This is a genomic window from Halobacteriovorax sp. CON-3 (genome assembly GCF_043196995.1).
In the GTDB taxonomy this organism is placed as follows: Bacteria; Bdellovibrionota; Bacteriovoracia; order Bacteriovoracales; family Bacteriovoracaceae; genus Halobacteriovorax_A.
Genome location: NZ_JBEBNA010000002.1, coordinates 115,343 through 230,685, shown reverse-complemented (window position 1 = coordinate 230,685; position 115,343 = coordinate 115,343). Strand labels below are relative to the sequence as shown.

At 37.0% G+C, this 115,343-nt stretch carries 110 protein-coding genes and 3 tRNA genes (2 of these 113 running past the window's edge); 38 read left to right on the top strand and 75 right to left on the bottom strand.

The features are described from left to right. From ABMA72_RS11725 to ybeY, 15 genes are all read right to left on the bottom strand, one after another. On the bottom strand, positions 1-530 hold the 5' portion of the coding sequence (locus tag ABMA72_RS11725; protein ID WP_392858450.1) for a 30S ribosomal protein S1. The gene continues 1,201 nt to the left of window position 1, outside the view; 530 of the gene's 1,731 nt are visible here — the first part of the coding sequence; its start codon is at positions 528-530; its stop codon lies off the left edge, out of view. 166 nt (positions 531-696) lie between these two features. Continuing rightward, positions 697-1,842, bottom strand: coding sequence for a hypothetical protein (locus ABMA72_RS11720; RefSeq protein ID WP_392858447.1), 1,146 nt, complete (start codon positions 1,840-1,842; stop codon positions 697-699). Between the two features lie 5 nt (positions 1,843-1,847). Then, entirely contained in the window at positions 1,848-2,927 is a 1,080-nt protein-coding gene (locus tag ABMA72_RS11715; protein ID WP_393057226.1) for a DUF3108 domain-containing protein, read from the bottom strand. A gap of 1 nt (position 2,928) precedes the next feature. After that, positions 2,929-4,002 carry a tetraacyldisaccharide 4'-kinase gene (gene lpxK / locus ABMA72_RS11710; protein ID WP_392858443.1) on the bottom strand — a complete coding sequence of 358 codons (1,074 nt, stop codon included), beginning with the start codon at positions 4,000-4,002 and terminating at the stop codon, positions 2,929-2,931. Between the two features lie 9 nt (positions 4,003-4,011). Next, entirely contained in the window at positions 4,012-5,142 is a 1,131-nt protein-coding gene (gene lpxB / locus ABMA72_RS11705) for a lipid-A-disaccharide synthase (RefSeq protein WP_393057224.1), read from the bottom strand. Beyond that, positions 5,139-6,086 carry a Gfo/Idh/MocA family protein gene (locus tag ABMA72_RS11700; RefSeq protein WP_393057222.1) on the bottom strand — a complete coding sequence of 316 codons (948 nt, stop codon included), beginning with the start codon at positions 6,084-6,086 and terminating at the stop codon, positions 5,139-5,141. The genes lpxB and ABMA72_RS11700 overlap by 4 nt, the downstream gene beginning before the upstream one ends. A gap of 12 nt (positions 6,087-6,098) precedes the next feature. Next, entirely contained in the window at positions 6,099-6,893 is a 795-nt protein-coding gene (gene lpxA / locus ABMA72_RS11695) for an acyl-ACP--UDP-N-acetylglucosamine O-acyltransferase (RefSeq protein WP_021268332.1), read from the bottom strand. 12 nt (positions 6,894-6,905) lie between these two features. Continuing rightward, on the bottom strand, positions 6,906-7,385 hold the full coding sequence (locus tag ABMA72_RS11690) for a 3-hydroxyacyl-ACP dehydratase FabZ family protein (protein WP_021268699.1): 480 nt from the start codon (positions 7,383-7,385) through the stop codon (positions 6,906-6,908). 15 nt (positions 7,386-7,400) lie between these two features. Continuing rightward, positions 7,401-8,417, bottom strand: coding sequence for a UDP-3-O-(3-hydroxymyristoyl)glucosamine N-acyltransferase (gene lpxD, locus ABMA72_RS11685; protein ID WP_392858435.1), 1,017 nt, complete (start codon positions 8,415-8,417; stop codon positions 7,401-7,403). A gap of 73 nt (positions 8,418-8,490) precedes the next feature. Then, the gene (locus ABMA72_RS11680) at positions 8,491-8,991 is read right to left on the bottom strand and encodes an OmpH family outer membrane protein (protein ID WP_392858433.1); all 501 of its coding nucleotides are present in this window, start codon (positions 8,989-8,991) and stop codon (positions 8,491-8,493) included. Between the two features lie 16 nt (positions 8,992-9,007). After that, complete coding sequence (gene bamA, locus ABMA72_RS11675; RefSeq protein WP_392858430.1) at positions 9,008-11,302, bottom strand: outer membrane protein assembly factor BamA; 2,295 nt, start codon at positions 11,300-11,302, stop codon at positions 9,008-9,010. A 128-nt stretch (positions 11,303-11,430) separates the two neighbouring features. Beyond that, complete coding sequence (locus tag ABMA72_RS11670; protein WP_392858428.1) at positions 11,431-12,087, bottom strand: ABC transporter ATP-binding protein; 657 nt, start codon at positions 12,085-12,087, stop codon at positions 11,431-11,433. Beyond that, positions 12,088-13,281 (bottom strand): ABC transporter permease, encoded by a 1,194-nt coding sequence (locus ABMA72_RS11665; RefSeq protein ID WP_392858426.1) that lies wholly within the window; start codon positions 13,279-13,281, stop codon positions 12,088-12,090. A 1-nt stretch (position 13,282) separates the two neighbouring features. Beyond that, a protein-coding gene (gene prfB / locus ABMA72_RS11660) for a peptide chain release factor 2 (protein WP_392860227.1) occupies positions 13,283-14,396 on the bottom strand; the annotation gives its coding sequence in 2 pieces (ribosomal slippage) (positions 13,283-14,323 and positions 14,325-14,396; 1,113 coding nt in all). 28 nt (positions 14,397-14,424) lie between these two features. Beyond that, entirely contained in the window at positions 14,425-14,973 is a 549-nt protein-coding gene (ybeY, locus tag ABMA72_RS11655; protein ID WP_392858423.1) for an rRNA maturation RNase YbeY, read from the bottom strand. A 72-nt stretch (positions 14,974-15,045) separates the two neighbouring features. On the opposite strand from ybeY, the gene mazG reads away from it, so the two are divergent. After that, the gene (gene mazG, locus ABMA72_RS11650; protein WP_392858422.1) at positions 15,046-15,852 is read left to right on the top strand and encodes a nucleoside triphosphate pyrophosphohydrolase; all 807 of its coding nucleotides are present in this window, start codon (positions 15,046-15,048) and stop codon (positions 15,850-15,852) included. Positions 15,853-15,854: 2 nt separating this feature from the next. After that, positions 15,855-16,505 carry a dephospho-CoA kinase gene (gene coaE / locus ABMA72_RS11645; RefSeq protein WP_392858420.1) on the top strand — a complete coding sequence of 217 codons (651 nt, stop codon included), beginning with the start codon at positions 15,855-15,857 and terminating at the stop codon, positions 16,503-16,505. Positions 16,506-16,536: 31 nt separating this feature from the next. Here coaE and ABMA72_RS11640 read toward each other — a convergent pair whose 3' ends face one another. The 17 genes from ABMA72_RS11640 to ABMA72_RS11560 all read right to left on the bottom strand — a co-directional run bounded on the left by ABMA72_RS11640 (position 16,537) and on the right by ABMA72_RS11560 (position 33,562). Next, positions 16,537-18,837 carry a hypothetical protein gene (locus ABMA72_RS11640; protein WP_393057220.1) on the bottom strand — a complete coding sequence of 767 codons (2,301 nt, stop codon included), beginning with the start codon at positions 18,835-18,837 and terminating at the stop codon, positions 16,537-16,539. Between the two features lie 208 nt (positions 18,838-19,045). Further along, entirely contained in the window at positions 19,046-19,831 is a 786-nt protein-coding gene (locus tag ABMA72_RS11635; RefSeq protein ID WP_392858414.1) for a FliA/WhiG family RNA polymerase sigma factor, read from the bottom strand. 16 nt (positions 19,832-19,847) lie between these two features. After that, positions 19,848-20,744 (bottom strand): MinD/ParA family protein, encoded by an 897-nt coding sequence (locus ABMA72_RS11630; protein ID WP_393057218.1) that lies wholly within the window; start codon positions 20,742-20,744, stop codon positions 19,848-19,850. Positions 20,745-20,792: 48 nt separating this feature from the next. Further along, positions 20,793-22,256 carry a hypothetical protein gene (locus ABMA72_RS11625; protein WP_393057217.1) on the bottom strand — a complete coding sequence of 488 codons (1,464 nt, stop codon included), beginning with the start codon at positions 22,254-22,256 and terminating at the stop codon, positions 20,793-20,795. A 7-nt stretch (positions 22,257-22,263) separates the two neighbouring features. Continuing rightward, a complete protein-coding gene (gene flhA, locus ABMA72_RS11620) occupies positions 22,264-24,339 on the bottom strand; it encodes a flagellar biosynthesis protein FlhA (protein ID WP_392858408.1) in 2,076 nt (691 codons plus the stop codon). Positions 24,340-24,359: 20 nt separating this feature from the next. Beyond that, entirely contained in the window at positions 24,360-25,436 is a 1,077-nt protein-coding gene (flhB, locus tag ABMA72_RS11615) for a flagellar biosynthesis protein FlhB (protein ID WP_393057215.1), read from the bottom strand. A 10-nt stretch (positions 25,437-25,446) separates the two neighbouring features. Next, the gene (locus ABMA72_RS11610) at positions 25,447-26,223 is read right to left on the bottom strand and encodes a flagellar biosynthetic protein FliR (RefSeq protein WP_392858404.1); all 777 of its coding nucleotides are present in this window, start codon (positions 26,221-26,223) and stop codon (positions 25,447-25,449) included. 10 nt (positions 26,224-26,233) lie between these two features. After that, positions 26,234-26,503: a flagellar biosynthesis protein FliQ gene (fliQ, locus tag ABMA72_RS11605; protein WP_021267947.1), complete on the bottom strand. Its 270-nt coding sequence runs from the start codon at positions 26,501-26,503 to the stop codon at positions 26,234-26,236. 8 nt (positions 26,504-26,511) lie between these two features. Further along, a complete protein-coding gene (fliP, locus tag ABMA72_RS11600) occupies positions 26,512-27,261 on the bottom strand; it encodes a flagellar type III secretion system pore protein FliP (RefSeq protein ID WP_392858401.1) in 750 nt (249 codons plus the stop codon). Between the two features lie 31 nt (positions 27,262-27,292). Next, positions 27,293-28,462 carry a flagellar biosynthetic protein FliO gene (locus ABMA72_RS11595; RefSeq protein WP_393057213.1) on the bottom strand — a complete coding sequence of 390 codons (1,170 nt, stop codon included), beginning with the start codon at positions 28,460-28,462 and terminating at the stop codon, positions 27,293-27,295. A gap of 22 nt (positions 28,463-28,484) precedes the next feature. Next, positions 28,485-28,865 carry a flagellar motor switch protein FliN gene (gene fliN, locus ABMA72_RS11590; protein WP_021268549.1) on the bottom strand — a complete coding sequence of 127 codons (381 nt, stop codon included), beginning with the start codon at positions 28,863-28,865 and terminating at the stop codon, positions 28,485-28,487. Positions 28,866-28,880: 15 nt separating this feature from the next. After that, positions 28,881-29,903 carry a flagellar motor switch protein FliM gene (gene fliM / locus ABMA72_RS11585; protein WP_021267929.1) on the bottom strand — a complete coding sequence of 341 codons (1,023 nt, stop codon included), beginning with the start codon at positions 29,901-29,903 and terminating at the stop codon, positions 28,881-28,883. A gap of 67 nt (positions 29,904-29,970) precedes the next feature. Then, entirely contained in the window at positions 29,971-30,504 is a 534-nt protein-coding gene (gene fliL, locus ABMA72_RS11580) for a flagellar basal body-associated protein FliL (protein WP_392858394.1), read from the bottom strand. Positions 30,505-30,795: 291 nt separating this feature from the next. Further along, a complete protein-coding gene (locus ABMA72_RS11575) occupies positions 30,796-31,074 on the bottom strand; it encodes an HU family DNA-binding protein (RefSeq protein ID WP_021268333.1) in 279 nt (92 codons plus the stop codon). Between the two features lie 119 nt (positions 31,075-31,193). After that, positions 31,194-31,631 (bottom strand): hypothetical protein, encoded by a 438-nt coding sequence (locus ABMA72_RS11570; RefSeq protein WP_392858390.1) that lies wholly within the window; start codon positions 31,629-31,631, stop codon positions 31,194-31,196. 91 nt (positions 31,632-31,722) lie between these two features. Then, positions 31,723-32,514 carry a DsbA family protein gene (locus ABMA72_RS11565; RefSeq protein WP_392858389.1) on the bottom strand — a complete coding sequence of 264 codons (792 nt, stop codon included), beginning with the start codon at positions 32,512-32,514 and terminating at the stop codon, positions 31,723-31,725. Between the two features lie 76 nt (positions 32,515-32,590). Then, positions 32,591-33,562 carry a hypothetical protein gene (locus tag ABMA72_RS11560; protein ID WP_392858387.1) on the bottom strand — a complete coding sequence of 324 codons (972 nt, stop codon included), beginning with the start codon at positions 33,560-33,562 and terminating at the stop codon, positions 32,591-32,593. A 119-nt stretch (positions 33,563-33,681) separates the two neighbouring features. On the opposite strand from ABMA72_RS11560, the gene ABMA72_RS11555 reads away from it, so the two are divergent. Then, complete coding sequence (locus ABMA72_RS11555) at positions 33,682-34,395, top strand: hypothetical protein (RefSeq protein WP_392858386.1); 714 nt, start codon at positions 33,682-33,684, stop codon at positions 34,393-34,395. An 11-nt stretch (positions 34,396-34,406) separates the two neighbouring features. On the opposite strand, the gene ABMA72_RS11550 is transcribed toward ABMA72_RS11555, so the two are convergent. Then, on the bottom strand, positions 34,407-35,558 hold the full coding sequence (locus ABMA72_RS11550; RefSeq protein ID WP_392858384.1) for a SpoIID/LytB domain-containing protein: 1,152 nt from the start codon (positions 35,556-35,558) through the stop codon (positions 34,407-34,409). Positions 35,559-35,636: 78 nt separating this feature from the next. Continuing rightward, positions 35,637-36,500, bottom strand: coding sequence for a hypothetical protein (locus tag ABMA72_RS11545; RefSeq protein ID WP_393057211.1), 864 nt, complete (start codon positions 36,498-36,500; stop codon positions 35,637-35,639). A 163-nt stretch (positions 36,501-36,663) separates the two neighbouring features. Between ABMA72_RS11545 and ABMA72_RS11540 the strand changes: the two genes are divergently transcribed. Beyond that, the gene (locus tag ABMA72_RS11540) at positions 36,664-36,876 is read left to right on the top strand and encodes a hypothetical protein (protein WP_021267851.1); all 213 of its coding nucleotides are present in this window, start codon (positions 36,664-36,666) and stop codon (positions 36,874-36,876) included. A 4-nt stretch (positions 36,877-36,880) separates the two neighbouring features. Here the strand turns inward: ABMA72_RS11540 and uvrC are convergent, their stop codons facing one another. Continuing rightward, positions 36,881-38,761 (bottom strand): excinuclease ABC subunit UvrC, encoded by a 1,881-nt coding sequence (uvrC, locus tag ABMA72_RS11535; RefSeq protein WP_393057209.1) that lies wholly within the window; start codon positions 38,759-38,761, stop codon positions 36,881-36,883. A gap of 89 nt (positions 38,762-38,850) precedes the next feature. On the opposite strand from uvrC, the gene ABMA72_RS11530 reads away from it, so the two are divergent. Continuing rightward, positions 38,851-39,270, top strand: coding sequence for a hypothetical protein (locus ABMA72_RS11530; RefSeq protein ID WP_392858377.1), 420 nt, complete (start codon positions 38,851-38,853; stop codon positions 39,268-39,270). A 171-nt stretch (positions 39,271-39,441) separates the two neighbouring features. Here the strand turns inward: ABMA72_RS11530 and ABMA72_RS11525 are convergent, their stop codons facing one another. Continuing rightward, on the bottom strand, positions 39,442-41,241 hold the full coding sequence (locus ABMA72_RS11525; protein WP_392858376.1) for a hypothetical protein: 1,800 nt from the start codon (positions 41,239-41,241) through the stop codon (positions 39,442-39,444). A gap of 153 nt (positions 41,242-41,394) precedes the next feature. Here ABMA72_RS11525 and ABMA72_RS11520 point away from each other — a divergent pair, with 153 nt between their 5' ends. Further along, entirely contained in the window at positions 41,395-41,940 is a 546-nt protein-coding gene (locus ABMA72_RS11520) for a hypothetical protein (RefSeq protein WP_392858374.1), read from the top strand. 221 nt (positions 41,941-42,161) lie between these two features. Here the strand turns inward: ABMA72_RS11520 and ABMA72_RS11515 are convergent, their stop codons facing one another. Both ABMA72_RS11515 and murJ read right to left on the bottom strand, forming a co-directional pair. Next, complete coding sequence (locus ABMA72_RS11515; protein ID WP_021268496.1) at positions 42,162-42,602, bottom strand: DUF507 family protein; 441 nt, start codon at positions 42,600-42,602, stop codon at positions 42,162-42,164. An 80-nt stretch (positions 42,603-42,682) separates the two neighbouring features. Beyond that, positions 42,683-44,344, bottom strand: coding sequence for a murein biosynthesis integral membrane protein MurJ (gene murJ / locus ABMA72_RS11510; RefSeq protein ID WP_392858371.1), 1,662 nt, complete (start codon positions 44,342-44,344; stop codon positions 42,683-42,685). On the opposite strand from murJ, the gene ABMA72_RS11505 reads away from it, so the two are divergent. The 3 genes from ABMA72_RS11505 (at position 44,343) to feoB (ending at position 47,188) form a co-directional block, all read left to right on the top strand. Then, positions 44,343-44,888, top strand: coding sequence for a dCMP deaminase family protein (locus ABMA72_RS11505; protein ID WP_052607433.1), 546 nt, complete (start codon positions 44,343-44,345; stop codon positions 44,886-44,888). The two genes, murJ and ABMA72_RS11505, sit on opposite strands and share 2 nt — an antisense overlap. A gap of 96 nt (positions 44,889-44,984) precedes the next feature. Next, on the top strand, positions 44,985-45,215 hold the full coding sequence (locus ABMA72_RS11500; protein ID WP_392858368.1) for a ferrous iron transport protein A: 231 nt from the start codon (positions 44,985-44,987) through the stop codon (positions 45,213-45,215). Next, on the top strand, positions 45,215-47,188 hold the full coding sequence (gene feoB, locus ABMA72_RS11495; RefSeq protein WP_393057207.1) for a ferrous iron transport protein B: 1,974 nt from the start codon (positions 45,215-45,217) through the stop codon (positions 47,186-47,188). The genes ABMA72_RS11500 and feoB overlap by 1 nt, the downstream gene beginning before the upstream one ends. Here the strand turns inward: feoB and ABMA72_RS11490 are convergent. The 3 genes from ABMA72_RS11490 to ABMA72_RS11480 form a co-directional block, all read right to left on the bottom strand. Then, positions 47,185-48,285: a hypothetical protein gene (locus ABMA72_RS11490; RefSeq protein WP_393057206.1), complete on the bottom strand. Its 1,101-nt coding sequence runs from the start codon at positions 48,283-48,285 to the stop codon at positions 47,185-47,187. The two genes, feoB and ABMA72_RS11490, sit on opposite strands and share 4 nt — an antisense overlap. A gap of 104 nt (positions 48,286-48,389) precedes the next feature. Continuing rightward, entirely contained in the window at positions 48,390-48,887 is a 498-nt protein-coding gene (locus ABMA72_RS11485) for a macro domain-containing protein (protein ID WP_392858362.1), read from the bottom strand. A 24-nt stretch (positions 48,888-48,911) separates the two neighbouring features. After that, on the bottom strand, positions 48,912-49,634 hold the full coding sequence (locus tag ABMA72_RS11480; protein ID WP_393057204.1) for a transglycosylase SLT domain-containing protein: 723 nt from the start codon (positions 49,632-49,634) through the stop codon (positions 48,912-48,914). Positions 49,635-49,764: 130 nt separating this feature from the next. On the opposite strand from ABMA72_RS11480, the gene ABMA72_RS11475 reads away from it, so the two are divergent. Both ABMA72_RS11475 and ABMA72_RS11470 read left to right on the top strand, forming a co-directional pair. Continuing rightward, positions 49,765-50,712, top strand: coding sequence for a hydroxyacid dehydrogenase (locus ABMA72_RS11475; protein ID WP_392858358.1), 948 nt, complete (start codon positions 49,765-49,767; stop codon positions 50,710-50,712). A 2-nt stretch (positions 50,713-50,714) separates the two neighbouring features. Continuing rightward, positions 50,715-51,983, top strand: coding sequence for an adenylosuccinate synthase (locus tag ABMA72_RS11470; protein WP_392858355.1), 1,269 nt, complete (start codon positions 50,715-50,717; stop codon positions 51,981-51,983). A 459-nt stretch (positions 51,984-52,442) separates the two neighbouring features. Here the strand turns inward: ABMA72_RS11470 and mtaB are convergent, their stop codons facing one another. Then, positions 52,443-53,765, bottom strand: coding sequence for a tRNA (N(6)-L-threonylcarbamoyladenosine(37)-C(2))-methylthiotransferase MtaB (gene mtaB, locus ABMA72_RS11465; protein WP_392910437.1), 1,323 nt, complete (start codon positions 53,763-53,765; stop codon positions 52,443-52,445). Positions 53,766-53,966: 201 nt separating this feature from the next. On the opposite strand from mtaB, the gene ABMA72_RS11460 reads away from it, so the two are divergent. The 8 genes from ABMA72_RS11460 (at position 53,967) to ABMA72_RS11425 (ending at position 60,583) form a co-directional block, all read left to right on the top strand. Next, positions 53,967-54,043: transfer RNA gene (locus ABMA72_RS11460), tRNA-Lys, on the top strand. Between the two features lie 43 nt (positions 54,044-54,086). After that, positions 54,087-54,164 (top strand) — tRNA-Glu (locus ABMA72_RS11455). 195 nt (positions 54,165-54,359) lie between these two features. Next, on the top strand, positions 54,360-55,088 hold the full coding sequence (locus tag ABMA72_RS11450; protein ID WP_392910454.1) for a DUF4097 domain-containing protein: 729 nt from the start codon (positions 54,360-54,362) through the stop codon (positions 55,086-55,088). Positions 55,089-55,315: 227 nt separating this feature from the next. Beyond that, positions 55,316-55,657: an adenosine deaminase gene (locus ABMA72_RS11445; RefSeq protein ID WP_392858347.1), complete on the top strand. Its 342-nt coding sequence runs from the start codon at positions 55,316-55,318 to the stop codon at positions 55,655-55,657. Beyond that, positions 55,629-57,413, top strand: a complete 1,785-nt coding sequence (locus ABMA72_RS11440) for a DUF4105 domain-containing protein (RefSeq protein ID WP_393057203.1) — start codon at positions 55,629-55,631, stop codon at positions 57,411-57,413. The genes ABMA72_RS11445 and ABMA72_RS11440 overlap by 29 nt, the downstream gene beginning before the upstream one ends. 88 nt (positions 57,414-57,501) lie before the next feature. After that, complete coding sequence (locus tag ABMA72_RS11435) at positions 57,502-58,032, top strand: hypothetical protein (RefSeq protein ID WP_393057201.1); 531 nt, start codon at positions 57,502-57,504, stop codon at positions 58,030-58,032. 13 nt (positions 58,033-58,045) lie between these two features. Further along, entirely contained in the window at positions 58,046-58,942 is an 897-nt protein-coding gene (locus tag ABMA72_RS11430) for a hypothetical protein (RefSeq protein ID WP_393057199.1), read from the top strand. A gap of 201 nt (positions 58,943-59,143) precedes the next feature. After that, positions 59,144-60,583 (top strand): hypothetical protein, encoded by a 1,440-nt coding sequence (locus tag ABMA72_RS11425; protein ID WP_392858337.1) that lies wholly within the window; start codon positions 59,144-59,146, stop codon positions 60,581-60,583. Between the two features lie 11 nt (positions 60,584-60,594). Here ABMA72_RS11425 and ABMA72_RS11420 read toward each other — a convergent pair whose 3' ends face one another. Beyond that, entirely contained in the window at positions 60,595-61,416 is an 822-nt protein-coding gene (locus tag ABMA72_RS11420) for an SDR family NAD(P)-dependent oxidoreductase (RefSeq protein ID WP_393057198.1), read from the bottom strand. Between the two features lie 172 nt (positions 61,417-61,588). Here ABMA72_RS11420 and ABMA72_RS11415 point away from each other — a divergent pair, with 172 nt between their 5' ends. Beyond that, complete coding sequence (locus ABMA72_RS11415; RefSeq protein WP_392858332.1) at positions 61,589-62,428, top strand: lipid A-modifier LpxR family protein; 840 nt, start codon at positions 61,589-61,591, stop codon at positions 62,426-62,428. Here ABMA72_RS11415 and ABMA72_RS11410 read toward each other — a convergent pair. Continuing rightward, on the bottom strand, positions 62,414-62,959 hold the full coding sequence (locus ABMA72_RS11410; RefSeq protein WP_393057196.1) for a GNAT family N-acetyltransferase: 546 nt from the start codon (positions 62,957-62,959) through the stop codon (positions 62,414-62,416). The two genes, ABMA72_RS11415 and ABMA72_RS11410, sit on opposite strands and share 15 nt — an antisense overlap. Before the next feature lie 179 nt (positions 62,960-63,138). On the opposite strand from ABMA72_RS11410, the gene ABMA72_RS11405 reads away from it, so the two are divergent. Together ABMA72_RS11405 and ABMA72_RS11400 are read left to right on the top strand one after the other, a co-directional pair. Continuing rightward, on the top strand, positions 63,139-63,363 hold the full coding sequence (locus tag ABMA72_RS11405; RefSeq protein ID WP_392858327.1) for a hypothetical protein: 225 nt from the start codon (positions 63,139-63,141) through the stop codon (positions 63,361-63,363). 77 nt (positions 63,364-63,440) lie between these two features. Further along, positions 63,441-63,863 (top strand): MarR family winged helix-turn-helix transcriptional regulator, encoded by a 423-nt coding sequence (locus ABMA72_RS11400; protein WP_392858325.1) that lies wholly within the window; start codon positions 63,441-63,443, stop codon positions 63,861-63,863. Here ABMA72_RS11400 and ABMA72_RS11395 read toward each other — a convergent pair. Further along, positions 63,860-64,729 (bottom strand): radical SAM/SPASM domain-containing protein, encoded by an 870-nt coding sequence (locus ABMA72_RS11395; RefSeq protein ID WP_392858322.1) that lies wholly within the window; start codon positions 64,727-64,729, stop codon positions 63,860-63,862. The two genes, ABMA72_RS11400 and ABMA72_RS11395, sit on opposite strands and share 4 nt — an antisense overlap. A gap of 101 nt (positions 64,730-64,830) precedes the next feature. Here ABMA72_RS11395 and ABMA72_RS11390 point away from each other — a divergent pair, with 101 nt between their 5' ends. Beyond that, positions 64,831-65,709: a hypothetical protein gene (locus ABMA72_RS11390; protein ID WP_392858320.1), complete on the top strand. Its 879-nt coding sequence runs from the start codon at positions 64,831-64,833 to the stop codon at positions 65,707-65,709. A 30-nt stretch (positions 65,710-65,739) separates the two neighbouring features. On the opposite strand, the gene ABMA72_RS11385 is transcribed toward ABMA72_RS11390, so the two are convergent. The 5 genes from ABMA72_RS11385 to ABMA72_RS11365 all read right to left on the bottom strand — a co-directional run bounded on the left by ABMA72_RS11385 (position 65,740) and on the right by ABMA72_RS11365 (position 71,021). Beyond that, a complete protein-coding gene (locus ABMA72_RS11385) occupies positions 65,740-66,852 on the bottom strand; it encodes a hypothetical protein (protein ID WP_392858318.1) in 1,113 nt (370 codons plus the stop codon). Positions 66,853-66,874: 22 nt separating this feature from the next. Then, a complete protein-coding gene (locus ABMA72_RS11380) occupies positions 66,875-67,828 on the bottom strand; it encodes a hypothetical protein (protein WP_393057194.1) in 954 nt (317 codons plus the stop codon). Positions 67,829-67,871: 43 nt separating this feature from the next. Beyond that, positions 67,872-69,920, bottom strand: coding sequence for a DUF4105 domain-containing protein (locus tag ABMA72_RS11375; RefSeq protein ID WP_393057192.1), 2,049 nt, complete (start codon positions 69,918-69,920; stop codon positions 67,872-67,874). 133 nt (positions 69,921-70,053) lie between these two features. After that, a complete protein-coding gene (locus tag ABMA72_RS11370; RefSeq protein WP_392858310.1) occupies positions 70,054-70,338 on the bottom strand; it encodes a hypothetical protein in 285 nt (94 codons plus the stop codon). A gap of 74 nt (positions 70,339-70,412) precedes the next feature. Next, complete coding sequence (locus tag ABMA72_RS11365) at positions 70,413-71,021, bottom strand: TetR/AcrR family transcriptional regulator (protein ID WP_392858308.1); 609 nt, start codon at positions 71,019-71,021, stop codon at positions 70,413-70,415. Between the two features lie 267 nt (positions 71,022-71,288). On the opposite strand from ABMA72_RS11365, the gene ABMA72_RS11360 reads away from it, so the two are divergent. From ABMA72_RS11360 to ABMA72_RS11350, 3 genes are all read left to right on the top strand, one after another. Further along, positions 71,289-71,942: a lysophospholipid acyltransferase family protein gene (locus ABMA72_RS11360; protein WP_393057191.1), complete on the top strand. Its 654-nt coding sequence runs from the start codon at positions 71,289-71,291 to the stop codon at positions 71,940-71,942. A 155-nt stretch (positions 71,943-72,097) separates the two neighbouring features. Beyond that, a complete protein-coding gene (locus ABMA72_RS11355; protein ID WP_392858304.1) occupies positions 72,098-73,804 on the top strand; it encodes an ABC transporter ATP-binding protein in 1,707 nt (568 codons plus the stop codon). Positions 73,805-73,911: 107 nt separating this feature from the next. Further along, positions 73,912-74,886: a YheT family hydrolase gene (locus ABMA72_RS11350; RefSeq protein ID WP_393057189.1), complete on the top strand. Its 975-nt coding sequence runs from the start codon at positions 73,912-73,914 to the stop codon at positions 74,884-74,886. Positions 74,887-74,915: 29 nt separating this feature from the next. Here the strand turns inward: ABMA72_RS11350 and ABMA72_RS11345 are convergent, their stop codons facing one another. Then, the gene (locus ABMA72_RS11345) at positions 74,916-76,061 is read right to left on the bottom strand and encodes a trypsin-like serine peptidase (protein WP_392858301.1); all 1,146 of its coding nucleotides are present in this window, start codon (positions 76,059-76,061) and stop codon (positions 74,916-74,918) included. Between the two features lie 191 nt (positions 76,062-76,252). Beyond that, the gene (locus ABMA72_RS11340) at positions 76,253-77,182 is read right to left on the bottom strand and encodes a hydrogen peroxide-inducible genes activator (protein ID WP_393057187.1); all 930 of its coding nucleotides are present in this window, start codon (positions 77,180-77,182) and stop codon (positions 76,253-76,255) included. Positions 77,183-77,248: 66 nt separating this feature from the next. Here ABMA72_RS11340 and ABMA72_RS11335 point away from each other — a divergent pair, with 66 nt between their 5' ends. From ABMA72_RS11335 to ABMA72_RS11315, 5 genes are all read left to right on the top strand, one after another. Then, on the top strand, positions 77,249-78,658 hold the full coding sequence (locus ABMA72_RS11335; protein ID WP_392858296.1) for a sodium:solute symporter: 1,410 nt from the start codon (positions 77,249-77,251) through the stop codon (positions 78,656-78,658). Between the two features lie 61 nt (positions 78,659-78,719). After that, on the top strand, positions 78,720-81,053 hold the full coding sequence (locus ABMA72_RS11330) for an NADP-dependent malic enzyme (protein ID WP_392858293.1): 2,334 nt from the start codon (positions 78,720-78,722) through the stop codon (positions 81,051-81,053). A 16-nt stretch (positions 81,054-81,069) separates the two neighbouring features. Further along, the gene (locus ABMA72_RS11325; protein WP_392858290.1) at positions 81,070-81,456 is read left to right on the top strand and encodes a Rid family detoxifying hydrolase; all 387 of its coding nucleotides are present in this window, start codon (positions 81,070-81,072) and stop codon (positions 81,454-81,456) included. Between the two features lie 13 nt (positions 81,457-81,469). Next, positions 81,470-82,108, top strand: a complete 639-nt coding sequence (locus ABMA72_RS11320; RefSeq protein ID WP_392858287.1) for a YdcF family protein — start codon at positions 81,470-81,472, stop codon at positions 82,106-82,108. A 19-nt stretch (positions 82,109-82,127) separates the two neighbouring features. Beyond that, entirely contained in the window at positions 82,128-83,582 is a 1,455-nt protein-coding gene (locus ABMA72_RS11315) for a leucyl aminopeptidase family protein (protein ID WP_392858285.1), read from the top strand. 44 nt (positions 83,583-83,626) lie between these two features. Here the strand turns inward: ABMA72_RS11315 and ABMA72_RS11310 are convergent, their stop codons facing one another. The 4 genes from ABMA72_RS11310 to ABMA72_RS11295 form a co-directional block, all read right to left on the bottom strand. Continuing rightward, positions 83,627-85,813, bottom strand: coding sequence for a RelA/SpoT family protein (locus ABMA72_RS11310; protein WP_392858282.1), 2,187 nt, complete (start codon positions 85,811-85,813; stop codon positions 83,627-83,629). Next, the gene (gene gmk / locus ABMA72_RS11305; protein WP_392858280.1) at positions 85,813-86,379 is read right to left on the bottom strand and encodes a guanylate kinase; all 567 of its coding nucleotides are present in this window, start codon (positions 86,377-86,379) and stop codon (positions 85,813-85,815) included. The genes ABMA72_RS11310 and gmk overlap by 1 nt, the downstream gene beginning before the upstream one ends. Before the next feature lie 4 nt (positions 86,380-86,383). Beyond that, positions 86,384-87,265: a YicC/YloC family endoribonuclease gene (locus ABMA72_RS11300; RefSeq protein ID WP_393057185.1), complete on the bottom strand. Its 882-nt coding sequence runs from the start codon at positions 87,263-87,265 to the stop codon at positions 86,384-86,386. 105 nt (positions 87,266-87,370) lie between these two features. Beyond that, the gene (locus tag ABMA72_RS11295; protein WP_393057183.1) at positions 87,371-88,027 is read right to left on the bottom strand and encodes a hypothetical protein; all 657 of its coding nucleotides are present in this window, start codon (positions 88,025-88,027) and stop codon (positions 87,371-87,373) included. Between the two features lie 201 nt (positions 88,028-88,228). On the opposite strand from ABMA72_RS11295, the gene ABMA72_RS11290 reads away from it, so the two are divergent. After that, positions 88,229-89,098, top strand: a complete 870-nt coding sequence (locus tag ABMA72_RS11290; protein WP_393057181.1) for a flagellar basal body-associated FliL family protein — start codon at positions 88,229-88,231, stop codon at positions 89,096-89,098. On the opposite strand, the gene ABMA72_RS11285 is transcribed toward ABMA72_RS11290, so the two are convergent. Then, positions 89,087-90,328, bottom strand: a complete 1,242-nt coding sequence (locus tag ABMA72_RS11285; protein ID WP_393057179.1) for a sigma 54-interacting transcriptional regulator — start codon at positions 90,326-90,328, stop codon at positions 89,087-89,089. The two genes, ABMA72_RS11290 and ABMA72_RS11285, sit on opposite strands and share 12 nt — an antisense overlap. 53 nt (positions 90,329-90,381) lie before the next feature. On the opposite strand from ABMA72_RS11285, the gene yihA reads away from it, so the two are divergent. Next, positions 90,382-91,059, top strand: coding sequence for a ribosome biogenesis GTP-binding protein YihA/YsxC (yihA, locus tag ABMA72_RS11280; protein WP_392858268.1), 678 nt, complete (start codon positions 90,382-90,384; stop codon positions 91,057-91,059). Position 91,060: 1 nt separating this feature from the next. Here the strand turns inward: yihA and ABMA72_RS11275 are convergent, their stop codons facing one another. Further along, positions 91,061-91,360, bottom strand: coding sequence for a hypothetical protein (locus ABMA72_RS11275; protein ID WP_392858265.1), 300 nt, complete (start codon positions 91,358-91,360; stop codon positions 91,061-91,063). Between the two features lie 60 nt (positions 91,361-91,420). Between ABMA72_RS11275 and ABMA72_RS11270 the strand changes: the two genes are divergently transcribed. Together ABMA72_RS11270 and ABMA72_RS11265 are read left to right on the top strand one after the other, a co-directional pair. Then, entirely contained in the window at positions 91,421-92,341 is a 921-nt protein-coding gene (locus ABMA72_RS11270) for a lysophospholipid acyltransferase family protein (RefSeq protein WP_393057177.1), read from the top strand. Next, on the top strand, positions 92,334-93,278 hold the full coding sequence (locus tag ABMA72_RS11265; protein WP_393057175.1) for an NAD-dependent epimerase/dehydratase family protein: 945 nt from the start codon (positions 92,334-92,336) through the stop codon (positions 93,276-93,278). Before ABMA72_RS11270 ends, ABMA72_RS11265 begins: the two co-directional genes overlap by 8 nt. 9 nt (positions 93,279-93,287) lie before the next feature. Here the strand turns inward: ABMA72_RS11265 and ABMA72_RS11260 are convergent, their stop codons facing one another. Together ABMA72_RS11260 and ABMA72_RS11255 are read right to left on the bottom strand one after the other, a co-directional pair. Next, complete coding sequence (locus tag ABMA72_RS11260) at positions 93,288-95,192, bottom strand: alkyl sulfatase dimerization domain-containing protein (RefSeq protein WP_393057173.1); 1,905 nt, start codon at positions 95,190-95,192, stop codon at positions 93,288-93,290. A 92-nt stretch (positions 95,193-95,284) separates the two neighbouring features. Next, positions 95,285-96,424: a hypothetical protein gene (locus tag ABMA72_RS11255; protein WP_393057172.1), complete on the bottom strand. Its 1,140-nt coding sequence runs from the start codon at positions 96,422-96,424 to the stop codon at positions 95,285-95,287. A gap of 203 nt (positions 96,425-96,627) precedes the next feature. Between ABMA72_RS11255 and ABMA72_RS11250 the strand changes: the two genes are divergently transcribed. After that, positions 96,628-96,713, top strand: a tRNA-Leu gene (locus ABMA72_RS11250). Between the two features lie 321 nt (positions 96,714-97,034). On the opposite strand, the gene ABMA72_RS11245 is transcribed toward ABMA72_RS11250, so the two are convergent. The 7 genes from ABMA72_RS11245 to ABMA72_RS11215 all read right to left on the bottom strand — a co-directional run bounded on the left by ABMA72_RS11245 (position 97,035) and on the right by ABMA72_RS11215 (position 104,587). Then, the gene (locus ABMA72_RS11245; RefSeq protein WP_393057170.1) at positions 97,035-97,436 is read right to left on the bottom strand and encodes a hypothetical protein; all 402 of its coding nucleotides are present in this window, start codon (positions 97,434-97,436) and stop codon (positions 97,035-97,037) included. Between the two features lie 118 nt (positions 97,437-97,554). After that, on the bottom strand, positions 97,555-99,660 hold the full coding sequence (locus tag ABMA72_RS11240; RefSeq protein ID WP_392858243.1) for a hypothetical protein: 2,106 nt from the start codon (positions 99,658-99,660) through the stop codon (positions 97,555-97,557). A gap of 148 nt (positions 99,661-99,808) precedes the next feature. Next, positions 99,809-100,657 carry a restriction endonuclease gene (locus ABMA72_RS11235; RefSeq protein WP_392858240.1) on the bottom strand — a complete coding sequence of 283 codons (849 nt, stop codon included), beginning with the start codon at positions 100,655-100,657 and terminating at the stop codon, positions 99,809-99,811. Beyond that, positions 100,657-101,217: an AAA family ATPase gene (locus ABMA72_RS11230; protein ID WP_392858239.1), complete on the bottom strand. Its 561-nt coding sequence runs from the start codon at positions 101,215-101,217 to the stop codon at positions 100,657-100,659. Before ABMA72_RS11230 ends, ABMA72_RS11235 begins: the two co-directional genes overlap by 1 nt. Next, a complete protein-coding gene (locus ABMA72_RS11225) occupies positions 101,217-102,557 on the bottom strand; it encodes an MBL fold metallo-hydrolase RNA specificity domain-containing protein (RefSeq protein WP_392858236.1) in 1,341 nt (446 codons plus the stop codon). Before ABMA72_RS11225 ends, ABMA72_RS11230 begins: the two co-directional genes overlap by 1 nt. Positions 102,558-102,642: 85 nt before the next feature. After that, positions 102,643-103,464, bottom strand: coding sequence for an S-formylglutathione hydrolase (gene fghA, locus ABMA72_RS11220; RefSeq protein ID WP_392858235.1), 822 nt, complete (start codon positions 103,462-103,464; stop codon positions 102,643-102,645). A 7-nt stretch (positions 103,465-103,471) separates the two neighbouring features. After that, positions 103,472-104,587, bottom strand: a complete 1,116-nt coding sequence (locus ABMA72_RS11215) for an S-(hydroxymethyl)glutathione dehydrogenase/class III alcohol dehydrogenase (RefSeq protein WP_392858233.1) — start codon at positions 104,585-104,587, stop codon at positions 103,472-103,474. A 95-nt stretch (positions 104,588-104,682) separates the two neighbouring features. Between ABMA72_RS11215 and ABMA72_RS11210 the strand changes: the two genes are divergently transcribed. Further along, positions 104,683-105,561 (top strand): LysR family transcriptional regulator, encoded by an 879-nt coding sequence (locus ABMA72_RS11210; RefSeq protein ID WP_392858232.1) that lies wholly within the window; start codon positions 104,683-104,685, stop codon positions 105,559-105,561. Here the strand turns inward: ABMA72_RS11210 and ABMA72_RS11205 are convergent. Together ABMA72_RS11205 and ABMA72_RS11200 are read right to left on the bottom strand one after the other, a co-directional pair. Further along, entirely contained in the window at positions 105,558-106,043 is a 486-nt protein-coding gene (locus ABMA72_RS11205) for a hemerythrin domain-containing protein (RefSeq protein ID WP_392858231.1), read from the bottom strand. The two genes, ABMA72_RS11210 and ABMA72_RS11205, sit on opposite strands and share 4 nt — an antisense overlap. Before the next feature lie 130 nt (positions 106,044-106,173). Further along, positions 106,174-106,500 (bottom strand): DOPA 4,5-dioxygenase family protein, encoded by a 327-nt coding sequence (locus ABMA72_RS11200; protein WP_392858229.1) that lies wholly within the window; start codon positions 106,498-106,500, stop codon positions 106,174-106,176. Between the two features lie 85 nt (positions 106,501-106,585). Between ABMA72_RS11200 and ABMA72_RS11195 the strand changes: the two genes are divergently transcribed. Continuing rightward, positions 106,586-107,998: an anion permease gene (locus ABMA72_RS11195; RefSeq protein ID WP_393057168.1), complete on the top strand. Its 1,413-nt coding sequence runs from the start codon at positions 106,586-106,588 to the stop codon at positions 107,996-107,998. Here ABMA72_RS11195 and ABMA72_RS11190 read toward each other — a convergent pair. The 6 genes from ABMA72_RS11190 to ABMA72_RS11165 form a co-directional block, all read right to left on the bottom strand. After that, entirely contained in the window at positions 107,990-108,733 is a 744-nt protein-coding gene (locus ABMA72_RS11190) for a succinate dehydrogenase/fumarate reductase iron-sulfur subunit (protein WP_393057167.1), read from the bottom strand. The genes ABMA72_RS11195 and ABMA72_RS11190 overlap by 9 nt on opposite strands. 6 nt (positions 108,734-108,739) lie before the next feature. Continuing rightward, on the bottom strand, positions 108,740-110,647 hold the full coding sequence (locus tag ABMA72_RS11185; protein WP_393057165.1) for a fumarate reductase/succinate dehydrogenase flavoprotein subunit: 1,908 nt from the start codon (positions 110,645-110,647) through the stop codon (positions 108,740-108,742). Continuing rightward, positions 110,647-111,312, bottom strand: a complete 666-nt coding sequence (locus ABMA72_RS11180; protein WP_393057163.1) for a succinate dehydrogenase cytochrome b subunit — start codon at positions 111,310-111,312, stop codon at positions 110,647-110,649. Before ABMA72_RS11180 ends, ABMA72_RS11185 begins: the two co-directional genes overlap by 1 nt. 117 nt (positions 111,313-111,429) lie before the next feature. Next, positions 111,430-113,088, bottom strand: a complete 1,659-nt coding sequence (locus ABMA72_RS11175) for a methyl-accepting chemotaxis protein (RefSeq protein ID WP_393057161.1) — start codon at positions 113,086-113,088, stop codon at positions 111,430-111,432. Between the two features lie 27 nt (positions 113,089-113,115). Continuing rightward, positions 113,116-114,999 (bottom strand): chemotaxis-specific protein-glutamate methyltransferase CheB, encoded by a 1,884-nt coding sequence (gene cheB, locus ABMA72_RS11170; RefSeq protein WP_392858221.1) that lies wholly within the window; start codon positions 114,997-114,999, stop codon positions 113,116-113,118. Between the two features lie 31 nt (positions 115,000-115,030). After that, positions 115,031-115,343 carry the 3' portion of a methyl-accepting chemotaxis protein gene (locus ABMA72_RS11165; RefSeq protein ID WP_393057159.1) on the bottom strand. Its footprint extends 1,793 nt past the window's final position, so only the last 313 of its 2,106 coding nucleotides appear in the window; its start codon lies off the right edge, out of view — the gene reads right to left on this strand; its stop codon occupies positions 115,031-115,033.

Sequence of the window (115,343 nt, the reverse complement as noted above, 5' to 3'; positions counted from 1 at the left end):
TCCATCTTTTTACCGATGAACTTATCAAGGTTTCTAGTTGGTCTAACATCAATTTGTGAACCAGGTAAGAATGCCTTAACACCGATATCAACAGAAAGACCACCCTTAACTTTTGCTACAACTGTACCAGTAACTGGAGTACCGTCTTCACATGCTTCAGAAATTTTATCCCAAGCTTTAAGGATTTGAGCTTTGTCCATTGAAAGAACTAGGTTACCTAGGTGAGACTCTAGTTTATCAAGATAAACTTCAATTTCGTCACCAAGTGCAACTTTTAGAGAACCATCGTAGTTAGTGAATTCTCTTTTTGGAACAAGACCTTCTTGCTTGTATCCAATGTCAACAAGTACGTAATCAGGTGAGATGTTTACAATTTTACCTTTGAAAACTTCACCTTCTGTAAATGTTGGAGTTTCTGTCGAATCTAATAGCTTCGAAAACTCTGTTTCATCTCTTGTCTCAACGTCTTCGCCAAGAACAACTTCGTAACCTTGCATCCAAGATTGTTTTAGATTGTTTAAATCTGTCATAATTTACCTCACGGCAGACAACTGAAAGTGTCCAATCAGTGCCTTAATTTTTGATATCTAAAGGCAAGGCCTTTAGTGTAAATCTCTTCTACTGAAGACAATTTACTTTAAAATGATTTTGCGCATCTTATTATTTACGGGGCCCTACGTCAACAATAAAAACTTATTAATTATAGAACCTTAGGCGTTTATTCAGGTGTTTCTCGTACAGTTTAAATAGGTTATATTTATAACCATCGATACCGTGCTCATTCCAAAGCTCATCACGAGACTTTAGACATGATTCCTTGTACTTAGCATTGTTTTGGACAATATCCTTAACCTTGGCCCTTAGCTCTCTGGCGTCACCCTGGCGATAGGTAGCAAGTGAGCCATGATAGATACGGTGTAACTCTTCGGTTGTGGCATTTCTTGGCACGGCCGTAGGAATTCCCTTTAAGATTGCAAGAAGTGCATAATCCTCAATTGGCGACTTTGATGTGTATGAAATCCAAATATCAGAGCGAACTTCATAAATATTGTCGTGCTCATGAAATTCAACATAGTTTTCAAGTTTGTACTCAGCAATTCTATCCTTAATAGGATTATAGAGGATATTTCTCTCCCATTTTCGATTTGAGAAAATATGCAGCTTAAACCTCTTTGGTAGCTCATTATCTAGATTTAGCGCCCACAAAGATTCTAAGCATACAGAGAGGTCGTTTAATTCAACTTCATGATCGTTTACCCAACAAGAAAGGTGAATGAGATTCTCTTCATCAAAAGTATATTTTTTTTCAAAATTAATCTTATCCACACCAAGTCCTGAAGAATAAATCTTGCGAATAGGAACATCCATATGAGTGTTGATAGAGTCGATCATCTCTCTAAAAGGAATGAAGATGAGATCAATCCTTCCTATCAGACGGCGATACCAAAATTGCTTGTAGAATTTGCTAACTTCAAAGTTGATAGTGAAAAAGAGCGCAGTTAGGTTTCTCTTTCTTAAAAAAGAGGCCAGAGGCCATAAGAAATTAAGTTGGTAGCAGTGTACGATATTAATATCGTAACGCTTTATTATGCCTCTAAGCTTTGAAAGCTTGTACCAATTCCATACACGAAGCTTTGTTGTCCCTGTATGAAAGATACAATCTATACCGGCCTTCTTACATTCACGATGAAGGAATGAATCCTTTAGGCAGTAGATAAAGATATTATGGCCTATTTCTTTTAACAAAATACTATCTCTTAAAAGCATACGCTCCTTCGAACCTGAACTATAGGTTGGAGAAACGTAGAGAATATTCTGTTGTTTTCTAAAAATATTAACCATTAATTTTACTTACCAGTATCCTTTCCTGCTTTATGAGAGATTAGCTCTCCTTTAACTGTTCCAATTTTAACCTTTGCAGAGAACTTAAGTACAGTTCTACTTTCATCTGTTGAGATCCAAAAGTTAATATCTCCCGACTTCTTTAAAACACCAGGAAATTCAGTTTGTGCCGTAATCTTATAAGCCTTATATGATTTTCCCATCACTGTAATATTTTCGATCTCGTCAACAGTTGCCTTAAGAAGCCAGGCCTTACCTCTTGTGATAATTGGAAAGTCAAAACTTGTTCCAATTTCCATAGGAATACCACGAATAAAATAAAGGGCCGAAAAAGAATCAGTAAAGTAACGTGGTAGATACTCAACTTTTTTTACTTTTTTAGTCTTCCCTTTCTTTAATCGGTTATAGAAGAAATACGTCTTTAATTCATCGTGATCAAATAGCTGAAGATCATCAACAATTTGACCAGACTCGCGTTGCTTCATCTCATATTTCAAAGAAGAAAACTTCCCCTTATCAGCATCAACATAGACATCAAGAGTGTCTTTAAGTTTATAAATTCCTTCAAAATATTCAGCAGATTCTAAAAGTGCATTTACATGAAGAACATTTTTATCACCAATCTTTGCCATTGGTTGCGTACTAATTGTCGCAATACCGGCCTTAAAGATTGACCAACTAATTTCATATTTAAATTCTTCACCGATAAAGAAGATAGGCTGGTAAGTGTCCCAGTACTTTTTAGATTCTTTATCGAAATTTAAAAAAACTTTTGGGTAGTCTTCACTTTCTTGAGGGTTAACCTTTTTCTTTGGAATCTCTTTGACTATAGGCTTAGCTTTAACGACCTTTTCTTTTTTCTTTTCAACTCTCTCTATTTTCTTCTCTTCAATGGAAGAAGAAAATGGAGGTGGCGCAGGCTTCACCTCTTCAGCTTCGGTAGTTTTAAATTTATCTAGGGTCTCACTTTCTTCAGAAGAGAAGATCTCCACAAGATCCACATCGTCACTATCACTTTTCATGAGTGCACCTGCACAACCGAAAAGGAGTAAGGCAATAAGACTTAAAGAAAAAATATTTTTCACTCTAACCTCTAACAACCGAGTTGATTTTATCTTTTACAAATTGCTCGCCTTTTATAAATTCGATACCAATTTGTAGGTAGTGAATTTTATCACTACTTGAACACCTCTTCATTTTAACAATATCTTTCTCAGTTGTAAGAATGATGGCATCCTTTTCTTGTGCTAATTCGACAAGTCCATCTAACTCACTAACTTTATAGAGGTGGTGGTCAGGGAAATTAAAATCGTCAACTATATTTGCATCAAGTTGCTTAACTAATTTTAAGAATGCTTCAGGAGAAGCAAGTCCAGAAACACAGATTACACTTTTTCCCTTTAGGTCAGTCAAAGCATAGTCTTCTTCGTGAAGAAGATTCTTAATTGCACTAGGTGCATATTTAAAAAATCCACTTGGTGTATTTGCTTTACAATTATCTAAAATATATGACTCAAGAGTATCAAGTTTTTCTTCGCTAACAAGATCGGCCCTACCGAATAAAACAATATCAGCTTCTCTTAATGCACTTACACCTTCTCTTAAATATCCTCTAGGGGGACAGTGATACTTTGACATTGGTAGAAGAGAATCAAAGAGTACAATATTTAGATTGCGGTTAATCTTTAAATGCTGAAAGCCATCATCTAAAAGAACAACATCCGCCTTTTCTTCTTCATAGTATCTTCTTAAGTTATCACTTCGATCTGCACCAACGACAACACTTGCATTCTTTAAGTTACGGCTCAGAACTAGGGCCTCATCACCAAAGACAAATGGATTCTCGCTGATCTTCTTACCTGTTTTAATTATTCCACTCGATTTCTCAAGCTCACCTTTGTATCCTCTTGTTAAAACCATCGTCTTCTTATTTAGAATATCATTCAAATAATTTCCGATCCAAAGAGTAAAAGGAGTCTTACCCGTACCACCAAGAGAGAGGTTTCCAATACTAATGATAGGAACTTCAAATGATGACGATTTCAAAATACCCATCTTAAATGCAAATCTTCTTAGGCGATAGATCCACTCCCATAGAAAACTAATTGGAGTAAGGGCCACAGAAAAAAAGTTAATGAGTTTTATATTAATATTATTCATGATTCCTCATTATAAATAAGCACTTTTAATTTTTTCGAGAAGATATTGAGAAACTTCGATATCCTCACCTTCCGTTAAGTCTCTTAGCTTCTGAAGTTCACTAAGAACAAAACCGTAGCGTTCTTTGTTTTCAAATAAGTCTTTGGCCTTACGAACAAGATTATATTCACTAAAGCCTTCTCCTAATAATTCCGGATAAACTTCATGGCCAAGAATTAAATTTGGAATTGAAACAAAGCCCTTATACTTAACGATATTTTCTGCGATAAACATATTGAACAGGTTTAGATCATACGCAATCACACTAGGAACACTATATAAGGCCAATGAAAGGTTAACAGTTCCACTTGTTGCAAATGAAAAGTCTGCTTCCTTAAGGGCCGTATCTAATTCACGATCCTCATAAATCCTATCAAACTCACCTTCAAAGCGAGAAAATAGCTCCTCATCAACAGAGCTGGCCTTAACAATGGAAAGCTTGAAATTATAATTTTCTTTAAGCTTTCGGCAGGCCCTAATAAACTGAGGTAACATGAATTCAATCTCAAAGCGTCGACTTCCAGGCAGAAGAAGAATATTAAATTCTCCATTCTTAAAATCAACTTCATGTCTTTGAAATCCCTCAAGAAGAGGCTTCGTTTTTTTAAGTAGAGGGTGTTCAATCGTAATGGCCTTGCTTACACCACGATCCATGAACCACTTTTTTTCAAATGGAAGAATACAAAAGAGTGTATCAACAGAAGCCTGAAGGTATTTTGTACGCCACTCTTTCCAAACCCAAGCTTGTGGTGCCACATAGTAAAGAACCTTGACCCCAAGCTTTTCAAGCTTCATGGCCAATTTAAGATTAAATGTTTGGAAATCAATTAAGATAGCAACTTTCGTTCCACGCTTCTTTACTTCATCGATAATGCGATTATAAGCACCATAGTAAAAAGGAACTTTTTTAACTGCCTCAGTTATTCCCCAAGTAGAAAAATCTTTTAGATCATAAAGTAATTCAACTCCTTGCTCTTTCATAAGCTCTCCCCCTACTCCGTAGAATTGAGTATCAGGAGCTCCCTTTGTAAGAGTCTCAAGGAATGTCATTGCATGTTCTTCACCAGATTTTTCACCAGCAATTATTAAGCAGCTTTTCAATTAAGTTCTACCTCAATATTTTTTTCAAGCGATTCATTAACGGCCGCAATTAATTCCATTGCTGCAATTCCATCATCAATTGTTACAAACTCTTTTGTGTCATTTAAGATGGCATTATAGAAACGCTCTTGTTCGATTAGTAAGTGATCACGTTTTTCGTAATCAAATTCATTAATAACTTGCTCCTCACCAGCTTTAATATCTGTTGAGTAAGAAGCTTTATTATTTAATAGATCAACTCTAAGAATTCCCTTCGCCGAGTTAATTTGCACACTTCTTTCAGTTTTTACATCGTTTCTTGAGTTTTCAATTGTCACAAGACGATCGCCATAACTTAGTAACGCCTTCACATGATCAAATTTATCTGTAAGAACCTTCATCCCATAAGCTCTGATACTCTTAGGTTTTCCAAAAAGCATAAGGGCCAGATCCAGGTCATGAATCATAAGATCTTCCACAACACCAACATCAGCGGCCCTTCCCTTAAACGGTGAATTCCTAACAATTGTAGCAACACTAGAATTTGCAGTAATGTCTTTAAACTCTTCCAGACGCTCCCAAACTTGGTGGCATCTCTCACTATGTCCAACTTGTAACTTAACACCCTTTTCAGTAGCAATTGACTTTAGATCCCTTGCTTCTTCTACTGTAACAGTAACTGGTTTTTCACAAAAAACATGCTTACCTTCTTCAAGTAAGAATTTGGCAATTTCGAAGTGAAAACTTGTTGGTGTTGCAATCACAGCGGCATCAATCTCTCCAATGACTTCTTTAATATCAGAGACAATCTTGATGTCAGGGTATTTTTCTTTTGCTTTTTCTTGGTTAGCGGCAAATGGTTCAACAATTGCAATTAATTCACAATTATCTAGGTTATATGCTTTTTGAGCATGCCATTGACCTAAGTGTCCATAACCAATTGAAGCAACTTTTACTTTAGACATAATTAATTCCTATTAGCTTAAAAACGGCGCAATTCCCATTTTAGTCGTTACAATATGCTCTTTAATGCGCGCGATAATTTCATTATTTGCATATGGCTTCATTAGCTCTTCAGTTTCAACGAATGTACGTGGCGAGTAAGTTGAAGCTTCCATATCACGGAAGAAATCAACAATTTCAGAAATAGCATTTCTTTCAACACCAGCACGACGTAGACCGATAATATTGATTCCACGAAGTTTTGCACGGTTACCATAAGCAGTACAATAAAGTGGAATATCCTTATCGATAGCTGAAGCACCACCGATATAAGCACCTTCTGCAACTTTTACAAATTGAGAAATATTAGTTCCACCACCGATGATAACTTTATTACCAACTTTTACGTGACCAGCAAGGTTTGTCGAGTTTGCCATGATAACACGATCACCAACAACAACATCATGTCCTAAGTGAACCTTTGCCATTAGAAGGCAGTTATTTCCAAGAGTCGTTTTTTGACGATCCTTCATTGTTCCTCTGTGAATTGATACATATTCACGAAGAACGTTGTTATCACCAATCTCAACTTCTGTTGGATCTTCACTATAAGTTAAGTCTTGTGGTTCTTCACCAATTGAGCAGAATTGATAGATTTTATTATTGTCACCAATTCTTGTAATACCATTAATGATTACGTGGTTACGAATGTCACAGTTTTTTCCAATTTTAACTTTTGGACCGATGATACAGTATGCACCAACAGTTGTTCCTTCTCCAATTTCAGCAGACTCGTGAATAATTGCAGTTGGGTGAAATCTCTCGCTCATGGAGGCTCCTTCTTAATTTTCTTTTACTTTAAAAGATGCAAGAACCTGACACTGGCTTACTAGGTCGCCTTCATGAAAGATTTTGCAATCGTTTTGTAAGAAACCAGTACGCATTTTTGTACATACAGTTTCAATATCTAATTTCATACCAGGGTGAACTGGTTTTCTAAACTTTGCGCCCTCAATTGATAATAGCGCAACTTCGAATTCACCTTCTTCTAAATTTTTGTAATAAAGCTTTAATTGAAATGAAGTGAATTGTGCCATCATTTCGACCTGTACAACGCCAGGAAGAATAGGATTTCCAGGAAAGTGTCCTGCGAAGATTGGGTGATCTTCACGAGTTGTATAATTTCCTTTCACAACTGCACCTACGAGATCTTTTAACTCGTTCACTTCACCTACAGCTTCTACACTTGTAATCTCATCCACGAATAAAAATGGTTCGCGATGAGGGAGAATTTGCATTACTTGTTCTTTGTTTAATTGCATACGTTACCTTCCGTGTTAAATATTCTTTCGTAAAAAAGCAATTCCTCGTAAAAATTCACGCATAGGTCTTGCCGGGTATCCACCAACGATTTCCTTCGGTTTCACGTTTCCAATAGCAACACTACCTCCAGCAAGTTGTGCGGCCATCCCGACTTCTAAATTGTCAGCGACAGCGGCCTTTCCTCCAAGAACAGCGTAATCTCCAATCTTTGTGCTTCCACCAAGTCCAGCTTGTCCACAGAGAATAACTCCATTACCAATTTGAACATTGTGTGCAACTTGCACTAGGTTATCAATTTTAGCGCCATTGCCAATACGTGTCGGTGAAAATGTTCCTTGGTCAATACTAGTATTTGAACCAATTTCAACATCATCACCAATAATAACTCCACCGAAGTGCCAAATCTTATGATGAACACCTTGATGAAAGTTATAACCGAATCCATCACTACCTATAGTCGTACCTGAGTGGATTCGACAATTCTTTCCAATGACAGTTTGAGGATAAATTGTCACGTTAGGATAAATTGTACAATTTTCGGCAATTTTAACATTTGGTAAAATCACACAACCAGGCATGATTGTGCAATCAGCAGCAATTTCGACACCTTCTCCAATAAAAGCGTTCTCAGCTATTTTTACAGAAGGATGGATAGTGGCCATGCCACTTTTTCGGCCATCTAGATCATAGCTAAGTGAACCAAGTTTATTGTCGAAAAATATTTTAGATGCTTTTGTAATTGAGATAGGGATATTCGTTGAAGAAATTAATACCTTCGAGTTATCTTCAAGTTCTTTTTTCTGAGAATCCTCTAATGAGTCAAAGAGTTTTGCATCGACAATTAATGCAAGATTGTCGCTAGCTTTGGCTTCTTGATACTTGACCAAGAATTTCTTCGCACCAATAAAGAGTATTTTCCCTTCAATAATCTCTTCCATCGAAGAAATTCCCGTTACTTCGTAATCAGAATTTCCAGATAGAAAACTCATATCGCTATCGTTTTCGATAATATTTTTAATCAGAATGGACATTTTATCCCCTCCTTTAAAACGACAAAAGGGAATACCTACGTATTCCCTTCATGAGTCTTTTTTTATTAGCAAATTACTTATGTTTTTTATCGTAAGCTTTAATTACATCTTCAGTAATGTCAGTTACTTTTTTGATGTAAAGAATTGGAGTTGTTGAAGTTTCATAAGTCCAATCTAGACCTTTGCTTTTTGATACTTCTTCGACAACACCTTTAATTTTATTTAAAATTGGTCCCTTTGCAGTTTGTTCCATTTTTGCAAGCTCACCTTGGTACTGTTGCATCTTTTGTTGGAAACCGAAGAACTTCTTTTGTAGTTCTTGACCTTTTTGTTGCTTAGTTTTTTCATTCATAACAAGAGCTTGTTTTTCAAACTTCTCTTTTTCTTTTACTAGAGCTTCTTCTTCTTTCTTAAGCTCAGCCTGCTTCTTATCAATTTCTTTTTGCAGTTTATCTTTGATCTTTTTAGATTCTTTAACTGTTAAAAGAACTTTTTGAACATCAACACGACCAATATTCATTGCCGATGCAGTTAATGAAGAGAAAAGTAATCCAATCACTAATAAATTTTTCATATCGTCTCCTTACGAATTAGAATAATTGTCCAATATCAAAGTGGAATTTAGTCCCGCTATTCATGTCTGGGTCAGGGTTGATAGGAACCCCCCACTCAAATCTTAGAACACCAATTGGTGAGAACCAACGGAAACCAAAACCATAATCCATATATATCTTATCGATATCTTCTAGTCTCTTTGCTGTACCAGCATCGAAGAAAGTAACAAATTTAAGACCTGCTTCTTTTGCAAGAGGGTGCTCAAGCTCAAGAGTTGTAAAAGCAGTAAATGGAGCACCGATATTAAATGACTCTGTTTTATCTGGAGTTCCTGGATCATTATCGTGATCATATGTTACAGACTCTTTAGGCCCAATATCTTCAATATCGTAACCACGTAGGTTTCTAGCACCACCAAGAGAGAACTTCTCATTTCTAGGAACTGGAATCCCTTGCCTTTCTTCAATTTTACCTGTGTAGAAACGGCTTCTAAATACTAGCTCTTTCCATACTGGGTAGAAGTAGCGTAAATCAATTTCGTTCTTCCACCATTTCTTATCTCCACCTAAACCAGCATACTCAGTTGCAAGGTTCCAGTAGTATCCGTCTGTAGGCTCAAAGCGGTTATTTCTCTTATCTTTTACAACAGCAAGACGAACTGAAGATGTAACACCATCTTCATTCTCATCAACTGTTGGATCTTTAATATCTGTTAACTCAGTTTCTTCAAGTTTATAAGTTGTATAAAGTCTTGTGTAATCGAAGATTGGATAACCAATACGAGCAGCAAAACCATGCTTCTTATAATCATATGAGTCTAGCTGAGTATCAACAGTTCTAAACACCTCTCCACCAAGAGTCCATTTTGAATCCATAAAGTATGGTTCCGTAAATGAAAGAGAGAAGTTTTGTTGTTCTTTTGCGATATTAGTTGAGAACGATAATTGTTGTCCTAAACCTCTAAAGTTATTCTGAGAAATCGAAGCCTGAAAGAATCCACCTGTTGCCGTTGAATAACCAGCACCAAGAGAGATCTGTCCTGTACTCTTTTCTTTAACACTGATCTCCACATCGAGAACGTCATCTTGCCCAGGAGAAGAAACCGTATTGAAGATAACACTTCCTGGCTCAAAGAAACCTAGACGATTAACATTCTCTTTTGACTCACGAAGACCTGAACCAGAATATTTTCCACCTTCATGAATCTTAAGTTCACGGCGGATTACCTTATCACGAGTTTTTGTATTTCCAGTTACCGAGATACGTCCAAACTTAGCTAGCTTCCCTTTTTCAAATGAGTATTGGATATCAACTCTATTCTCACCAGGAACTAATTGGATATTTCTAATAACGTTGGCAAAGGCATAACCAAGGTCTTGGTATGACTCTGTAAGTGTTTGAATATCACGTCTTAAAAGCTCTTCTGAATAAACTTCACCGGCCTTAAGCTTAGTCTTCTCTCTTAGCTCATCTTCTGTAAAAAGAAGCTCACCTTGAAAGTACACATCACGTACATCAAATTTTGGACCTTCTTTAATTTTAACAGTAATGAAAACCCATTTCTTATCTTCAGAAACAGTAACTTCAGGAACGGCCACGTTAACTTGTAAGTAACCTTTCGTTGAATAGAAGTATTTAATTCTTTCGATATCTGTTTTGAAATTAAGTTCTTTGAAATTTCCTGAACCAGAAAGGAATGAGAATAGACTCTCCTCTCTAGTTTCCATAATTGATTTCACTTCTTCTTCAGCAAAAGCAGTTAATCCTAGGAATGTAACTTTTTTAACTCGAACCTTATCGTATTCACTAATATTATAAACAAGGTGAACATTCTCTTTATCAACTTGTCTAATTTCATATGAAACATTAGCTAGGTAGAAGCCCTTTTCTTCGTAAGTCTTCTCCATCTGGCGAACATCGGCCTGAATCGAGTTAATATCAAGAATAGAATATTCTCTCGTTTTAAGACCCTCGCTTAAATCGTCCTTATCAACCTCATCATTACCTCTAAAAACAATCTTAGCGATAATAGGTTTTTCCACGACTTTAAAGATTAGCTTATTTCCATCTTGATGTGCTTCTACAGATTCGAAGTACTTTAGATTATAGATCGTCTTGATATCATCAAAGAGTGTTTCATTCGTAAGAGTAAGGCCCGCACGAGAACGTAGCTTATCGAGTACAGCTTCCTTCTCTACTTTCTTTAAACCTTGAACTTCAACACTTGAAATCTTAAATAGACGTACACGTGGTCCAATTTCACTTGCTTGAATACTTAAAGTAATTGAAAAAACAATTATATATATAAAACTCTTCCAAGAGTTAATCATCTAGTCTCCATGATCCAGCGATCTTGTCATGTGTGTGTGCAGACAAAAAATACTTGAGTAAAAAAATATCAATAATCTTACAAAGTTACAAAAAGAAAAACGAACATCCTGCACAAAAAAGTGACGAATTAATGCAGAATCCCATCGATCATCGTATGAACACGACTAAACTTTCGAGACATTTCCTCATCATGAGTGACCACAAGAAGAGTTGTTCCAAGCTCTCTCGAGAGCTCAAAAATAAGGTCGGCCACAATTTTAGAATTCTTCGAGTCGAGATTCCCTGTAGGCTCATCGCACAATAAAAGCTTAGGACGCAATGATAGAGCGCGAATCAGATTGATACGCTGCTGTTGCCCGCCAGAGATTTCATATGGGTAACGCTTCAGGCACTCAGCGACCCCTAAGGTCTTGGCCAGTGAAAGAATATACTTCTTCACCTTTGACACGTCATGTCCCCCTAAGCGTGCCGGTAGAAGTATATTTTCTAAACAAGTAAGGGATGAAAGTAAAAAGTGAAATTGGAAAACAAATCCTATTTTGGAATTGCGATAATTTGCTAGCTTCGCATCATTCATTTGGCCAATATTTAAGTTATCGACAGTAATTTGACCGGAAGTAATATTCTCTAGGCCACCAATCAAATATAAAAGAGTCGACTTCCCACAACCAGATGAACCTTTGATAACACATTGTTCACCCTGAGATAGTTCGAGATCAACACCCTTTAGGATATGTGAGTTTCCAAAGTCTTTGTAAACATTCGATACATTTAAAACTGCCATTTACGAAAACTCCTCTCTTAGACCTTGGGCCATTGATTTTGAATCTAGTCTTTTAAGTACTATAAAAGTTAAAAATATAATAAAGATAAATGAAATAAATCCAACAATAAAAATATCTCTTAATGACAAGAATAGCTCAATGCGATTTAGGTGGTAGACATCTGTTGGCAGCGAGAAGATATCAAGCGTCCCTAAAAGATAGTCAAAGATTTCAACACAAATAAGCGAGCCCATAAAGGCAAGAAACCAGATCCCAATATTTTGAACTAACCATAGAGTTCTAAACTTCTTAGGAGAAAGTCCAATTGCGTAGAGTAAAAATATTTCTTGCGAGCGTCTTTCCTTAGAGAAAATAATAAAAGCGAGACAATTAAAGATGGCCAAAACAACCACAATTGAGAAGACAATTGAGATCATATACTTTTCAAATTCAACTGCTTTTAGGAATGTTGCAAAGTCACTCCAATACGGAGCGATGCTGTATTCATAATAGAAGACACTCTTCATATCAGCTACCACTTCATTAATCTTAGCAAGACTTCGGTACTCAGGCTTTAGCCTTAGACTCATTAAATTGATTCGATCCTTAACCCCAAGTAGAGTTTGAATCTTTTTTAAGTTCACGTAGACGAAACGACTTCGATATTCGTGAATTTTAAAAGTCTTAATATCTTTAATCTTTAAGACGGCATTTGTTGGTAAGTATCGCTCACCTAATTTCCCTGCAGAAAAACTAAACTTCAGAGTATCACCGACATTAACTTTTAAATCTTCTGCAAGAAGATCACCGATAATAACTTCATTCTCTTGTGGCTCAACAAGGCCATTATCTAATTGATTGATTTGTTCATTAACACCAACAACAAAGACGGCCTTTCCCTTTTCGTCTTTATTAACAAACGATTGAGTACGAAGCATTGGTATCTTTGTTTCGATTGGAAAATTATTAAGATCTTTTTGTTCGTTTTCGTTTAACTCAAAAAAACCATTTGTGGCCGTAAGAATAATTTCGCCACTTCCTGCATTGAGAGACTTTTTAAGAGTAACTCCAAAGCCGTCCATGAGTGCCAAACTACAAAGGATAACAGCTAAAGAAAACATTAGGCCGAGTATTGTGGCCGTTATAAAGTAGCGTGAAGATCGATCACGAAAGAAAAGTAATTGAAAATCTTTAAACAGATAGAAAAAACTCAATTTACTCTTCCTTCATCCCATCAACTGACCATCTTAAGTAGGCATCCATAAAACCATCGATATCACCATCTAAAACTTTTTCAGCTTGTGATGATTCAAAATTAGTTCTGTGGTCCTTAACCATTTTATACGGGTGTAAAACATAAGAGCGAATCTGCGCTCCCCATCCAATTTCTTTCTTGTTAGCTTCTTCTTCGGCAGCTGCTGCTCTTTGCTTTTCTAGCTCTAACTCATATAAACGAGACTTAAGAACTTTCATTGCCTGAATTTTATTTTGCAGCTGTGATCTTTCATTCTGACAAGTAACAACTAAACCAGTTGGATAGTGTGTAATCCTAACAGCAGAGTCAGTTGTGTTAACCGACTGTCCCCCTGCTCCACCTGAGCGGTAAACATCGATTCGAATATCTTTATCAGCAACTTCAATTTCAATATCGTCATCCACTTCTGGAGAGACAAAGATTGAAGCAAATGAAGTATGGCGACGATTTGCTGAATCAAATGGAGAAATACGAACAAGACGATGAACACCTGTTTCCGATTTTAGATTTCCGTAGGCGTAATTACCTTCAATCAGCATCGTGGCAGATTTAATTCCTGCACTATCACCATCTTGTACATCAAGAACCTGAACTTTAAAATTCTTATGTTCGGCCCAGCGATTAACCATTCTAAAGAGCATACTTGCCCAGTCACATGATTCTGTCCCACCGGCACCAGCATTGATACTAACGATAGCATTATTTGAATCGGCATCGTCAGAAAGAAGTACCTTCAGTTCTGCCTTATTGAATTCATCGACAAATTCATCAGAAATTTCAATCGCACCAGTTGCAGAGTCTTCATCTCCCTCAGCTGCATACTCAATTAAAATTTCGAATTCATCATATAAGTCTTTTAATTTTGTATAAGTATTAACGACATCTTCTAAAAGGTTTTTTTCTTTTTGAACTTTGGCAGCGTTCTGATTGTCGTCCCAGAAGCCAGGCATGGCCTCCATATCTTGAATTTCACTTATGCGTGCTGACTTTTGGTCAACATCAAAGTGACCTCCTTAGACTAGCAAGCTTATCATCGTAACTTGCCATTAGTGATTTCTTCTCACCAAGGGCTATGCGAGTACTTTCTTCCATCTCTACTTTCCTATTTCTTCTGCCTAGATTTTTTAATTTTAGTTAGAATCTCTTTTTCAAGAGCTTCCATGATTTCTTCTTCCTCTTGCGAGATTTCGTGATCATATCCTAACAAATGAAGAAGTCCGTGACAAAATAAGTGAATAACCTCTTGCTCAAGTTCAAGGTCAAACTCTTTTGCTTGCTTTGCTGCTACATTGCGGCTGATGATAATATCACCAAGCATTACAGGTCCAGGAAGAACGAAATCCGTACTGTCTGGACGCAAGCTCTCATACATAGGAAAAGAAAGAACATCTGTCGTTTTATCCTTACCTCGATGATCGCGATTAATTTGCTTCATACGAGAGTCGCCGCAAAAGTGAAGATCCACTTCTATCTCTTCGTGAACTTTCTTGTCTAAACAAGTGTTCTTTGAGTAAAGAAAATTGCTTAAGACAACAAGTGAGTCTTTTAGCATATTTTCACAGGCCTTAAGTCCCCAATCACTTCTAGAATTGTCAGCTAAGTTAACAATAAGTCTTGATTTGTTCACTTGAATAGTTGCGCTATGGGCCATTATTTCCAATCTCTTTTTAAGGGTGTATTATTCTGTCTTAGGTTACATAGATTATATTACCAAGGCAAAGTTATGTCACTAAGCGAAATGGAAAGATTAAGAGAAGTTGTTGCAAAGTTAAGAGACCCTAAAGATGGTTGTCCATGGGATCTCGAACAAACTCACAAGTCCCTTTTAAAATATTTAATGGAAGAGTCTTATGAGTTCATGCATGCAGTTGAAGATGGTAACTACAAAAAAATGGAAGACGAATTAGGTGATGTTCTTCTCCAGGTAGTCCTTCACTCTCAATTAGCAAGCGAAGAGTCTAAGTTTGATCTTAACTCTGTTGCCAAGACAATCGCTGATAAAATGGTAAGACGCCATCCACATGTCTTTACAGACAATAAGGCCAAGGATGTTGCAGAAATTAAGCAACGCTGGGAAGAAATTAAGAAGGCCGAAAAAGCAAACGAAGAAAGCCTTAAGAAATATGAAATTTGTAATGAACTCCTCTCTTTTCCGGCCCTTACAAGTGCTGCAAAAATTGGAAAGAAAACGAATAAAATAAACTTTGACTGGGAAGATTACACGCAAGTAATGTATAAAGTCGAAGAGGAGTGGCAGGAGCTAAAAGAAGAACTCACTCCTGGGCGCGAGCTCAATAAAGAAAGAGTCCAAGAAGAAATGGGAGATCTTTTATTTTCAGTTGCACAACTTGCAAGACATCTCGATCTTGATCCAGAAATCACATTGCGAGAAGCAAACTTAAAATTTAAAAGACGCTTTAATCAACTTGAAGACATTGCCAGAGAAGAAGGCATTGTTATTCGTGAAAGCTCTCAGGACGAACTTGAAACTCTCTGGTCTCGCGTTAAAGAAATCGAAAAAAGTAACTAGTTATGAAAGCATCACCTATTAAGCTAAAAAAAGAATTTATCACTCTAAAAAAAGATAAGCGTCTTTATCAAATGCCTTGTCCTGTTGTTGGACTAACTGGTGGCATTGCAACAGGAAAGTCGACGGTATCTAAGGTATTACGTGATAAAGGCTTCCCTATCATCGATGCAGATGCTCTTGTAAAAGAAGTATATAAAACACAAGAGTCTCTTGAGCACTTACAAAATTATTACCCAAGAGTTATCGAAGAAGATGGCACAATCAACTTTAAATTACTACGCGAATACTTTTTCCAAGACATTCAAATTCAAAATGATATTGAAAGCTTAATCTACCGTCAGCTACCGGAAGCTTTCTTAAAAGCTTTTAAAGACCTTGGTTCTCCAAAAGTTGTGATCTACGATGTTCCTCTTTTATTTGAAAAGAATCTCGACTCTTTTATCGATCACAAGGCCGTTGTTTACTGCCCACGTGCAAAGCAAGTTGAGCGCCTTATGGCCCGTGACGGAATTGAAAAAGACCTAGCCTGTAAAATTCTAGCAAAGCAAATTGATATCGAAGAAAAAGCAAAGCTTGCTGATACTGTTATCGATAATTCAGGTCAACCTGAAGATTTGAATTTAAATATGTTTCTTGATCATTTTGATTTATAGAAATAAAAAAGGCTCCTTACGGAGCCTTTTTTCATAGTATTGGATTACTGTCAGCGACAGTGTGTTCGATTTCGCCATTTTGACTACGAAGGTTTTGGAAACTGCCATATAGTCCTCGAAGAGATGAGATAAGCTGCTCATCTTCTTCCTGAGCAAAACGTGATAGATGCTGAGTTTGTGTAGCAACATCATTAATCTCATTTCTAATTGCTTTGAAAGTATCTTTAATAGCACCAACATCAGGTACTTCTTTACTATCCATAATGATTTGAACTTTAGAAAGCCCAACATCTAGCTGTGTTGAAACTTTTGAAAAACTTCCCAGTGTCGAGTTAAATTCTTTAAGTTCACCAGCAAACTTCCCTACCGTTGCGTCACTTGCAACTCCACGTTGGATTTGATCGATGATTTGAGAACTTCTTGCTCTAAATAATTCAACCTGTGACTTTAGCGATTTAAATTGATCACGAGATCTTACAAGTCCTGCGTAAGCGGCCTTATTCTCATTAATAATTTCGACAATCTCACCTGAGCGAGTCGCTAATTCAATTTCTTCATCAAATAAACGATTTGTCATTTCGATCATATAACGATTCATTTCTTCAAACTTAGCTCTCATCTCGACAACTGATACAATTTTATCTTTTGCTACTTTGAATTTATTAATGGCATCTTTTTGTAAATCTTTTTGACCTTCAAAAATAATTCTAACGTCATCAATAATCTTGTATTGTTCAAATAAGTTATTTTCCAAAAGTTCAATTTCTTTTAAGAATGAAGCTTTCTGCATTAAGAAGTGATCATTAACCTTTGTGAATTTTTCATAGACATTATCAATTCCTGCTGCAGAAAAATCTTGTTGCAGCTTTTCTCTAAACTCACCATTGAATTTATCCTCAATTAGAGCATCTAGAGATTTACATACAGGAGAAACAACTGACTTCATTTGATTAGAAAGTGTCTCTTCTAAGCTTCTTAATGGATAGAAAATAACCATAATACGTTTTTGATCTGCGTACTCTACTGGAGAAACATACATTTCAAATGGTGCTGCCTCGCTAGAGTTTTCTGTTTTAACTTGAATCTGATAAATCCCTGCTACACCGTCTCTTACAGCACTTATTGCAGGATCGTTTTCACCGAGGTTTGTAAAAGTACTTAAGTAATCCCAAGTAATACTCATATCTTTTTTAGCACTATCGATTCTCCAGTGCTCATAGAATAAAGAGTTTGCCCAAACAGCATTAAGATTTGAATCAAGAAGTAGTGATGAGAAAGGCATTGCATCTTGAAAGATCGAACCAAAACTCATTCTCTTGTGAATATAGCCACGATATTTTTCAATCTCTTCTTTAAACGGATGTGACCAATCTCCTTTAAGAGATGCTTTTACTGGTATTACTCCATCCTTAATAAGATCAAGTGAAGTTGCTTCAAGCATTTTCTTTGCTCTTTTTTCAGAATAAGCAAACATAAAAAGTCCACCAGTAAAGATTGTTATTAAAATCCCAATAATTGCGACAAGTCCATAAAGAGTCGTTTGAGAAGTTTGGTTTAATTCAATTTTTTGATAAGTAAGCTTTGGCCCAAACTTCTCACTCCATGCAAGATAGCTCTTATTTGTCGTCTTCCAAATACTATCAAAGTCACGAAGTGTATTAAGAGATTTTTCTAAAAGATTTAATTCAGTTCTTAAAGTTCCAAGGCGAACAACAATTAGATTCTTGTCTTCATCAGAAAGAACTGATCGCATTGTTACTTTTTCCATATAGTCTACATCACCTGCTATCGATGCATGTAGGCGTTTTAAATTCCCGTAACTATAAAAATTAGAACTCTTAGTTGTACCAACTGAAATTTTAGTTTTAATTTTATTAGAAATTCTAGTTAGTGTTCTCCACTGATTATGAACAACAAAGTTTTGGAAACCAATCATCTTCGTTCTAAGAACATTAATAAGTGTTGATTTGTTTGCAGAAGTTGTAATGTCATCTAACTTCTTTCTAAGCTCAGAAAAGTTATTATCTAGAGCTTCATATTCTGTAATGCTTACGATTTCATTTAGTTCTTTGATTGAAGTTTCAAATCTTTCAAATTCAGATGTCGCCTCTTTTGTACGATCAACTCTTACCAACTCTTTAATATCTTCAAGAGTATTGGAATTCTTCACCTCTTCAAATTTAGAAGTTGATTCGTAGACCATTGTCATGCGATCAAAATTAGCAGGGCCATTCTTCCAAAAGGACCAAACACCGAAGGAAATAAGTGCTGTCGTTAGAATAAGAGAAACAGAGAAATAGATAAACAACGGCTTACTGAAACGAAGCTTCATTATAGGTCTCCTAAATGTCGGAATGGGAAAATCACTTCCATATGTTAACGGTCCTTCACATCCTGTGAACGTAAGAAATTTCTACATCTATTATGCAATTTTTTAATTGAATTTTAAAGGCTTAATTAATTTATTTTATAGGCAAACAAAGGCCCTTTATTTGAAAGGGCCTGAGTAAAAAAGTATGTTTTTAAATATTGAATTGTGATTAGCTAACTAGTTCTTCATAACCTTCGAACATAGTTTGTAACTTAGCTTTAAGCTTCATTACTGCTTGAGTGTGTAATTGAGAAACACGAGATTCAGTTACATCTAGTACCTGACCAATTTCCTTAAGGTTTAGATCTTCGTAGTAGTAAAGAGAAAGAACAAGTCTTTGCTTTTCTGGAAGTTGCTCAATTCCCTCTTTAATTTTGTCTCTGAAGTTTTTATTTGAAACAGCAGTGAATGGATTCATTGCTTTACTGTCTTCATTTAGTCCGGCCATTGCACGCTTATCATTGCGATTAAATGTCGCTGAGTCATCGATATTTAGAATAGAAACAGACTTCGCCTTATTTAGCATTGTGTGAAATTCTTCTTTAGAGCACTCTAGCTCTTTACACATTTCATCATCAGTTGCAGGACGGCCTAGTTCAGATTCTAGCTTAGAATATGCACGGTCAATTAACTTTGCCTTCTCTCTTACAGAACGAGGTACCCAGTCTTGTGAACGTAGTTCATCTAGGATAGCTCCTCTAATTCTAAATTCGGCATATGTTTTAAACTTATTATCACGTGAAGGATCAAATTTCTCGATTGCATCCATTAGCCCAATAACACCACATGAGATTAGATCATCTAATTCAATATTTGATGGTAGGCGTGAAGCAATTTTTTGCGCAATATACTTAATTAGTGGAGCGTATTCCACTACGATCTCATCTTTTACTTTTGGATCTACAGTTGATCTATAGTCTTTTAAATTCTTTAATTTTTTGGCCAACGATGACATCTCTCTCACTCCTTGATTAAGCTAGTTGCTGTGGGTTACTACCAGCATGACTGAATCCTTTCAGCAATGCAGGCGCGACTCGACTAGTACTGTCCTCGTCGGTAAATTTATTAATGATGTTAGTGTAATATTTCGAAAGGGAATTCTTTTCCGTTTTCAAAAGTGCGTGATCAAATTTGTCAGATGGAATCTCTAAATTCTTCACACCACCTAATACACTAAGATTAGCTTGCATAAAGCTAGCAACAGTATCCACTAGAGACTTAACAACTTTTCTATACTGTTGATTTGAATCAACTCTATTTACAATGAGGTGATTATTTTTAATTTGATATTTTTGATTTAGAATTTTAATTAAGGCATATGTATCTGTGATTGAAGAACGGTCAGGATTAACAACCATAAAACGATAATCAGCATAGGCCTGTAGATTTATCGTCTCTTTATTTACTCCTGCAGGGCAATCAAGAATAACATGATCATATTCACTTCTATGGGCCGCGATAATATCAATAATAAATTTATCGTGCTCAAAGCTAGTATCAAATAAATCACTATTACCATTACAACCACTTAGAAGGTGGATATTTCCAAGCTTGTATAGACATTCATCAAATGACTTTTCTAAAGATAGTAGTGAATAGAAGTTATCGTTTAGAGGTAGTCCTAATTTAACGGCCGTATTTGAAAGATTATAATCACAATCGATTAAAAGAACTTTCTTGCCTTTAGCACTTAGCTCGTTGGCAATCATTAAAGCAGTAGTAGTCTTCCCTACACCACCTTTACCTGATCCAACTGCAATAATTTCACATTCTTCATTGAGGTAATTAAGAGGGGTTTTAACATTCAATTCGCAGTCATCATCACTACGGTGTGACAACAACCATGTTGAAAGATCGTTTCTGGACATCCTGTCTCCTAAACAAAACTTAAAAATTTAATCTAATAACAAAAAAAGCTACAGCTTAAAAATACCGGCCAAAATCCTTTCGGCGGTTGCAGCTTCTAGGTCATCAGGAACAATCTCACCCGTTCCAAAAAATTTGTAAGGTAACGAATTAAAGTCAATTGCAAGATTAAAGAGTGACCCATAATTCAAGCACTGATCTAAGTGTGTTACCACTAAACCATTTGCAATATTTGCATAACGATTTAGTACTTTTCTATTATACAACTCTGTATTGATTCCCGATAGACAGATTAAAACTTCCACATTTTCAAAACTACGTCTTAATCCATCAACGAACTTCTTGATTTCATTGATTTCTTGATTTGTTGCCTTGTAGTCGATAAAAACATTTTTCTTTGTTTCTATTGATTTTCTTGTTTGTGCAACGATTTCAGAAATTGATTCACAGATATTTGATTCAACATTAAAGAACTTCTCAGAAAAAGAAGTATTATCTTTAAAGCCTGTGTTGGCCTTATTTCTGATAATTACAGAATCCTGCTTAAGAGCAGAAAGCTTAGTTAGCATTGAGCTCTGTCCACATGAAGCATCAGAAATAAGTACTGTAACAGTTTTAGACTCTTCATTATCAACAGAAGAGAAAATTGGCATTGCCGTTCTTACTTCCCCCATCATTTCTTTTAGAGCAAATTCAAAAACTGTATCTGGGTTTTCTTTTTCTTCATCAGATAATTCAAAATTTGCTTTGCGTACAACCTTTTGAATATATCTTTCTTCGATGTCTAAGCTTCTAAAGATTGTCACCATCTCTTTAACACCAAGGGCCTGAGGCTTAGTCATCCCCTGTACACTTTGTGTTAATTCAAAGATCTTCTTTTCAAGCTCGTCAATCTTATTTCTTTGAGTTTCCATTAACTCATTTACTTCTTCGTTATTTGCACGATTTTCGTGTAGAGGTTGAGATTGAACTGGTCTCGACTGTTGAACCTGTGGTCTTTCAACAATTACTTCTTCCTGAATTTCATCTTCAAGAGAGAAGTCTCCATTTAAAAAGTCATTAAAGTGTTCAGACTCAGCAATTGCAGCGGCTTTCTTTACTTCTTCACGATCAATTGAATTTAGGAAATCATCAAGTCCAGAGTTAGCTTGAGAAGAGCTTTCTTCAACGGCACTCACCTTTCGATTAAGGCCTAAACTTCCGTATCCATTTAGTGAGTTAGTTTGTGATTGTCCATTAGTGTTTTGATCGTGTGAATTTATCATATTTGCAATATAAGATGAGTTGTTTTTATAAAATGAATCTTTTTGTTCTGGATTTAGAACGTTATCTACCTTGGCCTTTTTAGTGTAGTTTTTTTCAGAAATAGCAGCAGTAATCTCAATTTTCTTCTTTTTGAAAGCGCCTTTAATTCCCTTATTAGTCTGTGTCTTAAGAATAATTGCGTCAGGTCCTAGTTCGGCCTTAATATTCGCTAATGCCTCATCTAAAGAATCTGCTTCAAATTTTCTCACGTACATCCTATAACCTCACCGTTCCAAGTGACCTAATATTCACATCCGGACTTAATTCATTATGACTTACTACAATCAAGTTTGGTATGAATTTTTCTGTCAATTTCTTAAAGTGACCGCGAATAACTGGTGAGCAAAGAACAATCATCTTTTCTCCCATGTTTGTGGCCTCCTCTATTTTCTCATTTAAACTGGCCAAAATCGATTGGGTAATTCTTGGGTCTAAAGAAACTTGTTGACCATTTTCTGTTTGTATGAGATTGCCAGCAACCTGTTCTTCTATTTTACGATCTAACGTAAATATCGGCAAATCACCATTGGCAGACTTTATAGACTCAGTGATAGTGCGGTATAGCGATTGTCTGACGTTTTCTGTCAGAAGATCTGTATCCTTGATTCTTGTTCCGTGTTCAGAAAGAGACTCTAAGATCGTACGAAGGTCTCTGATGGAAACATTTTCCCTTAAAAGATTCTGTAAGACCTTTAAAACTGCCCCAAGAGGAAGGATTTCAGGAACAAGATCCGCAACAATTTTTGGATAGTGTTCTTTGAAATTATCCATAACTCGAACAAGCTCTTGGCGGCCAAATAACTCATGTAAGTTAGTTCTTAGGATCTCAGTTAAGTGAGTGGCCAGAACAGTTGACAAGTCTACTACAGTATAACCATTAAATCCGGCATCATCTTTCTGATCTTCAGTGATCCAGACAGCAGGTAGACCAAATACTGGTTCAATTGTTTCAATACCATCAATTTGTTCAATAACACTTCCTGGATCCATTGCTAGGTAGTGATCTGGTACAAGTTCACCTTGAGCAACTTCCACACCTTTAATCTTTAGGGAGTAACCACCTGGAGCAAGCTCAAGATTGTCCTTAATTCGTACAGAAGGAATAATCACACCCCAATCTAGTGCAAATTGCTTTCTCATATAAGTGATACGCTCAAGAAGGTCACCATTTTGAGATGAGTCCACTAGATTAACTAGTCCGTAACCAACTTCAAGTTCAACAAGTTCAAGATTAAGAAGATCTTCAAGTGATTCAGGAGTCGACTTCTTCTCTTCTTCAACAACTGACTCTGCAGCAAGTTGTGTAGCTTCAATTTCATTTTCCATTTTATTTGAAACATAAAGTAGCGCTAGGCCAACAGTGATAAATGGTAGTTTTGGTAGTCCTGGAATCATTGCAAAGATTAGAAGTACACATCCTGCAATTAGAACAGCTTTAGGGTGAAGTTTAAATTGTTTACTCATTTGAGCGCCAAGATTATCTTCACTTGTATTTCTTGTTGCAATAACACCGGCAGCAGTTGAAATAATTAGAGCTGGAATTTGAGAAACAAGTCCATCCCCTACTGTTAGAAGTGTATATGTTTCAGCAGCACTTCCAAAGCTCATTTTATACTGACCAACACCTACGATAATTCCACCGATGATATTAATGGCCGTAATTAAGATACCTGCAATGGCATCCCCTCGAACGAATTTCGAAGCACCATCCATTGACCCGTAAAAGTCTGCTTCTTCAGCAACTTCAGCACGTCTTCTCTTGGCCTCTTCATCGTTAATAAGGCCAGCATTTAAGTCAGCATCAATGGCCATCTGTTTACCAGGCATTGCATCGAGTGTAAATCTTGCACCGACTTCAGCTACCCTTCCAGCACCTTTTGTGATTACCATAAAGTTGATAATAACAAGGATGATGAAAACGATGATACCAACAACAAAGTTCCCTTCAACAACGAATTCACCGAAACTTCTAATGATCTCACCGGCAGCACTCGTTCCTTCACTTCCTGAACGAAGTAGAATGTTACGAGTTGAAGCAACGTTAAGAGAAAGTCTAAATAATGTTGTCACAAGAAGAACTGCAGGAAATGTTGAAAAATCCAGTGGTTTTTTAGTATAAACAGAAACTAAAAGAATGATAATTGCGAATGATAGTGTAATTGCTAAAAGTAAATCGAGTACCACTGGAGGTACTGGAATAATCATAACAGCAAGAACTGCTAGAATACCGATCGCGACTGCGAGGTCTGAATTCTCTGTTAATACTTTTAATCTTTTAAAGATATCATCCATGATATTTTCCTAAACTCTAATTAGCTAATAGCTTTTTGCTTCTTCTTAAGCTTATAAACAAACGCTAGAACTTCAGCGACTGCTTTATATAAAGTACGTGGGACTCCTTCCCCTACTTTAACTGATTTATATAGTGCTCTTGCTAAAGGAACATTTTCAACAATTGGAATATTATGTTCTTTAGCAATTTCTCTAATTCTTAGTGCCAGGTGATCTGCACCCTTCCCAACGATACCAGGAGCAATCATCGTCTCTTGATCATATTTAATAACGATAGAAATGTGAGTTGGGTTTGTCACGATAACATCAGCTGATTGAATATCGGAAAGCATTCTCTTTTGTGCTTGTTCTCTTTGAATTTGACGAATTCTTTGTTTAACTTCAGGTGATCCGTCTTGCTCTTTAGACTCTCGTTTTGCTTCTTCTTTTGTCATCATAAGCTTTTTCTTATGAGCATATTTTTGGTAAGCAAAATCCCCTGCTGCAACAACAATAAGTCCTGCAAGAATAGAGTAACCAAGTTTAACAAGAATATCCTTACCAATCACAAAGGCTTGAAAGAAATCTACGTGCAGGAAACCTACAAATTGCGTAATATCATCTTTCATATATAAGTAAACAATTCCTAAAACAATGATAAATTTGAAAACACCTTTAATCGCCTCAACTACTGCCTTCATTGAAAATAAATTTTTTGTTCCCTTAATTGGATCAATTCTTTCAGGTTTAAATTCTAAAACCTCAGGTGCATAGATAAATCCAATTTGAGCAACATTTGCTATAATTCCGGCACATAATGAGACAAGACATACAGGAGCTGCACAGACGAGAGCTGTTGTAGCAGTTTTGTTTGCAATTGTTTTAAGAGATTTTTCAGTAAAGGCCATTTCTGGATCAAGGTGCATAATCCATCTAATAAATTCTTCCATCTCTTGATAAATAAAAAGTAAAGAAAGGGCCAGTGTCATGATACAGGCGGCCAGCACTAACACACTAGTTAGTTCCTTCGAGGACGCAACCTCACCCTTTCTTCTCGATTCGTCAATTCGATGCTGGGAAGGGTCTTCCGTTTTTTCTTGATCTGTATCTTCGGCCACGACTTACCCCTTAAATGATAAAGTTAAACCACTCGCCAAGTCTTTCCGTATACATTCTAAATGCTACTTGAAAGAACTCATCGCTTGTTGCCGTAAATACTAGTAGACCTAAGCCAATATTAACGACAAAGCTAACCATAATGATATTCATCTGTGGAACAGTACGAGCAATAATTCCTAAAACCGTACTGATGAGCATATTTGTAAAAATTAATGGTGTTGCTAGCATAATTGCAGCAATAAAAATTGATTTGAATGCTTCGATATAGAAGATGTGTGATTTTGCAAATACACCAAAATCATAAATATGAATTGAATAAAAAGATTGAAAAATCCCTTTAAACATTGGTAGTAAAGCACCTGATGAAACAACCATAACGAGAACAGTCCATTGTATTAGCCTTTCGAAAGGACCTACTTGCTGACCCGAAGAAGGATCGAAGTAGCGAATGGCCGCAAATCCAATTTGCTGGGTAATGATACTACCTGCTGACAGGAAGATACCCATAATTGATTTTACCAAATATCCGATTATCAATCCAATAAGTGTGTAAATAATAGTGAGGGCCCAGAACTGATCCTTCCCCACATACATAATATCTTTGATAACTTCACCCTGAATATATGGGTAGAAGCAAAAGCTCATCACTAGCGTCGATAAGATCTTAACAATCATAGGGATTGGTAAGTTATCGTAAATAGGCAGTTGAAAATTAATCGCCAGCAGTCTGGTAAAAATTAACCAGAATGCAATGATTGGGACAATGTCAGTAATTTGAATTGTCATCTAACTTGGCCTACCTTCCAGTAACAAGACTTGGAATTGAAATAATTAGATCTTTCGTAAAAGTTGTTAACTGATCCGTCATCCACGGGGCAGTCAGTACAAGAGCTCCAACAATGACTAGGATCTTTGGAATAAATGAAAGTGTCTGCTCATTGATTTGAGTAACTGCTTGGAAAATTGAAACCAAGATACCCATAATAAGTGCACCTGCTAACATTGGTGCAGATATCATTAGTCCTATTGTAATTGCTTGTCTTGCGATGTCAGAAAAAAAGTCCATGATTACTCCTAATTAAACGAACGTAAAAGTGATCCAGTAACAAGTTGCCAACCGTCCACAAGAACAAATAGTAAAAGTTTAAATGGTAGTGAAATAACAACCGGAGGAAGCATCATCATCCCCATGGCCATTAGAACAGATGCCACAACCATATCTAAAATAAGAAATGGAATATAAAGTAAGAAACCAATTTGAAATGCAGTTTTTAGTTCCGAAATAATAAAGGCCGGAATTAAAAAGTGAATAGGTACATCATCAATTGATTGTGGTGCTTGACGATTTGTTACATCATAGAAAAGTCCGATATCGGCCTTACGGACCTGCTTATTCATAAACTTTCTAAGAGAACCTTCAATACGATCAACGGCTAAAGTTGTCGTAATTTTCTTATCCATATATGGCTTAACTGCATTTGCATAAATCTCTTCTCCAGTAGGCTGCATAACAAAAACAGAAAGGAAAAGTGCGAAACCAATTAGAAGTTGATTTGGTGGCATACTTTGTGTACCAATTGCTTGTCTCATGAATGACAGAACAACGATGATTCTTGTAAAGCAAGTACAAAGAATTAAAACCGCCGGTGCAAGAGTTAGTACTGTAAAGAGAATAGTTAATTCGATCGTATCAACAAGATCAACTCCCTGTCCAAAATTAACAGAAAGACCTGGAAGCCCCAGGTTAGTTGATTGTTGAGCAAAGATCGTACTTAGCCATCCCCCAATACTAAATATTAATAATGCTCTTAAAAAATTCTTCATCCAACTTCCTATTGAATTAATTTTAATAAAATTATTGTAAAGACTTCATGTCTTTAACTTTCTTCTTAATTTGTGCTGTTAAGCTAACTTTCTCTTCTTGAGTCGCTTGTCCAGCAAGACTATTCAAAATGTCTTGTTGTGATGAAGCTGTCGAGTTACTTGCTTCTTTCATATTTTGAGCAACTTCTTTCAGCTTAAATTCTTTTGAACCAGAGTTTGCCGTATCTAAGTTTGTATCAAAATTAGATCCCGTTAATGCCTTCTCACCTTCTTTAAAAAAGTCTGTTGTATCTTGAATTTCAGTTAAGAAGTCCATTCCCTTTTCAGATTGCGCCATTAGGAAAACTTGCTTTTGAACTCTAACAACTAGTAGGCTTCTCTTAGGAGCAAGATAAGTTGTTGATAGAACCTCAACCATTTTTGCGTTTGAGAAAAGACCTAGACCACCCTTTTTCAACATTCCCTTTCTAAAGAAGTTCATTAGAAAAAAGATACCTGCTGCAAATAGAGCAAAGAATCCAATAAATTTAAAAATATAAGTCGACATCTGGAATCCACCTTTTTCAACACCTGAAGAAAGATTGCTTACAGTGTCTTCAATCTGCTCATTCTTTTCTTTGGCAAGAGCTAGTAAAGACTCACTTGTCTTTTCTAACTTTACATTATTCTTATTTTTATTATTTGTTACTTCTTCTTTATCTTTTAGTAGTTTTGCAAGATAGCTTTCGTCATAAGCTTCAGCATTCTTTTGCTTAATAGGAGCTTTCTTAGCAGGAGCTGCTTTTGTTACTGCAACTTGTTTCTTATTTGCAGTGATTGGAAAGTACATTTTAATTTCATTATCACTAACTTCTAAACTTACTTTATCTTCGTTACCCTTAATGTCGTACGGGAGAATTGCACGAACGCGAGCGACATCCTTTGTAAATTGATATGCTAGAAGTTTCGTATCAAACTTTTCATTAACAGATACTTGCTTTTCAATTTTTGGCCATACGATTGTATCTTTTAATGCTACTTGAATAATATCATCTTTAATTGTTAACTCAGGAGTTGTCTCAAACTTCCCCTTAAGCCCAACTGTAACAATACCTGTTGAACCATTTTTAGTTAACTTAACCTTCCCTACTTCAACTCTAGCAAATGCATTCGTTGTCATAAGTGAAAGTGCTAAAAATAATAATTTAAGTTGTCTGGCCATGATTAGTTCCTACGTTTATCTACTACTTTAGATTTTCAATTCTCTCGATTGGCGAAATAATATCAGTTAAACGAATACCAAATTTTTCGTTTACAACGACAACTTCACCTTTTGCTACTAACTTCCCATTCACTAGAATCTCTAGAGGCTCACCTGCTAGTTTATCAAGCTCTAGTACCGAACCTTGTCCTAGTTGTAGAAGATCTTTAATGATTACTTCTGTTCTACCTAGCTCTACTGTTACTTTCAGTGGAATATCTAAGATAAAGTCTAGGTTTTGAACCTTAAGCTTATTAATGGCATCATCACCTGCTCTGATTTCATCAGCAAGTTTTTCAACTTCCATTGTGTTGAAGTTCTCTAGCCCTTGTGTTTGGTTATTTAGTTCTGTTTGATCACTCATATATATCTCCCTTAATTATTCGACTTCAATATCCATAGAAACTTTAGGTGTCTTATCAACGTGAGTTACTTGCACCGCTCGGTTTCCTTTGTATGTTCCAATAAGACACTTCAACTTTTCTACACCTTGAATTGCTCCCTTAACCTCGCTTGATGCTTCTTGGTTAAGAGGAATAATATCTCCAGTTTGAAGAGTTAAAAGGTCTCCTACAGTCATTTCAGCTTCACCAAGCTTTACAACGATCTCGGCCTTCGTATCCTTGATGTGCTCATTCATAGCACTAGTCCAGATACTATCTGCCATATCATTATCTGTTTGGTAATTTGATGAAAGCTTTTGCTTAATCGGTTCAATCGTTGAGTAAGGAACAACGATCATAATCGTTCCAGAAGCTGATTCAAATTCAACTTCAAGAGTTGTTGCGATAATTACATCTGATGGAGGAACAACACCAACGAATTGTGGGTTAATTTCAGTTCTAACGTATTGAGCATCAATACGGTGAACCTGCGCCCATGCCTCTTCAAGGTCAGCAATGGCCATATCCATAACTTTTCTCATGAAAGAAAGTTCAATCGCTGTAAATTCTTTTCCTTCGATCTTTGTGAAAGGACGATCTGTACCACCAAAGTATGAATCGATAATTGCGTAAGCAAGCTTTGATTCAAATACTAATAGAGCAGGACCTCTTAGTTCATTAAACTTCATGATACACATACACGATGGAATCGGAAGTGTGTTTACAAACTCACCAAACTTTAAAAGGTCTGTCGAGATCATCGAGATCGTCGAGATCTTTCTTAGAGAGTTTGAAAGTGATACACGAAATGAACGAATGAATCTTTCGTAGATGATTTCAAGAATAGGCATTCGCCCACGAATGACTCGGTCTTGATTTGTTAAGTCATAGGGCTGAATATTCTCGTCTTCAGCTTCATCATCGAAATCCCCACCTTCACCTAGAAAATCATCTGCGTCACCATCGTTTACAGCGTTTAATAGAGCGTCGACTTCGTCTTGACTTAAAACCTGTGCCATCGTTCCCCTCCTAGGATTTGATGATCTTGGCATCCTGCCAAAAATTAAACTTAATACTTTATATTAACTAGTTGATCTGGAAACCAACGTAGTAAACATCTAAAACTTTTCCATCAACTAAGTATGAGTTGATAGCAGATTTGATCTCTTCTTTTAGGTATTCCTTACCTTGTACTTTAAGAAGATCATTTGGCCTCTTAGAGTTCAAGATACTAATGATTGAATCTCTAATCTGAGGCTTTCTTGCCTTATACTCTTCTTCCTTCGCATTTAGAGAAAGCTTAAGAACGGCATTTAATCTAATGTAGCGTTGAGGCCCATCACCTTGTGCTAGGTTGGCCGTGAAGCTATCAAGAGGAAATAGCTTTCCTTCTTCTTCCTGTGCTTCACCAGTTTGTACAACCTCTTTATCTTGAGATTGTTCGGCCATTTGTGCCTTAACAATATCTTCCACAGACGATTGCTGTGAGATCTTTAAATGTGTTTGGTACTGAAAGTAAGCGATTACACCCATTAATACGATATTCAGTAGTAGAGCTACTGTTAGTAGAGGGTTCTTTCCACTTCCTTGGTATGAATTGTCAGCACTTCCATCTGCCATAATCTATAAATCCTTTACTTCACACAGAAAAAAATTCCTTTAAAAACTGTGCCTCGTCAAAAATTATACATCTAGCGGCCATTTTCTACAAGATAGTAAAGTATGTTCCGGAAGATTCTGCCCATTAATTTTGAAATTTTAAGACTTTATGAGGAATGTAAAAAAGTGGTGGTGTCAAAATGTCGACGTTTTTTTGACGCTGAAGAGGATCGATAGGCAAAATATGCCTCTAAAAATAAGAAAGCCTCCGTAATGGAGGCTTCTTATTATGAAACTAATTTCAAACAAAAATTAGAACATTTCCTTCCAAGCTTTACCTGGCTTGAATTTTGGAAGTGTCTTAGCTTTGATTTTGATTTTTTCACCAGTTGCTGGGTTGATACCAGTTCTAGCTGCTCTTCTTACTTTTGTGAAAGTACCAAAACCGATTAGTGAAACATCGTCACCTTTCTTAACTGCTTTCTTGATTGTTTCAAGAGTAGTAGATACGAATGCATCTGCATCTTTCTTTGTTAGGTGGCTAAGTTCTTTGTTTTTTAAGATTGCTTCTACAAGTTCTTTTCTGTTCATTTTAACTCCAAATAGTTAGTTATTTAGTTGTTGTAGAAATAGGATGAAGTTTGAAACACGCTTTGACAAGGCTTTTTAGCGTTTTTTTTAACTTTTGAAGGTTTTTTTTATTTTCATGCTTATTTTAAGTTTTTTTCTTGCCAAACTACTATTTCTTCCTCTAGTGCGATTCTCACGGCTTTTAGCCACTCTCCTTCAAGTTCTTTATGATCTTCAAGGTCTTTAATTTCAACAAAAAGTTGAATAAAAACTGGACCTAGTTGATGATAGAAAGTTTCCATTGTTGGAATATTAATATCGACAGGAAGACGATGAGCAAGCTTATCCAAGCTTTTTTCAAGCTCTAAAATCTCTTGTGCTAAATCGAAAATAGAATTGATTTTTAACAAAGATGTTAAGTGATTAATGTAAGCAGTATTTAAAACATTTTGTTCTAATAAAGAATGTGGAATATCATCGTGAAGAAAATCTTCAATTGTATAATCAATTTGTCTTGCTGATTCACGAAAGAATTCTTTGTTAACTTTCACTTGATTCTGATCAAAGAAGTTCACCATTTTAACCTCCAATGATCATATTATAACACGGAAAAATAAAAAGGCCCACCAAGTGGCGGGCCTTCATATTTAAACTGAACTTGATCAGTGATTAGATATCAAGTTTACCTTTTTCTTTAAGAAGACCAAGGATCATCTCAAAGTGAGAAAGTGGGTAAGCACCTTTAACAGGTACACCATTGATTACGAAACCAGGAGTTCCTTGAATCTCAAACTTTCTTGCTTCAGCTTCGTCTTGTGCAATTCTTTTCTCAACTGCTTCAGACTTAACATCCTTAGCAAGTTTAGTCATATTAACACCTAGATCTTTTGCTGTTTTCTTTAGGTATTTTTCTTTTAAATTTCTTAGCTTTTGCTGACCTTCTTGTGTGAAAAGAATGTCGTGAAATTTAAATGCTTTCTCTTCAGATTGAAGTCTAACAGCTTCGTAATAAGCAGCTGCGATTCTAGCTTCTGAGTGGAAAGAAAGTGGTAGGTGTTTGTAAACAAATTGAACCTTACCTTTGTACTTTTCAAGCATTGGCTTAACAACATTATCAAACCCTCTTGTACAGTAAGGACACTGAAAGTCAGAGTATTCAACTAGAGTAATAATTGCACCTTTAGTACCTCTAACTGATTCATCTTCTCTGATTTGTGGTTTTAGAGGGTTTTCAATAAACTCGTGAAGTTTCTTGTTTTCCTCTTGTTCTCTTTTCTTCGCCATTGCTTCTTTTGCGTTTTGAGCTGCAACTTGAAGAGCTTCCATAACTTCAGCAGGGTTAGCTTTAATTGCTTCTGCTAAAATCGTTGGATCATCTTTTAATGCTTTTTTGATTTCATCTTTACCTACACAACTCGTAAGTAAAACTAATGACATTACAATGCCTAATGCTTTTTTCATTACTATCCCTTTTGTTATTATGAACAAATTTCACATCAAATTATTATTATGATTTTACTTGAACAAAGTTAAATACTCAATCATCTTTTACTGAGTACTCTTTTTCCATATAGTCCAAATACTTGTTGATGGCACGCGTCTGATGACGAACGTACTTGTAACCGATAAGGTGAACTCTTGATGTATATCGTCCACTAATAAAAGATCGCATCGTTGCAAAAATACCAAATGCTGGCGTCGCAACTTTGTTATAAAGATAGCCCATGAAGAAGCCATAAGAAATAATATTGATAATAATCGTAATCCCTACAATATCGTCCTGGATTAAGGCCATGTTACTAAAGTAATCTTTAGCAATTTTACCATTCGTAAAGACTTCGTTAACCACAGAAATTACAGCATCAAAAAGAGCGTAATTTATAATTAGAATGATCATTCCAGTTAGAATACAAGTGATGGCAACGTAGATACTTTTATGGACAAAAAACATCGTCTCGAAAACCGGTTTATGTATCCTCTTGTATTTAGAAGGAACTTCAATTTGAGTTAATTTACCACTCATGCGTAGAGTTGAAGTCGTTGTAAAGAACCAATCACTAAAACTAGATAATAATCTTAACTCAGATTTAAGTTCTCCATCGAAAGAATTTACTTTTTCTTCAGATCCTAAAAAGTCCAAACAGTACTGTGCAATCTCATCAAATGGCCTAAGCATTAATTGTGCAAGAACAATTCCCGCAACAAGTAAGAAAGCAATGGAAATAATCATCCAAGGTAGAACTTCTAATAAACCAATTTGGAGGTAGTCATAAATTAATGAATCAATAATATAATCAATATCCTTACGATAAGTCGTAATATAGATAATCGTTGATTTTAAAAGTATCCAGTTGAGGATGAATCCTACAACAATTGAGATAAAAGGAATGATCGCAAAGATGAGCCCCATCTTTAAACGAAACTTGGCCTGATCATCCTTTTTAAAATCTTTAAAGGAGCCAGTGATAATCTTAAACATTGATTCTTTTACTTGTTCATAAGCTGTCATAATTACTTACTATTTCGGTTAATTTGAAAAAATTCTTAATTAATTTTATCAATCTCTAAAGAAATCCTTAATTGTCACCGATACAGGAAATAGCGTGAAAACTAATATTTGAGGATATTATGAAAAAGTTTAAGTTATTAATGGTTGTGACAATTGCTTCAATGCTTGTAACAAGCTGTGGTCAAGATTCAAAAAGCAGCAGTGGTGGTTACTACTCTGGTTGGGGTAATGGCGGAAGTGGTTCCAATACAGGATCAACGGGAATGGACTCACAAGGGCAGGCCTTATTTGATAGTCTTGTCAATGCTCAAGCCTTTAGTTGTCAGTACGGCCGATATGACAGTAATAATTTAAATAACTATGGCCAGTCTTATCTTAGACTTGGACAAAGAAGAGGAACAATTGTTGCCAATATCCCAGCAGGCTACTCATATAATAATGATGTCGTTGCAGGTCCACTACAAGAAGGAATGCTACCTAATGAATCAAACCAACACCATGTTGGAGTAAATAGTTTTGGTGATATTCTTATCATTACTAAAGTGCTTAATGGTAGTAATCTAACTGGTTATAACGTTCGCCTTTCACTTTGCTCACGTTCATTTACAGATGGCCGTTATAGCTACCCAATTATTGGAGATGATCGTGGACTACAAGGTATTGCTCTACAACAATCTGGTGCAGTTCTAGGTTCGGGAACAAATTGTCCAGCAGCAACAGTTGATTCAGCTCACTTTCAAGTTGTTGCAGCTCCATACCAATATTCTCAACCGACTCAAGGAACACTTCAAGCAGTTGGTTTAAATATTAGTTTTTCAACACCTTGTCCTTAATGATTTAAGAACTAATAAAGTTTTAAGATATTTAATTTCGGAAAATAATGGGCCAGAATTTCACGATGGCCCCTTCCTTTTTGGGCAAGACCTAAAGAACCAACCTGGCATAGGCCAACTCCATGACCATTCCCCTTTCCAACAAAGTGAAGACCTGCTCCACCAACATCAACCATATAGAAATGGTTTGAAGGAAATTCGACACGGCCAAAGTAGCGACGAAATAAACTCTTTTTGATCTTGATTTTCTTTACACCATTTTGAACATAAAGATTTGTTTGATCTCTCTTATCTGGGTATAAGAATAACTTCTTTTTTAAACTTTGTTTCTCAATGAACTTCTTTCTCATTGCCCATTTAAGAAATTTTTTAAAACGAAGTTTTGTAATTTTTGAATCCCAGTTTTTCTTCTTCTGACAGTAGTCGCATTTCACAGTCGAGTAACCATGAACATCATTTTTCCAAACATCTGAAGGTACTAATGTCGTTCCTCCACAACTTGCATGAAAGAATGCTGGTACAAGATTTCCCTTTCCATTGGTAAGAACTAATCCTGCCGTATCTTTTGCGGCCTCAAGAGTGCTGGCCGTCACATCATTAAATGTTCCATTTACTTGATGTTTTTCAGAATTTTCTAAATCATAAAGTGTGTCATTCTTAAGCCCTGAAATCATCATGTGATGAAGAGCATAAGTACGAGCAGCTACGGCCTGTGCTTTAAGGGCCTCAATTGGCCAAGATGCATTCATCTCTTTTGCAAGTAAGGTTGCAATATAGTCATCAAGATCCATTTCGTTAACAACATCACAAGAGTTTCCATCTGCACTCGTCACAATATGCATTTGCCCCATAAATTGCTTACGGTCAAAACTAATAAGTCCAGTTTGCGATGTTAGGGATGCTAAGTATTGTGGTTTTACAGATTTTACTGATTGTAGATTTTGGCAATTAACTTTGATCTTCTTAAAGCCTTTAAAGCTCTTGCGACTTCTGGTCGCAACAACCTTACGAGTAAGATCAACGCCTTCAAGAAGAACGTTATCAAGATCTTTGGCAACCCTCACCTTTATCGTGTGTCCAGATCGTAAGTTTTGTAATGGGCTAATTCTCGCCAGAGAATTCCATGAAGAAAGTATAATGATAGAGATAAGTAAATTTCTCAACGAATATCGTCCTGATTTGTGCGGCATCCTTGCCCTGCAACTTCTCTAGTAAAATGATATATGATTTTACTAAGCTACTCAACTTGAGAGAAATTTTATCGCTTTTTGCATATCTGTCCATGCCGTTTTCTTCATGGACTCATTTACCTCTAGTAATTTAGGGTGAAATAGAGGCATGACATCGATTAACTGAGCATTCCCATCAACTTCTATTTGAATCGAGTGAAATTCTCCATGAACGTTTGCAAGACGAACACGTTTATCTAGACATAAATTTGTAGCAGCGGCACCAAGACTAATGAGAAGCCTAGGCTTAAAGTGGGCGCAACAAGTGAAAAGAAATTCACGAGCATCCTTTTTAATAAATGGAACACGAATAAAGCGGCCGCTTGAAATCTTCATGGCCTTAATCATACGCCCCATAATATCTTGATCAGATTCAATCATTGATAAAGGTAGGAAATCTGGAAGCTCCCCTTCTTCAATCTCATCGAGTCCAAAGAAGATAATATCCACTTCACCTTGGTAGTCTTTGTAACCAGGGATCGATTCAAGCTCCCAAGAACTACTATATTGTGAAAGGAATTTATTGATATCGTTATTAACTTTGATTGTACGAGAAGATTCAGCGCCACTAGAAGCTGCCGCAATATCAATCTTGCGCTTTGGAGGTGCTATAGGAACCTCTATTTTAGGCGCTGAGACTGTTTGCTCGACACTTGCTACTTCTTGTTCAATCGCCTTAGAAGTTTGTTGAGGAGCTTGTTGTGGAGCCTCTGTGACTTCTTGTGAAGCCTTACTAGAAGCAAGCTTGCGCTCTTTTAGCTTAGGATACCAAAGCGTATTTTCAAATAACTTGGCATAGTAATTCGGCTTCTCATCTCGTGAGAGTTTTAAAACGTTATTAAAATCTTTAGTTAATTTGGTTAAAAATTGCGCCATTACATTATTTCCTATGGGTAAAATATCCCTAAGTCATTAAAAAAAAAAGCATAAATTTCAGAACATTGTTAAGCCGCCGATAAATCAACTACATCCACTGCTTGGGACACTCTGCACAATCTCAAATCCCCAGTGGTAATTATTATTTAAAGGAGTTGCTACAATGTCATTCGATCCAGATTTCCAATTTGAAAACTTTGAAGAGTTATTTGGTGATGCCGATCAAGTACATAAGGTTTTAAATGATTGTCCTGTATGTGGCTCTAAAATGGTTCACACACACCTATCGGATTATAAAAACTTGTACATACACGAGAATTCGAGATGTACTGATTGCGGGCACGGCAATCGTAAAAAAATCCACCACCTAAACTAGACAATTATTTCTGAGGGAATTCGGCCATAAGCTTGGTATGAATTCTCTCAGCAATGCCTTCCTTCACATCCAATTTATGACTAATTTCAATGACCGATAACTGCGAGAGCTCTTTTAGATTTAAGTCCATATTCTCGTGAATAGTTTTTAGCGTCTTCTCACCAATCCCTTCAATATCATCAAACCACGAAGTAAATATTCGATCCCTTTCTTTCTTGTGGTGAAGCTTTCTCGAAAACCTGTGTGCCTCATCCCTCATTTGCACAACAATTCTCATAAGAGATGGCGTCTTCTTTAAAATATAAGGATTAATGCGATTAGGAATGATAAGTCTTTCATCGGAGCTTGAGACCTCTTTATCTTTAAATGATTCCTGCTTGCTCGTTTTGATTTTTGCAATCCCCACAACTGGAATATCGAGTTCAAAATCCTCAAGAACTGCTAAGAAACTTGAGACTTGTCCCTTCCCACCATCAACGATAAAGACGTCAGGAAGTTTTCCCTTTTTAAGCCTGCGCGAAAGAACTTCTTTCATCATAGCAAAGTCATTATTTCCTTCAGGCCTTTCTTCTAAGTGATAATAGCGATACTGCGCCTTATCTGGCTTACCATCACGAAAAACAATCTGCGACGCCGTTGGAGACTTCCCCTGCCAAATGGCAACGTCAAAGCATTCGAGAATTTTTGGTGTCTCTTTTAAATTTAAAAGCTCTTTTAGTTTATTTAAACCAATCCAAGGGCCATCAAGATTCTTCACCCTAAAACGTTGATGCTCTCTAGCGTGATCAAGTGTTAACTCATAAAGAGTTTTCATCTTACCAATAGGATTTTGCACTTCAACTTCTTGATCAAGAACTTCATTAAAGGCTTCACTAATCATTGAAAGATCCGCTTTCTTCTCATCTAGATAAATACGACTTGGAAGTTTCTCTTTTGTATTTGAGTAGTATTGAAATAGGAATGTTTGAAAGAGTTCATGATTTTCACTCTCACTATCCCCTTTCCCAAAGTGATAATTCTTGTGACCCAGAAGGATCCCTGATCTCATCATATAGATTGAGATATCAACTTCCAACTCTCCAACATGATAAGCAACGATATCAAAATCTCTTTCTGTTGATAACTCGACATTTTGTTTTTCATAACTTTGAGAGAATGACTTTAACTCTTCAATGCTATCGCGAATTTCTGCAGCTCTTTCAAAGTACTCACTTTCAGCAGCAGCGAACATTTTCTCTTCTAATATTTTTAAAACATTTCTACTCTGACCTTCAAAGAAATTAATCACATAATTGAGATCCTTGAAATAATCTTTCTCAGAAATATAATCCACACAAGGGGCCGAACATTGCTTCATTTGATAAATAAGGCATGGGCGCTTTCTCTTTCGCATCTCCTCTACTGAACAGTCTCTTAAAGTAAATGACTTGGTTAAGATGCGAGAAATTTTTAAAATATTACTTCCCGTTGTAAAAGGCCCAAATAACTTAATTTTCTTTTTTCTCTTTGGCCTTCTTGTGTAAACAAGACGTGGGAATTTTTCATTCAAATCAATCTGAATATAGGGATAACTTTTATCGTCTTTTAGTTGAATATTATATTTGGGAATATGCTTTTTAATTAAGTTATTTTCTAAGATATATGCTTCGGCATCAGTCTTAGTCATAATAAAGTCAAAGTCTTGAATATGAGAGACAAGAATTTGAGTTTTAGGTGATTTCTCTGAACTATTGAAATAGCTGGAAACTCGACTACGAAGGTTTTTCGCCTTTCCAATATAAAGAATTTCTTCGATGCCGGCACGCTTACGCTTCATCAAATAGCATCCAGATTTTGTCGGTAAATGTTTCGCTTTTTCCAGCAGTGCTAAAGTATTTTTCTTCATTATAATTATCTACATATTACCTTTTATTCTCTTTACTTTAATCCTATTCGCCATTAAATTGACCTAATTAAGTAAAAGGAAGAGAGAATATGTCAAAACTAGGTGTTGGTAAGGAAATTGTAACATATTGTAGCAAATGTAAGTTAGATCTTGCTCATTTAATTGTAGCAATGAAGGATGCAGATACTCCATATAAAGTTCTGTGTAATACTTGTAAAGCAACTCATGCTTACAAGCCAAAGAAAGTAGTATCTCCAAGTGCTACTCGTCGAAAAGCTCCGGCAAAGAAGAGAGTTTCAACTGAAGAAAAAATCATTAATGTTTGGGAAAATGCACTTGAAAAATTAGAAGGTGAACCTATTACATATAGCATTCGCCACAAGTTTGAAGTTGGCGATATACTAGCTCACCCAACTTTTGGGCCAGGGCTTGTTGAGAAGAGTCTCGATGCTAATAAGATCGAAGTACTTTTCAGAGGCTCAATCAAAATTCTTATGCATAACAAATAATAAAAGAGGCTGATAGCCTCTTTTTTTATTTGTGCGCCCCTATTCGGTGCACATAATATTCGAGAGAGAAACCTTTAGGTTTCTCGGTTCGCCACTGGCGCTATTTTTTTTATAAAAAAAGCCTCCCATCCGGGAGGCTTTCTTATATCTCTCTTCTCTCAATTCAATCGATTAATTAGCACCCCAGTTAAACCCGGCACCACCATTTACACCAATACTAAATTGGCCATTAAGACCACCACCGGCCATTGATCCATAGTTAGTCCCTGAATTATAGTAACCGTTATAAGAGTTAGCATAAATATTTTGTTGAGCATTGTATAAGTTCTGATACAGTGCTTGGTTAGCATATGCTACGTTTCCTTGGTTCTGGTAATTACCTTGAGCAACAGCTTGTCCTTGAAGCCCATTGATGTAGCTTTGAAATTGTTGTGCTTGATAACCATTATTATAGTTTCCATTTGCACCCCAGTTTCCATTGGCACCCCAACCACCGTTAGCATTACCATTTAGGCCCCAACCGTTTCCACCGTTGACTCCCCAACCAGCGTTTCCGTTAACACCCCAACCATTATTAGCGCCAGATCCCCAACCTCCGTTGACTCCCCAACCGCCATTAATATTTCCGTTTCCACCAGGAAATGTATTTCCACAAGCACATGGTGCTGAGATACACATACAAGCAGGGTTTCCACCACCGTTGCCCCAGTTACCGTTTCCACCGCCGTTGATTCCCCAACCGCCAGAGATAATTCCACCGTTTCCAGGGCCTGGATATGTTGGATAAACTCCACCATTACCCCAGTTACCATTTCCACCGCCGTTAACTCCCCAACCGAGATTGAAACCTGCATTGATACCTGTTCCAGGATACATTCCCCAGCCAGATCCAGGGTACATTCCCCAACCTGCGCCAGTGTTCATCCCAGGGTATGCGCCAGTGTTACCAATATTAAGTCCAAAATTTAAACCAGTATTCATTCCGAAACCGTTCCCCATTCCGAAACCATTACCCATTCCAAAACCGTTGCCCATTCCCATGCCAAAGTTAGCACCAAAGCCTGTTCCAAAACCAGTTCCGTAAGGGTATCCACCCATTCCCATGCCCATTCCAAAGCCTGAGTTCATACCGAAACCTGGATACATTCCACCGTAGATATTTCCAGGGTACATTCCAGGGTGTCCGCCCATTCCCATGCCACCATTGATATTGACACCAAAGCCAGCATTACCACCTGTTAAAAGTCCAGCAAGTGCCGAACCAGCAAGAGAACCTAGTGGGTTCATATAAACATTAGCTTGGTAATTTCCACCAAAGCCATTGCCCATGCCCATGCCCATTCCGTTACCCATGCCATTACCCATTCCCATGCCCCATCCGGCATTCCCATAGATATTGCCACCAAAGTTTGGTCCACCCATTCCACCAAGGAATCCACCTGTGTAACCTTGACCTAGCCAACCGTTACCTACACCACCGAAAGTTCCACCAGTAAGACCAAGTCCTCCAGCGTACATACCGTAGCCATAACCGTTACAAGAATTAAGCATTGATGTTTGTTCTTTTGGAAGAACAGGGTTTGCACCTCTTTCAAGGTTATAATCTAAATAGCCATCGATTTGGCCATGACATGATTTAATTCCATTTTCATAAGCATTTGCCCATGACTCTTGAGAATCAGCTTGGTGTTTAGTGGCGAAAAAAACACTCCCCATTGCTGCAAGTGAAGGAATTGCAACTTTTGCAACTTCGGCCCACTCATTTCTTTCAGGAAGTTTAGGTAAACAATCGACACAGAAGTCATTACTTCCAGAGCTTCCACGAGATGCTCTTGTTACACATGCTTGAGCGTCATCTTCATAGCCATTGTCTCTTAAGTAGATACAATCACTGATGTCGATCTCAGCATATGTATTCAGCATCATCATCGCCAATAAGATGCTTTTTGTGCCAATAAGTCTTAACTTCATAGTTTTCTCCATAAAAACTTTAACAATCCTCAACTACTTAACGACACTTTATGAATGAAACTTGAGTAAACTATCGACTTTTTCTATAAAGTACTGATTTAACTGATTAATATTACGTTTACGAAGCCTAAATTTAGCGATAAATTGCGAATTATGAGTAATATTTTTTGGTGGATTCTCCTCATTTGCGTATTAATTTTTGCTACTTATGCGGCATTTGTTATTAAAGGTGAAAAAAAAGTCGCCTTAAAGAATGCTGTAAGCTTCCCCTTCCATGGACTTGAAATTCCAATCCCACCTTGGTGGACCCTCACAAGCGACAGTAGTGAATTAAAAGTATTTGAAAGAACTGACACACGTTATGAATGGCAGTCTCGCTTTAGCTTTACTGATAAAAACTATGTTGATTTGCAAGCGGCCTTTGAAGAGCTGGCAATAAATAATGAACTTGTCTTTGATAAAGATACGTCAATTATTCATGGGCCAAAATCTTTTGAAAAATTATATGAACAAGGTATCGAAACTCTTCGCGTGGAAGGAACGGCCACAAAAAGTCATGAGATTCGTGTCTACTACGATGCTGCCCTATTAAAAACTGAAGATGGAATTGTCATTTTAGAAAGTGAAAGTTCTGTCTTAAATGGTTTGCTTGAGGGACCGTTTTTCGAACAGTCACTACACAACATTAAAAAGCTATAACTTTCCCATTGCTCCTGAGGCAACAAAGCCTGCATAAACGCAGGCTTGTTGAATATATTTTTTTAGCTAAAGTGATGGGGAGCTAACACCGCGTCCAATTTAAGCTCCGCTTAAATGCCGCGGATGTTTTTCGAACAGTCACTACACAACATTAAAAAACTTTAAAAGTATCGACGTACCAAATAGAAGAAATAAAAAAAGCTCCTTTCGGAGCTTTTTTATTAACGTGTCTTAAATGTTCTAATATTTTGTACTAGGAAGTTGTGAATTTCTTCGTCAGTTCCGAAGACATCATCGATGAATTCACAATCAATTAAGAATGCAGTCATGCGGTTTGCAATATTGTGTAGTGATTCTACTAAGTATAGACCACCAATATTTTCACCACTGAATGACTTAATAATTTCTTTACGAGCATGGTTGAACATTTCAGACTCAGTTACGTCCTCAGGCATATTATCTACACCCATTTTCTCTTCAACTTCTTCGATTGCTTGATCGCGAATATCTTCATCAGTTGCAAGTGATACACCAAATTCAGTCGCCATTGATTCGATAAGTTTTTCACGATTTGCAATATCGAATTCAATAACACCCTTTTCCTTAAGTGTATTAATTGTATGACTCGCTAAATTTTCGAGTGTTTCAAAATTTGTTCTCATTTACTGCTCCAAATGTGTAATCTCTTTAAGTTTAACGACTTGCCACTCATGAAGCAAGAAAATTTATGATTACTTCCATTCTAATTTCGACGGATTATCTTATTTAAGAAGCGCTGAATTAAAACATAATCACCCAAGACACTTAGCGCAATAACATAGGCAAAAGCGCCTGCGCACGCTGCAACAACGAAGGCCGCAAGATTATCAAGAGTTGAAAAGATATTGTTTGGGAAGTATCCACGTACATACTGTGTAGCATAAAAAGCTAATAGTGAGCTCAAACCAATTTTAAAAAATCTTAGAGGAAAGAAGAATTTCAGTTTCAAGTCCAACAATTTGAATAATAGAATCGACTGAACAAGGATGATAAAAATCATCGAAATCGAAGTTCCCATCGCAAGAATTTTAAATCCATAAGTATCAACAAGTGAGAAACAGAAGATAATATTAATCCCAACAGCGATCGAAGAAATGATCACAGGAATTTTTGGCTTATCTAATGTGTAAAAGCTTGGAGAAAAGACTTTATAAAGTCCATAGAATGGTAGCCCAAATAAGTAAGCATAGAGTGCTTCCGTTACCATCTTCGTATCATCAAGGCCAAATGCTCCTCGTTGAAAAGAAATAGCGACACAGTCTTGAGCTAGAGCAAACATTAATGCCATTGCAGGCATGAGAACAAAAAGACTCGTTATATAACTTGTTTGAAGTGCACCCTTCGCTTCTTCTTCTTTACCTCCCCTCCAAAGTTCAGAGAAGTAAACAAGGTTTGAGTTTCCAATTGAAACACCAAGAATGCCGACAGGAAATTGAAAGAGCCTAAATGCATATTGAAGCCAAGAAACGGCACCGACAACTGTTCCCGTTGCTAAGAAAGTTGAGACTAAGAGATTAATTTGTGTGGCCGCAACACCAATTGTACCAATACTCATGCGTTTTAAAATTTCTTTTACATCACTTGAGAAAAGCTCAATGCCATCTAGCTTTACAAGGCCCTTTGAAAAGAGCATTGGCACTTGAATAAGCATTTGCAAGAGACCACCAATGAGAACACCTACACCAAGAGATACAATTGGGTGAAGGTTTCGTGCCTCTAAGAACTTAGGCAGCGTTATCATTGAGACGATCATGATAATATTGAATACCGCCGGGGCCATCGCTGGCGCAAAGAACATCTTATAAGTGTTAAGAACCCCCATAAATAATGCGGCCACTGAAACAAATGCTAAAAATGGCGACATCATTCTTGTCAAAAGCACAGACATTTCCAAGCGATTTACATCTGAAGTAAAAAGCTCATTTGTTAAAATCTGAATAATTTGTGGGGCGAAGATAAAAATCAATAAACAAACAATTGAAGTGATAGCAAGTAAGACAATGGCCATGGACCAAAGAAGCTTACGAGCATGTTCATCACCATCCTTCTTGGCCGAAGTAAAAATTGGAACGAATGCAGATGAGAATGATCCCTCTGCAAATAAGTCACGCAACATATTTGGTATACGAAAGGCAATTTGATAGGCATCAGTAAGTCCTGAGGCACCAAAAAGTTTGGCCATTAAAATTTCTCTAGCAAAACCCAGAACACGACTTGATAGTGTCGCGATGGCCATCTTAATAGAGGATAGTAAAAAATTCTTCCTGTGTTCTCTTGTCATTCCAATATTTTGCACCACCCTATCTGACTTAACAAGCTTCCAGTAGTTGCCAAGTGAAGGATTATTAACTAATCTTGCTGCCATGAGAACAGAGCTTGAAAAGTCGATTAATCACATTCAAACAAAGAGTGCCGTAAACTGGGATGAGTACTTTATGCTTCAGGCCATTATGGCCAGCTTCAAAAGTAAGGACCCGGCCACAAAGGTAGGATGTGTATTTGTCGATGAGAACAACCACCAAATAACTTTTGGTTACAATGGCTTTGTTGCGGGAATTGATGAAACTAAACTTCCTTGGGGAAAAGAGAGGACTCTCCCTCTTGAGCAGCAGAAATATGGATACGTTGTTCACGCCGAGGCCAATGCAATTCTTCACTCTAATCACAAGCTCTCTGGAGCAACATGCTATGTGACTCTCTTTCCTTGTCACGAGTGTGCCAAGCTTCTAGCTTCTTCAAAGATCAAAGAAATCGTATACTTACAAGACAAGCACGCGGGTACTGAGTCAAATCGCATCTCTCGTCGTATCTTTGACTTAACAGGGGTTAAGTATCGTCAGCTTTCACTTGGTGAGCACGTACTTGATTCTCTCATTGCACACTTTACGGACGCCTTCTATCGCGAGTAACCCACCGTGTAAACATGGTTCATATCAGTAAAGAGTTCCTAGACAAGTTTGACTAATAAAACTATAGTAAGCCCATTGAGACGTATGGAGTAAAATATGGTTTTATCGAAGGTTAAAAAAGGCGTAAATGTTAAGATCCTCTCATTTGATAAGGGGCTTAAGCATAAGACAATTATGACAGGACTTGGGATTCTTCCAGGTGATGCAATTCAAGTTATCGCTCCTTCATTCCTTGGCTCCCCTCTTACTCTTAGATTAACAGATGGTGAAACAGTTGCCCTTCGTCTAAGCGAAGCAAGTCTCATCAATGTTGAGGAATTACATTAATGAGAAAAATTTTACTTATTGGCCCTGCAAACTCAGGGAAGTCGGCGATCTTCAATCTTCTATCAGGAGCAAATCGCAAGGTTGCAAATTACAACGGTATTACTGTTGATACGGCCACAGCAGGTCTTATTTCAAATGCCCGTCATGAAGAAAAATTAGCAGTTGTGGACCTTCCGGGAATCTACTCACTAGTTCCTTCTTCTATTGATGAAGCTGTAACAGTTTCCACTTTAATTGGAAGAAATAATCAAGTAACAGAATTCCACGAAATCGTTTGTGTTGTTGACTGTGCTCGTCTGGACTCTTCTCTTTCACTTGCTCTTGCTGTAAAGAAGCTCTTTGGTGGAAAGATTAAAATCATCTTCAACAAGTACGACCTTGATGTAACAAAGAATTATGACTTTGATAAAATTGGTGAACATATTGGTGTTCCTTATATCAAATTCTCGACAATGAGAGACAGTGGAGCAACTCTTGAGAACTTCTTAAGAGAGAATGCTTCAGACGAAATTCTTTTACCATCAGGAAAGATTAAACTTTCAAATGAATCAACGGAATACAATCCATTTAATGTAAGCTTTGAGGAAGATCAATTTGTTGAACTTCAAAATGAAGTTTCTGCGCTTTCTCAAATTGAAAAATACCAAAGAGAAGCAAGAGATCTAAAAGCATCATATGCTATTGGTAAAAATAAGAGCTTAATTCAACTCTCAAATAAAATTGACCAATTCGTTCTTCACCCATTCTTAGGTGGAGTTATCTTTCTGGCAATTTTCTACTTAATCTTCCACTCAATTTATACATGGGCAGGTCCTGCCATGGATCTAATTGATGGCGGAGTTGGTGCATTCGGAGAATACGTTGCAACACTACTTCCAGAAGGTATGTTAAATAGCTTTATCGTTGATGGAATTATTGCAGGTGTTGGTGGAGTTGTTATCTTCCTTCCACAAATTATGATTCTCTTCTTCTTACTTAGTCTTCTTGAACAAAGTGGATATATCTCACGTGCCTCAATTATCACAGACCGCGCGATGTCTTACTTTGGACTTAATGGAAAGGCCTTCCTTCCATACCTTTCAGGCTTTGCTTGTTCTGTTCCAGCAATTATGGCAACGAGAACTATTTCAGATAAGAAAGAAAGACTTGCAACATTAATGACGATTCCACTCATCACTTGTTCTGCAAGACTACCAGTCTACATTCTTCTAATTGGGACATTTGTTCCAGAAAAGACTGTTTTTGGAATCTTTAACTCTCAAGCACTTGCCTTTTTCTTCCTTTATTTCCTAGGAAGTATTGTGGCCCTAATTATTGCAAAGATCTTTAGATTAACTCTTTATAAAGGTAGTACGACTTCATTCATTATTGAGTTACCTCTTTATCAAATGCCAACTTTAAAACCTGCTTTTAAGTCAATGTTTTTCAAAGGAAGAGTATTTCTTAAAAAGGCCGGGACGATCATCCTAGGTCTTTCAATGGTAATCTGGTTTCTTTCAACTTTTCCAAAACCAGCACAAGAGATGCTTGTTGGAAAAACAGAAGCTGAAGCTGCTGCGATCTCTCTTGAGCATTCAACAATTGGCCAATTTGGAAAGCTAATTGAGCCAGTTATCAAGCCACTTGGATACAATTGGAAAATGGGAGTTGGGATCACTGTTGCAATGGGTGCCCGTGAACTCTTCGTTTCAACTCTAGGAACGATCTATGCCCTTGGTGATGTGGATGAGGAGTCAACAACTCTAAGAGAAAGACTAAGAGCTGAAATTGATCCAGAAACAAATGAGCCAGTATTTAATACGGCCGTTGCTTGGTCACTTCTAATCTTCTTTGCCTTTGCTATGCAATGTATCTCAACACTTGGGATTGTTCGCAGAGAAACAGATGGATGGGGACATGTCTTCCTAATGTTTGGATATATGACAATTCTCGCCTATGGTGGAGCATTTGTTACTTACCACCTACTCATTTAATTACAATTTTTATCTTTAGATACTATCGATAACCTCACGGCATCACTTAGAAGTAAGCCGATGTCGCGAGGGTCTCTTTCAAAAATCACTGTCACAACTTCATTTTCTTTAAACTCATGTTTTCCTAAACCTACCCAACCACTCTTGGCCTCGGGCATATTATAACTAACAAAAGTCGTAAAGATTTCCACATCTTCTTGAAAGATACTCACTTTAACATTCGATAGAGCACCAACAACAGTTGGACGATATATTTGTAAGCAGTAATCGGACCTCTTTGGCATGAAGTTATAAGTTGAATAGGCATATTCATCTTCACTCATGCGCACACTATTGCCTTGTGCTCCTTTAAGTTTACTATCTACCCAGTCACCATATTCGCGATAACCATCTGTTCCTTTAAACGTTTTCTGATTAACGGCCTTCGCCACAATCGTTGCACTCTCATCAAGCTCCTTATAAATCATTCCTTGGCAATCCTCGTAATCACCGAGCTTCTTAAAGATGACCTCATCAGCTCTTAAAAGCAGCGGGTCTTCAGCACCCTTTGAAATAATCACACGACTCTCCTGCCCTGAGGTAAAAGAGAATTCACCTAGAGGATAGAGACCTTTTTCATTACTTGGAAGTCTTAGACTGAAGTTGGCCAGACCAATTTCTTCAACACCATCAAAAATATCAACGATTGCATTGTCCGTTGCATTCATTGATGGCACTCGGTAGTACCAAATACAATAAGTCGAATCACCCAAAAGATCAGTCGTGTAGATGGCCCTTGCACTTGAATCATTGGTGTAGCGGCTGATGCTTCCCTGATAACCTTTCAAGGTATCCTGAAACCAATTACCTTCTTGTATAAACCCAACGCTATCATCGAGGGAGTTTGGCCTAGAGATATCAAAGAAGTTCCCAATAACAACTTCTTCTTCGCCTTCAATAAAGGTGCTGGCCGGAACCCTTGAGTTGACGCTTAGTGATTGATCTACAATCATCTCACTTCTTATTTTTCTAAGATTGTGCCCCCTTCCAAGACAGGCCACGAGAATAATGATGGCCAATAAGGGGAATAAAATAGTGAACACTCTTCGTTTCTTCATGACTGTGCCTCTGATATGTATCTTATCAGTCGTTCACAGAAATTCTAAAATGAAGAAGGGTAAATTAACTCAAGTATTATTAAGAGATCACTCTTTTATAGAGGCTACAGAATTGTTTTGTAGATCTCATAGCTTTCATCATCAAAGCAACAGAAGATCACATCATCAAATTCTTCAATAGCATCAAAGCTCTTTACTGCTGAAGTTGCAGTAATGGCCGCTTCAATTTTTGGATAGCCAAAAATTCCAGTTGAGATACATGGGAATGCAATTGACTTACATTCATTCTCAAGGGCCAGAGAGAGTGCGTAGATATAGCATTTTTCAAGTAAGTCCGCTTCACCATTTGCTCCACCTTCCCACTTTGGTCCAACAGCATGAATGATAAATTCCGCAGGAATATTAAAGGCACGAGTCAATCTTGCTTCCCCAACTGGACAACCACCTGCTTCAGCAAGTTCCTTGGCAAGTTCTTCACCACAGGCAGCATGGATGGCACCATCAACGCCCCCTCCAGCTTTAAGTTCACTATTAGCTGCATTCACAATGGCATCAACATCAAGAGTTGTAATATCGGCTTTAATTACTTGAATATTTTTCATAAGGAATTTCTAGCACGAATCAGTTTAGATTTCATCGTAAAACTTTAAGATTGTGCGTGCATACCAATATTTTCTCTCTCCAGGCTCACCATTGTAGTCAACGAGTGCCTCATAATAGTTGGCCATGAGATCATCTTGGTAGTTCTTTGCCAGATAGACCTTTAAGAGGATAGCACCATACACAAGGGACAGGTCGAGATCATCTAAGAACAGCAACTTTTGCTGCGCCCAGCTCCTCTCTCGCAGCCACAAATGACTCCACTCAGGCATGCCATCTAGTAAAATATTATTTAGATAGAGTGTATTTTGTAAACTTGCATAACTTGGGCCACGTTGACCTAATTGATCAGATACTTCCTGGGCACCAATTGATGTGAATTGAGTTAAGCCTACTGCACCAGTTGGAGAGACCGCCTCACGCATGAAATTTGACTCCATTCGAATCAAGGCAAGAAATAGCTTCGCATCAACCCTAAATTGATCAGCAACTTCAATAACTCGCTCAGTAATCAGTGTGGCCTCGGCCGCTGTAACGGCCGGATTCTGCTCTAAAATATAAGATAGGAAATCCCTTTTCGAGTACTCTTGAGTAATTTGATAATCCCTAATCATATCCTCATGACTGACAAAGTATCCCTCAGGAATATAGGAAGCAAGAGAAGCTGATAGAAACAGTTGGCCGAATATAAGTACACCTAATAACTTCTTTAAAATTCTCATATTTTTCATACTTTTACTTTTTTGCATCATGATAATTATGGTTAACGAAAAACTAAATAGCAACTTACAAAAAGTTTCTAATATTAGGGTTACATGTAGCAAGTTGCGTTCTATAATCGCAATACAAGAAAAACTTAAAAAATCCATGGAGGCCTGAGTGAAACCATTTATCGTCGTTTGTGATGGAATGGATGCAGAAGTTTTTGCATCTCTACAAGCTATCAACGAATTAGAAGTTCACCCAAAAGCAAAATTAACTCAAGACGAGATTAAAGAATTACTACCAAAAGCAAATGCTCTTGTTATTAGATCATCAACGACAATTGGAGAAGAGTATCTTGAACTTGCTCCAAATCTTAAATATGTAATCCGCGCAGGTGCCGGAACAGATAATATTGACAAAGTTAAATGTGGCGAGCGTGGAGTAAAGGTTTCAAATACTCCAGGTGCCAATAATAACTCAGCAGCAGAACACGCTATCGCTCTTATGATGACAGTTCTAAGACATACAGCTGCTGCCGACGCCACAATGAAAAATGGCGGATGGGATAAATCAAAGTACACAGGAAATGAACTAGCTAATAAAAAAGTTGGTATCGTTGGTTTTGGTCAAATTGGAAAGATCGTTGCAAAACGTCTTCAAGGATTTGATCCACAAGTTAAATTCTTTGATCCATTTTGTGAATCAAGTGAGCTTGATTATGTTTCTAAAGCAAATACTGTCGAAGAAATTTTTGAAACTTGTGACATCATCACACTTCATACTCCACTAATGGATGCAACGAAAGGAATGGTGAACAAGGACCTATTTAATAAAATGCAACCTCATGCAATTCTTGTAAACGCTTCTCGCGGTGGAATTGTTAACGAGGAAGACTTAGCTGTTGCTCTTATGGAAAGAAAATTTAAAGCAGCAGGCTTTGATGTTTTCGCAACTGAGCCATTAGAAGAAGACTCACCTCTTCGCAAGATTTCTAATCTTGTTCTTACACCACACCTAGGAGCTTCTACAGATGAAGCTCAACTAAGAGTTGGAGAGATGGCCGTAAATCAACTGAAAGAATTCTTTTTAAACGATAATTTACTACATGAGGTTAAAGCTTAATTATGAAATCACTTGCGATTATTGGCTCTCAATGGGGAGATGAAGGTAAAGGAAAAATCACAGACCTACTTGGTTTAAAATGCGATGTTGTTGTTCGCTACCAAGGAGGAAACAACGCTGGTCACACGATTATCGTTGGAACAAAGAAAGTTGTTCTCCACTTAATTCCTTCAGGTATTTTACATGATCACTGTGTCTCAGTTATTGGTCACGGTGTTGTTCTTGATCCAGAAGCATTCTCTAAAGAATTAGAAAATGTAAAAAACTCCGGGTTATCAGTTTCCCCTGAAAAGCTAAGAATATCTTCAAACACTTCTGTTATCACTTACTATAACCGTCTACTAGATGGTCAACGTGAAGCGAAGGGACCTGTTAAGATTGGGACAACAGGAAAAGGAATTGGCCCAGCTTATGAAGATAAGATTTCTCGCAAGGGAATTAAAGTAAAAGATCTATTTAACAAAGAGATCCTAACTGAAAAATTAAAAGCAAATCTTTTAGAGAAAGAAACTCTTTTTAAAAATCTCTATGAGTGCGAATACCCAAGTGTTGAAGAAGAAGTTGAAAGACTGATGACACTTGCAAAAGAAATTGAACCATTTGTTTGCGATACATTTAGTTTCCTCGATGAAGCCAAACGCGCAGGAAAGAAGATCCTTTTTGAAGGAGCTCAAGGTGTGCTTCTTGATATCGACTTTGGTTCATACCCATTCGTAACATCTTCATCAACTGCATATGCAGGTATCTACTCAGGAGCAGGTCTTCCAGGTGGAACAGTTGAAGAAGTCTTAGGTATCACAAAAGCCTACACAACAAGAGTTGGAGAAGGGCCATTCCCTACTGAACTTTTTGATCAAATGGGTGAAGATATTCAAACAAAGGGTGGTGAGTTCGGTGCGACAACAGGACGTAAGAGAAGATGTGGATGGCTAGACCTTCCTCTTCTAAAATACTCTGTTAAGTGCTCAAACCTTACTTCTATCGCTTTAACTAAACTTGATGTTTTATCTGAGATGGGGCCTCTTAAAGTTTGTACAGGATATGAGTACGAAGGTCGTACGATTGATTGTGCTTATCCAGGAATTGATTTGGCCAAAGTTAAACCAATTCTAAAAGAAGTAGCAGGCTTTAACGATGACTTCAAAGGTGAACTATCACAAGAAGTTAAAGACTATATCGCTCTTATCGAAGAAGCGATTCAAATCCCAGTTGGGATCATTGCTTTCGGACCTGAAAGATCTGAAATTAAATTCCTTAAAGAATATTTCTAAGTATAAAGAACTTCGGCCCTGAGTTACCTCAGGGCCTATATCCATCTTGTGTCGGTTTTTTTTGAGATGGCCGTCGCAGAAAACCATCATTGAGGCGAGTGCCTAATTCAAAGCTACTCATAGATTGTGTGTGGTATATGCTCTATCGCATCTTTATAAGCGCGATGGATTTTTAATTTATAAAGCCCTTGTGCCACCGCGGGAGAGAGAGATGTACGCAGTAGCACAAAGATTTTTTATCAGTAAGACACTTCTTCAGATTCAGAGAGGGACTTGAGAAATTAAAATCGGCAAGTGGAGTTTTTAAAAGCAGAACAAAAAATTCTAAGGCTTGCCAACCTTGTTTCCTACTGACAAGACTAGAATATAAAACTTGGCCTACCTGAGTGTTCAAGTTGTGTTAGGAAAACGTTTTTAATTGTTAATTAATTGTCAAAAAGACCGTGAGCGCCGCAGCAACTAGCATAGCTCAGCAAAAACCTTGTTGTCTTTAAACTCAATTAAGCGAACCTGATGGATTTGATTCTTTAAATCACCATCATGTGCAACTTTAACGCGAATAAAGTTCGAAGTGTAACCTTCCCATAGGCCTTGCTTGTCTTTCCTTTCAAAAAGGACCTGAGAAGTTTCTCCAACGTAATCTTCAGAGAACATATTAAGCTTAGCATCTCCAAGCATCATCAGAGTTTTCACACGACTCTTCTTAACTGGGTGCTGAATATGATCTTCCATACGGGCAGCAACCGTATTCTTTCTTTTAGAATATGGAAATACGTGGAAGTGAGTGATTGGTAAATCTTTTAAAAGATTAAATGTATCTTGGAATTGTTCGTCAGTCTCTCCAGGGAAACCACAAATAACATCTGCACCAATTCCTGCGTTTGGAAAACGCGTGATAATTTTATTAATGATTGTTTTATAATCTTCAACTGAATACTTACGCTTCATATTTGTTAAGATCTCATCGTTTCCACTTTGCATTGGTACATGGAAGTGATCAAGAAACTTGGGATTAGCTTGCATATAATCAAGAAGCTCATCAGTAATTGTATTTGGCTCAACACTCCCTAGACGAATTCTCTCTAAACCTTCAAGAGCATTTAACTCTCTTAAAAGATCTAAAAGTTTTTCACCTGAAGTTGTTTCATACTCACCAATATTTACACCAGTAAGAACAATCTCTTTAAAGCCTTGAGCAACAACAGCTTTTGCTTCTTCTATTGCCTGAGCAATTGAAACTGCCTTTGAGCGTCCACGAGCAAAAGGAATGATACAGAATGAACAAACGTAATTACATCCATCTTGAATCTTTAAGAAAGCTCTCGTGTGTCCTTCTTCTTTAGAAGTAGCAGCTCCGAAAAAGTCTTTCGACTTATCAATATGAATTGTATCTGTTTCATCTTCATTTAAATAATCGAAGACTTTATATTTTTCACTTGTTCCTAAAACAAGATCAACACCTGTCATCTTTGCAATCTTTGGTGCATCCATTTGAGCGTAACAACCGGCCACAACAATCTTTCCATCTGGAGAAGAACGGTGTGCCTTACGAATAAGATTACGACAAGTCGAATCTGCACTATCCGTTACAGTACAAGTGTTAATAAAAGTAACATCAGCTTGCTCACCAAATTCAACAACTTTATACCCACGCTCAACAAAGCCTTGAGATATTGTTCCCGTCTCAGAAAAATTTAAACGACACCCCAAAGTATGAAATGCTACTTTTTTTCCGTCCAAGTCTTCTACATTATTTTTTATTGAATCCACTTCTGTTGTCACTGAAGCCTACCTCTTAAAACACTAGTAATAATGGGCTAAATTAGCTCACAAGGCCTTTAATGACAAGGTGGGCGATAAAAAATACTAAGGGTAAATAAAATTAACTTCTTAAAAAAATTACACTTTTTTTTTATTTTTTTTAAATTCCCTGTTGACTTCTGAACCAAGATTACTTATATTCAATCTCACCAAAACACAGATGGTCTCTTAGCTCAGTTGGTTAGAGCATCTCCCTTTTAAGGAGAGGGTCCTGCGTTCGAGTCGCAGAGAGATCACCATTTTAAATGTTTTTTGGTTTCCAAATCCGGGAAATAAGTTAGCGCTCCCATCGTCTAGCCCGGTCTAGGACACCGCCTTTTCACGGCGGTAACAGGGGTTCGAATCCCCTTGGGAGTACCAGTTTTATAAAGAAGCCAGACCTAGTCTGGCTTTTTTATTTTCTAGACCTTAGTTTTCATTAAATTAAAAATTTCATAGCTCATTAACGAGAATGGAATATCTACAGACTCTAAAATAAATATTTTCTAATTAGCTCAAAAAATTATAGTTAACTATCATATTGAAATTTCACTTTAAGTAAAAAAGGAATAGATAATGAAATATTTTATTGCTGGCGCTTCCCTATTATTCACATCAATGCTTTTTGCAGAAGAGAAGAGCTTTGAAATCTCAAAAGGTATACTTACCCTTGAAAACTCTAGTGGGAATGTTTCAATTACAGGTACAGAAAGTAGCTTAATGAAGATCTCTTACACAAAAAAAAGCTGGGACGAAGGCTGCAACTTAAATATTGAACAAAGTGATAATGTTGTAAGTGTAAAGGTTCAAAAGACTAAGAAAAAGAGCTCTGGCTGGTTTTCTGTTGGGCCACAGTGTGAAGTAAACTTTAATATTACAATGCCAAAACAAGTGAGGCTATTATCGAAACTAGGCTCTGGAGATACGTCAATTACAGGCCTTAATGCCAACAGTGATCTTAGCTCAGGTAGCGGACAAATTAACATTACAAACTCAGCAATGGACTCATTAAAAGCATTCCTTGGAAGTGGAGATATAAATGCTAAAGGTCAATTTAAAGAGGTAGGCCTTGAATCAGGAAGTGGTAATATTAAGCTTATCAATCCACAGATCAAAACACTGAAGGCCAATATTAGTTCAGGTAGTGGTGACATTACAGTGATTGTCCCAAAAGGCATGAAAGTGAATTCAAAGCTAGAATCGGCCAGCGGAAAACTTACAAATAAGGCCGGAAGTAGTGACGACTCAAAAATTTCCATTAAAGCAAGCACTGGAAGTGGTGACGTTACTATCGAAAACATATAAGAAACTCAGTTTAGAAAGCGCCATGATAAAAAGTGGCGTTTTTTTATTTTTTTATTTTTAAATTTGAAGATAATAAATGAAATATAGGCGCTTAATCTGCTGTAATCACGAAGCATATCTCATGCTAGTACCCCACACCGGAAGATTCTAACCCCTTAAAATTACTGGACTCTTAAGACATCGCAAATATAATTTAGGTTAATTAAGAACATAATGAGGGAGGATGAATGAAATTTATCTTAATCGCACTTCTATTCACTAGTTGTGCAACGATTTTAAATGATCAAACACAAAAGGTTAATGTTACGACATCACACAACAAGAAAGAAAAAATCAATATTCAAGGACGTACTTATATTGTTCCTGGAATCGTTGAATTAAAAAGACAAAAGGATGATGTAATTATCCAATCTGAAAATGAGAAATGTACACAGTACCTAGCAAAGAGTACTGTTGACCCAAAATTCTTTATTAATATTCTAACTGGTGGAACATTTGGTTCTTCAACAGATTACGGTTCAGAAAAGATGTGGCAATTTGATGAGCCAATTCAAATTAACTGCATGTAATATTCAGCAATCTATTTCTAAGTTAATAAAGGCCCCTTTGCTAGGGGCCCTCTTTTTCATTATTCAAAATGTAAATGCACAAAGTATTGCACAAGATCCACACTGGGTTAACCTACTCTACTTAACAAACGGCAAGCAGGTTATCGAAGATAAAATGTTTTATCTATCTTCACATAGTCCTACTCCAGAAAGCGAGCTTCATTTATTACAAAAAGAATTGGACTCTAATTTAGAAGTCATTAAGTGTCGTTTTCCAGCAAGGGCCTACTGGTTGAGTAAAAAGCTTAATCGTGAAGCTCTTAGCTTCTCTTCTTGTAAAGGTCTCAATGAGTTTTTAACAAAGGCACCACTAGAAGAGATAAGCTTGGTATTTGCCTCTGAAAATGTATCGAATCCATCAAGCATGATGGGTCATACTTATCTCGAGTTTGGTGGGAATGATAAAAGGCACGCTCTCACTTTTTATACAGAACTCGAGGGGATTAACCTTCCTAAAGTTATGTTTGAGAGCATTGTGACAGGTAAAGAGGGCTTCTACGCTCTCTCTCCAGCAAGTCATCTAGAAAAAGGTTACCTTAAAGAAGAAGGTCGAAATATATGGAAGTATCACCTCAATCTTACTAATGAGCAAAAAAAGTTACTCCACCTACACCTATATGAATTAAGAAGAATTAAACTAGATTATTACTTTCATACATTTAACTGTGCCACACTAATGAACTATATTATTGCAACAGTTTGGCCAAGTATAAATGATCATAAAGCTAATTGGATGACTCCATTAGACTTAGTTCGTGCAACTCATAAAAGTGGATTAATAAACGACACAAAAGCGATTCTGGCAGATAAGTGGCTAGTCAAGGCCATTTATGAAAACCTTGAAATTGATCCACTAAGCATTAATGAAATAAAGCAGAAAGGAATTGCTTCTATTGAGGAGCTCCCGCAGCTGGAGCTGGCCCAAGCATATAATCGATATCAATACTTTGAAGAAAGTAAAAACTATAAAGAGTTCTCTCTCTTAAGCGATAAAATTGATAAAACTCTTGAGCAAAGTTTTCCAAATGGTACCCTTGATTTTAGTCAGTATAAGAATCCTGCGAATGCTCCGTCAAATTCACAAGTCTACTTATCACATCAATATTTTAGAAATGATAAAGAGGAACAAAGAAGTATCCTAGGCCTTCTGCCAGCTTCTCACCTTCTTAGCGATGACAATAGAATGTATATAAACGAAAGTGAATTAAGAGTTGCAAATGTTGAGCTATCATACTCTAAGTCAAAACTAAGACTTAATAAGCTACTTCTAATTGGTGCAAAGATTTTTCAAATATCAGACCCATTAACGGGTGGTATTTCGGGGGGCTTTCAAATTGGTTATACGGACTATATCAATCGCCATCTAAAGTTTGAAAATGACTTTAAAATCGGTGCCGATATTGGAAAAACATTTCGCCTACACCGCGATATTGATTTTTACTTAATTCAGCATAACTCATTATATACATCAACAGACTTCTATATAGCAGGGCTCTCTACAGGTATAATTCTTCGTTCATATGAGAGTTTAAAATTTCACCTTAGGTATTCCTTAAGCTTTTATGTACCTAATCAGTATGAGTACCTCGAAGAAGCAGTCCTTGATACCTCATATCGTATTAACAAGAACTTAGGCTTTATCTTTAGTCTAAACGCATCTGAAAATTCTACGAGAAGTATTCAATCAATCAAGCTAGACTTGAATTACTACCTTTAATACGTGATATGCACCTTCATTTTTACACACTTCGTTTACAACTATTGTAAACAAAATATATTCTTGCAAAAAAATATAAGGGATATTTATGCGAGAAATAAAAGCTCTGCTTTTAATAACTGTTATCAGTTTTTTTGTAGCTAGTTGCTCTAATTCAGAAGATAAGCCAAAAGAGAACACCAATCAGTCCTTAGTTAAAACTCAGGAAGAAACTGAACTTATCGAATCATGGCGTAGAGTTGTAATCGACTTGAGTGATTCATATTATGAATACTATAAGCTCATTAGTACTCCTATTGACGATAGTATTATTAATATTGATTCTGATGATTTTCATGCTGTTGAATCATTAGTTATTTTAAATGATCTAAGTGGAGATATTATCTACGCAGAGAGCGAGCTTACTTTTTATATTCTTCGTAGCTATGAATTACTCGTTATAAATATCGAAAACAGTGATTCAGAAGGGTCAAAAGTAGCTGCACAACTTCTTGAAGACTTTAATTCTGAAAGTGGTTTTCCTGATAATATTGAAGATATTAAAGAGATGGTCAAACAAAGACATCATGAAATAGAACAACAAAGAACGAGAGCTATTGAAAAGAATATCTCTAAATAGTTACTGAGGAATTATGAAAAAACTTATTTTAATTTTACCAGTTATCTTAATTGCGATTTATTACTTAGTCATAAATCCTAAACAAGCACATGATGACACTTTAGCGACAACAACAAATGAAGTATCAAAAGAAGTACAACAGGCATCGACAGAATCATCTTCGACTCCCCTAGTGGAAAATAATATATTAAAGAAAACAGTTGATACACCGGAAGTACTAAGTGAAAAGAAAGTGCTTATAAAAAAACTTTTGAAAGAAATATCAAAAGCTAAACTTAATCAAACATTTGAAAATGCATTTAAGAATAAAAAGTTTAATGAGCAGGCTCCTGAGAAAAAAGAGAAGCTACTAGAACTTGTGAGAAATTTTCCATTTCAAGAAAAACTTGAGAAGTCATACGAGAACTTAAGTCTTGATGAGCTTCAAGCAATCGCAGAAATTCAAGATAGTGAGACTTCTAAAAAGCTGCAAGAAAATGCACAGCAAACTCAGGATAAAATAGTCGACCACATTACCAATGGGAAAGATTACGAGCTTACAGAAGACAAAAAAGAGTTAGTGAATGGCATTATTGATGAAGCCTCTCTTCTAGAGCAATCAACTGCCTCATCTAAGAGTTTAATCCAGGCCATGATGATTCATACTGAGCAGGAAAAGAATCCTACGATGAATATAAATGAGGTCGTTGCCAATGCTCAAAAGCAAACAGATGCGATCTTGGCCGCACAGGGAAAGAATATAAAGATGGCACTCGATATGTCATACGAAAGCCTTTCAAAAGAAGAGCTTGAAGCTCACCTTCATATGCTCCAAAAAGTCGATGCAAAGAAAGCCTACCAAGCGGCCCTTAAGGCCAGCAACTCCGTTTACAAGGAGTTTATGATTGAATTCTTAAAAGTTATGAAATAAACCAAGGCCGCTTCTTTAAGCGGCTTTTTTCTTCCCTTCAAAGTCACTAAATTCACGTAAATTCTATAACTTACTAAAATTACGTTAACTAATACTGGACTAAATATGTACTTTTTTCAAATATAATGTATTGTATAATGATTATACTTTTAAGAGGTTATAACTACTAGTCAGTTAATTATGTTTGGACAGGACAAGATTTTGGTTAATGATTATTACCATTTAGATCAGAAATATAAAGAATTCTTCGAGATGCACTTTCTCGCAGTTCTCCTAATGTCTGTTCTGTATGTCGTCTTCTATTTTTACAATATTGAACCACACCTATTAACGACGTTCAATTATATGATCGCCTTCGATTCCATTATGGCAGTCGTCTTTTACAAGAAGCTTTTTAAGAATAACCTTACGTTTGTCATCTTTTTCTCAGTTGTTGTCGAAAGTCTAATTTGGTCGATCTACCCACGCCTAGCAGACTATACTGCTACAAGCTCCCTATGCTACATTGGTGGAATCATTGTCCTCGCTTTCCATCTTCAGCATACAAATATCAAGTACTGTCTCCTACATTTTATAATTATAGCTACAAATAACTACTTTCTTGCGGATCAAAATCTCGTTCTCGTAACGTTTCTTCATATTTTCATTACGACAGTTAGCTCAATTCAGTCGATTACCTTTAAGGAGAATGCTAATCAAATTTGGCATAAGAAGGAACTTCATAAAAATATTTTAAACTTAAAGAGTTATTTTACTCACAATTTATTAAACCCTATCAACAATATGCTTGCGATGATCTCTTCTGGTCTAGATGATAAAGAAAGAATCAAAAACAGCTTAAGGTCCAACAGTAGTCGTATGGAGGACTTTTTAAAGAAAGAGTTTGATGATGTTGATCACTTACTCGACCATCAAGTTGATATCTTTAATGTACCAATTTTTAATAATTTCAAAAGGTCTTCAATCATCGTCATCCTATCGATGAGCGTCTTCTATACTTTCTTTGCAATTGATTTATTTAGGCCAATTTCAAATATTTCTTATACTGGCCTGGCAATTGTTTTGAATTTCTTACTCTTTGCTTTTCATTTGTATAGAACGACAAATCACTTTTCGATTCAAAAAATCAGCTATATTTACCTTTTTAATGCTCAACTACTATTTACTCTAAAATTCTACTTGAGCTCAAACTCACCGATTGCGCTTCCGCTACTTTTAAGTAGTTACTTATTTACGATTGTCTTGGCCGCCAACACCAGAGTTAAATATATCTATAGTCTCACACTGACAGCATGCCTACTGTCACTTGTCGTTAATGATGTTGTCGATAGTATTATGTTTATCGCTTTTATTGTTTATTTCTCAAAAGTTGTAATCGGCTTCTTCCATAAACAAGAATCAATTTATAAAAGTATTAAGGAACTTGTTAAGCAAGAAACTTCAATGATGTTCTCTCAAGAGATTGAACTAAGACTCCTTCCTCTTTTTCAAAAGCTTCAAGATAGTATCGACCACTATTTGTATAATGAAGAGCTTGAAAGCGATACTGAAGAAGTCATCGAAAGTGCCCATAACTTCACAGAAGTTGTCCACTTATTAAATAATGATGATCATCTTAAAAGAACACAGGAAAGCCTGTAATCAATGTGGAATTAGCTTCTTTGAGAAAGGGAGATTGCTTCTTGTATTTCACTTCCCTTAAATCCACGACGTTCTATATAGCGCCTAAAGAAGCCACTGGCCTTCGCAACTAGAGTCTTGCGCTTTGGAATGACGACAAGTTCCGCTCTCTCTTCAATACCACTTATGATATCAGAGACAACCTCCTCAATGGTAATCATCTTCCAAGGTCCTTCTTTATTACCGCCCCATAGTTTGTTTCCTACTGGATCACTTGTCACTCCATCCATTAATGGCGATGGAAAAAAAGTTGGGTGATAACTTCCAACATCAATTCCCAGATGCTTCACTTCCATTCTAACGCTGTTACAAACGGCATGAAGCCCTGCTTTACTAGCGGCGTATGATGCCTGAAGTGGACAATGGACAAATGAGGCCATGGAACATATTGCGGCCATATAGCCAGAACTTTCAGAAATATAAGGAAGGGCAGCTTTAAAAGTTCGCCAAGGCCCATTGAGATTGATATCGATTACCTGTGAAAAATCTTTTTCACTTGAAGAAATCATTGGGGCCATTTTTGTAATACCCGCATTTGCAATGATGATATCGATTTTTCCAAAATGATCATTGGCCTTTGCCATAGCGGCCTCAATTGAATCCAGGCTTGTCACATCAACTTCAAGCGCTAGGCCACTTAACTCTCTTGCCTGTAGCTTTAGCTTTTCAGAATCGATATCCATTAGGGCCAACAAAGCACCCTTCTTTGCTAACTCTAAACTTAGAACTTGGCCAAGGCCTCCTGTGGAGCCCGTAATGGCAATAACTTTATTCTTTAGGCAAATTCTATTCATAGTGGACTGCTTATAACACCGAAGTGGCGAGCAATGAGATTTATTGTAAACAATACAAGACATTCTTAAATTAGTCCCTATAACATACTAAAATTACAGAGCTTCATTTTTCTAAACAAGCAAAGTTGGCCATCTATAAGCTGTGAGATATTGAAAGTGATACAATTGTTTAATGAAGTTGCTCTTCATCTTATCCCTATTCACCTTGGCCATCTCTACTTTCGCGCAAAGTAAGCCCAATAATGAGTTTTCAATCAAGATTGATAACGATGCTGCTTTTGAGACGGATAAATACTACTCAAATGGCCTAGAACTCATGTATCAAAGGAGATTATACTCCCAAGGATCTTTAACGAAACTGCGTCTAGGTGTTGCCCATAAGATCTACACCCCAGAGGCAACTTTGAGTACGACAGTCGTTGATGGAGACCATCCATATACAGGACTACTCTACGGAATATTAGGGTTCTCCCACGTTAACAGTAACTATTACTTCCGTGCTGATCTTTGGACAGGACAACAAGGACCGAACGCAAAGGCAGGAATCTTACAAAACCTCTTTCATAAAATGCTGCCTTCTTCCCAAGTGAATGGTTGGCAGAATCAAACGAGTAATCAGTACTTCTACAATGGTGAACTTAAATTAATAAAGATAAATCGTGGCCCAATTTTTGAGCTATCTCCATGGCTACAAGGACACTATGGCGGTCTCAAACGTGACATTGAAATTGGCCTAAAACTTGGGATGAGGCTTGGCTTCTTAGAATTCTTTGCCAATGGCTCAGCTGTTGCAAATTATTTTGATGCTGTCCTTCAGGGCTCAAAGAAAGTCGATTCAGTCTATGTTATTGCAGATGAAGACATGGAAGATATTTACTACAAAGCAGATGCGGGATTTAACTTCTTCTTTAGTGTTATGAGAATCACGCTAAAGGCCAATTGGCATGGACCTCAGTTTAAAGGAGCCTCTGACCATACATATGCGACCCTTGAGACATCATTTTACTTCTGATCTTAAAATTGAATAGTACTTCATATCCCAATGCTGACCACGATGATAGATTTCATTGCGAAGAAGTCCCTCATACCTAAAACCTAGCTTTTGCATGACCCTTTCACTTTGTATATTCTCGGCCTTACAACGACACTGAATTCGTTCAATATCAAAATTCTCAAAGCAATAATTAATAACTTCCTGGGCAGCTTCAACAACAATCCCCTTCCCCCAAAAGTCATCATTAAGTACATAGGCAAGCTCCATGCACTTATTCTTTGTTGAAACCCAAAAACAACCAACACAACCAATTAGCTTATCATCACCTTTAAGGGTAATTGCAAATGGCTCAGGAACCTGTTGTTCGTAGTTTGAAAAAGCATACTTCTCAATAAAGTCGACACTATCTTCCACCGTCTCATGAGGCTCCCAAAGGGTATACTTGGAGATATGTGGCTTCTTTCCATATTCAAATACCGCATCCTTGTCACTAAGCCTTACTTCTCTTAGAACAAGTCTTTTTGTTTCAATTTTTGGTGGTTGCCACATAATTCTTCCTTCTTTATCCGAGCTTAACTGACAGATTTTATTATAACGACAAAAGTTTTACACAAAAAGTGTATTTTTTTATTGTACGGAATTTTGGAAAGGAATAATATATAACCAAGTTATATAACTAGGATATATAATTACATTATATATTTAACATAAACCAATGAGGATTAATTATGAAAAAGTTATTACTTCTAGTTCTACTATCATCGGCTTTCGTTTCTTACGCTAATGAAGACTGGTCGGATTCAGTTGCTACAGATGAATCAGCAGTAGTTGAAGAGTCTGCTCCAGCAGCTGATTGTACAGTAACTGGTGATTGTGTTGAAACAACAGAAGCTTCAGATACATCTCTAGATGCTGAACTTTCAGACGATTCTGATCTGGAAGTTGAGCAATAATTAAAAACCCTTCCGCAGCAGCTCTCCAGCTGCTGCATTAATTTACGATCGGTGTCTCCTTGGTTTATACTAAAGACGTGAAAGACCTAGAATTTTCAAGAATACTTTTAGATGTAATGCCAATCATTATCCGCTCAATTCGTAGTGAGCTCAGACAAGCGGCATCCCCTCATATCTCCTACCCTCAATTTAGGGCGCTCTCTAATATTGGAAGAGGATTAAATACTGTTGGGGAATTGGCCGATCACCACGGAATTAGCCAGCCGGCCATGACTAAAACAATTAATATTTTGGTAGATGAAGACCTTGTGACTAAGAATAAATCGAGTGAAGATGCGAGATTGACGATCTTAACTCTAAGTACAAAAGGTCAAAAGCTATACAATGATGTGTGGAGCGAAGTTCAAGAAAAGATTTCACTTAAGCTAAAAGACTTTCCAATCAAAAATCGCAAGATGATGGTTGCAAATCTTCAAAAGCTAAAGAGTATTATTGATTAATTTTTTTGAAAACGATTGATATACGTACAGTGCTGACAAAATTTCTCTACACGAATATTATTATCGAAGCCCTGTCTCATTGCGACTGCTCGAGGTGAGCTAAGAATGCTTTTTAAACTCTCATCTAAAACATTACCTAGTGGTATCTGGCTCTCTTTATCAAGACAGCAAGGAACGACTGTTCCATCTGCATGAATCCCAATATGAGTCTTTAAAGCGTGGCACTTCCCTACTTCACCTTGATGAGGTAAATCCCAAGATGGCCAATCGAAATGAGAGTCAAAATGAAGATATACCTTATTCCAGATCCTCTTACTCTTTATCGATTCAACCTGCGTACGTCGATTAATTTCAATATCGTAGAAGCGCTCAAGAGTCTGAAAAACCTCTTCATTTTCTTTCATGATTTGTTCACTTCGCCCAAGATTCCATAAACGATAATTCACATACGTTTCAGGAGAGGCTTCATGAAGTTCTCTAGAAAAGTCTAAGATTGGTCTTAGGTATGTATTGAAGTCTCGATTAGGAAAGTTATCTTTATAACTTTGGATAGAGAAATTGATTTGTCTTAAGACTTTGCTCTTTAAAAGAACATCCTTACGTCCTGCAATGACAACTCCATTAGTTGTAATCTGCACAGGAACACCATTGTCTTCACAGATCTCCATGATCTTTGTAAAGTTCGGATGGGCCAAGGGCTCACCCATTAAGTGAAGACATACTTGTTTAGCCAGGGGCTTGGCCTGAACGAGAATTTTTTCAAAGTCCTCTGGCCCCATAACCTTTTTATCGCGCTCAACAACAGGACAGAACGTACACTGTAAGTTGCAAATATTTGAAATTTCGATAAAGATTCTGTCTAGCATGAGACTTTCTAACACGCTTCATCAAGATTTGTCAGGTTTTTTTGACGAAGAAGAATTACGACTCGATAATATTTATATTAAATAAATTCAGGGAGGAAGAGATGAAACAAGTTCTATTAGTCGTGATTATATCTTTAATCGCATTTGCATCGGAGGCCAACCTTGATTCATTCTGTGCTTCTAAAAAGGGCGATACTGGCCATTACAAATCGGGAGATAATTACTATATTTTCAAAGGGCCATTTCTTTATAAATTCGAAGAGGAACAAATTAGGTTAATCTTTTCAAAGTACGAGATTCGTTCTGTTAAAGAGTATAAAGGTAAGCTCTACATCCTAACACCAGATTATGTTTTTGTTCATAGTCTTAACGATTACGAGTTCGTCACAAGCTTTCCATCAACAAACCAACATATAGCAAAGAAGCATCAAACTGCTCAAGATATGACTATCATGGATGATAAACTCTTTATCGCTCATGGCTCCCTTGGACTAATTAAAATTGATCTTACTGCTTACAGTATTGAATCAATTCACAATTTTGATCTTCCACATGACCCAAGCCAAGTATCGACTGCAACAGGGATCGACAACGATGGAGAGAAGCTCTTTGTTATGCTCGATAATATTACCTATAATTTTTCAACAAAGAAGAGGGCCTTTGAAGGACTTGTGATCTTAGATGATAATATGAATCAACAAAAGGTCATTTCGATTCGTCAAAGTAGAGAAGCACTACATATGCCAAAGGCAGTCATTCATGACGGATACTTAGTTTCAAAAAATATTCAAAATTTATATTTTTATAAGATCAGTGACTTTGGAAAGGCCAAAACTCTTTGGCCAAAAAGAAGACTCTTTGATTTTGCTGGTGATGATCTCGCATCAACTCCTGCAATTATTGATGGGAAAGTCTATGGCTGTTTTAATCAATATGATGGAATTAATTTTAAATACTTTCACAGAGAATTTAAGTTATAAAAAAAGCCTAGGTTATCCTAGGCTTTTTTATTATTTTAATCCGTATAACGATTCTAATTTTTGATCGAGCTCCGGTACTGTCAACTTCATCTTAATATAAGTATCAATTAAGTTGTCATTTAGAAGCAGATTTAAGTCTTCACCATTTTCAAGCTGTTCATTGATATTGTGGCGAATCAGATCACGTAACCCCTCCAGCCCTTCAATATCACCTCTTTCAATCATGGCCTCAACTTGTGCTCTTTCTTTTCTATTGAAATCAAAAAGATGTGAAATCCCAGAAGTTGCCTGAGAAACGAGGTAGAAAGCGGCCCCAACACCTTCGGATGTTAAAGTGATTCCTTTACCAGTGTACTCTGTCCCCTTCTCAAGATTATCAGCACCAATTAAAAGCTCAGTTAACTTAGATGATTCAACGCTTGCTTTCTCAATTAGTTCTAAAATTTCTTCTAGAGTCATTCCAGTAATATCGATTGGCTTCTCAAGAACTTTTGATAGAAACTCATTAAGGTCAGTTAGTAACTCACTCCCCTTAGTTGTTCCATCGATTGCTAGCTCGATTATTCTTTCAATATGAGTCATTCTCGTGGCCTTTAAAAGAAGATCTGCAACCTCTTCAGTGGCCATTGTTGAAATATCAAGAGGCTTTTCCAGAACTCTTGATAGAAATTCATTGATATCAGTTAATAGCTCGGAAGCTTCAGATGTTCCCTCAAAAGCAAGATCAAGAATCTTAATTAAAAACTCTTCTGTCTTTTCTGAACTAGGCTCTAAATAGACATAGATCTTTCTTGAAACCTCAAGGGAAGACTTCGTCGCCTTGCCTGAGACTTCAAAAACCATAGCAATTCCGTCTGCAGTTAGACGGAATGCTGGTTTTGAAAACTCTGAGAGATTAACAATTTCTTTAGCAACTTTTTCCGAAGCACGATATGAAGATTGAAGACCTTTAGAGATTAGGGCCTCTAACTTCTCACGAGTAAAGTCCGCAACCTTAATCGTTTGTCTCGTTGTACTCTTACCTGCATCATAAATTGCTTCTGAAACTTTGGAAGAAGCATCGAATGCAGCGTCTCTAATATCGGCTCCTACTGCGTGAAGAGATAAGAGAGTGAGAAGAATTGTCGTAGTTGTCTTTTTCATTATTAATCCCTTTATAATTTAATTATTTTACAATTTGGTTACCGTAAATTTCTTCTAATTTAAGATCTAGATTAGGAACCGATAGTCTAAGCTTGATATAAGTATCAATAGCATTGTCATCAAGAAGTCTGTTTAGGTCTTCACCATTTCCAATCTCTTCGTTGATATTGTGTCTAATTAGATCACGTAGACCAGCTAGTCCTTCAACGTCTCCTCTTTCAACCATTTGCTCAATTTGCTCTCTTTCTTTTCTGTTGAAATCAAATAATTCAGATATACCTGTTGTTGCTTGAGAGACAAGATAGAATGCAGCCCCAATCCCATTTGAAGTTAGAGAGATTCCTTTTCCTGAGTACTCAATACCTTTTTCTAAGTTTTCTGCACCTAAAAGAAACTCGGAAACTTCAGAAGACTTCTCGCTTGCTTTTTCAATTAGCTTAAAGATTTCTTCAACAGTCATTTTTGTTACATCAATTGGCTTCTCTAGTACTCTTGAAAGGAATTCATTGATATCAGTAAGAAGCTCAGAAGCTTCTGACGTTCCTTCAAATGCAAGTTCAAGAAGTTCTGTTAGGAACTCACCTGTTGCATCAAGAGTTGGCTCAAGGAAGATATAAATTTTCTTAGATACTTTTAAAGTTTGCTTCGTTCCCTTTCCAGAAATTTCAAATACCATAGCAAGGCCATCAGCAGTAAAACGGAAAGCTGGCTTAGAAACTTCAGATAGTTTAACGATTTCTTTTGCTAGCTTTTCAGAAGCCTTATAAGATGACTCTAAGTTCTTTGAGATAAATGCCTTTAGGTGCTCACCTGTGAAGTCAGCAACTTCAACAGTTTTATCAGTTGCACTCTTACCTGCATCATAGATTGCTTCAGATACTTTTGAAGAAGCTCCAAGAGTTGCATCTCTTACTTCAATAGCGTTTGCTTGAAGTGCGATTAGTGTCATAAGAGTAGTTGTAGTAAGTCTTTTCATAATTTTCTCCTTTTTTTTTGTTTTCTTTTTAAATAAATTATTATTACTTATATGCTTTCATTGAAATTATTCTTGCTTGATCACGAATATTTCTAATCAAATCGAGTAGTCTTGCTAGGTCCTGAACCTCTTTTTCATAATTACTTTTCACGTCTTCTAGAAGTTGATTTTCAATCTTTTCTAGCTCTGCGCTTTTTACATTGTGTCTATCAAAGTCAGAGTCTTTTAAGACTAATGGAATTCCGTAGCTTGAATCATTGGCCTTCACACGGCTAGATTTTCTCATTTCATTCCATTCTTGGATTCTTTTACCAAGAGGTGTTTCTTCTTCCATATTCTTGTCTAGAAAGTTCCCTACCTCTTCATCTATTGAAGACTGTTTAATCTTAAAGATTGCACCTGTTAAGATTGAAAGATCATTCAGCTTTCCTTCAACATCAACTGTTTCACTAAGTTCATTTAATTCTTCAAATTTAGAAAACAGACGATCAACATCAAATTCTTCTAAGATATCTTTAATAAATTTTTCTCTTTTTACTGTCTTATACTTGTGATCACGTCCAGGAACACGACGTCTTCTAATGTTGTAGTCCGACGCTTCAACTCCAAATAGAGACGTCTTCACTTCTTTAAGAAGCTCGATATCACTCGGAAAGAACATTCCTTTCTTTTGTGCCTTCTCAATATTTTCTAAATCTTCTTCTTTTGAGAATTCACTTTCTGTAAACTTATCAAGTAGAGAATAAGGTAAGATTACTCTCTCATAAGCAAATTCATTATTTGGCAGAGCTGATTGAAATAGCTCATTTGACTCTGATGCACAGTTATTAGTGATAAACTTATAATCACCCTCATACTCCCAATAAATTTCTAAAACTTTATTGATGAAGTCTGTCTTTTGTTCTTCTGATAGATAAATTGGTTGGCTAATAAGATCTCTTAACTCTCCACCGTTATACTCATTGATAACCTCAGGAAAAGAAAGCATGAATAGAACAGAGTCATATCCACCTAGAACACCTTTTAACATGTCACTTTTGATATCAGTTACATTTGCACGGTAAGATAGAACGACGTGATAAAGCTTATCTTTTAAACACTTCTCATCCACCTTCTTTCTAAAAGGAGCACAAAGAACGATACGAAACATTGAGTGACCAAATCCAGAAATCATTGAGTCACCTTTAGAAGCTAATAAGTAATCAACTCGATAAACACGACTTGGATCAATATCCCTAGTTACCTTTAGGTCATCTAGAACGATCTCAGAAAAGATCTTACAGTCGTAATTAGGAAATGGAATATGGTTAAGTAGTTCGCTATAGAACTTGTAGTAAGATGGCCTTCTACACTTATACTCTTTGTCCATTAGGAAGAACTCAAAGTTAACAGCGTTATGCTCTTTTAAGTTTTCAAATTCATAGGCATCAACAGATCGCTTCGATGAAAGGTTCTTTGTCTTCTTAGAGAAGAAGCCTTTCTTCCAATTCGCAAGTTTATAGAATGAGAATAATCCACTAATTGAGTTCTTATTTGTATCCTGAGAAAGAATGGCACGACACTCATCACTTAAATGATTGCGCTCTTCTTTTTCCTTACGACAAACTCTTGCTTTTTGCTTATGCTCTTTTGTTCTAACTTTCTTTAAGTCATATAGGTGTGCAAGCTCGTGTAAAATAGTCGCTTGTGCTTTTCTTACATAATTCTTATGCCCACAATCAAACTGTTCAATACTTTCATCACCATTGATAATTTCTTTGATAAATAGAGATGTAATTTTAATCTCATCGCGATTAAAGTAGCTCACGCTTCCGTACTTTACAGGTACTGATTCGTTACAACGATCTTTTGGAAAGCTTCTAATATTTTTATTCTCTTTGAAATCAGAAAAAGTAACTTCAACTTCTTCACCGATGGCATCTCTTACAGAAGCAGGAATTTTCTCATCAACCTGTGTGATAAACACTTCAAGAGTTTTAACAAATTCTTTTGGAACACTATCTTTATTAAGCTTGAGAACTTGCCCGCTATAAGCAAATGTCGCCCCTGTTAATAAAGTAGTCAGTAAACTCTTGAAAATTAGGTTTCGCATAATATTCCTTAAACAGTTGTACAAAGTTTGTTCAGCAATTAAGTCCATAGAAGGCTGAAACTTCGTTCAATTTCTTTTATTTGGAATATTATGTTGCAATAGGGATGCCAGTTTAGAATTGGTTCACTTAGTATTAGTAAAGACGAATTCGATCACTCTTTAAAGTGCTTAGTTCTTCACCACAAATATTGATTGGTGCTTGTCCCCCTGGCCCTAGTGGTACCGTCTCTAAAAGGGTTCCCTCGACATCTCTCTCATCAACGTGTCCACGGCATTCAATTGCACTCGTTGTATATGAGATAACTTTATACTGGTAAATACTTGCAGGTGCTCTTAGAGGAGAATCGACTCCCTCATTAAAGCAAGACAATAAGAGAATGATAAAGAATATGATTGAGAATATTTTCTTGAAGGACATATTCTCTATTTCGGACAATGGACGATATGAGCAGACTTAATTAAAGTAAAAAGGGAGCAACTGCTCCCTTAATATTAATTCGAATTAAGTCCACCTAGTAAGTGGCGCGAAGTGAAGCGTATATAATCAATACTCTCCTCTGCCCCAAAAGAAGAAGTGTAAGCATGAAAGCTTGATAAGAAGTGATGCCAAAGCATTCTTCTAAAGCCTTCTTCCTCTTCAGTGCGAATAATAATTCCAGCACTTCTAAACAGCGGCTGCACCCACCCCCAATAAAGATCAACGATCTGTGGAGTCAACCTCGCGGCAACAGAGTCACTATCGGCCATATTTTTAGTATTATAAGCAAGAGATAAAAATTCATCAGCGATATTCTTATGAATCATTAATTCTTGAAAAATCGCTTTGTAATTATTTGCAAGGTTATCTGCGTTTGATTCATTTTCTTCAACGCGGAAAGGCTTGTTCGTAATTGCAGAATTTAAGTTTTCTCTAAATAGACTGAAGATGACATCCTCTTTCGACTTAAAGTAATTATAGTAAGTTCCAATCCCCAATCCACACACCTGGGCCAATTCTCGCATTCCTACTTCATCAACCCCTTTTTGAGTAAATAATTCCATTGAGTTCTTCAGAATCATTTCTCTCGTTCTCTGTTTCTTGATTTCTCGTAAACCTGCCATAACACCTCCTTCATGGTCAGCGTAGAACAAGTAGCTCCCGAGCTAATTGGTCGAGAACTCTTTCTATTTTGATCATAGTCGATTCATGGATGACGCTCATCTTAATTAAGTTAAAAGATGGTAATTCGTAGGTAAAAATTTAGTCAGCTGATCTTCATCATTGCCCATTATATGGACTTTTTGAGAGATTATTGTCTAAGTTATAAACACAGGTTTTTTTTAAATTGCTTAATTTACGAAGAATCTTAATTTTGAGATAATGATTAAATGTCTATATTATTAAAATTAGTTCCTACATTAGTTTCTTGGTACCTAAGATTTGTTAAATTCACATCAAAAGTTATTGTTCTAAACCCAGAGAACTTAGATCTTGCTAAAAAAATGGGAAAGCATGGTAACTACGCTTTAGCTGTATGGCACGAGCACTATCCTACTTCTGTCTTAACAGAGCTAGACAGTGGATTAGTTACAATGGCCTCTCAGTCAAAAGATGGAAGCCTTGCCGCAGATACAATTTCCAAACTTGGCTTTACGCCAACTCGTGGCAGCTCTTCGCGCGGAGGGGCCAAGGCCCTACAATCCATGATTGAGCAAATCAATGAGAAGAGACTTAACTCTGCCATTACTGTCGACGGCCCTCGTGGGCCAAGCTATGTTCCCAAAAAGGGAATACTTGTCGTTAGTCACGAATGTGAAGCTCCGGTTCTTTGCATCCAGTCAATATCAACTCGTCGTTTTTGTATTAGCAAGAGCTGGGACAAAACGAAGATCCCAAAACCATTTGGGCGCATTTATGTTGCCTATGGCCGTCCATTTCAGGTAGAAAACCTAAATAATGACTATTTAAAAAGCTATAGTGAGCAAATTGTCACAACGCAACAAGGCCTTACAGAGCAAATTCGCAAGCATGTAGAACACTAAGTAGTTGAAATCATATTGAATTGTCGAGATTTTTTGATGAATTAAGTCGTGAAATAATGTGTCGTTAGTGGTACAAATTTAAGTTACTATTAAGATTTCAAAAAGATTTTATTATAATTAAGAATTGATCAATATTGTTTAAAAAGTGAGATGCTATGGCAGAGAATATGCTGGAAATTAAAAACCTTACAGTTGAATTTCAAACAGAAGATGAAAGAGTTAAGGCCGTAAAAAGCTTAAACCTAAGTATCCCTAAAGGAAAAACTGTTGGGCTTGTTGGTGAATCTGGTTCAGGTAAGTCAGTAACATCTTTAGCAATTATGGGACTTATTCCTAATCCTCCTGGAAGAGTTAGCGAAGGTGAAATTCTATTCAATGGTGAAGACCTAACAAAGGCTTCTAATGAAAGAATGAGACAACTTCGTGGTAATAAGATTGCAATGATCTTCCAAGAGCCAATGACTTCTCTAAACCCTGTATTCACAACTGGTAATCAGATTGATGAAGTTCTTATGCTTCACCAAGGAATGACTAAAGAGGAAGCTCGTAAGAGAACAATCGAATTATATGAAGAAGTTGGTATTCCTTCTCCTAAAGAATCAGTTGATAAATACCCACACCAAATGTCAGGTGGTCAAAAGCAGCGTGTAATGATTGCGATGGCAATGGCATGTGAGCCGGAACTTCTAATTTGTGACGAGCCGACAACAGCTCTTGACGTTACAATTCAAAAGCAAGTTCTAGAACTAATGTTTGATCTTCAAAGAAGACACAATATGAGTATGCTTTTCATCACGCACGACCTTGCAGTTATTGCAGATATTGCTGATGAAGTTGCAGTTATGTTCAGAGGTGACCTAGTTGAGCAAAATACAACAAAAGCACTTTTCGAAAATCCAAAACACCCATATACAAAGGGTCTTCTAGCTTGTCGTCCAAGTCTAGATGAGAACCCAGTAAGACTTCTTACTGTTGATGACTTCCTAAATGCAAAAGAAGATATCGATGTTTCAAGCCTAGAAATGAAGAAGCCAAGACCAATTAGCGAAGAGAAGAACCCAATTCTTCTTGAAGTTAAAAACTTCAACAAGCACTTTCCTATTAAAGGTGGAATCTTTGGTCGTACAGTTGATTGGTTTAAGGCCGTTGACGATGTAACTCTTCAAGTAAGAAAAGGTCGTACTCTTGGTCTAGTTGGTGAGTCAGGTTGTGGTAAGACAACTCTAGGTCGTACAATCCTTAGACTTCTAGAGCCAACAGCTGGTGAAGTAATTTACGACGGTGTTAACGTAACTAATTTAAATAAAACACAAATGAGAGAGATGCGTGAGAGAATGCAGATCATTTTCCAAGATCCATACTCTTCTCTAAACCCACGTATGACTATTGGTGATATTGTAACTGAACCAATGGTTATTCACGGAATCGGTGGAACAAAGAAAGATAGATATCAAGTAGCTGCTGACCTTCTAGAAAAAGTAGGTCTAAAAGGTGATCACCTTAACCGCTACCCACACGAGTTCTCTGGTGGACAACGTCAAAGAATCTGTATCGCCCGTGCTCTTTCTCTTAAGCCAGAATTTATTATCTGTGATGAGTCAGTTTCGGCACTAGACGTATCTGTTCAGGCACAAGTACTTAACCTACTTCAAGATCTTCAAGATGAACTAGGTCTTACTTATATCTTCATTTCACACGACCTATCTGTTGTTAAGTATATCTCAGATGAAATCGGTGTAATGAACAAGGGTAAAATCGTTGAGTACGGTCCAGCACAAGACGTTTATCAAAATCCAAAAGATGAATACACGAAGAAGCTTCTAAGTGCTATTCCAAAAGGTGTTCCAAAAGAACTACTTTAATTAATTTTCTAAACTAAATTTTAGATAAATTTATAAGAAAGGAGGTCGACGACCTCCTTTTTTTATTTTCACTTTTTGCGTTATAATGGAGGAATGGAGGAAACGAAATGCCTGTAATCGAATCAAGCTATACTTGTCATCAGTCTCTACAAAATGGTCACCTACAAACGATCATTCCATTCTTTATTAGAAGAACTCCAAAACACAAATTTGAAAAGAGAACCCTAACAACACCAGACGGTGACTTTCTTCGCTATTATAAATCATCAACAGACTCTCCTCTTGAGAAAAAACACCTCATTATCATCTCGCATGGACTAGAGGGTAACGGCCGTGATCGTTATATTGTTGATATGATGAAGAAGTTTAACTCTCAAGGCTATGACGTCATCTCATGGGATATGCGATCATGTGGAGGTGCCCTTAATCGCACTCAAAAGTTTTACAATGCTCAAGACTATCACGACTTAAAATTTCTCGTTGATAGTGTTTCTGAAGACTACGATCATGTTTCACTAATGGGCATAAGTCTTGGCGGCGCTATCACCGCAAACTACCTAGGACGACACCCGGAGGTCGTAAATCATAAGGTTTACCGTGGCTTTATTCTGTCTTCACCTATGGACTTAAATGGTTGCTCGGTGAAATTGAAAACTGAAATTTCACGTCATATCTATCGTCATGTCTTTGTTTACTCCATGAGAAAGAAAGTTATTGAAAAGGCCAAGCTCATGGAGCTACCGGTAGACCTGAACAAAGTAAAAAGCATTAAGCATATTGATGACTTTGACGAGTATGTTACGGCCCCTATTTACGGCTATCGCGATGGTTACCACTATCGTGAAGAGGCTTCACCTATCTCTCACTTGGAAAAAATTCGCGTCCCATTCTATATCCTGAATGCTTACGATGACCCCTTCTTATCGGAAGAGAGCTATCCCTACGAGTTAGCAAAAAGAAAAAGTAATATCTATCTTGAGGTTCCAAGAAACGGCGGCCATGTGGGATTTATAAAGTCCCCTTCAGAAGAATATTATTGGTATGAACAAAGAATTTTAGATTTTTTAAAAATGAAGATATAAGAAAGGCCTCCGATTGGAGGCCCTGTTATTTATTTTTTAAATTGAACTTTGTATTTTGCCTTGGCCCCTTTATAACCAAATACCTTGATATAGTACGTATTAGAAGAATTCACTCTTAATCTCACGGCCTCATTGTCACTTGAAGATTCTTTACGAGATACAACTTTGTAACTTGATCCCATTTTCTTTAAAACTTCAAAGTCTAGATCACCTTCGCTGTGAGAGAAGAAGATTCTAAAGTCTAAAACTTCACCAGCCTTCATTTCGGCCTTGTAGAAATCAACATCATCTTCACTATCGATTTCAACATTCTGAGAAAATCCTTCGCCTAAATCTGTTGCTGTTTCGGCAGTATTATTGTCAGAACTTGGCTTATCAGTTGAATCACTATCATCTTGATCTTGCGCTAATACACTTGGGAAGTTTTCTAAGATGAATGGAACAATTCGACTCATTGAAACTGCACCATTATAAACTCCGCGTCCTCCCCATCCGCCGTAGCCAGCGTGGTGGATAGCATATACCTTATCAGAGTCTGCATTGAATACTGGTGAACCAGATGATCCTCCTAAAGTATCAGCATCGTATAAAACATCTCCTCTAAGCCCTACAACCTTCCCTTCAGAAACTTTTTTCGTCCAGTCACAGTTGTAGTCAGTATAGTAATCACAATTTTGGTGGATAACATAAACGCTATCTCCCTCTACTGGCTCTGTTGTATCTAAAACAACTTTACCGTAAGTCTGACCAGGAGTGCCCTCACACTTTACAAGTGCAAAGTCTAATTCCTCATCATTACCGATGAACTCGTCACATGTGATCTCACCTTGGTTTGACTTTGAAACACCTTTTTCATGTTTCATAAAAACTTTCATTCCCACAACATCAGCTGCACTTGTGATACAGTGATGATTTGTCATTAGAACGTTATCTGAGATTAAAAAACCAGTACAACGGCCAGTGTTTGAAAATTGAATGTCAGCTACCGCTTTTGAATTCTTTCTAACATCTGAAGAGTCATCAAAGGCTATAACTTCTTGCCAGTTAACATCACCAACAATGATTGAGCCTGTTGCTACATCTGTATTCGTTGAAGCTGGAACACCTTTTCCACATGAAACTGTTAAGAATGTGGAAACAACTACTAATAAAAACATGGAACTTCTTACTGACATTACCCTCTCCTCCAATCTTCCTTATGGAATCTTTCAAGCTCTTTTGTGAACTTGTTGATTGAGTAATTTATAGAAAAATAAACATGATATAAGAACCGAGGTGTCTTTTTTATAGGCCCATAATGCCTAAAGTTAAGCAAATGTAAGAAATGAATTAAAAATTACAGCAAACAGCGGTGCTAAAATGTCACTTAATCAATAGGAATTATTGAAACATCGGCATTTTTATAACTTTTAAGCTCTTTTGGGATTACCTTGAGGATCATACTTTCCAGCGCATCAATAACCTTCTCTTTGTAGAAGATTCGGCCGTAAACTATTGAAACTTCACGAGTTGGCACCGGAGGTGAAAATGAGCGAATCATTTTCTTTCGAACACCTGTTAAATCAAGCATATCGAGGTGAGGAATAATCGTATATCCACTATCCTTGGCCACAAGGTTCTTAATTGTTTCCAGAGATCCACTCTCAAAGTGTTGAAAGCCTTTAACTTTCTGACAAAGGTTTAAAACCTGGCCACGTAGACAATGGCCTTCTTGAAGAAGCCAAAGTCCGTCTTTGTCTAGGTCAGAATAATCTAATTGGCTCTTGTGATAGAGTTCGTGATCTTTTGCAATGAAACCATAGAGTGGTTCATAAAATAGAACTCTTTCAACGAGCTGATTATTATGAAGTGGAGTGACAAGAAGACCTGCATCTAATTCGTCACGATCTAGTTTTTCAATAATTTCATCAGTCGTTCTCTCTTCAATAATAAGATCAACTTTTGGAAATTCTTTTACGAAGCGGCTTAGAAAAAGTGGAACGAGATACGGTGCTAAGGTTGGAATGACTCCAAGCTTGAACTCCCCTTCAATACCGACGATTGGATCGCTTGCAATATCTTTTAATTTTTTAAATTCTTTATTAACTACTCTTGCTTGCGCAATGAAAGTTTCACCTTCAATTGTTGGAACGATTGGATTCTTAGAGCGATCAAATATAACAAAACCCAAACTATCTTCTAGTTTCTGTATTTGCATACTCAATGTTGGTTGAGAAACATGACACTCTTCAGATGCCTTTCTGAAGTGACGATGTTTATCGACTGCTAATACATATTCCAGTTGAGTTATTGTCATAACAAGAGTTCCTGAAGGTTGATTTATAATTTCTATACTATATCATACTTCATAATCGGAGACTATATGAACAACAGCATTGATTTATTTCAAAGTCTATCATCTTTAGACTTATTTATATTTTTTGCCATCTTAGGCTTAACTATTGCCAGTGTAATTTATGGCCAATATCGCATGAATAAATCCACAGAAAAAGAGTCATTTCTCGATCTTCTAATCATGGGAAGAAGGCTTACACTACCTCTTTTTGTCGCGACACTTGTTGCAACTTGGTACGGTGGAATCTTTGGAGTAACTGAGATTGCCTTCAACCAGGGGATTTACAACTTCATCACTCAAGGTGTTTTCTGGTACATCGCCTATATTATTTTTGCTTTCTTTCTCATTGATAAAATTGAGCCTTATCACGCAGTTACTCTACCAGATCTAGTTGAAAAAATGTTTGGGCCACGCTCAGCAAAACTCACTGCAGTTTTTAACTTCTTCAATGTTCTCCCAATTGCTTACGGAATTAGTTTAGGTATTTTTCTGCAATTAATTTTTGGAGGCTCACTATTACTTAACACAAGTCTTGGTGTTGGATTCGTTGTTCTCTACTCAATGTGGGGCGGACTGAGATCAGTTGTATTCTCCGATCTCATTCAATTCTTTGTGATGTGCCTTGCAGTTGCATTAGTTCTAGGATTCTCTTTCTTTGAATTTGGTGGCATCTCTTATTTAAAAGCAAACCTACCTGAGTCCTACTGGTCTTTGACAGGTAAGAACTCATTAGCAACGACTTTTGTCTGGGGCTTTATTGCCCTATCAACTCTAGTTGATCCAAACTTTTATCAACGCTGTTTTTCGGCCACAAGCGGTGAAGTTTCAAAGAAAGGTATTTTAATCTCAACTTTCATCTGGTTTTGTTTTGATATCTGTACGACGTTTGGAGCGATGTATGCAAAAGCCGCGATACCAGATGCCCAGAGCGCGCATGCTTACCTAACATATGCAATTCAAATCCTGCCTCATGGACTGAAGGGATTTTTATTAGCTGGGATTCTTGCCACAATCTTATCAACGCTCGACTCATACCTATTTATCGCAGGAACAAACTTGGCCTATGACCTTGCACCTAAGAAATACAAAGGTCGTATTTGGATTCATCACTTCGGGGTTATTTTTGTTGCCGTTTTAACTGTGATTATGTCTGAATACTTCCAGGGTAATATAAAATCTGTTTGGAAGACTCTTGGATCATTTTCTGCATCATGTCTATTGCTGCCAGTCGTCTATGGTTACCTCTTTCCGAAACGAATTAGTGATAACCAGTTTGTGACGGCCTGTTTGGTGGGTGTTGTCTCAACGGCCACGTGGCGTCATATTTCAAAAGCTGGCTTCTACGCCAATATCGACGAGCTCTATATTGGTATTATTGCAACAAGTCTAACTCTGTTCATTTATCACCTAATTAGGGATAAAAAACTAGTCGGATAAGGGGCAACAAGTGTATCCTTTGTACTTAATTTCGTAGGATTTTAAGTTCAAAGGATTACATATGACTGATAATAAAAAAGTCACGGACAAATCGAGCGCGGATGCTCAAAAAATTGAAAAAGCACTAAATTACCACTCAATGGGACGCCCTGGAAAAATCGAAGTTGTTGCAACAAAACCATGTTTAACAGCATCTGATTTAACAAAAGCATACTCTCCAGGTGTTGCTCACCCATGTCTAGAAATTGCAAAGAACCCAGATGATGTTTACAAGTACACTGCAAAAGGAAATCTTGTTGCGGTTGTTTCAAACGGTTCAGCTGTTCTTGGTCTTGGAAATATCGGAGCCGCTGCTGGTAAGCCAGTAATGGAAGGTAAAGGGATTCTTTTCAAGCGCTTCGCCGATATCGATGTTTTTGATATTGAAGTTGAAGAATCAACTGTTGATGGAATGGTTAATGTTGTTAAGGCACTTGAGCCAACTTTTGGTGGTATCAACCTTGAAGATATTAAAGCACCAGAGTGTTTTGAAATCGAAAAACAACTAATCGAAAAAATGGATATTCCAGTTTTCCACGATGACCAACACGGTACTGCAATTATTGCAGCAGCAGGTTTCATCAATGCTCTAGAGTTATCTAAAAAGAAAATTGATAAAGTAAAAGTAGTATTCTCTGGTGCAGGTGCCGCTTCAATGGCATGTGCTAAGCTTTTCTTCCACCTTGGAGTAAAGCCAGAAAACTTAATTATGACAGATTCTCGCGGTGTTATTTATAAAGGCCGTGAAGATGGAATGAACAAATACAAGGAAGAGTTTGCAAACGAAACAGATGCAAGAACTCTTGGTGATGCAATGGTTGATGCTGATGTATTTATCGGTTGTTCAGCTAAAGGTGTTTTAACAAAAGACATGGTTAAGACGATGGCAAAAAGCCCTATCATCTTTGCTATGGCAAACCCTGATCCAGAAATTCTTCCAAGTGAAGTTGAAGAAGTTCGTGATGATGCAATTATGGCAACAGGACGCTCAGACTTCCCTAACCAAGTTAATAACGTTCTAGGCTTCCCTTCAATCTTTAGAGGAGCACTTGATGTTCGCGCACGTAAGATTAATGAAGAGATGAAGCTTGCTGCAGTTTACGCTCTTGCTGAACTTGCAAAAGAAGAAGTTCCTGACGAAGTAAAACTTGCTTACCAAGGTGAAGACTTCAAATACGGAAAGAATTATATTATTCCAAAACCATTTGATACACGAGTTCTTGTGAGACTTGCTCCAGCTGTTGCTAAAGCGGCAATGGATACAGGTGTTGCCAGAATGAATATCGATGATCTTCAAGAATACTCAGAGCACTTAGCAAGTCGTTTATCGGCATCTGGTGCATTCATGAAAACTGTTCGTGACCGTCTAGCTTCACAAATTAAAGCGCGTGATGGGAAGAAAGTTAAAATGGTTTTTGCAGAAGGTGTTAACACAAGAATTCTTCATGTTGCTAAAACACTTGCAGAAGGTGATACAATTCAACCGATCCTACTTGGACACCCAGATGATATCAGAGCAAAAATCAAGTCTCTAAACTTAGAAGATGTTTTAGACGATAGCATTGAAATTATTCGTCCACGTAAGGCACCAAACTTCAAAGAATTCTACACTGAATACTGTGAAATGAAGCAAAGAGAAGGTGTTTCTCTTAATGCGGCCGAAGACTTAATGATCCAAGAGAACTTCTATGGTTCAATGATGGTTAAGAAAGGACTAGCAGACGCTTTTATTGCTGGACCAACTCTAAACTACAGTGACTGTCTAAAGCCAGCACTAAGTGTAATTGGAGCTCAAGCAGGTAAAAAGGCAGCAGGTGTTTTCATCCTAGTATTTAAAGACCGTGTTCTATTCCTAGCTGATACTACAGTACAACCAGATCCTTCAGCAGAAGATCTTGTTGAAATTGCTAAATCAACTCAGCATCTTTACAAGTCACTAATGAGAAGAGAGCCAAGAATTGCTTTCCTAAGCTACTCAAACTTTGGGGATTCAAAACTTCCTGGTGCAAAGAAGATGAAAACGGCAACAAAGCTAGCTAAAGAAAAATACCCTGAGCTTAAGATCGAAGGTGAAATGCAAGCAGATGTTGCGGTAAACGCAAATATTATGGATCACCTATTTGACTTTAGTGAGCTTGGTGGTTCTGCAGATATTCTTATCTTCCCTGAACTTAACTCGGCAAATATCTCTTACAAGCTACTTGCTCAACTGAGTGAAGCTTCTGCTATTGGGCCAATTCTTGCTCCAATGAATCAGACAGTTAATATCATTCAAAGAACGGCTTCAATTAAAGAGATCGTTGACTCTTGTCGCTTAACGGCCCTTAGATCACTAGAAGAGCCAAAGCACGACTAATAGGAAGGATTATTATATGAGCTTTAAAAAGAATATTATTGCAACAGATAAGGCACCAAGCGCAGTAGGAACATACTCTCAAGGTGTTGAATATAACGGAACTTACTTCTTTTCTGGTCAAATTGGAATTGATCCTGCGACTAGCGAATTACAAGAAGGATTTGTTCCTCAACTAAACCAAATCATGAAGAATATTGATGGGCTTCTCGAGTCACAAAACCTAACTCGTGAGCATATCATCAAAACTTCAATCTTTGTTACTGACCTTGCTAACTTTGGTGAGGTTAATGCTGCTTATGAAGCTTACTTTACAGCTCCATACCCAGCAAGAAGCTGTGTTCAAGTTCCAGCACTTCCTAAGGGAGCTGTGGTAGAAATTGAAGTTATCGCAGCGAAAGGATAGATAATACTGTTTTATGTTTGATAAGAAGTATGTATTTGAAACAAAACAAACAAGATCTTGGAGAAAGGCCCTCGAGCTTTTCTCCAAGTTTGTTATTTTCATCCTAGGCTACTCACTTCTTTCTTACACCCTCATCCTCTACTCTCAAAATGAAAATGTTAAAACTAAAGAAACTTTCTATAAGAAACGACCAGATATTATCGTCGTCTTCACCGGAGACAGAGGCCGCATTCAAGAAGCAATTCGCTTAGCAAAAGAGTACAATCAAGAGAATATTCTCATTTCAGGAGTTCATACAAAAAATAATGTAAGTACTCTTATTCAAAGTCATCAAATCACTGATGAGATCAACCATGATTTTCTCGACATTGATTATAATGCGAAAAATACATATGAAAACGTATTAGAAACACTACAAGCTCTTCGTAAAAAGAGTAATATTGACTCAGTATTGATTGTGTCACACGACTACCATATTCTTCGAATCAAATCGATTATCGAATATCGTCGTCGCGAGAACGATCACTACAAGTTCTATTTCTGGGGAGTTAAGTCACCACTAAACTCTTTCAGAAGTCTTAAAATTATCTATAAAGAAGTATTTAAATACTTCAGAACACTTACTTACTTGGCCTTGGCCAGTGAAGATTAAAATTTAAATAGGAGGAATAATGAATATCGTTCCATCAATTATGGCAACTAAGAAAAGTGGCCCAAAAACACTTCGTTCAACAGTAACGAGAATTTACTTACTAACAGCTAGCGCATTAGAAGAAAGTAATATCACTCATTCTGAGCATATCCCTGAGTGGATCATTGGTAGAATTGGAGAAGAGAAAGAAGTTAGTATCCTTGGTAGTGAAGGACCTATTATCTTCAAGGTTATTGAAGAAGTTAAAGCTGAAGAGCAACATTATAACCTGATCGCAGATAGTAACTATTCACTTGCAAGAGAGGCACTAGGATCTCTTGTTGGTCAGATCACAAAAGAAAGATCAAAGAAAGTAGAAGTTAATTTCTATGGACTTGATCAAGAAATGATTACTGGTGCAATCGTAGGATTAGAACTTGCCCTTTACCGTTTTAAAGAAGAGTTAAACTTTGGTGCAATCTCTTTCTTTAATGACGGAAAGAAAGTAACGAAGTCAACGGTAGACTCTGCTCTATCAATGGCACAATCAATTAATACAGCAAGGCACTTAGTTAACCTTCCTGCAAATATGCTAAACCCTGTAACTTATGCAAATGCTGTTAAGAAGTACTTTGCAAAATCAACAACAATGAAGGTTACTGTTTACGATGAGAAGAAGCTTGCCAAAGAAAATTGTGGGCTAATTCTAAGCGTTGGACAAGCGTCTGCAACTCCTCCAAGAATTGTTCACCTTAAATACAGACCTGCTGGAGCAAAAGGGAAACCTACTGCTATTGTTGGTAAAGGGATCACATTTGACTGTGGTGGACTAAATGTTAAAAGTGGCGCAGGTATGGGCGTAATGAAAAAAGATATGGGTGGTTCAGCAACTGTTATGGGCTTTGCGACTTGGCTTGAGAAATCAGGTGTAAAGAAGAAAGTTGACCTCTACCTAGCACTTGCAGAAAACTCAATTAACGAGCTTGCTTCTCGTCCTGGAGATATCTACACTTCTCGCAATGGCCTAAAGGTTGAAATTGGTAATACTGATGCAGAAGGAAGACTAGCTCTTGCGGATGCTATGGATATTGCAATCACTCAAAAAGAGAAACCTGAAGTTCTAATTGATTTTGCAACACTAACAGGTGCCGCAAAAGTTTCTATGGGTGATTTTGTTACAAGTATGTTTGCAAACGATGACGAGCTTGCTGACAAGCTTCTAAAGGCCTCTCAAAAGAATGGTGACCTTTCTTGGCGTATGCCTTTATATAGACCTTACTACAAAGGTTTCAAATCGAATTTTGCTGATATGAATAATATGTCTAAGGTAAAAGGTGGATCAATTGGTGCAGCTCTTTTCCTAGAGAAATTCATTGGTGACACTAAGTGGGCACACTTTGATATCTTTGGTTGGACAAGTGGATTTAGACCATCACTTGCTCAAGAAGGTGGTTCTGGTCAAGGTGTTGAAACTTTAATTGGATACTTTAAGTAAGAAATAAAAAAGCAGGTCTTAGGACCTGCTTTTCTTTTAATATGCTAACCTCTAGTAACAGAGATCACGGAGTCTAGTGCTTCAAGTCCAGAAATCGTCTTAAGAAGTTCCGAATAATCCTTAACTTCAATTTCAAAAATTAAGCTACCCTTTCTATCTTGCGTTGACTTCGCCATCGCTGAGCGAATATTAACACCAAGATTTCCAATCTCTTTAGAGATCATTGAAAGAATACCTGGACGATCATGAGTAAGAACTCTGATATTTACTGGATGCTTGAATGTAAAATTCTCATTCCATTCAACGGCAATCTGTCTTCCAACATCACCTACATCGTAGCGAGTACAGTCTGAACGATGAATTGTAATTCCACGTCCACGAGTAATATAACCAATAATCGGATCACCTGGAATTGGATTACAGCAACGGGCCATACGAACCATTAAGTCATCCATCCCATCAACGATTACAGCATTATCTTTATGGGCACGTTTCTTAGCCGTGCGAGAAATCGTTGAAGTAAGAGAGGAAATTTCTTTCTTCTTTGCATCATCAACTTTTTCATCTCTTAGGCCAGGAATACATTCGATAACCTTATCGACATGAAGTTTCCCAGCACCTACGTTATTGTAGATTTCACTATATGTTTTTACATTAGTTAGATTCTCTTTCGCATAATCAAGCTCATTACGCTTTAAAACTGCTTTTAAAGTCGTACCAAGAACCTTAAATGCCTTATCAAGAGTTTCCTTACCAACTTCAATATTGCGCTCTCTTTCGGCCTTAAGAAGCCATGACTTAATCTTGGCCTTTGCCTTAGAAGACTTAACAATATTAAGCCAATCTTTATTTGGTGTTTGAGTTTTAGAAGTTAGAATCTCAATTGTATCACCTGAGCGAAGAACGTACTTTAATGGTACCATTCTGCCATTTACTTTCGCACCAACACAACGATGTCCAATATCTGTGTGAACTCGATAGGCAAAGTCTAGCGGTGTTGAGTTATCTTGAAGTTCAAAAACATCTCCATTAGGAGTGAAAACAAAAACACCACCAACGTCTAAATCATTCTTAACATGAGACATGAATTCAGAACTATTATCAGTATCTTTATTGTACTCAAGAAGCTCTTGGACCCAATCGAGTTTTGTCTTACCAGAAGACATCCCTTCTTTATACTTCCAGTGGGCTGCAATCCCTCGTTCAGCAACTTCATGCATCTCTTGGGTACGAATCTGAATTTCAATTCTTTCTGCCTTAGGTCCAACAACAGTCGTGTGAAGAGACTGATAATTGTTAACCTTTGGAATCGCAATATAGTCTTTAAAACGGCCAGGAATTGGCGTGAATGCCGAGTGGATTACACCAAGGGCCTTATAACATTCAGTAATATTATTAACGATGATTCTAAACGCTAGGATATCGTGGATTTGTTCAAAATCAACACCACGTGAAACCATCTTCTTATAAATTGAATAAAAGTGTTTTGAACGCCCAGTAATGTCGGCCTTAACAGAGTATTCAAAAAGCTTTTCAGTTACCACCCCAATCGTGTCTCCAATATAGATTTCACGATCACTCTTTTTCATCGCAACTTTTTCGGCCAAGCGATAGTAAACATCAGGGTGTAAGTAGCGAAGACAAATATCTTCGAGTTCAATTTTAACTGAGTTGATACCTAGTCTCGATGCTAGAGGAACATAGATATCAAGTGTTTCTTCCGCAATACGCTTTTGTTTTTCTTCGCGTACATACTGAAGAGTTTTCATATTGTGCATACGATCTGCAAGCTTAACAATAATAACTCGCAAGTCTTGCGCCATCGCAACAACCATCTTACGGAAGTTCTCCGCTTGTGATTGTTCCTTAGACTTAAATTTCATTTTAGAAATCTTAGTTAGTCCAACAACAATTTGAGCAATCTCAGTCGTAAATTCTTTTTCAATTTCCTCAGGAGTGACACTACAATCTTCCACAACATCGTGAAGAAGACCTGCAATAATCGTATCGAGATCCATATGAAGCTTTACAAGAGTTGCAGCAACATTCAGCGGGTGAATGATATACTTCTCTCCAGAGCTTCGCATCTGGCCCTCATGGGACTTTTCTGCAAAGAGATAAGCTTTTCTTAAAAGAGTGAAATCCGCGTCTGGATAATAAGTTTCGACACGTCGACAAAGTTCATCAATATTTAATTCGCGCTCATGGGCGAAATCGAGTTGCTGGTACATTACTTTCTTAAGATTCCTTCAAAAATATCTTTTAATTCAATATATGCCGTCTCAAGGTCATCATTAACCACAAGATAATCGTAATCATTCTTTCTTAGTAATTCGCGTTTTGCATTATCAAGACGAATATTTAAACTTTCATCTGTCTCTGTACCGCGGCCACGAAGCCTTTGCTCTAATGCTTCAACACTAGGTGGTGCAATAAAGATCACACGTGCTCGATCACCAAAGTATTCCTTAAATGAGTCAGTACCCTGAACATCAAGATCGAAAAGTAGATTATGCCCTTTGGCAATTTCACTCTCCACGAACTCTTTTGATGTACCGTAATAATTTCCGTGAACTTGTGCCCACTCTAAGAATGCATCTTGCTCTTTCATAGCAAGAAACTTTTCTTCCGTAATAAAGTTATAGTGCTGTCCATTTTCTTCACCTTCACGTGCCTTACGTGTTGTAAAAGAAACAGATTCCAAAAGATCGTGGAATTCATTTTTAATTCTCTTAATCAGAGTTGATTTCCCTGATCCAGATGGTGCAACAATAACTATAATTTTACCTTCACTCATAATACTACTCGAGGTTTAAACCTTGCTCTCGAATCTTTTCTAACTGAACCTTCATTTGAACAACGGCTTCAGAGATCTCTTGAAGAGTTGACTTCGATCCCGTTGTATTCGTTTCACGGTTAAGTTCTTGAATAAGAAAATCTATTTGACGGCCAACTTCTCCACCTTTTGTAAGGAGATCATTAAGTTTAGAAAGGTGAGCATTAATACGATTAATTTCTTCGTGAATATCCATCTTTTCTAAATAGAAGATTACCTCTTGCATAAAGCGAGGTTCATCTATTGGCATCGCCGTTTTATATTCATCAAATCGCTTCTCAAGCCTTTCCTTTACGGCCGCTTGGAATTCATCCGACTTATCATTTACAATATTAAAAAACTCTTCATAAGATTGCTGATGCTTTTTAATAACATCGACCATTTTCTGACCTTCAACCTTACGAGACTCTTTTAAATTTTCAATGGCACCCTTAAGGGCATCAATTGCAAATTTATTCATCTCATCAATTGAAGACTCATCGACTTCTTTCATAAATTCATTACGTAAAAAATCAGTTGGCTTAATATCAAGTTGAACATCATTCTTATCGGCCAGATGCTTCATCGAGCTGATAAAAGCGTTCACTTTTTCAGTATCAATATCATCAAAACGTGATTTCGTTTCTAGGCGTTTATAACTAACATTTATATCAAAGCTTCCGCGTTTGAAATTTTGTGAAATAAGATTTCTCATTTCAAGTTCAACACTATTGAATAGTGAAGACATTTTAAATCGAATATCTTTAAAACGATGATTTACAGTCTTGATCTCAACTGTAACTTGAAGGCTTTCACTACCTGCTTCGGCCTTACCAAAGCCAGTCATTGAATAAATATTTTTGGCCATTTCCTCTCCCAATGAATGACTTTTTTAACTCAAATACACAGCGATATCAACCGCTAGAAGTAATAATATTCGATATTTATTATACTTCCTTAACTATTGGCCAGACTACTCCAGAGACCAACCTTCTACCTTTCCTTGGCTAAAGTAGACATATTTACGGTCTCCATTTTCAAAGAAGGTCCATCGCTCATTTTCAAGGTGTGGATTACCTGCTGTGTCAACGCGATGAGGGTTTCCCCATCTATCAATTACATTCTTTTTATCCATTCCCAGAGCTATTTCGCGGTGGGCCTGAGCTCTTGGTGAATAGTGAAATATTGAAGCAGGTTTACGTGCCTCAAACTTTCTTTGTCTCTCGTACTGCACAAGAGTTTTTCCATATTGTTGCTGCTCGGCCCTAGTCAGAGTTAAGTAGTAGAGTTTTTGAGAGTCATTATCAAACATTCTCTCTTTGCGACGAAAAGCTTCACGATCTTCCGGGCGCATACTATCTAATTTTCCTTGAAGCTCCATTTTCAAGCGCTTTTCTTGCGACCAGACAGGATAATCTTCATCACTAGATGGCGTTCTTTTGAGCATTTCGTCCCTACTATATTTTACGTAGCTTGGGTCTCCACCAACCGTATCAAAGGCCTCTCCAGGGCTAAATAATGAGAATCCTTCATCTTCTTCTCCCATTACATCAAGAAACTGGCGATCTATCGAGATCGGCCCACATGAAACAATGGCAAAAAATGAAAGTAATGTTAATGCTCTAAGCATGTCTTCTCCTAAAGTAATTCTCCCCATCACCCCTTCTTTACGGTGTAATTATTGAGATTTCTTAAGAATCCATTCAGCTTCCCCCACATCCAGAAAAAACTTCCTAGCCTATTAAATTACTCAGGAATTTACTCCATACACTCAGGTATTTTGACCACTTGCCGATAAGCACTATAGAGATAGATTTGGGGATATTTCGTAATGATGAATAAATGGCTAAAAATTGAAAAATATTTAAATGGTTTGCTTACAAATCTGGCCAATTTCTTTACGGGAATCACACCTGACAAGATCAAGCATCTCTATCGTAATTTCTTGGCCACAATTACTGGCCTTATCAAAAAGATTTTATCTCTACCAGAGTTTCTGACTGGGCCAGCGAGGAAATGGCTTAGGCTTAAGCTTGCTGCATTCGTCACATTCATGCTGGCAAAGAAGCAAAGTTTGGCCACTATTGGCGAGGCCTTCAAAAACTTTAAGCTTTCCGGAGAAATTCCTCATATGGCATACAATGCAGCCAAGGGGTTTTGGTCAAAGAATGTAGCGATGAAGCTTGCAGCAATCTCACCAGCAAAGGCCGTTGGTATAACTTGTACCCTAACAGTGTTTTCACTCACAGGGATTTCTGTTTATCAGAATATTCAGGAAATCTCAGATAAAACTTCTCCTAAGCAAGAAAGAAAAATCGCAAGTGCAGATGAACTTGAAAAAGCTAAATGGGGCCGTTCTCGTTACCGTCTTGCAAATAAGAGAACCATCTTTTTGAGAAACGTGGATGTTCCTATTTATATTAAGAATAGAGATGGAATGAAGTCTCTTCTTATCGATGTACTTCTAGAGACTAATAACCGCTACACAGCACAATATTTCTATAAACCAGAAAATGAGATTTTAATACGTGACCGTCTTAATGAGTCACTTCAAGCAGTTGTACCGAACTTTCCCCTTGAGCCTGAAGGTAAGAAGATCATCAAAGAGAAAGTACGCTACGAAGTCAACAAATTGATAGAGGACTTAAAAATCGACGGCCACGTTGAAAGAGTTTATATCGATTCAATTCTAAATGGATAAAACAGTTCGAAGTGTCTGATTTGTAACTCCTAAGACCTTTGCTGAAGCTTTAATATTCTGATCACAATGATTATATATTTTTAGAAAGTAATGATACTTCATTTCTCGATAGGAATAAAAATGATGATCATCTTGAGATACCATTTCCATTTGATTTAGCTTCATGAGAGATTCATCGATTTCACAATAAGTCAGAAGATTAGTCTTCCCTTTCAAGTGCTTCTTTCTAAGGTGAGCATTGAGTTGTCTAATATTTCCAGGCCATGAATAATTTTGGTAAAACCTCTTTAGTTTCGGATGAATCGTAATACCATGTTTGAATTCATATGAGTTAAGCAGTTGATCTAAACGCTTCTCGCAATCACGTAAAGAATCAAGTCTGATCACTTCCTCTGAAGACACTCGAAAGAAAAAGTCGGCCCTCATCTGCCCTTGTTGGACAAGTTTTTCAAGAGGACGGCCAGAGGCAACTATAACCCTTGTCTTTATAAATTCAGCTTGATTTGATCCAACAGGATAAAAAAGTCCATCATCGAGAAATAAGAGAAGCTTAGCTTGTGTCTCTTTTGAAATAGAGTCAATTTCATCTAAGAATAATGTCCCTCCACTTGCAATTTTTAATGCTCCATCTTTATCACTTAAAGCACCTGTAAATGCCCCTTTCTTATGGCCAAATAACTCTGATTCTAAAATATTTTGAGAATATGAACTCAAGTTTAAGTGTACAAAATTTCCACTAACTCCACTTTGCTCATGTAGGCTTTTTGCTAAGTGCGTTTTCCCAGTACCAGTTTCCCCTTCAATTAATACGTTAAGCTTAGGGTGAACTCGGTAGTCAAGTTCAGCCTCCTGCTCAACATCATCACTTAAGCAACGAATACGGTTTCGGCCAAAGGCCACTTCATCTCCTTTTCTCAAATAGGCATGAGATGAGAAAGTGCCATTAATTCTAAATGTCGCTCCATTTATTCCTGACAGACAGAATGTGTCACCAACATTAGTCTTAACAATTGATAGATTAAACTCGGCCTGTTCCTGTTCTGATAGTATTGGTAGAGTGATTCTTAGAGGCTCAACAATGAGGTCCTTTCCTGTTAAATCAATATGATAGGCCGTTCGATTCAATAAAATCCGACGTTTTGGGCCAAATAAAGGTGTAATTTCTATAGAATTTCCATGGACACAAAATGTGTCTTTTACAAGCTTGTCTAACTTTGGTACTTCTAGCATATATAACTCCTTAGAATTTAAGCAAAATCGTTGATAAACGGAAGAGAAGTAAAATGGAATATAAAATTGCCAAAGGGACAACTCAATTCAAATACGGAATGACAGACGTTAACCAATTAATCGAATGGTTAAACGCAGAGAAGCCAATTGGTGTAAGTTTCATTGGGCGCTCAAATGCCGGGAAATCATCAACAATTAACTCTTTATTTGGTAAGAGCACAGCTGTTACTTCTAAGACTCCAGGGCGTACACGCCAAGTTAATATCTTTTCTTTTCAATTAGAAAAAGAAGGTAAGATTGTAGATAATATTCCACCGTTTTACCTATTTGACCTTCCAGGATATGGACACGCAAAAGTATCAAAAGAGATCCATGCTCATTGGGCAAATCTAATGGATGAGTTCTTTAGAAATTGCGGGGAACAAAACCTAATGCTTAACCTTCAAGATGCTCGTCACCCTAACCAAAAGGCCGACCTAGTTTTTAGAGACTACCTAAGTCCATTTGGTCATGAAGCATTTTTATTATTTAATAAGCTTGATAAACTTAAGACACAAAAAGATAGAGCGGCTTTAAATAAGTTAAAACCAGCAATCTTTAAAGAGCACAAGTGGGTAACTCAGATTCACTTTATTTCGGCACTGAAAGGACAAGGTGTTCCTCAACTAGAAAATGCCATCATTAATTATCTGTTATTACAATATGAGCTAGCAAATACTCAACGAGACTAAACTACTCTTTTGAGCATTTGGACTTAATATTAGAGACATCTTCTTCCATGAGGTGAAGTTGATCTTCATATTCCTTAATTTCTTTTAAGAGCTCATCAACCCTTGGGTTTTCCCACTCAAGAATCCCAGACTTTAAGTGCTTAGCTGCCAGTTGTCCCAACTCTTGATACTTCTCATTTAACAAAGTATTTGTATGGGATGCCGTAAGCATCTTCTTTCCAATAACAGTTGCCTTTGATAGTTCCTGAGAGCACTCATCAACTATTTTCTTAAGCTTGGTTTTCCATTCCTCTTTTTGCATAATTCACTCTTTCAGATAGAATAAATAATAGATCGTCCCCTATTTTACAAAAAGATAAGTATGATTTCATTAGATTTTTTAGCAAAAAAATTTTCTTCTTTTGAACAAGTTCTTGAAAGCAAGCTTGCAAGTTACAAGGACATGCTAACTAATGAAGAAAAAGATAATCTTGAAAAAACTTATCAAAGTCTATTGGAACTATATGGACAAAGTGAAGATCCATGGGGACTTAGTATACCTAAAGCGCGTAAAAGTTTTGAGATACTCTACACCATTTATCGCCACTACTTTAAGGTGCGTCTTTTTGGAAAAGAGAATATCAAAGATGAACAATATATGGTCATTTCAAACCACTCCGGTCAAATTGCCATTGATGGCCTAATGATAGGATGTGCCTTTGCATTCGAAAATGAACAACCACGAGTTCTTAGGCCAATGGTCGAACGCTTCTTTACCGCCCTACCATTTATCAATAAGTGGTCTTCAGAATGTGGTGCAGTTCTTGGTGATCGCGACAATTGCCTAAATCTTTTAAAGCGCGGGGAATCTCTTCTCATCTTTCCAGAAGGAGTTAGAGGTGTTTCAAAAAGCACAAGTAACTATTATAACGTCCAAGAATTCACACCAGGCTTCTTTCGCATGGCCCTCAAAAGTGGAGTAAAGATTCTTCCTGTTGCCGTGGTCGGAGCTGAAGAAATCTTTCCTTATGTCTATCAGGCAAGTTCTGTTGCGAAGTTTTTAAAATTACCAGCTCTTCCAATAAGTGCTAATTACTTTCCACTACCGTCTCCCATTGATATTCACGTAGGAAAACCAATTGAATTACCAACGGATATCAATTCAGACAGTGAAGACAGCTTAATCAATCCACATATTCGTGAAATAGAGCGAGTTATCCAATCAATGCTTAATGAAGGAAGAAAGACTCGTAGGCCATGGGCCTTTACAAAGAAAGTGACAAAGGAAGAGGCCGATGAATAGCAAACGTTCAATCCTGATCATCGGTGCTTCAGGTGGTCTTTCAAATATTCTCTGTGGGCTACTAGCAAAGAGAATTCCTGATGCGAGGATTATTGGAATTGATTCAAGAAGAATGAAGAATGAAGTAGATTTTGAAAATTTCACTTTTCATCGTATGCGCTATACTCGCAGAAATTTTGAAAAACTATTTCGTGAAAATAGGTTTGAAACAATTTATCAGATCGGTAGAATAACTCCACCAGGAGGAAGTGCCGAAGAACGCTTAAGTTTTAGTCTTATCAACACAAGTAAGGTCTTAGAACTTGCTGAGAAGTATTCTATAAAGAAATTCATTATGCTTAGTACCTTCCATGTCTACGGTGCCCAAGCTGACAACCCAGTCTTTATTAATGAAGACTATCCTTTAAAAGTTAGTATCAAGCATCCAGAACTTCGAGATGTGACAGAAGTCGATGCTCTTTGTACGAACTGGATGTGGAAAAACAGAGAAAATATTGAAACCGTTGTTCTTAGGCCATGTAATATCATTGGGCCACAAATTGATAATACGATATCAAGATACCTTACCTCTAATATGACTCCAGTACCTATCGATTTCAATCCAATGATGCAATTCATTCATGAATATGACATGGCAAATATTTTATTTCAATCTCTCGACAAGCTACCAACAGGTGTCTACAACGTTGCCCCTGGTGAGACAATCTCTCTTCAAGAGGCTAAGAAAATAACTGGCACTAGAGACTTTCCTTTTCCTGTTTTTACCTTGGAAGTTCTATCGAAAGCGATTCGAAAGATTTGGCCATTCCCTAGCTACTTCATCGATTTTGTTATGTACTCATGTGTTATCGATAATTCAAAAATAAACCAATTTATCCCTGAAGATATTTATCAATATGACAGCAGAAAAACCCTTTCGCTAATACGAAAGGGCTAAGCATATTTTTTATTCCTCTTCACTTGCAAGAGTTCTTTCTTTTACTGTATTTAAAGCTGGATCGTTATCCCAATCATATATAACATCGAAATTAGAAAAGGCTTCAACAACTTCTTCTCTTGTCCCCTTTTCAATTCCTATATCAGCGGAAGCAATAAAGTCATCGACTGTACCGAGATTATTATACAGCTTTGTAAATGTATCTTTATTCATATGAACTTCCAGATCTTTCATCTTATCAATTTTTCTTCTATCACTTACAAAGTCGACTACTGCATTTCTAATATGTAGGCCGTATTTTTCACCATAGCCAAGATTAATGGCAATGAATTTATCAGTCCCTTGCGCTCGACCTGGGTTAATTCTAATACGATAATTATTCACAAATGAACTAGCATTACCTCTTACTTGATTAAATGTAGCTGGAGCATTCTTAATAATTGCAACCTTTCCTTCTGCAGCTCTGGCTTGGCTTAATGCCCAACTTCGTGCAGTTGTTGCAAGGCTTCGATAACCAATTTGTTTTAAACAATTTGCTTTAATTTGATTATTGTCATTGCTCTTATTTACGCGAACTAAGTAATTCGCAAGCTGACAAGACCACTGGTAGTCACCATCTTTGTATGCATAATCCGCAAGGGACTTGACTCTAGTTTCCCCTCCCATAGCAAGAACGATCCTCTTCGCTTCATCATCAGGGTGAAGACGGTAGAGAGTTGTTGCATCACGATTAAATTGTCCAAAAATGGCATTATAAATTCGTGGTGGCATTGAAGAAATTGGACCATAATTTTCAATCAATGTTGGTTCTGTTTTTAGGTAGTCTGGAATTGTCACAAAGTATCTTAGCTCATCTGGCCCCATACCTAGTGAAATACCTTTTAGAGTTTGATCCAAAACAAAAGAAAGCCCGTCTTGATAATTTTGTAAGCGTTGAGCAACCCTATCGCTTCCTTTTATACTCGTAGAGTGTGTACTCATTAGGATTTCAGGTTTTAGCTTTTTAATAAACTCAACAGACCTTTTCCAATCTTCAGGGTTTCGATACTTTCCGCCACGAAGACTATAAATATTTGGGAACCATCCCCACATGACATTATTGAGAACGGCCTTCTTAGAAGGTATATGTACTAAAACTTGATTAGAAGTATCTGTCCCAATATCTTTCGTATAAAATGTCATTCCAATGCCTGCTATCGTTAACTTTTGACCATTTCTCACAGGTGTGTTTACTGGAACAAAACCATTATTATCGGGGATGATCGTATTCTTAAATCGCGCATCGTCTCCCTTATCTGGTAAATAAAGATTGAATTGCTCAACTGACCTGGCCATCAGCACTCCACCAACTTCAGGATGAAGGGCCTCAACACCACCAGAAACGGCCATCACTTTATTCGTATTTGGGTGGCCAATAATCTTGATATTTCGATTTCCTCGTCGCCTTTCTTGATCTACAAAGAGCTTGGCACCAAGGCTATAATGCTCATGAGAATAGACGATTGCCCTAACAGGAAGTCTTGTTACCTTTCTCATTTCGTTATAGAAAACATTAGCATCGTGCTCATTATCACCAGTGTCGTACACAATCACACCATCTTTACCAATTATAAAATGTGAGTTAACAATGCTGTCACTTCCAATAGTGAAGAGTCCGCTTCCTAAGTTAACGGTTGTTAATTTATCATAGGAGCCACGCTTTTCACTTTCCTGTGCTAAATTCCAATAATTTACTGTCTCGCTATCAACAAGTGCACCATTATCAAGTTTTGATAACTTCTTATCTTTGGCCTTCATCATAGGATTATCGTGGATGAGGGTATTTACACTTAGGGCACTTCCCATAAAGGATGTTCCTCTTCCCACAAAAAATGAGATTGCACACAGAATAAAAACGAGAAATCCAACTTTCATAATTCTTCCTTTGTAGAGTTTCTTCAATGAGTCTTTCGACATCTAACAAAGAAAGAAGAACCTAAGTTCAGTTAACAAAAGTAAAATGAAGTTTACTCGAATGGTTGACCAAGAATAACAATAACAAGGCAAAGGACGGCCATTAATAATGAGAAAGTAAATTTTTTCTTATTCAATCGGTAGTTAATTAAACAGCTACTTATACATTGGAATAGGTAATAAAGAGCAAAGGCCTTTGAAGCAAAAGAAATGATTTTGAAAATATCGAATAGCCAGACAAGAATTGTTCCGACACAGGCTATGAAAAGGTATGCATTTTTCGATTTAATCTTTCCACTTGAAATCTCTGCAAAAAGACCTCCACCTCCTCCCATATCCGCAATGGCAGCACTTAACTGACTTGCCATTGCAGCTGCAAATAAGAATGTAGGAGCTAGTACAAATACAAATTGACCAATATCAATGACAGATGTTTCTGAAATCACTCCGCTTAAAGGGTGTGACTTAAAAACAGGAATAAATAAGGCAATAAGTAGCATATATATTGCACTACTAATCAATTGAGCGTACCTCATGCTTTTTACTCTCAATTCTCGATTATACTTCTCAGAAAGGTATCGACTTGTTTCAAATCCTTGCACCATAATGAGAAGTCCTAGACTTACAGCTAGAGAATGATAGTTAAAATTGCTAATATCTTTTGACTCAATCGGATGACTACCGAATTGATAAGCAACGAGTCCCATCAAAAATGTCACAATAATAGAAAGCTTTACATTAACAGAAACACTCTCCAGTTTTTCTAGTGATGATAAGCCATGCTGGTGTCCAAAGAATGCGATGGCCATGATAACAACTGTTACAACACCTTTTTCAACAATAGCGCTGTGATCACCAGTCATCCTTAAAAAGAATGATGAAAATAAATAGAGGTAGTATGTGATCGATAAGATATAAGCAAAGGCCAGAACCCAGTCACTAATTCTTTCGTTAAATCGAACCTTATCATGTGTATGGTTTTTATAATCACTTTTTAAGAGAACAGGCTCTACATCATTAATATTCCAGCGAATGACTTCCCCTATCCCAAATGAGGCAAGGCAGAGAATGGCCATCAAGACAGGAGCATAGACACCGCTTAGCTCATTTAAAAGTGGTGCAGAAATAAGAAAACCACTGCCTATAATGGAGGCCAAGGGAGTCATGGTTGCTGTCCATGTAGAATTAGTCATTACTTTCTTCGTAAAAAGGAGAAAGAGAATAAGTGTAACAATAAAGAGATAGGTCAAAGACTGCACTTCCATATATGTCCTCATTAATAGAAATAGTTTATAAGTTTAAATACGAAAAAGAATAAACTACGCGTCATATTTATTGGTAATTATTAACAATTGACTGATTTCCATGAAATGAATAGACTTATTCTATTCTCAGTGGCCCGGTGGTGGAATGGTAGACACAGCGGATTCAAAATCCGCCGGTAGCAATACTGTGCGAGTTCAAGTCTCGCCCGGGCCACCATTAAAAAGACCTTAGGTATGAGCGTAGCGATTATCTAAGGTCTTTTTTATTGTTGCGTGGGTAATAGATCTTTAACTTGATTCGAGTTTAGGAGCAGGATGCGACGTATGTCAGCGAAGGCAGGAGCCGAAGCTGACCAAGTCTCGCCAGCATAAATTTAAATATCTCAATATAAAACTCAATTCGATTCGAGTTTAGGAGCAGGATGCGACGTATGTCAGCGAAGGCAGGGCAACCAATCGCTCCTGCTTATGGTTGCATACAAAACATCGTGTTTATAAGCCGAAGCTGACCAAGTCTCGCCAGCATAAAGACAAGCCCCTACTCTAAATCATCAAATGAGATAGTCCACTTGTAAGGATTAAATCCACATGAAGAACCAGTAATTGTCGCTTTTGAAACTTGTGTAAATGAGTTGATTAGTACAGAAGGAACTTCCACACGATCAAATAGATATACTAAATCTGTCGCCTCACTCTCTTCTAGGAGGTAAGTCATATATCCAGCATTTAGAGACCATACAGCAGGGTTAAAACCCTTAATGCTATCAATAATATCGAACTCTACTTTAGTACAAGGTCCGCTAACTTGGAGAGGAACTTCATAATTATTAACAAGCTCAACTACTACTTGAGTTTCTTCACTTGTTATATTCTTAGTAACTGATTTTGCCAAAACATTAAATGACATAAGTGTAATTAGACAGATGACCATTGATTTCATCAATTTTCTCCTTAATTAAATTTGTATAATATTTCGGACTTATAGCATGAATGAGTGATTAGACAATGAGGTCTAAATAAAATACACATAAAAAAGGCCAGCTAATGCTGGCCCCTAATTATCTTGAAATTGTTGAAAGGTTTGAACATTTATGGACTTTATAGAATTTTTGAAGCCCAACTGTTTTGTCACGATTATTAATGATTTCCATCATAATCTGACCAAGTCGATCTCCTCTTAATCCCTTTTGCCCAAATTTATTATCAAGGTAGTCCTGCGCTTCTTCTAGCGTAAGACTTTTCCCATAAAATTCAATATTACGAACAACGCCTTCTGCTTCTGTAAGAGAGTACTTCTTTCCTTCGACTTCAACATCTTCACGCCCAAGCTCTCTTTGCATTGCAATCTTCTTTAGGTAGTTTCTTGCTGTGATAATACGACGAGCAAGGATGGCAGAATCATTATGTGACTTAATTCTCTTTCTATCAGCATTGTCTGCATCACCAAAGATATCGTTATTTGTTGCAATGAAGTCATAACCAAGCTCAGAAAGCTTTTGAGCATAAACCCAAATCTCTCTCGTTGTCTGTACATCAACACAAGCATTTAATTGTGCATCTTCACCAAGATCTGCTGAGTCACCAGAATTAGTGATTTCGTAATTCTTTTCTAGGTCTTTATACTTTTGATTAAAGTTTTTATTTTGCTCTTCTGAAAGACTTCTCATCTTATCTAAGAACTCACGTCCATACTTTCCATAAACGTGATTGCGAACAACATCGAGAGACTTAATAATTTCTCTAAGGTCACCATCTTTTGAATCCACAGAAGAATATTCTTTCTTTGCGATAATAGCAGCTAAACGATTATCAACTTCTGCAATTGCATTATAAGCGTCAGTAATTCCCTTTTCTCTCTTTTTAAGATCATCACTCTTTAGAAGTTCTTTATACTCTTTAACTGAGATACTTTCTTCACCAAGTGAAATCATATAAGTATCATCGAAGTTATCACGGGCCTTTTTTCTCTTTTCTTCAATATTGTTTAGAACACGATTAAATGAGCTGGCCATATCTGTAAGGAATTGCTGATTGAAATCCTTTACACTTAACTCCATTAACTCCATTGCATTGTCTAGCTTACTTAGCTTCTGCTTAAATAACATATTTAAGAAACGATCCGCACCTTGAGATTCTGCGATATATTCATCTAAGTACTCTTCTAGTAGTGGTTTAGAGTAAGCAAGCTCTCCAAGGATTTCAGCTTGTTGATATGTAGCTGATTTCCCCGGCTTATCAGAAAGAGGACTTTTCATTTTTTCATATAGACCAGCAATTAGCTTCTCAACATCAGCATCAACTTTAGCAACTTCAGCTTCCTTGATCTTTTCGAACTCGACTTCAACACTGTCTTTAGCTTTCTTCAGTGACTCTAGCTCTTTCTTCACTTGAGCAACAAGTGCCTTTGATATTTCTTTGTCTGTATAGTGTCTATCTGTATCAATATCAAAAACCTCAAGTGCTTTTACTTGGTTTCTAACATCATAGTATGCACAATTAAGTTTAACGAAAGTATTGATATCTTCTTCGTTTTCAAACTGGAAACGGTCATTAAAAATATTATTCACAAATCTTAGAATTGATGCGACTGCTAAACCACCATAAGCAACTGTTACACCAGATGGAGAATAGAGACCGAATTGTGAAAATGTCTGAATCACATCAGCAGAGCGTTCTAGGAAAGAAGTACGATCAAGGCTTGAACACTTATTATTTGAAAAGAGTGTGTTTACTCCATTCATAACCTGCATTAGAGGAATACCATTGATATCAACTTCATCAGCAGAAGGAATCACATCAACTGTTTCTTTCCCCTGTTCTTCTTTTAACTTATTTAATTCCTCTTCAAGTTCATTTGAACTATTAAGCACTTGCTCAATTAAAGATTCATTTCCATCAAAACAATCGTCTTTGAAAACTGTAACAATTGCCTTTAGACTACTTAAGGCCTCTTCATAAGAGCGCGTATTATTTAAAGGACAAAATTCTGGACGAGTAAGCGGAAGCTTATTGCGAGTAACAATATCCTTAATATCTCCACCAAGCTTAGAATCGAGCTTGCTATACTTTAAGGTTTTTACATAATTCTCAAAATCACCGGCCGTCGCACTAACTGATGTGACCAGTAAAAGTGACGACAGAAATGTAGACATTACTCTTTTCATAATTATCTTCCTCCAAAATTACGCATAGCGCGATTATGCCAGTTTTATGAACGATAATTAGAAAATAAGAGTTATGCTGTAATTATTACTAAAGATAAACAGCTGAAATTGCGTACTTTCAAGTACTTAACTGAGTTAAATAAGAGGTTTACTCTTTGCTCATTAGAACTTTAACTTCCTTGAGAACCTTTCGGATTTCGCTATCATTTAAGTTCAATGCCTTCAGGCACGCCCTATTAATATGCTTAATAATAACAATTCCCTTGTCCAATAATTGCTTTTTTTCTCGTGCTCTAAGAGTAGACAAGACCGTAATAGGATAAATTCGATAGCGCTGGATTAAATGACAGAATGTATTCTTCTTTGGGTAATTCATTGAAAAGAGAAGTAGGTCTACACCCTTAGCATACTTAATTGCATCTTCTGAGAATTGTGTATTTGAGATTAGAGCATATTTAAAATTCAAATCAGGATTGGCTTCTTTAATATCTAAGTAGCGGGCATGTACATAAAGAGGTATCTTCACATCATTTTTATAATATTTTCGATTATGAAATTTACATTCACAGTAAATATCACCGTCAGGCCTAGTTGCAACAACATCAACCTCATGGCTAACAAACTTACCTTTCTTAATAACAGAAACTTTTGTTTTATAACCTTTCGATTTTAACATCTCAGCACAAAGTATTTCAAAAGGATAACCTGTAGGCCCTAATTTATAGATGGCCCTTTTGATATTATAATTAGCTGCATCTAATTTAGACCTCTTCCTCAGAGCTCGATAAGTCTTCTGGTGGATGGCATTAGTTGTTGAAAATGGGTCTAACTCTTCTGAGATCTTCTTAACAATTTCTTGAGTAGCTTCTTCAGAAACCCCGGCCGCCTCTAAGCTTTTCTTAAACTTTTTCTTATCAAATTCTTCAAAAGTACGATTCACCTTTTGAACGATAAATTTTAATTTCTTAGCTTTCTTGCTCTTTTTCGTGCTTTTCATTATTTAACAACTGTTTTCAAAATCTCAACACCACTTATGATTTTATCCATAAATGACTTTTTGCTATCAACAAAGTAAAAGTTCGGATGAACAGACCAAATCTCTTTTAGCTTATGATCTAATTCAATTGCCTGACGATTCGTTTCACTACGATAGATATTATTACTCGTAATATCGCCACCAGAGTTTGCACCAGTTTCAAAAAAGATAACGGCGTCATAACGATTTAGTTCGTGATCATAAGTTGAATTGATTTTATCAAAGAATGATCCACATTCATCTGGCCAATAGGCCATTCCATCGAGGGTTCCACGGTCACAGAGTAAAATCTTATCTGGATTCTGTTTCTCATATATTGATTCTAGATTCACTTGATAGTCATAGATCATCTTTTGAATATCTTTTACAACTTCAGGTCTCTTATCTCTAGCAACACCACTTTGAAAAACAGAAGTTGCAGCTTCAGGAACAACAACAATATTTTCTACTAACTCTCTTTTAAAAAGATCAAGCGCTGTAGTTTTTCCTCCACCAGGACCACCAGTAACAACAATTTTCATTATTCCCCCAAAATATAATCGATACCATCTTCAACATTGATGGCCTCAAATCCTAAGCTCTCTTGAATAGTCTTTACAAAGTTTTCGACAACAGGCTCTTCACCGTGATTAACAAAAACTTTCTTTAAACTAGTTCCTGAGTTTTTAATATAATCTAATAATTCATCGCGATCGGCATGGGCCGAAACAGATTCCAGTTTTTCAATATGTGCTCTAACATTCATCGTGTGACCTAAGAGGTAAATCTCTCTTTCATCATCCACAAGTTTACGCCCAATAGTTCCCTCTCCTTGAAAGCCAGTGATGAGAACAGTGTTATTTTCATGTTTTGCGTACATATCCATATATTTTAAAATTTTACCACCGCTAATCATTCCGGAAGAACTGATTAAAACAAATGGCTTTTTCGCACGTGCTAGTTTCTTTGAATCACTACTGTATTCAACAAAACGAACCTTTTTCATGGCATCGATAAAGCGCTTTGAATCAACCTTTAATTTCTCGGCTTCTTGCATATATAACCTAGTTACTCGCACCCCCATCGGTGTATCGAGATAGATAGGAATTTCAATTTCAGGATATTTTTCAAAAAGCTCAAATAGCTCATAGATAATGACTTGCGTTCGGGCCACTGCAAAGGCAGGGACCAAAAGCACACCTTGTGTCGAGATGATTCTTTTAATATGTTTTTTTAGTACCGATTGCGTATCTACTTTCTTATGAAGACGATCTCCATAAGTCGATTCAATAACGAGATAGTCAGCTTCTGTTTCCTTATTTGGTGGCAGGTGAATCAAATCATCCTTACGTCCAACATCACCAGAAAAACAAATCTTAGAATCACCATTATCAAAAGTAATACTAGTGGCCCCTAAGATATGGCCGGCCTCTTCAAAGATATAGCGAAAGTCTTCACCTAGCCATTTGCCTTGCTCAACCACTCTAAAGTGAGTCATGGTTTTATCGACATCATCTAAATCATAAAGAATTTCACTTATTTTCTTTTCTTTGAAATCATTTTCTTGAATATTAGCTGAATCCCTTAGAATTATTTCAACAATCTTCTTCGTCACTTCTGTACAATATATCTTTCCCCTGAATCCATTTTTTACTAATACAGGAAGATAACCAGAGTGATCATAGTGAGCATGAGTAAGGAAGATCGAATCAACTTCCGTAATATCGAAATCAGGAAGTTTACTATTTAATTTATTAGAGTCTTTTCCACCTTGAAACATTCCACTATCAATAAGAATATTCTTACGATTAATTGTTAGGAAGGTTTTAGAACCAGTGACAGTAGATGTCGCGCCATAGAATCTTAGTTTCATTTTATCCATGAGGATAATTATATCGACAATTCACTCAAATTCATAACTAAAGTAAACAAAAAAGGGCCCACAGGCCCTCTCTTAAACAAATATCTTAAGAAATTAAGTGTTTTAGATGATCTTCGATAAAAGAAGCGATGAAGTAGTAACTATGATCATAACCTTCACGGTAATTAACAACTAATTCCTGATTAAAATCAGCACAAACATTCTCGAAATTCTTAGTTTTTAACTGTTCTTCAAAGAATTCGTCAGCAAGGCCCTGTTCTATTAAGATCTTTTTAGAGTGAGTTTTCCCACTTCTAATTAGTTCACAAGCATCGTATTGTTTCCAATCCTCTTTATTATCTCCGAGATAGCCTGTAAAAGCTTTCTCTCCCCAAGGAACTTGAGTAGGATTAACAATTGGAGAAAATGCAGAGATAGCATGAAATAACTCTGGGTTATTTAGGCCTATAACAAGTGCTCCATGTCCTCCCATTGAGTGTCCAGTAATAGAAAATTTCACATCACCAAAAGAATCTTTAAGCATTGGTATAAATTCACTTACGATATATTCATACATCTTATAATGATCTTTATAACCTTCTGTCGTTGCATTGAGATAGAAGCCTGCACCTGAGCCAAAGTCGTAACTATCGTGTTCACCTGGTAGGTCAAGTCCACGAGGAGAAGTATCAGGACAAACAATCATTGTCTTACTATCAGCAAGATAGGCCTGTGCTCCAGCTTTTGTAATAAAGTTTTCTTCCGTACATGTTAGACCTGATAACCAGATAATTATAGTTTCAATTTTATCACTAGAAGGCTTGAAGTATGAAAACTTCATCTCTGTCTTTGTTATATTTGAAGTGTGAAGACAAAAGGCCGTCTCCCCACCAAATGATTTATGTGATTTCAATTTTTCAAATTTCATATTAATCCTACATTGTGTAATCAATTACCGTTCTAATTGCCTTTCCTTCGTGCATTAGATCAAATGCCTTATTGATCTCTTCTAATGGTAACTTAAATGTTACAAGATCATCTAGGTTAATTTCACCAGACATATAACGATCAACATAACCAGGAAGCTCTGTTCTTCCCTTTACGCCACCAAAGGCACTACCACGCCAAACACGTCCAGTTACTAGTTGGAATGGACGAGTACTGATCTCTTGTCCAGCTCCGGCAACACCAATAATAATTGATTCGCCCCAACCTTTATGACAACACTCAAGGGCCGATCTCATTAAATTAACATTACCAACACATTCGAATGAGTAATCAACTCCACCGTCTGTTAATTCAACAATAACTTCTTGAATCGGCTTATCGTAATTTTTTGGATTAATGAAATCTGTTGCACCAAATTTCATGGCCATTTCTTTCTTGTCGTCATTAATATCAATAGCAATGATTCTGCCAGCTTTGGCCATCTTTGCACCTTGAAGAACTGATAGACCAATTCCTCCCATACCAAAAACTGCAATAGTTGCACCTTCTTCTACTTTGGCAGTGTTGAAAACAGCACCAATACCAGTTGTAACACCACAACCGAGAAGACATACTTTATCAAGAGGAGCTTCTTTACTTACTTTTGCAAGAGAGACTTCAGCAACAACTGTGTACTCGGCAAAAGTAGAAGTTCCCATATAGTGATGAATCATTTTTCCATCTTTAGAGAAGCGACTTGTCCCATCTGGCATAAGTCCTCTACCTTGAGTTTCACGAACAGATGAACATAGATTTGTCTTTCCAGACTTACACATCTTACACTCACCACATTCAGCAGTGTATAAAGGGATAACGTGATCACCGACTTCCACACTTGTTACACCTTCACCTACTTCAACAACAACACCGCCACCTTCGTGACCGAGGATAACTGGGAATAAACCTTCAGGATCGGCCCCCGAAAGAGTAAATGCATCAGTATGACATACACCAGTAGCATGCATCTTAACTAGAACTTCACCTTTCTTTGGTCCCTCTAGATCGACTTCTTCAATTTTAAGTGGCTCATTTGGTCCCCAAGCAACAGCTGCTTTTACTTTCATATTTAGTACCTCCGGTATTTGTTAATTAATTGATCTATTTTAGGCCCATTTTAGATTGTTGACAATTGTGACGTTATTCGACAAATTGTTTACATATGGAAACAATAAAAGACCTAAGTCATATCTATAGTTTTATAAAAGTTGCACAATATCGATCATTTACAAAGGCAGCTGATGCCCTAAATGTGTCACGTTCACATTTAAGCAAGGCCGTTAAAGAACTTGAGGACAAGTTAGGACAACCACTCCTTAAAAGAAATACGCGCTTCATCGACTTTACTGACTTTGGTAAAAATTACTTTGAAATTTGTGCGAATCATATCCAAGAAATAGAAAGATTTACTAAGCAATCTAAAGAAAGTTTTGAGGCGACTAAAGATAAAATAAGAATCTCTTTGGCCGGTGCATATGGAGAAGATATCATTGCTCCGATGATCTCAAATATTATGATGAAACATCCTGGTATTGAAGCCGAATTAGTTTTCTCTACTGAGTTAATTGATATTACTTCTCATGAGTTTGATCTTGCCATTCGAGTAACCTCTAAAAAACCAAAGAAAGGCTTTGCAATTCAAATCGCTGATCGTAAGGAGTTTGTTTGTGCTTCACCAAATTATATTAATAAATTTGGACAGCCAAAGAAACCAAAGGATCTTAACTCCCACAATTGTCTAATTGGAAATAACGATACTTGGCAATTTTCAAATGATGGCCAAAAAGAAAGTATAAAAATTAAAGGGAATTTTAAAAGTTCTAATGGCCGTGCTCAAATGAATGCTGCTTTACAAGGCCTAGGCATTTGTAAACTTCCGGGTGTCTATGTTTTAGATCATATTAGAAATAAGACTTTACTGCCTTTGCTTAGTGAGTACACAAATCAGTCAATTCCAATTTGGGCAGTAACGCCGTCAAAAAAATCAATTTCACCTACAGTGAAATTGATTCTTCAAGAGTTTGGTGTTGTACTTTTCTAGATAGCGGCACCATTTCTATTTTCATAATGTGAAAGAAATGAATACATAACTTCATTTTCGTAATTCATATGCCTACAGAGATTATCAACGGCCTTCCTTACTTTCTTATAAAGGCCTTCCCATTCAGGACAAGTCTCTTCTTGAAGCTCATAATCTTGTACCATTTTAATCAGACCTCTAAGTTCTTCTTCTTGTTCCATATGCTCTTGAGTCATTTCTTTAATATACTCATATGCATCACTACAATTCTCCCTAAGTATTAAAGGGAAAATATACCTTTCTTCATTTTGCATATCTGCTTCAAGGGTTATCCAAAATCTTAATAGAAATTCTGAGATCCCACGAGGGGACCCTGGCCTATCTTTTGAAGATTCCCCTACTGCCTGCGATAAAATAATTAGACTTTTAAATTCTGTACGAATTTGTTGATGAAAAGAAACAAGCTTATCGACTTGCTCTTTAAAATTTGAAACTTTACTCACTTACTTTACCCCTGCAGTAATAACTAAACTTCTGATAAGTATAGCAACCTACGCAGGGCGCAACATGATTTACATCAGCTTTGTGATTTTATGACATAAATCAACTTGTCGTATTTAGTATTTCCTTAATCTATTTAAAGATATCTAATTTAAGATCTAAGATTTCACCCATCCAAAGAGTATTTTGAGTATGATCAAGATAATCATTACCCGTATTAGCATGTGTAAAAACAGTTAAGTCATCTCTATTTTCAAGTAACCAAGGAATCATCTCGTTTAATTTATCCGCGGCAAAAAGAAACTGACAGCTCCAACGCGGGTGTGGCCCAACCTCTTTCTGGTGCGCTCTTCCGACTTGAACATAATCTAAAGTCTTAACTTTCTCTATAACCTGTAAGGCCTTCTCATAAGTCGATTCATCGTAATATAAATGTGCATGATATGATGTAATTTCCATGACCGCATCTTCTTAAATTTTTTCTTAAATTGCAACATTCTCATCATCACCATTAAAATTAATTTATTTAAAAGGGAAAGCTATCATGAAATATGAAGTAAAAATCATTAGGCTTATTTGCGTTATTGCAATTGGTGCATTCATTTGGAGTCGACCGATACCGGACGGCCTTGAGCCAAAAGCATGGCATCTCTTTGCCATATTCTTAAGTACGATTTTAGGAATTATCATTAAGGCCATGCCCATGGGATCGATGTGTATAGCGGGACTTTCAATAGGCCTACTGACACAGACACTTAAGATAAAGGGTGAGGCCCTGACAGGCTTTTCCAATAGCACCATATGGTTAATTGTTACGGCCTTTTTTATTGCACAAGGCTTTGTCAAAACAGGACTTGGATCTCGTATTGCCTACTACTTCGTCTACCTACTTGGAAGAAGAACACTAGGCCTTGCTTACGGCCTAGCAATAAGTGATTTGATTCTTGCACCTGCAACACCTTCTAATACAGCAAGAGGTGGAGGAATTATTTTTCCAATCATGAAATCTTTAAGCCTCAGCTATGATTCGAAACCCAACGATCCTACCAATCGTAAAATTGGACACTACTTAACTCTTAGTTGCTTTCAAGTTTGCATGGTGACGTCTGCAATGTTTATTACTTCAATGGCGGCCAATCCACTTATCCAACAATTTGCCGCAGATAATGGAGTCAAAATAACATGGGGAGGTTGGGCCCTTGCTGCCATTGTACCAGGTATTGTTTCCTTAATTATTGTTCCTCTAGCTATCTACTTTGTTTATCCACCAACTATAAAAGAAACTCCTGGTGCACAAGAAATTGCAAAAATGAAACTTGAAGAGATGGGTCGCATGAGCAAACAAGAATGGATTATGATAGCGACCTTTATTTTCCTTATCACTTTTTGGATCTTAGGCAGTACATTGAAAATAAATGCAACAACAACGGCCTTTGGGGGACTATCGATTCTTCTTATTACTGGCGTATTAAATTGGGATGACATCAAGTCAGAAAAGGGAGCTTGGGATACGCTAATTTGGTTTGGTGTCCTTGTCATGATGGCCGACTACTTAAATAAGTTTGGCTTTGTCCCGTGGTTTAGTAAGTATGTGGCAATGGAAGTCTCTGCTCTCACTTGGACACTTGCCTTTCCTATTTTAGCAGGAATTTACTTCTACTCGCACTACTTCTTTGCATCGGCCACGGCCCACGTCACAGCAATGGCAGCAGTCTTTATAGGAGTCGGAGTGCAAGTAGGAGTGCCTCCCTACTTAATGGCAATAACTCTTGGTTTTTTCTCAAACCTCTTTGGTTCACTAACACACTACGGGTCAGGACCGGCTCCGGTCTTCTTTGGTTCCGGATATGTTGAGCTATCGGACTGGTGGAAGATGGGATTTTTTATTTCCATCATAAATATCTTAATCTGGATGATTATTGGCGGTGCCTGGTGGAAGCTACTTGGACTATTTTAAGACCTTAGCTTTTAAAAGATTAAAATTCATCCTCGCAATATTTGAGATTGAAATTCCTTCAGGACATTCAATTTCACATGCACCAGTAAAAGAGCAGTGACCAAATTCCTCTAACTCCATTTGCTTCGTCATTGCCAGTGTTCTTCTACCTTCTTCAACCTTTCCCTGGGGAAGGAGGTTTAGGTGAGTTAATTTCGCTGAGGTAAAAAGAGCAGCGGATGAATTCTTACAAGTTGCGATACAAGCACCACACCCAATACAAGCAGCCGAGTCCATTGATAGGTCTGCAACTTCTTTTCCAATTAAAATTGAGTTGGCTTCGGGAGCTGTTCCTGTCTTAGCAGTGATATAACCACCACTTTCAATAATGCGATCAAGAGCACTTCTATCGACAACTAAATCCTTTACAACCGGAAATGACTTCGCTCTCCATGGCTCGACAACAATTACTTCATCATCAGTAAAACTTCTCATATGTAATTGGCAAGTTGTCGTATTAGCATGTGGCCCATGAGCTCTACCATTGATAAAGACTCCACACTGGCCACAGATCCCCTCACGACAATCATAATCATATGCAATAACCTTCTCGCCTTTTAAAACGAGACTTTCATTTAACATATCGAGGGCCTCTAAAAAGGACATATCTTCAGTAACGTTATCAAGCTCATACTCAACAAATTGTCCTTCTGACTTTGAATTTTCTTGACGCCAAATCTTAAAAGTTACTCTCATTATTACCTACTTATATGATCTAATCGTTGGTTGTATATATTCAAACTCTAATTCTTCACGATGCAGTTGATAGTCTCCATCATTATATTCCCAGGCCGACACATAACTATAGTCTTCATCATTACGAACGGCTTCACCTTCAGAGCTTTGAAATTCTTCCCTGAAGTGTGCGCCACATGACTCTTCCCTTTGAAGGGCATCCACACACATCAATTCGCCAAGTTCAATAAAGTCGGCCAAGCGTAGCGCCTTTTCAAGCTCTGAATTTAGCTCTTCATTAACACCAGTTACTTTAACATTCTTCCAAAACTCTTCTTTTAAGTCTCTAATTTGAGAAATTGCCTTTTCTAAACCACTACGGTTTCTACTCATGGCACATTCTTGCCACATTATTTTCCCAAGTTCTCTGTGATAATGATCGACGGTTTTCACACCATCAATCATCAGTAGTTTCTTAATTCTTTCTGATGCCTTCTCGATACATCGATTAAACTCATCATGAGAAATATCTGGTTGTTCACTCTTCATTTCATCTGCAAGATAATTATTGATTGTATTTGGCAGAATAAAGTAGCCATCAATACTCGCTTGTAATAATGAATTTGCTCCGAGGCGATTTGCTCCATGATCTGAATAGTTGCATTCGCCCACTGCATAGAGCCCTGGAATAGTAGTCATTAATTCGTAATCTACCCATAGTCCGCCCATTGAGAAGTGAGCAGCAGGAGAAATTTTCATCGGCTCTTTATAAGCATTGATGCCTGTAATCTTCTCATACATTTGAAAGAGATTACCGTAGCGATCTTTAATAACTTCAACTCCGAGCCTTTCAATCGCATGCTTAAAATCTAAATAAACAGCATTCTTTAAGGCCCCAACTCCGTGGCCAGCATCTATTTGTTCCTTAGCAGAACGTGAAGAAATATCTCTCGGTGCCAAGTTTCCAAAACTTGGATACTTTCTCTCTAAATAATAATCTCTATCTTCTTCTGGGATATCATTTGCATCGCGACTATCCCCTGCTTTCTTAGGAACCCAAATTCGTCCATCATTTCGTAAAGACTCTGACATAAGAGTAAGTTTTGATTGTAACTCACTTGACTGCGGTAAGGCGGTAGGATGAATTTGTGTAAAGCTTGGAGCTGCAAAGAAAGCACCTTTTTTATGAGCGGCCCATATAGCAGACCCATTACAACCAATAGCAAGTGTAGAAAGCCTAAAAACTCGTGAGTAACCACCGGTTGCGAGAACGACAGCATTTGCCATAAACTTCTTAATTTCACCTGACTCTAAATTTCTTGTAATAATCCCTTTGGCCTTCCCATCTATAACAACGAGATCAAGCATCTCTGTACGTGGATACATCTTAACATTTCCTGCTTTGACCATTTTTGAAAGTTGAGAATAAGCGGCCAAAAGAAGCTGTTGACCGGTTTGACCTCTGGCATAGAATGTTCGTTGAACTTGAACTCCACCAAAACTACGATTAGTTAAAACACCACCATACTCTCTAGCGAAGGGAACACCTTGCTGGGTAAAGTGATCGATAAGAGGGGCCGACAATTCAGCTAAACGATAGACATTGGCCTCTCGAGAACGAAAGTCACCACCCTTTAAAGTATCGTAGAACATTCTCCAAACACTATCACCATCATGTTGATAATTCTTTGCTGCATTTACTCCACCTTGTGCTGCAACAGAGTGTGCACGTCGGGCAGAATCTTGATAGCAGAAACAATCAACATTATAACCAAGTTCACCAAGGGTAGCGGCAGCTCCTGCTCCGGCCAAACCTGAGCCGACAACTATGATTGAGACTTTCTTACGATTTGCGGGATTAAGAAGCTTGCTCTCAGCTTGATAGTTAGACCACTTCTCCTTCAAATTTCCTTTAGGGACTTTAGGATTTAGCATTACAAAACCTCCCTAATGAAGATAACAATGGGAATGAGAACAAAACCGATTGTAATAAAGAATGAAAATATTTTTGCACTACAGTCTATTATACGAATATGACTTAAACGATAGACGCCTAGAGTTTTAAAGGCACTTGATAGCCCATGGTTTAAATGCGCTCCTAAAGGAACCATTAAAACACAATAGAAGATCACATAGAATGGATTCCTAAATAATGTCGTCGTTAAAAGATAAACATCTTTATATCCATTTGAGTCATTATAAACACTTCCTCCAAGACCAAATTTAATTTTCGCCCAGAAATTTGCCATGTGAATAACGATAAATAATAAAATGAAAAAGCCTAAGAAACCCATGTTTTGGGAGGTCCAAGTTGAGACTTCTCTATTATCCTTAAGAGCATATTCAACCCCCTGTGAGCGGGAATTCTTCAAGGTAATAGCAATCGCCATATAAGTATGAAGAGCAATAGCAAAATAAAGAATAAATGAAACGGCCTTTATAAATATATTTTCGGCCAAAGTATGGGAATAAAGATTATACAAAGAATGTGCATATTCTTGTGGTAACAAGAGTATTAAATTTCCGCAGAGATGAATGAGTAAAAACAGGCATAAGAATAGCCCAGTAACTGCTAAAACATACTTTCTAAAAAACAACATACAAACATCCCTTCTTTACATTAATTATAAAATAGGGAGTTCATAAAACCTAGATAAAATATGGTAAAAAAAAGGGCACAAAAATGTGCCCTTCTTCTATTTAAGATATTTAAAACTTTATGCTACTTTCTTTGTCTCAGTTTCTCTTTTAGTCTTATGAAAATTAACGACATTATTAACTGCACGTCTCGCAGACTTTATTTGAGCAATTATTAACCCTTTTAGATCTGTGATATCCTCACCAATATGATTAACCGATTGGCTTAACTCAGTTGAGGCAGCATTTAAGTCATGTGCTGATTGACTTGTTAAGCTTGCAGAACTTGAAATTTCTTGCATCGCTTTACTTACTTCTTCAACACCAATTAGCTGTTCTTTTGAAGCATTAGCAACTTCATTTGAGTTTGCAGAAACTTCATCAAAATTTCTAAGTACCTGAGTAAACACTTCTTGACACTGATTACTGATCTCAACACTTTTATTAATTTTATCTCTACTCATATTTAAAGATTCATTAACATCACGACTTGAGATATCAACAATATCTGTAACCTTCTTTAAGCTATCAACAAGTAGCTTTGAAATCTCATCAGCAGATTCACCACTCATCTTAGCAAGGTTACCTACTTCTTCGGCAACGACAGAGAAGCCTTTACCATTTTCACCAGCTCTTGCTGCTTCAACAGAGGCGTTGAATGAAAGTAGCTTAGTTTGAAAAACGATATCATTAATAACTTGAGTTTTAACATTAATCTCTTCAAATACTTTAACGATTTCATTTAATTCACTATTACTTTTCTCAACGGTATTTGCTAGTGCTGTTGTACTATTATCGACATCTTTAACACCACGTCCTAGATCTCCTAGAGACTTTACACCATCAGTTACTAAGTCCTGACTTTTCTTAATTAGAGAAGCAACATTATTAGAACCATCAGTATTACTCTTAATCATTTGAGAAATCTCATGTAAAGAGCTTGATGTTTCTGTTGCTGCCGCAGAAAGTTGTTCAGAAATAGAACTTAGTGCGACAGACTTATTCTTAAACGTATTTGAAACATTCTCTAGGTTTTGACCTTCATTAGAAATTGACTCAACGATATTATTGATTCGTCCATCAATTCGTCTTGCCATAAAGATACAAATCCCCACAGAACCAAATAAACTAATAATTGAAATAATCGACATTAAAAAGATTGAATCAGAGTAAGTCTGATCTGCTTCTTTAAATTCTTCATCACCCATTCCAAGAATTAACTCTTGAAGTTGATCAAGGCTATCTCTAGCTCCTTCAAACTTAGAGTTCACTGGCCCTAATGAGTTTTTAATAAGTTCTGTTCTAGTGAACTTACGAAGATGTCCTTCTTTATCTAGAGGAAACTTATCTGCTGCCGTCTTTTCAAAAGCTTCTAATCCTTCATTAAATTTCTTAGAAATTTTAATTTCTTTAGGTGAGTCACCTAAGACAGTATACTTTTTAAAACGATCAACAACTTGTTGCTTATTAGTAAAGTAGTCATCGGCCAAAGCTTTTCTCTGCTTATCTGATAATCCCTCAAGAAGTAGTGTTCTTTCGGCCACTAGCATCTGCTGAAAGTCTCGATCAGCTTGTACTAGACTGTTGATACTTGGAAGTCTTTTTGAAAACACTGTATACAAGTGCGACTTCACTGATGTTAATGATTGATAACCAACAAATGCAATAATCAGCTGAATGGTAAGCATTGTAGCTGATAGAGCAATTAATTGTTTCTTAATTGTCCATTGTCCCTTCATAAATAACCCTCAAACTCCCTCAAAATTCTATTTCTTCGCAACTCTCGTTAAGATTTGCTCAGTGATTTTATCCAGCGGTAGTGAAATACATGAAGCACCTAATTCAAATGCTTTCTTTGGCATTCCATAAACAACTGAACTTTCCTCGTCTTGTGTAATAGTGAAAGTATCATTCTCTTTCAATTTAAGAAGCCCTTTGGCCCCATCTGCTCCCATTCCCGTTAGAAGTGCTGCTGTTACTCGATGCCCTTTAAGTTGGGCAAGGTTTTCGAATAAGTAGTCAACGCTTGGACGGTGTCCAGAATATATCGGAGTTTCACTGTCTAACTTGATCATTAATTTACTCTTTCCAACAACTCCCATATGGATTCCACCTGGAGCAATATAGACTGTATTATGCCTTACCTCTTCACCGTCTGTTGCTTCGACGACGTCAAACGGACATAACTCGTTTAGACGATTAGCAAATGCTGTCGAAAATACTGGAGGTATATGTTGAACTATAAGAACTGGTGGAAACTCTTTTGGGAAGCGCATTAGTAGTTGCTTAATCGCTTCCGTCCCTCCTGTTGAGGCACCAATTGTAATTAACTGACTTCCAGAGAAATCGAAGTTGTTAGACCCAACCCAGCTTGTGAGCTTTTGTCTCTTTGACTTAACAATACTATGATAAGCAAGGTCAATTTTTTCTAGTAAGGCCTTCTTGAATTTAAAGATATCGTCAAAAGATGGCTTCTTTAAATAATCAAACGCACCATCTTCAAGACATCTCATTACGATATCACCATCGCTCTTGCTTACAGAACTAATCATGATCGCCTGTAGCGACTGATCCTTTGGTAGATTTTTAAGAACATCATGCCCGCTCATTTTTGGCATATTAATATCTAAGGTAATAACGTCTGGCTTAAGTGCTTTAATCTTTTCTAATCCATCTTGTCCGTCGACAGCTTCACCAACGACCTCATATCCTGGATCACCTGTAAGACACTTCTTAATTAGCTTTCTAACAGTACCAGAGTCATCGATAATGAGAATCTTCTTCACCTGAGCTTCTTTCACTCTAAGACTTCTTTTTGTTTCATGATTCGTCTTAAAATATATTGACTGACCAAGACTTTGGAAGCCTTCATGTCGTCTTAAGGTTTCAGAAATCCCAATTAAAAGATATCCCTTATTTGTGACACAATTTGAGAACTTTTTGATAACTTTATCAATTTGTTCTTCATTGAAGTAGATAAAGACATTACGACATAGAATCAGGTCGTATTTGTCACGATACTCAGAACTATTTTGATCTATTAAATTATGAACCTTAAATTTACAAAATTTTTTAAGATCATCACTGACTTTAACAAAGGGTGCGATCTCGCCGCTACCGCGATACCAATTGCCTTCGAGATATTCCTTAGGAACCTTCTGAAGTTCTTTCCAGTAATAAACACCTTTCTTTGCGTGCTTAATTGATTTCTCACAAATGTCAGTTGCAATAATTTCAAATTTAAAGCTAGGATCAATCTCTTTGATATGTTTTTTAAGAATCATAGCAAGACTATAAACTTCATCACCCTTGCTACAGGCCGCACACCAAATCTTTAATGTGTCACGCCCACTATTTTTTACTCGTTCAACCATCTTAGGAAGGGACTTGATGATAAAATCAAATTGATTTTTCTCTCTCATAAAGAACGTATAATGCGTTGTCAGAAGTGATATTAGCTCAGTCTTTTCCTGACTACCCGGAGATTTAATTAACGTTAAGTACTCATCAGCATCTTTTAAACGAAGCTCGACAATTCTCTTGTCAATACGGGACTTTACCATTGCATCATTTTGCGCTGTAAAGTGTGTCCCTGTCTCCTGTGACATCATTTGAGCTATTTCAATATAACTTCTAGCAAGATTACTCATTCAATCTCTTCCTAATTTAAATTAATTATTTTTAAACGGCCTTATCAAACCTAGCATCGTTCTCACTTGGGTATTCATCAGAATCCACTTCTAGTACTGGATCATCAAATCCCATATCATCAGCTACTAGCTCAGCCTTCGCAACGACCTTAGCAGGCTCGCGTTTTACAACTTCAGCAACCGGTGTCTTTTCAAAGACAGGAAAGTCTTCAACAACCTCTTTCTTTGCTACAGTATGAGACTTAACTGGTGTCGATGAGATCGAATCGATTAATGCATTTCTATCAACTGAAAGGTTTTGAATCTTACCTAAGACCTCACTTTCTAGCTCTTCAACAATTCCA

Coding starts and splice junctions, on each gene's coding strand:
- ABMA72_RS11720 (WP_392858447.1), bottom strand. CDS start 1,842: ATGGTTAATATTTTTAGAAAACAACAGAATATTCTCTACGTTTCTCCA.
- lpxK (WP_392858443.1), bottom strand. CDS start 4,002: ATGAATAATATTAATATAAAACTCATTAACTTTTTTTCTGTGGCCCTT.
- ABMA72_RS11700 (WP_393057222.1), bottom strand. CDS start 6,086: ATGTCTAAAGTAAAAGTTGCTTCAATTGGTTATGGACACTTAGGTCAA.
- lpxA (WP_021268332.1), bottom strand. CDS start 6,893: ATGAGCGAGAGATTTCACCCAACTGCAATTATTCACGAGTCTGCTGAA.
- ABMA72_RS11690 (WP_021268699.1), bottom strand. CDS start 7,385: ATGCAATTAAACAAAGAACAAGTAATGCAAATTCTCCCTCATCGCGAA.
- lpxD (WP_392858435.1), bottom strand. CDS start 8,417: ATGTCCATTCTGATTAAAAATATTATCGAAAACGATAGCGATATGAGT.
- ABMA72_RS11680 (WP_392858433.1), bottom strand. CDS start 8,991: ATGAAAAATTTATTAGTGATTGGATTACTTTTCTCTTCATTAACTGCA.
- bamA (WP_392858430.1), bottom strand. CDS start 11,302: ATGATTAACTCTTGGAAGAGTTTTATATATATAATTGTTTTTTCAATT.
- ABMA72_RS11670 (WP_392858428.1), bottom strand. CDS start 12,087: ATGGCAGTTTTAAATGTATCGAATGTTTACAAAGACTTTGGAAACTCA.
- ybeY (WP_392858423.1), bottom strand. CDS start 14,973: ATGGCCCATAGCGCAACTATTCAAGTGAACAAATCAAGACTTATTGTT.
- mazG (WP_392858422.1), top strand. CDS start 15,046: ATGTCACTAAGCGAAATGGAAAGATTAAGAGAAGTTGTTGCAAAGTTA.
- coaE (WP_392858420.1), top strand. CDS start 15,855: ATGAAAGCATCACCTATTAAGCTAAAAAAAGAATTTATCACTCTAAAA.
- ABMA72_RS11640 (WP_393057220.1), bottom strand. CDS start 18,837: ATGAAGCTTCGTTTCAGTAAGCCGTTGTTTATCTATTTCTCTGTTTCT.
- ABMA72_RS11635 (WP_392858414.1), bottom strand. CDS start 19,831: ATGTCATCGTTGGCCAAAAAATTAAAGAATTTAAAAGACTATAGATCA.
- ABMA72_RS11630 (WP_393057218.1), bottom strand. CDS start 20,744: ATGTCCAGAAACGATCTTTCAACATGGTTGTTGTCACACCGTAGTGAT.
- flhA (WP_392858408.1), bottom strand. CDS start 24,339: ATGGATGATATCTTTAAAAGATTAAAAGTATTAACAGAGAATTCAGAC.
- ABMA72_RS11610 (WP_392858404.1), bottom strand. CDS start 26,223: ATGACAATTCAAATTACTGACATTGTCCCAATCATTGCATTCTGGTTA.
- fliQ (WP_021267947.1), bottom strand. CDS start 26,503: ATGGACTTTTTTTCTGACATCGCAAGACAAGCAATTACAATAGGACTA.
- fliP (WP_392858401.1), bottom strand. CDS start 27,261: ATGAAGAATTTTTTAAGAGCATTATTAATATTTAGTATTGGGGGATGG.
- ABMA72_RS11595 (WP_393057213.1), bottom strand. CDS start 28,462: ATGGCCAGACAACTTAAATTATTATTTTTAGCACTTTCACTTATGACA.
- fliN (WP_021268549.1), bottom strand. CDS start 28,865: ATGAGTGATCAAACAGAACTAAATAACCAAACACAAGGGCTAGAGAAC.
- fliM (WP_021267929.1), bottom strand. CDS start 29,903: ATGGCACAGGTTTTAAGTCAAGACGAAGTCGACGCTCTATTAAACGCT.
- fliL (WP_392858394.1), bottom strand. CDS start 30,504: ATGGCAGATGGAAGTGCTGACAATTCATACCAAGGAAGTGGAAAGAAC.
- ABMA72_RS11575 (WP_021268333.1), bottom strand. CDS start 31,074: ATGAACAGAAAAGAACTTGTAGAAGCAATCTTAAAAAACAAAGAACTT.
- ABMA72_RS11570 (WP_392858390.1), bottom strand. CDS start 31,631: ATGGTGAACTTCTTTGATCAGAATCAAGTGAAAGTTAACAAAGAATTC.
- ABMA72_RS11565 (WP_392858389.1), bottom strand. CDS start 32,514: ATGAAAAAAGCATTAGGCATTGTAATGTCATTAGTTTTACTTACGAGT.
- ABMA72_RS11560 (WP_392858387.1), bottom strand. CDS start 33,562: ATGACAGCTTATGAACAAGTAAAAGAATCAATGTTTAAGATTATCACT.
- ABMA72_RS11555 (WP_392858386.1), top strand. CDS start 33,682: ATGAAAAAGTTTAAGTTATTAATGGTTGTGACAATTGCTTCAATGCTT.
- ABMA72_RS11545 (WP_393057211.1), bottom strand. CDS start 36,500: ATGGCGCAATTTTTAACCAAATTAACTAAAGATTTTAATAACGTTTTA.
- ABMA72_RS11540 (WP_021267851.1), top strand. CDS start 36,664: ATGTCATTCGATCCAGATTTCCAATTTGAAAACTTTGAAGAGTTATTT.
- uvrC (WP_393057209.1), bottom strand. CDS start 38,761: ATGAAGAAAAATACTTTAGCACTGCTGGAAAAAGCGAAACATTTACCG.
- ABMA72_RS11530 (WP_392858377.1), top strand. CDS start 38,851: ATGTCAAAACTAGGTGTTGGTAAGGAAATTGTAACATATTGTAGCAAA.
- ABMA72_RS11525 (WP_392858376.1), bottom strand. CDS start 41,241: ATGAAGTTAAGACTTATTGGCACAAAAAGCATCTTATTGGCGATGATG.
- ABMA72_RS11520 (WP_392858374.1), top strand. CDS start 41,395: ATGAGTAATATTTTTTGGTGGATTCTCCTCATTTGCGTATTAATTTTT.
- ABMA72_RS11515 (WP_021268496.1), bottom strand. CDS start 42,602: ATGAGAACAAATTTTGAAACACTCGAAAATTTAGCGAGTCATACAATT.
- ABMA72_RS11505 (WP_052607433.1), top strand. CDS start 44,343: ATGAGAACAGAGCTTGAAAAGTCGATTAATCACATTCAAACAAAGAGT.
- murJ (WP_392858371.1), bottom strand. CDS start 44,344: ATGGCAGCAAGATTAGTTAATAATCCTTCACTTGGCAACTACTGGAAG.
- ABMA72_RS11500 (WP_392858368.1), top strand. CDS start 44,985: ATGGTTTTATCGAAGGTTAAAAAAGGCGTAAATGTTAAGATCCTCTCA.
- feoB (WP_393057207.1), top strand. CDS start 45,215: ATGAGAAAAATTTTACTTATTGGCCCTGCAAACTCAGGGAAGTCGGCG.
- ABMA72_RS11490 (WP_393057206.1), bottom strand. CDS start 48,285: ATGAAGAAACGAAGAGTGTTCACTATTTTATTCCCCTTATTGGCCATC.
- ABMA72_RS11485 (WP_392858362.1), bottom strand. CDS start 48,887: ATGAAAAATATTCAAGTAATTAAAGCCGATATTACAACTCTTGATGTT.
- ABMA72_RS11480 (WP_393057204.1), bottom strand. CDS start 49,634: ATGCAAAAAAGTAAAAGTATGAAAAATATGAGAATTTTAAAGAAGTTA.
- ABMA72_RS11470 (WP_392858355.1), top strand. CDS start 50,715: ATGAAATCACTTGCGATTATTGGCTCTCAATGGGGAGATGAAGGTAAA.
- ABMA72_RS11450 (WP_392910454.1), top strand. CDS start 54,360: ATGAAATATTTTATTGCTGGCGCTTCCCTATTATTCACATCAATGCTT.
- ABMA72_RS11445 (WP_392858347.1), top strand. CDS start 55,316: ATGAAATTTATCTTAATCGCACTTCTATTCACTAGTTGTGCAACGATT.
- ABMA72_RS11440 (WP_393057203.1), top strand. CDS start 55,629: ATGAGCCAATTCAAATTAACTGCATGTAATATTCAGCAATCTATTTCT.
- ABMA72_RS11435 (WP_393057201.1), top strand. CDS start 57,502: ATGCGAGAAATAAAAGCTCTGCTTTTAATAACTGTTATCAGTTTTTTT.
- ABMA72_RS11430 (WP_393057199.1), top strand. CDS start 58,046: ATGAAAAAACTTATTTTAATTTTACCAGTTATCTTAATTGCGATTTAT.
- ABMA72_RS11420 (WP_393057198.1), bottom strand. CDS start 61,416: ATGAATAGAATTTGCCTAAAGAATAAAGTTATTGCCATTACGGGCTCC.
- ABMA72_RS11415 (WP_392858332.1), top strand. CDS start 61,589: ATGAAGTTGCTCTTCATCTTATCCCTATTCACCTTGGCCATCTCTACT.
- ABMA72_RS11410 (WP_393057196.1), bottom strand. CDS start 62,959: ATGTGGCAACCACCAAAAATTGAAACAAAAAGACTTGTTCTAAGAGAA.
- ABMA72_RS11405 (WP_392858327.1), top strand. CDS start 63,139: ATGAAAAAGTTATTACTTCTAGTTCTACTATCATCGGCTTTCGTTTCT.
- ABMA72_RS11395 (WP_392858322.1), bottom strand. CDS start 64,729: ATGCTAGACAGAATCTTTATCGAAATTTCAAATATTTGCAACTTACAG.
- ABMA72_RS11390 (WP_392858320.1), top strand. CDS start 64,831: ATGAAACAAGTTCTATTAGTCGTGATTATATCTTTAATCGCATTTGCA.
- ABMA72_RS11385 (WP_392858318.1), bottom strand. CDS start 66,852: ATGAAAAAGACAACTACGACAATTCTTCTCACTCTCTTATCTCTTCAC.
- ABMA72_RS11380 (WP_393057194.1), bottom strand. CDS start 67,828: ATGAAAAGACTTACTACAACTACTCTTATGACACTAATCGCACTTCAA.
- ABMA72_RS11375 (WP_393057192.1), bottom strand. CDS start 69,920: ATGCGAAACCTAATTTTCAAGAGTTTACTGACTACTTTATTAACAGGG.
- ABMA72_RS11370 (WP_392858310.1), bottom strand. CDS start 70,338: ATGTCCTTCAAGAAAATATTCTCAATCATATTCTTTATCATTCTCTTA.
- ABMA72_RS11365 (WP_392858308.1), bottom strand. CDS start 71,021: ATGGCAGGTTTACGAGAAATCAAGAAACAGAGAACGAGAGAAATGATT.
- ABMA72_RS11360 (WP_393057191.1), top strand. CDS start 71,289: ATGTCTATATTATTAAAATTAGTTCCTACATTAGTTTCTTGGTACCTA.
- ABMA72_RS11355 (WP_392858304.1), top strand. CDS start 72,098: ATGGCAGAGAATATGCTGGAAATTAAAAACCTTACAGTTGAATTTCAA.
- ABMA72_RS11350 (WP_393057189.1), top strand. CDS start 73,912: ATGCCTGTAATCGAATCAAGCTATACTTGTCATCAGTCTCTACAAAAT.
- ABMA72_RS11345 (WP_392858301.1), bottom strand. CDS start 76,061: ATGTCAGTAAGAAGTTCCATGTTTTTATTAGTAGTTGTTTCCACATTC.
- ABMA72_RS11340 (WP_393057187.1), bottom strand. CDS start 77,182: ATGACAATAACTCAACTGGAATATGTATTAGCAGTCGATAAACATCGT.
- ABMA72_RS11335 (WP_392858296.1), top strand. CDS start 77,249: ATGAACAACAGCATTGATTTATTTCAAAGTCTATCATCTTTAGACTTA.
- ABMA72_RS11330 (WP_392858293.1), top strand. CDS start 78,720: ATGACTGATAATAAAAAAGTCACGGACAAATCGAGCGCGGATGCTCAA.
- ABMA72_RS11325 (WP_392858290.1), top strand. CDS start 81,070: ATGAGCTTTAAAAAGAATATTATTGCAACAGATAAGGCACCAAGCGCA.
- ABMA72_RS11320 (WP_392858287.1), top strand. CDS start 81,470: ATGTTTGATAAGAAGTATGTATTTGAAACAAAACAAACAAGATCTTGG.
- ABMA72_RS11315 (WP_392858285.1), top strand. CDS start 82,128: ATGAATATCGTTCCATCAATTATGGCAACTAAGAAAAGTGGCCCAAAA.
- ABMA72_RS11310 (WP_392858282.1), bottom strand. CDS start 85,813: ATGTACCAGCAACTCGATTTCGCCCATGAGCGCGAATTAAATATTGAT.
- gmk (WP_392858280.1), bottom strand. CDS start 86,379: ATGAGTGAAGGTAAAATTATAGTTATTGTTGCACCATCTGGATCAGGG.
- ABMA72_RS11300 (WP_393057185.1), bottom strand. CDS start 87,265: ATGGCCAAAAATATTTATTCAATGACTGGCTTTGGTAAGGCCGAAGCA.
- ABMA72_RS11295 (WP_393057183.1), bottom strand. CDS start 88,027: ATGCTTAGAGCATTAACATTACTTTCATTTTTTGCCATTGTTTCATGT.
- ABMA72_RS11290 (WP_393057181.1), top strand. CDS start 88,229: ATGATGAATAAATGGCTAAAAATTGAAAAATATTTAAATGGTTTGCTT.
- ABMA72_RS11285 (WP_393057179.1), bottom strand. CDS start 90,328: ATGCTAGAAGTACCAAAGTTAGACAAGCTTGTAAAAGACACATTTTGT.
- yihA (WP_392858268.1), top strand. CDS start 90,382: ATGGAATATAAAATTGCCAAAGGGACAACTCAATTCAAATACGGAATG.
- ABMA72_RS11275 (WP_392858265.1), bottom strand. CDS start 91,360: ATGCAAAAAGAGGAATGGAAAACCAAGCTTAAGAAAATAGTTGATGAG.
- ABMA72_RS11270 (WP_393057177.1), top strand. CDS start 91,421: ATGATTTCATTAGATTTTTTAGCAAAAAAATTTTCTTCTTTTGAACAA.
- ABMA72_RS11265 (WP_393057175.1), top strand. CDS start 92,334: ATGAATAGCAAACGTTCAATCCTGATCATCGGTGCTTCAGGTGGTCTT.
- ABMA72_RS11260 (WP_393057173.1), bottom strand. CDS start 95,192: ATGAAAGTTGGATTTCTCGTTTTTATTCTGTGTGCAATCTCATTTTTT.
- ABMA72_RS11255 (WP_393057172.1), bottom strand. CDS start 96,424: ATGACTAATTCTACATGGACAGCAACCATGACTCCCTTGGCCTCCATT.
- ABMA72_RS11245 (WP_393057170.1), bottom strand. CDS start 97,436: ATGAAATCAATGGTCATCTGTCTAATTACACTTATGTCATTTAATGTT.
- ABMA72_RS11240 (WP_392858243.1), bottom strand. CDS start 99,660: ATGAAAAGAGTAATGTCTACATTTCTGTCGTCACTTTTACTGGTCACA.
- ABMA72_RS11235 (WP_392858240.1), bottom strand. CDS start 100,657: ATGAAAAGCACGAAAAAGAGCAAGAAAGCTAAGAAATTAAAATTTATC.
- ABMA72_RS11230 (WP_392858239.1), bottom strand. CDS start 101,217: ATGAAAATTGTTGTTACTGGTGGTCCTGGTGGAGGAAAAACTACAGCG.
- ABMA72_RS11225 (WP_392858236.1), bottom strand. CDS start 102,557: ATGGATAAAATGAAACTAAGATTCTATGGCGCGACATCTACTGTCACT.
- fghA (WP_392858235.1), bottom strand. CDS start 103,464: ATGAAATTTGAAAAATTGAAATCACATAAATCATTTGGTGGGGAGACG.
- ABMA72_RS11215 (WP_392858233.1), bottom strand. CDS start 104,587: ATGAAAGTAAAAGCAGCTGTTGCTTGGGGACCAAATGAGCCACTTAAA.
- ABMA72_RS11210 (WP_392858232.1), top strand. CDS start 104,683: ATGGAAACAATAAAAGACCTAAGTCATATCTATAGTTTTATAAAAGTT.
- ABMA72_RS11200 (WP_392858229.1), bottom strand. CDS start 106,500: ATGGAAATTACATCATATCATGCACATTTATATTACGATGAATCGACT.
- ABMA72_RS11195 (WP_393057168.1), top strand. CDS start 106,586: ATGAAATATGAAGTAAAAATCATTAGGCTTATTTGCGTTATTGCAATT.
- ABMA72_RS11190 (WP_393057167.1), bottom strand. CDS start 108,733: ATGAGAGTAACTTTTAAGATTTGGCGTCAAGAAAATTCAAAGTCAGAA.
- ABMA72_RS11185 (WP_393057165.1), bottom strand. CDS start 110,647: ATGCTAAATCCTAAAGTCCCTAAAGGAAATTTGAAGGAGAAGTGGTCT.
- ABMA72_RS11180 (WP_393057163.1), bottom strand. CDS start 111,312: ATGTTGTTTTTTAGAAAGTATGTTTTAGCAGTTACTGGGCTATTCTTA.
- ABMA72_RS11175 (WP_393057161.1), bottom strand. CDS start 113,088: ATGAAGGGACAATGGACAATTAAGAAACAATTAATTGCTCTATCAGCT.
- cheB (WP_392858221.1), bottom strand. CDS start 114,999: ATGAGTAATCTTGCTAGAAGTTATATTGAAATAGCTCAAATGATGTCA.